The sequence below is a fragment of the Microbacterium sp. NPDC076911 genome, assembly GCF_040687125.1.
Lineage (GTDB): Bacteria > Actinomycetota > Actinomycetes > Actinomycetales > Microbacteriaceae > Microbacterium.
This window is the reverse complement of sequence record NZ_JBFBMP010000001.1, coordinates 286601-400090: the sequence shown is the minus strand read 5'-3', so window position 1 is coordinate 400090 and position 113490 is coordinate 286601. Positions and strand designations below refer to the sequence as shown.

Below are 113490 nucleotides of genomic sequence, written 5' to 3'. Positions count from 1 at the left end.
TCTTGTCGTGCCCATCGCTCCCAATGCGGTCGGTAGAGCTCGCCATCTCGCGCGAGAGCTCGCGCCCGACGTGATGGCAACGGCGACTCGATCCAGACGCGAATGTCCCCGAGCGAAGCCGATTTCTCAGTGAGCAATCCGCAACCCTCGACAATGAGCGGAAGAGACGGATCTACCGCGTGCGCTTCCGCGGGCTCCGACCGCTCCCAGTCCCAGCGTTGCCAGACGCCGATCAGCCCACGAGCATGCGGACGAAGAACTTCCTCGGTCGCTGTCGCCACCCCGTCAGCAAGTCCATCCCATCCTGGATAGATGGAATCAAGCGCGACAAGTTGCACGCGTCCCACTCGAGGCCACTGTGCAACGAGTGCTTCTGCGAGAGTGGATTTACCGGCACCGCTACGTCCATCGATCAACACCGCAGGGTTGCTCGCGTCGACCGCAACGACAGCGTCGAGGATCTGCTCAGCGGCCCGCTGAATGGAACGTGCTAGTGCGTCGGGTCTACTTCTTGAGGATTCGGATGACACGGGTGAGCGAGTGACCTGCAACAAGAATGAGAGGAATCGCGATTACAGCGATCATCACCAGGTTGGGCTCGAAACGCAGATCGTCTCCGCGCCGAATGTATGCACCGATAGGGACGGCGTAGCCACCGCCACCGCCACCGCCGTTGCCCGACGAGTCCTCTCCCCCACCGAACCCAGTCCAGGTGAGGGCGACCGGGATCATACGCACACCGGCGACGTCCTGCTGCTCGCCATAGATGCTGCTCACGCCGAAGGTTGCGGACTGCTTGCCGAGTTCAAGTGCGATGTTGGGCATGAGGCTACGCTACCCTCACGCGGGCCAACTGCCCAGCCAAAATCGGCTATTTTGCCTTCGGCAATTGCGGATGCGACGGCAGCGTGCCGCCGCCACGCGCTTCACCGAGCAAGGTTGCGCGCGTGATGGCACCTCGACCGAAGCGTGCACTTGCCGTATCGACGGCGCCCTCTACCCGTCGCCACTCCTCATCGTCATCCCAGAGCGCCAATGGTGAAGCACCCGCGGACTGGAGTCGCTCCGCTCTCACCCCCAGCAAGCGCACCGGCAGCGGACGCGAAATGCTCGCGAAAAGTTCGTGGGCGGCGTCACCAATCCTCTGCCCCACTGCGGAGGGCTCGGCCAGAGAGCGGGAGCGCGACACCGTGGTGAAGTCTGCGAAGCGCACTTTGATAGCGACTGTCGTCGCTTCCCATCCGGACTCTCGTAGGCGCGCACCTACACGGTCTGCCAGTCGGCGCAACTCCGTGCGCAAGACCACGGGATCAGCGATGTCATCGTGAAACGTCTCTTCGTGCCCGATGCTCTTCTCAACGCGAGTGGTGTCGACAGTGCGAGGGTCAATCCCGCGAGCCAAGTGCCAGAGGCGCTCCGCCATGGCACGCCCGAGCGTGCGCTCCAACACGCTCGTTGGCGTGTCGAGAATGTCTCGCACCGTGTGGATGCCACGCCCTGCGAGGGATTCGGCAGCCTTCGGACCAACTCCCCACAGCGAGCGGACCGAACGAGCCTGCAAGAACGCCGCGGTGTCTGTTTCGGCGATGATGAGCAATCCATCGGGCTTGCTTAGCGTCGAGGCCATCTTGGCGACATGTTTTGTCGCGGCCACACCGATGCTGCACACCAGTCCCGTCTCGGCACGAACTCGTCTTCTCAACTCGATCGCAATCTCGCCGGGGCTCCCCCACAGCCGTCTCGCCCCTCGAACATCGAGAAACGCCTCGTCGATCGACAGAGGTTCAACCAGCGGCGTGACGTCACGAAAGATCGCCATCACGTGAGACGACAGCGCCCGGTATCGGTCGAAGTGCGGGGCGACGACGATCGCGCTCGGACACAGCCGCAGTGCTTCACTAACCGGCATTGCTGCCCGCACCCCATACTTTCGCGCCTCATAGGAAGCGCTGGAGACCACGGATCGCCCTTCGGGCGCGCCGATGATGATCGGTTTGCCTATGAGAGATGGGTCATCTAACTGCTCGACTGAGGCGTAGAAGGCGTCCATGTCGACGTGCAGGATGCCCGTTCCGGCGTCGTTTGCTCCGCTGGGCGACACAACACGACCCGAGCCATCACCACGTCCCATGCTCGCTATTCTCTCGTGAGGCGTCGACATTCATGTCGACGCGTCACGCAAAAGCTGACTACTGAGCGGAGCGCTCGATGATGAGCTCACGCACGCGAGCAGCATCCGCCTGGCCTTTCATCGCCTTCATCACCGCGCCGATGATCGCACCCGCTGCTTGAACCTTGCCGTCACGAATCTTCGCCAGAACATCAGGCTGTGCAGCAAGAGCCTCATCGATGGCCGCTAACAACGCAGTGTCGTCTGAGACGACAGCCAATCCGCGGGCGTCGACGACCTCCTGCGGAGTGCCTTCACCTGCGACAACACCCTCGAGCACCTGGCGCGCCAATTTGTCGGTAAGCGTGCCTGCATCCACGAGCGACTGCAGTGCCGCGACATCGGCGGGGGTTGCCAACTCAGACGCTTCCCGACCGGCAGCGTTGGCGAGACGAGTAAGCTCACCCGTCCACCACTTTCGCGCTGTCGCTGGGGTCGCGCCGGCTGCCACTGTCTCGGCAATCTCGGCGAGCAAACCACCGTTGGCCACGTCTTGGAACTCGAGATCGGTGAAGCCCCACTCTGTCTTGAGCCTGCGTCGGCGCGCGGCCGGCGGTTCAGGAAGCGCGCCTCGCAGTTCGTCGATCAACTCGAGTGAGGGTGCGACAGGTAGCAGATCCGGCTCGGGGAAATAGCGGTAGTCATCAGCATCAGATTTCGGACGACCTGGCGACGTAGCGCCGGTGTCTTCGTGCCAGTGTCGTGTTTCTTGTGTAATCGTGCCGCCATCCGCGAGGATCGCTGCCTGACGCTGAATCTCATAGCGCACGGCACGTTCCACAGAACGCATTGAGTTGACATTCTTCGTCTCGGTGCGAGTTCCGAGCTTCTCCTGCCCGCGCGGACGGATCGACACATTGGCGTCGCATCGCAAGTTGCCGCGTTCGAGTCGCGCTTCCGAGATACCCAGTGACAGCACGATGTCCCGGATCGTCGCGACGTACGCCTTAGCGATCTCGGGTGCTCGGTGCTCTGCGCCGAAGATGGGCTTGGTGACGATTTCGACCAACGGAACGCCGGCACGGTTGTAGTCCACGAGAGAGTACTCGGCCCCCTGGATGCGTCCGGTCGCACCACCCATGTGGGTGAGCTTTCCGGCATCTTCTTCCATGTGGGCGCGCTCAATCGGCACGGTCACTACGGTCCCGTCAGCAAGCTCAACATCTACTGAGCCCTCGAAAGCGATCGGCTCATCGTATTGCGAGATCTGATAGTTCTTGCCCAGATCAGGATAGAAATAGTTCTTGCGAGCAAAACGACTCGAGGGAGCGATCGAACATCCAAGGGCGAGGCCCAAGCTGATCGAGTACTTGACTGCCTCGGCATTAACCGTCGGCATCGAGCCGGGCAACCCCATATCCACGGGGGCGACCAGAGTGTTGGGCGCCGCGTCGTGATTGTCGGAATGAGCCGGGTTCGCAGCGCCAGAGAACATTTTGGTCTTGGTATTGAGCTCGACGTGCACTTCGAAACCGAGCACCGGTTCGTACAGCTCCAGGGCTTTGTCGAAGTCCATCAATTTGGCTTTAGCCATCAGAGCACGCCTCCTTCGCGCGCGAGCAGCTCGGGCGCGCGGTCAAGCAGAGGCCCTCCCCACGAATCAACAAGTGTCGCCTCCAGCGCGGCACCGACACTGTACAGACGCGCATCTTGACGAGCGGGAGCGAGGAACTGGATGCCCACTGGCAAGCCATCTTCCTCCGCGAGCCCCGACGGGATCGAGATTCCTGGAACACCCGCGAGGTTGGCGGGGATCGTCGTCAAGTCATTCAGGTACATCTGAAGGGGATCATCGATCTTCTCCCCGATTCGGAACGCGGTCGTCGGCGCCGAGGGCGTCGCGATGACGTCGACCGACGCGAACGCCGCGTCGAAGTCCTGCTGAATGAGCGTGCGGACCTTCTGCGCCGACCCATAGTAGGCGTCGTAGTATCCAGCGGAGAGCGCGTACGTTCCCAGAATGATGCGCCTCTTGACCTCCGGGCCGAACCCCGCGTCTCGAGTCGCGGCCATGACGTCTTCGACCGTTCCGCCAGGAACGTTCACGCGCATGCCGAAGCGCACAGAATCAAACTTTGCGAGATTGCTTGATGCCTCGGCGGGGAGGATCAGATAGTAGGCGGCGACCGCGTACTCGAAGTGCGGGGCACTGATCTCGACGATCTCGGCTCCCTGCGCTTCCATCGTTGCCAGCGCGGCGCTGAAGGATGCCGAGACGCCCGTCTGAAAACCGGAGTCGGCGAATTCCTTGATGACTCCGACCTTGAGACCCTTGAGAACATCGCCTCGCGCGCCTTCGCGGGCAGCGTCGGCGAAGGAGGGCCACTCCTGCGAAATGGACGTGGCATCGTGTGGATCAAATCCTCCGATGATGTCGTGGAGGAGCCCCGCATCGAGGACGCTGCGCGTCACAGGCCCGACCTGGTCAAGGCTTGACGCGAGCGCAATAGCCCCGTAGCGACTCACCCCGCCATAGGTCGGTTTGATACCCACTGTTCCCGTGACGTGCGCTGGCTGGCGAATCGAGCCCCCCGTGTCGGATCCGAGTGCCAACGGCGCCTCAAATGCGGCGACCGCAGCGGCCGAGCCACCGCCGGAACCTCCTGGGATTCGATCGAGATCCCAGGGGTTTCGGGTCGGCCCGTAGGCCGAGAACTCCGTTGACGAGCCCATCGCGAACTCGTCCATGTTTGTCTTGCCAAGCAAAACCAGACCTGCTGCGCGCGAGCGCGCCACGACCGTGGCGTCGTAGGGCGACATGTAGCCCTCGAGGATCTTCGATCCGCTGGTGGAGGGCATATCTGTCGTGACGAGCACATCTTTCACAGCCAACGGCACACCGGCAAGCGGGCCGAGCGTCTCACCCGACGCACGACGTCGGTCGATGTCGGCGGCAATATCGAGGGCATGGTCGCTGACGTGCAAGAACGCGTGCACGTCAGTGTCGACGGCCGCGATGCGATCAAGATGCGCCTGCGTGGCTTCGACGCTCGATACCTCTCGCGAAGAGAGTTTTTCGGCCAGCGCCGCAGCGCTGATCCTGGTCAAATCTGTCACGGGGTTCCTCACTGCTCTTCGCCGAGGATGGCAGTCACTCGGAATCGACCGTCGGCCGCGTCCGGAGCGTTCTGCAGCACCTGGGCGGGGGTGAGCAAGTCGCCCACCTCGTCGGCGCGAAACACATTCTGCATCGGGATCGGGTGACTCGTCGCCTGAATGTCGGGCGTAGCTACCTCCGACACCTTCGCGATGTTGTCAACGATCGCGTCGAGCTGACCCGTGAGTTGCTCAACTTCTTCGTCGTTCAATTGGATACGGGCGAGCACACCGAGGTGCCGCACAAGTTCTGGGGTGATTTCAGACACCCGTCAAGTGTAGGCGTTCACGCTCCCCCTCTCCCGAGGTGACCGGCTACGACAAGTAGGCTGGTCGTTGTGACAACGACGTATGACCCGCCCAGACCATGGATCGCAAGCTACGCGGACGGTGTACCTGAAGATCTGACCCCGGCTACCGGTTCTCTGGTGGATATCGTGAACGCGTCGGCGCGCGACTATCCAGAAGCGCCCGCATTGCAGTTCTTCGGGCGGGAAACGACATACGCCGTTTTACATGATCAGATCGAGCGGGCTGCCGAAGGCTTGCGTGCGCGGGGAGTGAGCGCGGGAGACCCCGTCGCACTGGTCCTGCCCAATTGCCCGCAGCACATTGTTGCGTTCTACGCAATTCTTCGCGTGGGTGGCGTGGTGATCGAGCACAACCCGCTGTACACGCCACGTGAGATGCGCAAGCAGTTCGAAGACCATGGCGCCAAACACGCCATTGTGTGGACCAAGGGCGTGAAGATTATTCAGGAGTTTCCCGAAGATCTCGCCGTGGCGAACATTATCTCCGTTGACGTCACACATGCCATGCCGCTCGGAATGCGGCTTGCACTCACTCTCCCCATTCCTAAGATCCGCGAGTCCCGCGAAGCGCTGACGGAGCGTGTGAGCAACACGACCTCGTGGGCGAGCATCGTCGGCTCAGAGCCTCTCTCTCGCTCACACCCCATGCCTGAGACAGATGATCTCGCTCTCATCCAATACACAAGTGGCACGACTGGCACCCCCAAAGGCGCCGCGCTGACGCATCGAAACCTGCTCTCGAATGCTGCCCAGGCTCAAGCCTGGGTGCCGTCGATCACGCGTGGTGATGGATGCGTCGTGTACGCCGTGCTGCCGATGTTCCACGCCTACGGGTTGACGTTGTGTCTGACGTTCGCCATGTCTATGGGCGCCCGGCTGGTGCTCTTTCCGAGGTTTGACCCCGACATGGTGCTTGCTGTGCACAAGAAGCATCCCGCGACCTTCTTGCCCCTCGTGCCTCCTATCGCAGATCGGCTTTTCAAAGCGGCACAGGAACAGGGAGTCTCTCTCGCGGGTACAGAGGTCGCGATCTCTGGCGCAATGGCCCTCCCCCACGAATTGGTTGTGCCCTTCGAAGAAGCATCAGGCGGATTCCTCGTCGAGGGCTATGGGCTCAGCGAATGCTCGCCCGTGCTCATGGCAAACCCGGTTGCTGCCAACCGGGTGCCTGGAACTGTCGGGCTGCCGCTGCCCGGCACTGAGTGCCGAGTAGTCGACCCCGACGATCCGACCACCGTCGTGGGCGCGGGCGAACGGGGCGAGCTGGTCGTGCGCGGCCCGCAGGTGTTCAGCGGGTACTACGGCAAGCCTGAGGAGACTGAAAAGGTGTTCGCCGATGGTTGGTTCCGCACCGGCGACATCGTTCAAATCGATGACGACGGATTCGTGCGCATTGTCGACCGCATCAAAGAGTTGATCATCACCGGCGGATTCAACGTCGCCCCCACCGAGGTAGAGATCGCGTTGCGCCAGCACCCTCAGGTAGAGGACGCGGCCGTCGTAGGGCTGCCGAGCAGCCACTCTGGCGAGGAAGTCGCTGCTGCGATTGTTGTTGCTCCGGGAACGGAGATCGATGTGAGTGCGGTGCGTGAGTTCGTGCGCAACATTCTCACGCCCTACAAGGTTCCACGGCAGGTGTTCGTGGTGGACGAGCTGCCAAAGTCACTCATCGGTAAGGTGTTGCGGCGCCAGGTACGCGAAGAGCTGCTTCAACGCCTAGCGACGGACTGATCACCCCGCGTCAAGCCCCGCGGGTCCTTGAGTGACCAGAGTGTGAAACTGCTCCGCGTCTAGGATCCGTAACCCGAGCGCTTCCGCTTTGGCCAGTTTGGATCCTGCGCCTGGTCCCGCTGCCACAAAGTCTGTCTTCTTGGACACGCTCGACGCTGCCTTTCCGCCAGCCTGGACAATCGCCTCCTGTGCTCCGTCACGGGTGTATCCCTCAAGGGAGCCGGTCGCGACGACTGTCATGCCCTCAAGTACACCCCCGCGCTGAGCGGCCGCTCCAGGACCCGGATGCCCAGGAGTTGCCAGCTGTGCCCCTGCTCGTGACCACCGCTCGACGATCTCACGGTGCCAATCGACCTCGAACCAATCCAACACGGAGTCCGCAATGATCGCTCCTACCCCTTCAACCGCAGCGAGTTCTTCACGAGATGCCGCACGGATGCCGTCAATCGAGCCGAACCACCCGGCAAGCGCACGCGCAGCGACCGGCCCGACGTGCCTAATGTTCAACGCGACGAGAAAGCGCCAAAGCTCTTTGGTCTTCGCCTTCTCGAGTTCCGACAGCAGCGTAAGCGCCTGAGCCGAGGGATGTAAGACCACGTGATCCTTTCGAATGCCTGCGGCTCTCCGCTCAGCCGGGGTGGCGTTCTCCCAGCCCGGTGGATACGTACGTTCCGAGCGCTGAAAGGGTGCACGCCGCACGCGCTCGCCCGTGGTTTCATCTACACGTGGCTCGCCAGTCTCGGCATCACGCACCACCACTTCAATGGGAACGAGCTGGTCGAGTGTGAGATCAAACAATCCGGCTTCGGTCTCTAGCGGAGGCGACGATGGCACCGAGGGCTGAGTGAGCGCCGCCGCCGTTACCTCTCCGAGTGCCTCGATGTCCAATGCACCCCGTGATCCCACATGCTCGACTCGACCACGCACTTGTGCGGGGCACGCGCGAGTATTGGGACACCGCAGGTCGACGTCGCCTTCTTTAGACGGAGCAAGTTCCGCGCCGCACTCGGGACAGTGTGTCGGCATGACAAACACTCGCTCGGTGCCGTCACGGAGTTCAACCACCGGGCCCAGAACCTCGGGGATCACGTCTCCCGCTTTGCGCAAGACGACGGTGTCGCCGATCAGAACGCCCTTGACCTTCACCACATCTTGGTTGTGCAGTGTCGCTTGGCGTACCACGCTTCCGGCCACGCGGGCCGGCGCCATTACAGCAAACGGCGTTGCGCGCCCCGTGCGCCCGACAGATACGACGATGTCGAGAAGCTTGGTGTTCACCTGCTCTGGCGGGTACTTATAGGCAATTGCCCAACGCGGCGCCCGACTGGTGGCTCCGAGCTCGTCATGCAGCGCCAACTCGTCGACCTTGACCACGACCCCGTCAATTTCGTGCTCGACATCGTGGCGGTGAACCCCGTAGTGCTCGACAAAATCCAGAACGCCGTCGATACCATCAGAAGTCTGGAAGTAGGGGCTAGCGGGGAGGCCCCATTCGCTCAGTAGCGCATACATCTCGCTCTGAGATTCGACCGGGGGTTCGGGCCACGCTCCGATGCCGTGCACGAATAGCCGCAATGACTTCACGCGCGCTACCCCCGCTTCATGCTCAAGGCCGGTCTTCTTATCGAGCTGTTGGCGCAGTCCACCACTGGCCGCATTGCGGGGGTTTGCGAACGCAGGAAACCGGCGCTCCGCGCTAAGACGAGCTTTGTCTTCATCGAATGCTCGACTGCGCCTGCGCCCACGGCTCTCTTCGAGAGCGCGGTCTCGCATGTCTGCCTGTAGCGCATTGAGACGTTCGAACTCCGCGACCGGAATGAACACCTCGCCCCTGACCTCAACAAGATCGGGATGGCCATTGCCATCGAGCTGCTGTGGAATGCCTTCAACGCGCACAGCGTTGGCGGTGACGTCTTCACCCACCCGCCCGTCGCCCCGAGTCGCAGCGGAGGTCAATATCCCGTTCTCGTAGCGCAGGCTGATAGCCAAGCCGTCGATCTTCAGCTCAGTCAGCCAACGCACCGCCCTGCCCGAAGCTGACTGGGTCTTCACACACCATTCCCGCAGTTCATCGGCGGAGAACACATTGTCGAGACTGAGCATCCGTTCGGCGTGCTCGACCGGATCAAACAGGGTACTTGTGGCGGCGCCCACACTCCGTGTCGGGGAGTCCTGACCCTGCAATTCGGGATAGAGCTGCTCAAGCGATTGCAGGCGCGCCATCCACGCGTCATACGTCGCGTCGTCCACAATCTCAGCGTCAGCACCGTAATACGCATCGCGCGCACCAATCACGAGATCGGTGAGCCTACGAGACTCGTCACGGGCGTCGCCAAGGTTCAGCGCCTTGAGGTCGCTGTCGTCCTGCATTTCACGTGCCACCCAGCCAGTCTAGAGACGGCCACCGACATCACGTCGCTGCTGGCACCGCCGACACGGTGTGCGCAATCGTGAACTGTCCCACCACGCGCGTCCCGTCGTAAATCACCGCAGTTTGACCGGGTGCGACACCCTCAAAAGGCTTTTCGGGAAACACCGTGATGACGCCATTGTCGACGTGCGCTCGAGCCGGCACTGGATCAGCGTGAGCTCTGATCTGCACATCGCAGTCGAAAGCAGCCTCGCTCGGTGCACGGCCCGCCCAGGAGTGTCGATCTCCGGAAATCTCACCGATAGCCAGTGCTTCCTTCGGACCAACCACAACCGTGTTCGAGACCGGCCTCACTTCAAGCACGAAACGGGGCTTGCCGTCAGCGGCGGGAGTTCCCAGCGAAAGACCACGGCGCTGCCCCACCGTGAATGAGTGGGCGCCTTCGTGGCTGCCGACTACGGAACCGGAGCGGTCGACGATCTCGCCGGTGGCGGTACCTACCTTTTCTGCAAGCCACCCTCGCGTGTCGCCGTCTGGAATGAAGCAGATGTCGTGGCTATCTGGCTTCTGCGCAACGGTGAGACCTCGCTCGGCAGCCTCGGCGCGAACGATCGCTTTCGAAGGCGTCGAGCCCAGCGGAAAGTACGTGTGAGCGAGCTGGTCTGCGTTCAGAACGCCGAGCACATAGGACTGGTCTTTCGCAGCGTCTGACGCTCGGTGAAGCTCTAGCCCTTCAGCACCATCGACGAGAGTCGCGTAGTGCCCAGTGCAGACCGCGTCAAAACCCAGCTCGATGGCGCGCTCCAGCAAGGCCGCGAACTTGATCTTCTCGTTGCAGCGCATGCAGGGGTTAGGCGTTCGTCCAGCGCGATACTCACTGATGAAATCATCGATGACATCGTCGCGAAAGCGCTCCGAAAAGTCCCAGACGTAGAAGGGAATTCCTAGCAGATCGCTGGCGCGGCGCGCATCCATTGCATCTTCGATCGTGCAACAGCCTCGGCTTCCCGTGCGCAACGTTCCGCCAGCGCGTGACAACGCCAAATGCACGCCAACGACGTCGTGGCCAGCATCCACCGCGCGGGCCGCAGCTACTGCCGAATCAACTCCACCACTCATCGCCGCCAAAACACGCATTGGTCCAGTCTACGATTGGCTGCCTGTGCGTGGGCCGGATGCTGCGCGAGCACGCTCGACAGCTGCCGGCAAAACGCGCAGCAGCGTGTCGATGTCATCCTGAGTCGAGGTGCGTCCGAGCGTAAACCGAAGCACCTGACGCGCCTGCACCGCATCGCGTCCAAGGGCAAGCACCACGTGCGATGGCTCCGGCACGCCCGCCTGGCACGCCGAGCCCGTCGACACCGAGACCCTTGCCTGGTCGAGCAGGAAGAGCAAGGTTTCGCCGAACGCCCCGGGAAACAGGATGTGGGCGTTCCCCGGCAGGCGGCGCACCGGGTCACCAAGCAGTGTCGCCTCAGCAACAGACCCCAACACGCCCCGAATCAATTCGTCACGAAGAGCTTGCAGGCGCACCGCTTCGACCGCCCGCTCAGACACGGCAAGTTCGGCTGCGACAGCGAACGCCACGGCGCTCGCGACATCTTGGGTGCCCGCACGTAACCCCCGTTGCTGACCGCCGCCATGCAACAACGGCGACACCTCGGCTTTTCGCGAAACGACGAGCGCACCGATTCCCGTAGGACCTCCCACCTTGTGTGCTGACACGCTCATTGCGACGAGCCCGCTACGTCCCTCAGCCTCGCCGCGCCACTGCCGAAACGAAACGGGCAGGTGGCCGAACGCGGCAATCGCATCGAGATGAAGCGGCACACCGGCAGTAGATGCTGCCTCGCTCAGCGCCGACGCGTCATTCACGGTGCCCACTTCGTTGTTCGCTGCAAGGGCGGTCGCAAAAGCTGCTCCGGGCAGGGCCGCGGCAATGGCCTCCGGCGCTACGCGCCCGAGAGCGTCGAGCGGCACTTCGCGCACCTGCGCGCCTTCATGCGTTCGGAGCCAGTGCGCGGCGTCCACGGTGGAGTGATGCTCCCCATCGGGCATCACAAACGCATCCGCGGCAACGTCACGCGTCCACCACAGTCCCTTCACCGCGAGATTGACCGACTCTGTGCCCCCCGAGGTAAAGACGACCTCGATCGGCTCGCAGTCGAGCACGACTGCCAAGCGCTCGCGTGCCTCTTCGAGCACGCGACGTGCGTCTTGTCCACTGGCATGAATCGACGAGGCGTTTCCGACGATCGTGCTCGCTTCAAGCCACGCGTCGCGTGCTTCGGGGCGCAACGGCGACGTCGCAGCGTGGTCAAAATAGTGCGACACGCGTGATTCTCCGTCCTGTCGTAACGCGCTTGACTCAAGGCGTTACTACTGTAGAGCGCATGCCCCGCCCGAAGGCCATGTCGTCGTCCGATCCTCAGGACACACCAGATAGCCCACTCTCAGCACCCGTACCCGAAGCCCCTGTGCCCGCAGGTCTGCTCGACAGCAACCTCGACAACCTCGGTGTCACATACGGCGACGATGGCGGCACTATCCGCGTGTGGTCGGCCAATGCACAAGACATTGAGCTGGTCCTCTTCGACGATACCGACCTTGATTGGATCACCGACACAGTCACCCTGTCGCCCGTCGGCGGTGGAGTCTGGCAGGGAACCACGCACTCACTCCGCCCCGGGGCAAAGTACGCGCTCCGCGCCGACGGGCCCCACTCCGCTGGCAACACGTTCAATGACAGCTTTCTGCTCATCGACCCATACGCGCGTGGGCTGGCGCCCAGCGGTCACGGCGAATGGCGCTCTGTTGCTGTCGACGGCGGGTTCGACTGGGGTGGGGTGCAAAAGCCTGCGATCCCGATGGACCGCACGGTGCTGTACGAAGGCCATATCAAAGGGATGACGAAGCGTCACCCCGATGTGCCCGCAGCCTTGCATGGCACATACGCGGGCCTGGCGCACCCCGCAATGATCGAACATTTCCTCAGCCTCGGCGTCACTAGCATTGAGCTGCTGCCCGTACACGCGTTTGTTACGGAGCCACGCCTGCTGCAACATGGGCTCTCCAACTATTGGGGATACAACACCCTGAATTTCTTCACGCCTCACGACCTGTATGCGACGGTGGAGTCGCGCCAGAACGGGCCCGACGCAGTGCTTCGGGAGTTCAAGGGCATGGTGAAGCTTCTTCACGAGGCCGGACTGGAAGTCATTCTCGATGTGGTCTACAACCACACCTCGGAAGAAGGCCTCGGCGGCCCCCGCACCAGCCTGCGCGGTCTCGACAACCGCTCGTACTATCGTCAGCAAGAAGACGGGGCGTATATCGATGTGACGGGTTGTGGCAACTCGGTGAACACATCCACCGACGCAGCCGCACGATTGATCCTAGATTCGCTGCGGTATTGGGCCAACGAGGTTCAGATCGACGGGTTCCGATTCGATCTTGCCGCCACGCTCGCCCGCGACGGCGCCCACACCTTCACTCCCGACCATCCGCTGTTGCGCACGATCATGGACGATCCGCAACTTGCCGGAGTCAAGAAGATCTCTGAGCCGTGGGACGTGGGAATGGGCGGCTGGCAGACCGGAAACTTCGGCGACGGCTGGAGCGAATGGAACGACCGCTACCGCGATCGAGTGCGAAACTTCTGGCTCAGCGACGTGGACTATGCCCGCCGCGCATCGACGTCACCGGTAGGCATTGGCGGACTCGCCACGCGCCTTGCCGGCTCTTCCAACACTTTCAGCGCCGATCGCGGTCCTATTGCCAGCATTAACTTCATCACCGCTCACGACGGGTTCACGCTGCGTGATCTCGTGTCCTACGACGTCAAGCACAACCTGGGCAACGGCGAACAGAATCGCGATGGTGCCGACACCAATCGCTCCTTCAACCACGGAGCGGAAGGGCCAACGGCCGATGAACGCGTTCTCGCCACGCGGCGAAAAGCCATGAGAAATCTGCTCGGCACACTCATGCTCTCTGCCGGTGTTCCGATGCTCACCGCAGGCGACGAGTTCGGACGCACGCAACGCGGCAACAACAACGCGTACTGCCACGACTCCGCATTGACATGGCTTGCCTGGGATCATGCGCCGTGGCAGAAGGAATTGTTTGCGCACGTCCAGACCCTCATCCGCTTGCGCAACGAAAACCCCGCCATTCGTCCGACCCGCTTCGCGCGGCTCGATGAGTTCACTCCCTCAGCATCCGTAATGGAGTGGTACGACGAGCACGGAGAGACCATGTCGGCTGAGCGTTGGACGTCGCCCGCACACCGCACGTTGCAATATGTCGCAGCATCCACTCCGGAGCATGAAGACTTCAACCGCGTGCTGCTGATGATCCACGGCAGCGAGACGCCGATCGATGTCACGCTGCCCGAGATCGAAGGCGTCACGCGGTACGTGTCGTTGTGGTCGAGTGCTGACGAACTTCCCGACGAAGACCACCCTGTTTTCGCACCGAACGACATCGTGCCTTTGACAGGAACATCGATGCGCTTCTTCCGCGCCGAATGAGATTTGTCGCCATACACACCCCGATTCACCGCGCGGCAGAATTGATAGCGCGGTAAGTTCAAGACGTGGCCAGCAACAAGCCTTCAGCGTCCCCCCGTCAATGGCGGAGCAACTCGCATGTTCCTCTGCGCCCGGTCGTACCGTGGCAGCAGAGCACAGACACGCGCGCGAGTCGCATTCCCCTCGCGAAACCCACGCCCACCGTGCCTTGGGGCGACTACATCCCAAGCGCCTTCGTCGGCGAGGTCGTTCCCTTTCGTGTGACCGCGTTTCGGGAAGGGCACGACATCATCGGCGTGCAGCTGCGCGTGACGTCGCCCGGCGGCGACGACTCATTGCATCGATTGCGTCCGCTCGACAACGGCTTCGATGAGTGGCAGACAGAGGTCGCTCCGCTGGAAATGGGTGTGTGGCGGTATCGATTCGAATCGTTCACTGATGACTTTGCCACTTGGAAACATGCCGCTGAGCTGAAAATCTCTGCGGGCGTCGACGTCGCCCTGATGCGCACGATAGGTGCAGGGCTGTGCGAGCATGCCGCACATGAGAAGGGTCGACCTGCCGCAGAACGGCGTGTTCTTACCAACGCGGTCAGCGTCTTACGCGCGTCTGAGACGAGCGATGAGCAGGTTCTAGCGGTCGTGAGGGACGACGATTTGGCTGCCGCGTTCCACGCACGTCCGCTGATGTCGCTCGTAACCGTCGGGGAAACGTTTGAACTCTTGGTCGAAAGGACGCTGGCAGGTGCGGGCGCCTGGTACGAGTTCTTCCCGCGCTCTGAGGGCGCGCGGCGCATGAGAGATGGCTCCATCAAGAGCGGCACATTCCGTAGCGCAATGAAACGTCTGCCGGCAGTTGCTGCGATGGGATTCGATGTGCTGTATCTGCCGCCCATTCATCCCATCGGCACGATCAACCGCAAGGGTCGCAACAACACGCTGAATCCCGGTCCGACCGATCCCGGCTCTCCATGGGCTATTGGTTCAGCCGATGGAGGTCACGACACCGTTCATCCCGACCTCGGAACGCTGGCCGATTTCCGAGCGTTCGTACGTGCAGCTCGAAAAGAAGGAATCGAAGTTGCCTTGGATCTCGCGCTTCAGGCAGCGCCCGATCACCCGTGGGTAGCGGAACACCCCGAGTGGTTCACGACGTTGCCTGATGGAACGATCGCATTTGCCGAGAACCCACCGAAAAAGTACCAAGACATCTACCCGATCAACTTCGACAACGACCCGGAAGGCATCCGCGTCGAAGTACTGCGCATTGTGCGGCACTGGATCGCTCAGGGCGTCTCCATCTTTCGTGTCGACAACCCCCACACCAAGCCCCTGCAGTTCTGGGAGTGGCTGATCAAGACGGTGAACGCCGAGCATCCAGAGGTAATCTTTCTCGCCGAAGCCTTCACACGGCCAGCCATCATGCAGTCTCTCGCGGCAGCTGGTTTCCAGCAGAGCTACACCTACTTCACGTGGCGCAACACCAAAGCACAGCTCGAAGAGTTTCTCGGGAGTTTCACTCGAGAAACGGCAGACTTCTTGCGGCCGAACCTCTTCGTAAACACGCCGGATATTCTCACGGAGTACCTGCAGTTCGGCGGCCGTCCTGCGTATCGCATTCGCGCAGCCATTGCCGCCACGGCGGGCCCGACCTACGGCGTGTACGCGGGGTATGAGCTGTATGAGAGCGTTGCTCGTCCGGGGTCAGAAGAGAACATCGACAACGAGAAGTACGAGTACAAAACTCGTGACTGGGCAGGGGCCGAAGAACGCGGTGACTCACTGGCACCCTTCTTGCGTCAGCTCAATGAGATTCGGCACGCGCATCCTGCCCTCGGCCAGTTGCGAAACGTAACGGTGCATTGGAGCGACGACGACGCGATCCTCGTCTACGTCAAGCATCTCGACGCCCCATTCTCACCGACCGGTGAGAGTGACACGCTGATCGTCGTGGTCAACACCGATCCGCATTCTGTGCGCGAGACGATGGTGCACCTCGACACTCAGGTGTGGGGTGTGACTCCCGGCGACCCGTACCAAGTGCACGATTTGATCACGGATGCTGAGTGGACCTGGTCAGACCACAATTTCGTTCGGCTCGATGCGTTCCATGAGCCGGTTCACATCCTTCACGTCAGGGGTCTCGCATGATGCCATCACCGCAACTCCTCGACACGGTCGCCACGGGTTCACACCATGAGCCCCACGCTGTGCTCGGGGTTCACGAGGGCGTAACCGATACTGGCGAACAAGAGTGGATCGTGCGCGTTCGCCGTCCGCGCGCGAAGAGCGTGACTGCCGTATTCCGTGACGGAAGCCGCGCTCCGCTAGAACACGTACGTGCGGGCATCTGGGAGGGCACCCACAGTGGCGAACCTGGGGCGTACACCGTTGTGGCCACCTACGACGATGGTTCCACTCACACGGCTGAAGACCCCTACCGCTTCTCCCCCACGATCGGCGAGCTCGACCTGCATCTGATCGCCGAAGGTCGGCACGAAGAACTGTGGGATGCGCTCGGCGCACACGTGCGAGTGGTCGACGAGACGCCCGGCGTCTCTTTCACCGTGTGGGCACCCAACGCGCGCGCGGTGCGTGTGGTCGGCGATTTCAACGGCTGGGACGGCCAAGGCCACGCGATGCGCTCTATGGGTGGCAGTGGCATCTGGGAGCTGTTCGTCCCCGACCTCGGCAGCGGTGCCAGCTATAAGTTCGAGATCTTGACCAAGTCGAGCCACTGGATCATGAAGGCTGACCCGATGGCACGGTTCGCGGAAACGCCTCCCGGCACTGCCTCGGTCGTTGAACAGTCCTCGTACGAATGGGGCGATGCTGCCTGGCTGAAGGCACGTGCAAAGACGACACCTACGACGTCGCCGATGTCAGTGTATGAGATCCATTTCGGCTCCTGGCGTCAAGGGCTGTCGTACCGCGATGCAGCAGATCAGCTCATCGACTACGTAGCTGCCCAAGGGTTCACCCACGTCGAGTTCATGCCGCTCGCCGAGCACCCCTTCGGCGGCTCTTGGGGCTACCAGGTCTCGGGCTACTACGCCGCCACCAGCCGATACGGAAGCACCGACGATCTTCGCTACTTGATCGACCGACTGCACCAGGCAAACATCGGCGTGATCATGGACTGGGTTCCCGGACACTTCCCCAAAGACTCGTTCGCGCTGGGCAAGTTCGATGGTGAAGCGCTCTACGAGCACCCAGACCCCCGCCGCGGCGAGCACCGCGACTGGGGTACGTATATTTTCGATTACGGACGAAACGAAGTACGCAACTTCTTGGTTGCAAACGCATTGTTCTGGTTTGAAGAGTTCCATATCGACGGGCTGCGCGTCGACGCCGTAGCTTCAATGCTCTACTTGGACTACTCGCGCGAAGCGGGTGAATGGGAGCCCAACATTCACGGCGGTCGCGAGAATCTCGAGGCGATTCGATTCTTGCAGGAACTCAATGCGACGGCATACAAGCGTTACCCCGGCATCTCGATGATCGCTGAAGAGTCCACAAGCTTTCCCGGCGTCACCGCACCCACCGATCACGCAGGCCTCGGGTTCGGTTTCAAGTGGAACATGGGGTGGATGAACGATTCGCTTGAGTACATGAAGCGCGATCCGATGTACCGCGCTCACCACGAGGGCGAGCTGTCCTTCTCGTTTGTATACGCGTTCAGCGAGAACTATCTGTTGCCAATCAGTCACGACGAGGTAGTGCACGGCAAAGGCAGCCTTATCGGGCGGATGCCGGGGGATCACTGGCAGCAGTTGGCGAACGTTCGTGCCTATCTGGCGTACATGTGGGGTCACCCGGGCAAGCAGTTGCTCTTCATGGGGCAGGAGTTCGGTCAGATCGCAGAGTGGTCTGAAGGTCGCTCGCTCGATTGGTGGATGCTGGATCAGCCCCCTCACGCCCAGCTGAATAGTTTCGTCGCCACGCTCAATCGTGTCTACCGCGAGCACGCCCCGCTGTGGGCCAGAGATAGCGATTCATCAGCATTCACTCGGTTGGGCGCACCGCACTGGAACCCCAGTGTTTCAGCGTTCGCGCGACGCGACTGGCACGGCAACACGATCGTGGTCGTGTGCAATTTCGCGGGCACACCCCAGAACGACTTCACTTTGGCAATGCCCGAAACTGGCGTCTGGGATGAGATTCTCAACTCGGATGCTGCCCCGTACGGCGGGTCTGGAGTCGGCAATCTCGGGGTGGTCAGTACCGATGCCGAGGGCACAGCTCGCTTTACCTTGCCACCGTTGGGAGTGCTGTGGCTGCGCCACAGCACTGAGAAGCACATCCCCTCACCGACGCGCGGCTAGCCCGTCAAACGCCCGCAGCGGCGGTTAGAACAGCAGTGAGGCGAGTTTGCCGCGCGCGCGAAGCACGCGCGGATCGTCGTCGCCAATCACGCCGAACAGCTCGAGCAGACGTTCACGCACCGACGCACGTTCGTCATTCGGAAGCTGCGCAAAGATCTCTAGCAAGCGACCGAAGGAATCCTCGACGTGACCGCCGGCCAGATCAAGGTCGGCTACAGCGAACTGAGCAGTGGGATCTAGCGGGTTAGCCGCGGCAATAGCACGCGCTTCTTGAAGATCAAGCCCCTGCACCCGATTGAGCAGGCTCACCTGAGCCAGACCCGCGCGAGCATCAGCATCGCGAGGATTCTCTGCGAGTGCTTTTGTGTAAGCCGCGATCGCGCGTGGGTAATCGCCGGCTTCGATAGCATCGTATGCCTCGGCGTGAAGCGGCGGCAACGGCGCTGCGGGCGGTTCTTCTGCGGCGGCGTCCGCCGAGTCAGCCGCGCTGACAGGGACACTCCCCGTCACACCGTGCTGCTGAGCAAGCTGCAACAGCTGCGCGAATACCTCTCGGAGCTGCGGCTCGGGGACTGCAGCATTGAACAGCGGGACTGGCTGCCCGGCAACCAAGCCGACCACCATGGGGATCGACTGCGCGCGAAATGCTTGAGCCAGCTGTGGGTTAGCGTCGACGTCCACCTGCGCGAGCACCAGTTTGCCGCCGAGCTCGTTGACAACCTTCTCGAGCATCGGACTCAGCTGTTTGCAGGGCTCGGACCATTCCGCCCACAAGTCAATGACGACTGGGACGGTGCGTGAAAGCTCTACGACCTCTTGGAAGCCGTCATCGGTCGCGGTGAAAACCAGCGACGGTGATGCAGCGCTACCTCCCGCCCCCGTTGCGTCCGCACCGGCGGACGGTGTCGCGGGTCGATTGCGCAGACTGGAAAGGTCGACGGCGCCACGAAGATTAGCGCCGGTCATGGGATTCGTCAATTGATCACCTTTGCACCGAGAATGTCTGATCCGTATCCGAGCAAGCGAATCTTCTCTGTCGATCCCTGTCCCGGAACGTAGAAGAATACCTGATCCGAGTAGTCGGTAGAAAAGCCCGTTGCCGACTGATCTTCGCCCGTGAGTTCTTCGACCATCGGATTTCCAGAGAGCTTGATGAACGCGTCTTCATTCGTCGGTTTCACCGAATCGTGTTCGGTGATGGTCACCGCCACAATGGCCCCGCTTTCAAGCGTCGCGAGAGCGATCGGCTCGTCAGTGCCCGCTGTCGTGCTGAAGGTGAGCTCACCTGTCGTGGCCCCAGTCTCGTTAAACGCTGCCAGACGCTCCTCACGGTCCGTGGCGATACTCACCCGGAGTGCGTCGGTCTCAGCGTCGAACAGGTCGTAGTACTCGCTCTCTTCGGCGTTGTTGATGACATCGGAGTATGCCGTCGCGAGATCTTCAGGCGCGATTACCAAGAAAGGCGAGTCGGGTTGCACCTGCGCTGCACCGATGTAGGCGGGGGCGAGATCGGGCATCAGAGTGGATGCTTCCAGTCGCGCGACATGGGAGATTTTGTACTCAGCCCACGGGTCAGCCTGGCTCATGACGACGATCGTCGCCAGCTTGCTGGCTTCGTCGTCGACAACGGCCATCACAGATCGAGGCCAGCCATCGTATGCCTGCGGAAGCAGGATCTCGAGGGGCTGATCGAGAATGGGGTCTGGCGTGGCGGTGTCCTCCAGCGCGTCTCGCAACACATAGTTCGTCTCGCGTACTGCAAGCGCGGGCCCAGAGAGTCGCGTCGCTGCGAGATCAGCATCCATCGATTCATCCGCTTCAGCAACCGTGGTGGAGATCTCTGCGAGGATTCGTTCCGCCTGGGCACTGGTCACCGCAGGCGGCTTCTGACCTTCGGGTGCCACAACAGTCGCGGTGGGTGTCGGTGTGCTCTCGGCGCTCAGTTGCGGCCAAGCATCAGCGGCGCAACCCGAGAACAGCAGTGCGGCGACGGCCACGCCGGGAACGACGGCAAATGCGCGACGCGATCCCGAGATCGAGCGGCGTGTGGGGGTGGAAGTGATCACTCCCTTCTCCTCTCCTTCGATACTGCCGACATCGATGGGCTCGGTGACGGGGATGGGCAGTCCCTTCCGCCGGGGACCGCGGGAGCGGCGCACATGGTTGATCCCAAGAATGTAGAGAAACACACCCACGGTCATGAGAATCGCGCCCATAGCGATCAGCGGGCCGGCCAATGGTGTGCCGTTGCCGATCGGCCACGAGACTGAAACTGCGGTCGGAGCCGGCAGCGTTCCGTCGGCGGCGACAAGCACGCTCATCTCTTCAGGCAGCTGCAACGAGGCGATCAGCAGGTCACTCTGTTGGAACTCGTCCAACCAGAGGTCAGATCCCGCGGGGCTTCTGCCGGCGACGACAATGCCCTCAGCGGACTCTTGTTCGGTGGTGTCGGGCGCAACCGCAGCTTCGGTGGCTTCCGGGGTCGCGGGTGCCTCCGTGCCTGTGGTGGACGCTTGCTCATCCTCGGTAGCGGGAGGTGCTGGTTCGACAAGCGCAACATCGATCTCACCGGCGGCGTCCAGCGTCACGGAGTTGTAGGTGGTGTCGGCGAGCCAGGCTTGCATGTCAGCGGTGCGACCGTAGGCGGCAAAGATCTCGCCTTCCGCGTTGGCACGCAGAGTCTGCGAGCCGGGAAGAGCGTTGAAGACGGCACCGTCAATCAGGACAAACGGAGCGTCTTCAGCGACACTGATCTCAGCCGTCTCGATCGTCGGCCCTTGGAACACCGTTCGCTGGGCGATACCCGCAACAATCAGCACGGTAGCCAGCACGAACGCCGCCACTGCCCAAACGAATCGCACGAAGAACACCTTTCCGGGGTAGTTGCGGAAGGCAACACACCTCCGACTCGACATTTCAGACTAGCGAACTACACCTGAGAGGCGACCCGGAGGTGTCATACACAAGCCTGAGCGTGTGCAGTGCGTATCCTGACCAAGAAGAAGAATTGCAGACATCGAAAGGAGTCCGGTGAAGCTACACAATCCGTTCCGGACCGCGTTCGTCGCCACCATGGGCGTTGGCCTCGGACTCCTACTGATCGGCAGCGTACAGACGCTGTCTACGATCCTGCTGTATGTCGGCACTGCGCTGTTCCTGTCCCTCGGGCTTGATCCCATCGTCGGCTGGCTAGAGCGGAGAAAGCTGCCGCGTTGGGCAGCAGTGCTCATCACGATTCTCGCCGTGCTGGCAGCCTTCGCGGGCATCATTTTGATGATTGTGCCTGTGATCGTCGGTCAAATCAGCCAACTCGTTACCCAGATTCAACGGCTGGTCGAAAACGGCACGTGGGACCCGATCCCGCAGCTCAAGGACTGGTTGCACACCACCTTCCCCACGCTTCTTGTTGACGATGTCTTCGAATATCTCGAGGAGTGGCTTGCTGAACTCGATCTGGGCGAAATCGGCGGTTCGATCGGTGGCGGCCTCCTCGCCGTCGGCGCAGCCGTGATCGCAGGGCTCGGCGGCGCGTTTATCGTTCTGATCCTCACGATCTATTTCACGGCGTCTACGCCTCATCTCAAGAGCGCGGTGTACCAGACCGTGCCAGCCTCGAAGCGTCCGCGTTTCATCGATCTCAGCGAACAGATCACGGCATCCGTAGGCTTCTACGTCATCGGTCAGCTGTCTCTAGGCGTGATCAACGGCGTTCTCAGCGTGATTTTCCTGAACATCATTGGCGCACCATTTCCTGCAGTGCTCGCGGTCATCGCGTTCTTCTTCTCGCTGATTCCGCTCGTCGGCACACTCACCGGCTCGACGATCATCGTGCTGACGTGCCTGATCCCGGGCCTGGGAGACCCTACGGTCGCGCTCATCGCGGCCATCTACTATCTGATCTACATGCAGATCGAGGCGTACGTGATCGCGCCTAGGATCATGGGGCGGGCAGTGTCGGTACCGGGCGCAGTAGTTGTCATTGCGGCGCTCGCTGGTGGCTCATTGCTCGGGTTACTCGGCGCACTGGTCGCGATTCCCGTTGCGGCAAGCGTCTTGATCATCTATCGCCAGGTCCTGATTCCCCGCCAGAACGAACGCTAGCCAGCTGTTCGTTTGTGCCCCGACTATTCGCTGTCGGGCCACTCAGTCGCTAGCGGCAATGCGTCAGGATTGACCGCGCCGACAATTTCTGTCAACACACGTCGCGTTTGCGTTTCGCCGACCCACAGGTGCTTTCCGCCCTCCACGGGAATGAGCGTTGCCTCGGGAACGGACGAGAAGCGCTGTACGGCCTCGGCAGGTCGCAGATAGTCGTCGAATTCGGGGACAAGCACGACCAGTGTTCGCGGGTCACCCTTCCACGCCGAAACGTCTTCGGCCGTCGCGCGATGCAACGGGGGCGACAGCAGAATCGCACCGCGCACCTCGTGATCACGTCCGTATTTCAGAGCGATCTCGGTACCGAAGGACCAGCCAACAAGCCAGGGATTGGGTAGGCCGCGTTCTCGCACGAAGTCCATTGCAGCTGCGAGGTCAAAGGCTTCGGCGCGCCCACCGTCGAACGTCCCCTCACTCGTGCCGCGCGGTGATGTGGTGCCGCGGGTATTGAAACGCAATACTGCTAGATCGGCGAGAGTGGGCAATCGAGCAGCGGCTTTGCGCAGAATATGTGAGTCCATGAAACCGCCCGCGGTCGGCAAAGGATGAAGCGTTACCAGCGTGGCTACGGGCGCTCGGTCGGCAGGCACAGCCAGCTCACCGACAAGCGTGAACCCGTCTAGCGTTTCGAATTCGATGTTCTTTCGCACGGCGGGCAGGGCGAACGGCCCACGGATTTCCATCAGTTGATCCTCCAACAAGCTGAGTGCCAGTGTCTGCGCGCATCGAGATCGGCTTTGTCGCCCAACACGCCATCGGCGCGCCAGGCGACAATGTGAGCCTCCGCAACTTGAATGCCCCGACCGCAACCTGGGCAGGCGTAAATCTTCTGTGCTTTCTGTGCCGACACGGGCTGCACGATCCACTCGCTTCCGCGCTTGGTCTCGGTGCGCTTCCATCCCGACAGCATTCTCTGAAATGAGTCGTCGCCCCCTGGATCCGGTCGGCGTCGGTTTGATCTCGGCATTGGATCAGTACCGTTCCGTGAACGCCGGTGTGCGCGGCACGGTAGTCGGGCTACGAAGGAAGATGAGCGGATGTTGCAACGTCACAGTGACGCAATTCTACTGACCCGATCCGCAGGGAGTGTCAACGCGGCAGGGGTCACTCGACCGCGAGCATCACTTCGACAACGGCATCAAGCACGGCGTCTACCTGTACCTCGCGATAGCCACCGCGCTGCATGCGAAAAGCTACGCCGCGCACCTGCTCAACTGTTACCGACTCGCCCGTCTGCAAATACGTCGAGAGCTTGTCGGCCACAAGATCCACTTCTTCGACGCGATAGCCATATCTCAGCGCGCTCACACGCGCAAAGCGAGAACGGCGGGGGCGCGAGAGACGGTCCAGCACTACCTGCGCGGTTTCTCGTGTTTGTCCAACCCACTCGGAAACTCCACCGCGGGCGACCGCTGCTTCGCGTTCACGCGCTGCGAAAGCATCTTCGATTCGACCTAGCGCCGCATCTACTGCAGCGATCGAATAGCCACGTCTGACGAGCGGAAAGGCCGCTTGTCTGATGTCGGAGGCACCCACAGGCTCCTCCCCCTCTTCGAATGCAACTCTCGCACGAGAAATGAACGCGTCGACTTCCGCCGGGGAGTACCCCTTGGTGCGCCCTCGGGTGATAGGAAAAGCAGACTCCTTGGTCTCTACAGCGGTCACAGCACCGCCAAAGGATAGAAGAGGTAGTAGAGCCCCAGGGCTGCTGCAGTCGAAGGAAGAACCGAATCGAGCCGGTCAAGGATTCCGCCGTGCCCTGGCAGCCAGGAGCTCATGTCCTTGATCCCCAGATCGCGCTTGATCATTGACTCCCCGAGATCGCCGAACGTGGCCGTGGCGAGTATCACCAAGCCAAAGATGAACCCGAACCACCATGGCAGACCGAGCATGAAGATCGAGATCAGCATCGCGATGCCCACGGCTGCAATCACCGCCCCAGTGAAGCCTTCCCAGGTTTTCTTGGGGCTGATCAGCGGCGCCATCGGGTGTTTTCCGAAAGTAAGACCAGCCGCATATGCGCCCGTGTCAGCCGCAACCACGACGCATACGAAGCCGAGAACCCACCACTCGCCGTGTTCTTGACGAACCAACACCACACAAATGCTTGCGAGAAAAGGCGCGTATAGCTGAACGAAGCCAGACACCAACGCGTCGGATAGCACGTCAGAGTAGTCGCGCCCGTCTCTTGCCATCATCTGGGCAACGAGTCGCCAGACAATGACCGTTGCAACCGCGATGAAGACTGCGATCCAGAGCATCCAGGAGTCGAAAAAATAGCCCGTCAAGATCAGCACGCTGCCCGCAACGAGCTGGGGCGCAACGTCAACGCGGTGACCGGAACCGTTCATGGCTCGCGACAGCTCGATGGTGCCGAGGATGCTCGCCGCGAGAGCAAAGATGACAAACAAGCTCTTGAAGAACAGGAGAGATCCGAGTAGCACCCCGCCAATTGCGAGAGCAATGACAATGGCGAGAATCAGATTGCGACCAGTGCGCGCCTTGATGCGCTCGTTCGCGACTTCGAACTCAGCGCGAGCGTGAGCAACTTGGCTCTCGATCTCGCTACGCGCCGCACGGATCTGCGAGTGCAAGTGCGCTGACGAATCAGCTGCTGCGCCGTCGACAGGCGCAGTCACACTCCCCGTGTCTGTTCGCTGATTAGCGGCCTCACCAGAGGTGCGCTCAGATTCCTGTTCCATCTGCTCGTTCTCAGACTTCGAGAAGCTCAGCCTCTTTGCGCTTGAGTGACTCGTCGATGGCGTCTACGTGTGCACGCGTGAGCGCATCAAGCTCTTTTTCGGCACGTACCAACTCGTCCTCGCCGACGTCGCTCTTGAGCGCGTCCAAGTCGTCCTTCGACTTGCGACGGATACCGCGAACGTGCACCTTCGCGTCCTCGGCTTTACCGCGCACAAGCTTCACGTACTCTTTGCGCCGCTCTTCCGTGAGTTCCGGCATCGAGATACGAACAATGTTGCCATCGTTCGTGGGGTTCGCGCCGAGGTTGGGAACGTCACGAATAGCTTGCTCGATCGCTTTGAGCGCTGACTTGTCGTAGGGCGTCACGATGATCGTGCGTGCTTCTGGGCTGTTCAACGATGCCAATTGAGCCAGGGGCGTGGGGCTGCCGTAGTAGTCGACCATCACCTTCTGAAACAGTTGAGGATTCGCACGTCCGGTGCGCACCGTGGCGAAGTCCTCCTTTGCCGACTCAACGGCGCGGTCCATGCGCGTTCCCGCATCGGTCAAGACGTCCGCAATCACTGTGTCTCCTTCACTGGGTGGGGCAGGATAAGTCTACTGGGGCCGTCGGCTCTACGCCGTGACCCTGGTGCCGATCGGCTCGCCCAGTAGAGCGCGAGTGACGTTTCCCGTCGGCTCCATACCGAAGACGCGCATGTTCATCTTGTTGTCCATACAGAGGCTGAACGCCGTCGAGTCCACCACTTTAAGGCCACGCTGGAGCGCGTCGAGGTATGTGATCTGATCGATCTTCGTGGCGGTGGCATCCACTTTGGGGTCGGCGGTGTACACCCCATCAACACCGTTCTTGGCCACCAGCACCTCTACGGCGTCAATCTCAAGCGCGCGCTGCGCTGCAACCGTGTCAGTTGAGAAGTAGGGAAGCCCAGCGCCGGCACCGAAGATGACCACACGACCCTTTTCGAGGTGCCGCTCCGCCCGGCGCGGAATGTACGGCTCCGCGACCTGGGTCATCTCAATCGCCGACTGAACACGAGTCGCTGCACCGGCTTGCTCGAGAAAGTCTTGAAGCGCAAGGGCGTTCATTACCGTTCCCAGCATGCCCATGTAGTCGGCTCGTCCGCGATCCATCCCACGCTGGCTCAGCTCTGCGCCTCGGAAGAAGTTTCCGCCGCCCACGACGATGGCGATCTCAACACGATCGACCGCCTCGGCAATTTCGCGGGCGATCTGGCCGACGACGTCGGGATTGACACCCAACTGGCCTCCACCAAACGCTTCTCCAGAGAGCTTCAAAAGGACGCGTCGGCGTCCGCTCACTTCATTGATCACGGGGATCCTCTCGTTGACGACAACCTACCGAAGGGCATGAGAAAAGGCCCGCATCATGTGGTGATGCGGGCCTTTTCACGATGTTACGCGCCGACCTTGAAGCGGGCAAAGCCCGTAAGGGTAAGGCCAGCATCCTGTGCCACCTTTGCGACGGACTGCTTATTGTCCTTCGCATAGTCCTGGTCCAGGAGTGAAACCTGCTTGAAGAACGCGTTCACGCGCCCCTCAACGATCTTGGGGAGCGCCGCTTCCGGCTTTCCTTCGTTGCGCGAGATCTCAGTGACAATCTCACGCTCCTTGTCGACGTCAGCGGCTGGCACCTCATCGCGTGAAAGGTACGACGGGTTCGCAAACGAGATGTGCTGAGCGATGCTACGAGCGGTCTCAGTGTCGGTTCCCGTGTAAGCGAGAACTACGCCTACCTGCGGAGGAAGATCCTTATTGGTGCGGTGGAGGTACACCTCGAAGTTGTCACCGACGAGCGTGCGTACGCGACGCAGTTCGACCTTTTCGCCAATGATCGCGGCTTCATCGTCGATCAGCTGAGCGACGGTCTGCGAACCAGCTGAGGCGGCCAAAGCTGCTTCCAATGAATCGGAAGCGGCGGCCGCGGCTGCGTCTGCAACTTTGTCGGCCAGCGAGATGAAGCGGTCATTCTTGGCAACAAAGTCGGTCTCGCATGCGAGCTCGATCAGCGTAACTTTGCCCTCCAACTCGCGAGCTGCAATCAAGCCCTCGCTGGTGGAACGGTCTGCACGCTTCGCGTTGCCCTTTGCGCCCTTGAGGCGCAGGATCTCTACTGCCTTCTCGACATCGCCGTCGGCCTCTTCGAGGGCCTTCTTCGTGTCGACCATTCCCGTGCCGAGCTGCTCGCGCAGCGACTTGATGTCGGCGATCGTGAAGTTTGCCATGGGTAGTGGCTCCTTGGTTGTCGTGAGTGTGTGGATGCCTCGGCGAAGACAGCCATCCGGTTGCCTCCGCCGAGGTGGAATCTAAATGAGGCGCCGAATTACTCGGCAGCTACCTCTTCACCCTTGGCCTCTTCAGCAGCCTCGGGAGCGGCTTCAGCAGCCTCGGGAGCGGCTTCAGCAGCCTCGGCCGGGGCGTCAGCGTCCTTAGCGGCCTCGGCCGGGGTCTCGGCAGTCTCTGCAGCAGCGGCGCCTTCTTCAGCGGGCTGTTCGAGAAGCGCGCGCTCCCAGTCGGCGAGCGGCTCAGCGTCAGCAGCTTCTTCGCTTGGCTGGTGGCGCTGGATGAGGCCCTCAGCGGCAGCGTCAGCGATGATGCGCGTCAGCAGGCTAACTGAACGAATAGCGTCGTCGTTGCCCGGGATCGGGAACTGGAACTCGTCAGGGTCTGCGTTGGTGTCGAGAATTCCGATAACCGGGATGCCAAGCTTTGCTGCCTCGCTGATCGCAAGGTGCTCGCGCTTTGCGTCGATGACCCAGATCGCCGAGGGCGTCTTCGACATGTTGCGAATTCCGCCGAGCGACTTGTGAAGCTTGTCAAGCTCACGCTTCTTCAGCAAGAGCTCCTTCTTCGTGAAGCCACTTGCAGCGGGGTTCTCGTAATCGAGCTCTTCGAGTTCCTTCATGCGAGCGAGACGCTTGGAAACTGTCTGGAAGTTGGTGAGCAGACCGCCGAGCCAGCGCTGGTTCACGTAGGGCTGGCCAACACGAGTGGCCTGTTCAGCGAGGACTTCCTGCGCCTGCTTCTTGGTTCCCACGAAGAGCACAGTGCCACCGTGCGCGACGGTCTCCTTGACGAACTCGTAAGCCTTGTCGATGTAGGAAAGCGACTGCTGCAGGTCGATGATGTGAATGCCCGAGCGCTCGGTGAGAATGAAGCGCTTTACTTTCGGGTTCCACCGGCGGGTCTGGTGTCCAAAGTGAACGCCGCTGTCGAGCAGCTGGCGAATGGTTACGACGGCCATGGCCGTCCTCCTGTTCTGGCGCACTGAGGCGCCTCTTGCGGTTGTGTGTTTCACCGATGGTGACCGGTGAGCCTAGTGCCCGGCACACACCCGCTCACGGAGATTCCGTGAGACCGTTGGGAGTAGTTGCCACGCGGCTCCCTCGCAGAGGGGCCGTTGCGCTGTGGGCACGCGTAGTCACCCTGACAAGCAGGGTGCTCGTTCAGTGTACCAGCACCGCCTCCTCCCCCGCACAGCGCGTCGCTTGCAGTGGATAGAGATTCCCGTTGTCTCGGATCGAGCTTCCTAACGGGGCGAATGATGTTGCTGTGAGCACCGGTAGAGACCGCCTCGTCGCTCGAGGATCCCGAATGTCGCGTCGACGCGCAAGGTGTGCGCTCGGCCTCATCGCCGGGGTCCTGGTGACACCGCTCTGGGCGGTGCCAGCAGCTGCCGGGTCGCCGACTCCGACAGGTTCACTGGCTGAACAGCGCGCACCCTCGACTGTTTCTGAGACACCTCCAGCTGTGAGGTGGAGTTGGCCGTTGACTAGTTTTCAGCTCACGCGAGCGTTCGTCGCGCCCTCACACGAGTATGCTCCCGGCCACCGCGGGGTTGATCTGCGACCGCGGGCAGGCAACGCTGTGTTTGCACCAGCGGATGGACGGGTGGCCTTCGTCGGACATGTGGTCGATCGGGCGATCATCACCATCGACCATGGCGGTGGTCTTGTCACAACGCTTGAACCGGTGACGTCCGACCTGAGCAAAGGTGCCACGGTCACTCGTCAACAACTGGTCGGTGAGGTCGCGGTCGGCGGGCACACCGATGACGGAGATCTCCACGTCGGTCTGCGGCTACACGGGAACTACATCAATCCAGCGCTCCTGGTTGGCGAAGTGCCACGCGCAGTATTGCTCCCCTGTTGTTCGGCTAGCAACGAGTAGTCGCACTAGTCGCGCCGTATCTCGTTGCGCGAGCCGCTGTCGCTGACATCTCCGATCTCGCGCCCGTGGACCTTGTTGTCGTCGCCATTGATGGCCACCGACCCAAGAACTCCGTCAATATCGGCCTCATTGCGTGAACCCGCGATATCCAGGCTGCCTATACTCGTGGCGTCCACGCGGTTAGATTGGCCGCTTTTCGAGGCCGAGCTGATGTCTCCAGCGTCAATGTCAATCCGATCGCCGCGCATGACAATTGATCCGACTTCGGCTTCTTCGAGTGCAACCTCAAGGTCGTTGCCTTCGATCGTGACCTGAGGACAAACTCCATGCAACGCGTACCCCGCGGCGCTGTTGGCGACCGTTACTGCCGAGCCAGCACAATCCACACGCTCGCTCACCGCCCCATCATCGGCGTCCTCGTCCGTGGCGTCCTCGTCCACGTCGTCAGTTTCACCACGGCCGATGTCTGACTCCTGCTCGACGGTGTCACTACTGCGTGACACGTCGGACGGCTGCGTCGATGGTGCGCACGCGGCGAGACCAGTGAGGCCGATAGTGAGAGCGATGGGTACCAGCAGTGAACGTAGCTTCGGCATGCGCACGACGCTAACGCACGCTTCGGCCGTTATGCGCGGGGGTGTGCGAGGCGATAGCTTTCTGCTAAACGCTCACTGGAGACATGAGTGTAGATCTGTGTCGTGCCTAGACTTGCGTGCCCGAGAATTTCTTGCACGGTCCGCAGGTCCGCTCCCCCGTCCAACAGATGAGTTGCCGCCGAATGGCGCAGCGAATGCGGACCGGCCGCCCCGCCCACGTGGTTGGCAAGTGCGCGCGACACCACGTCGTACACAGCCCTCGTTCCCAGGCGCGCTCCGCGCGCTCCTAAGAACAGAGCATCGTGTGCAGGAGATCCCGCATCTCGTGCACAAAGTATTGGCCGGCCGCGCACAAGGTAGCTGTCCAGCGCGCGCGCGGCGGCGCCGCCGTATGGCACGACCCGCTCCTTGGAGCCCTTACCGATGGCTTTCGCCGTGCGTTGCGCCTGATCAATGTCATTCAGGTCAAGACTGCAGACCTCGGAAACGCGCAAAGCTGCACCGTAGAGCATCTCGATCAGCGCATGGTCCCGCAACGCAATCGCATCTCCCGACGATGCAGAAATCTGCATAGCACTGAGCAACGTCGCCAGAGCATCTCCAGTGGCGATGCGCGGCAGTGAGCGACCGCGCTTGGGCGCTACTATCCTCAGGGCCGGGTCTCTCTCTAGTAGTCCTTGTTCAACAGCCCAAGCGAAGAAACTTCGTGCTGCTGCCGTGCGGCGCGCGATCGTTGATTTTGCATCGCCTCGTTTCGTCGCGATCCACAGCCACTCGCGAAGGGTTTCGAGTTCGATCTCGTGCAGCGAGCACTCACCGCTCGAGCGGGAGAGGTCCGACAGATCCGAACGGTACGCTCGCGCGGTCGCAGGCGAGAGCCGTCGCACCTTGAGCAGATGCTCCACGAAGGCATCCGCCGCGTCGTTGAACTCCATCCCTCAAGCATGCCCCTTTGTCGGGGCGCCTAGCCTCTTGCCTCACCGTGTCCTTCATCTCCCGTTGTGGCGTCGCCACCCGTGTGCCGATCGTTCGGCCTTCGCTTCGAGCGTGAGCATCCCGAGCGCCGCTTCGACTTCTTCGGGCAGCATGCCAGCGCGTCGAGCTACATCGACAGTTTCTCGCCACACTCGCGCACTGAGCGCGTCGAGAACTCTCGTGGTGTCATCGGTTCCCTCGAGGTCAAGCATCGCGGTTGCATCATCAGAGGCGCTCATGCCAAGGAGTTCGCGAACATCGGAGGCGCTTGTCACGCACTGCGCACCGAACTCTCGAAACAAGCGGTGACATCCGGCCGACGCTGCCGAGGTGATCGGGCCGGGAACCGCGCCGAGCGGCCGACTCAGTTGCGCCGCGTGGCCAGCCGTGTTCAACGAACCGCTGCGCCACCCTGCTTCGACCACAACGGTGGCCGAAGTCAGCGCGGCAATCAGACGATTGCGTTGCAGAAAGCGCCACTTCGTCGGCGCGGACCCTGGAGGTGTCTCGCTCGCCACCACGCCGGTTTGGGCGATACGTTCCAAGAGTTGCGTGTGTCCTGCCGGGTAAGACCGATCAACCCCACCTGCCATCAGCGCGATTGTCGTTCCCCCAGCAATCAGCGCTGCGCGGTGGGCGGCGCCATCAATCCCATATGCGGCGCCAGAGACCACAGCTACATTTGACGCGGCAAGCTCTGAAGCAAGCTCCACGGCAACATGTTCGCCATAGGCTGTCGCAGCCCGCGCACCGACGATCGCTACTTGCGGGAGCGAAGAACGCAGCAACAAGGGCTCGCCGCGCACCCAGAGGCAAATCGGGCTGTGCACGCCAAGGTCACCCAACATAGGCGGCCATCGGTTATCGCCAGGGACGACGAGCGCGATTCCTCTACGTCGTGCCAGCGAGACAGTGTCGTTTACGACCTGCCGCGACAGCCGTGGTAGCCATCGTCGCAAGGCATCGCTGTGCGCCTTTTTGTCCAACAACGATGCAAGCGCGTCATAACCGCCGCGTGCGTCGGCAACGAGCCGCTCCAGCCCGTCTGCCGCCCCATAAACTTCGACGACCAGGCCTGCAATCCCGTCGCCGGGTTCCGTGAGATGACTCCACACAATCCGCGCCGCGTTTTCACGCACCGAGTAGTCATCGTCGAGCTCAGTCCCCAGACCCTCGACACTCTCGCGTGCGAGGCCGATGTCGAAGCAGAAGTCAGTCATAGAGCCATCCCCTTCTTCAAGAACAAAGCGCGGCCGATGTGGTCGAGCCCTAGCTCCGCTTTTCCATCGAGATCCGCAAGCGTCCAGGCCAAGCGCAGCACTCGGTCAAATCCGCGGAGTGTTATCGCGCCTTTGCGCAAAGCGACGTCCAATGGACGTCTTACTGTTGGCGATGGCGAGCGAGGACCGTCCCGAAGCCAGCTACCGGGGATGTCGGCGTTGAGTCGCCACGGCGTATCGCCCAGCCGTTGCGTCGCCCGTGCCCGGGCGTCCGCGACATGGAGCCGCGCCTCTGAGGTCGACACTGCGACGACTTCAGATCGTCTCTGCGCGACCGACACGCGCGCTAGTGTCAGCTCGATATCGATGCGGTCAAGGAGCGGCCCCGACAGCCGACCTAGATAGCGACGGATCGCGGCCGGCGGACATGTGCAGTTGCCGCCGCGGATGCCATAGTCGCCACACGGGCATGGGTTTGTTGCCAATACAAGCTGAAACTTCGCGGGAAACTCTGCACTCGAGCCCGCCCGGTTGATTGTGATTGTTCCCGATTCCAACGGCTGTCGCAACGCGTCGAGTGCGGCTGCTTGGAACTCGCCCGCTTCGTCGAGAAAGAGAATGCCTTCCGTTGCGCGAGCGATGGCGCCCGGGCGAACGCTCCTCGAACCGCCACCCACCAGCGCGGCAACACTCGCACTGTGGTGCGGGGATTCAAAGGGCGCGTTCCTGTCGAGCGCGACAATCCTCGTGCCGGAGAGGCTGCGAATCGAAGCGACCGCCAGCGCCGCTCGGTCCCCAAGCGGTGGGAGAATTCCCGGAAGGCGACGAGCAAGCATTGTCTTGCCCGCTCCGGGTGGGCCACACATCAGCAGGTGATGACCCCCGGCAGCTGCTGCAATGAGGGCATTGACCGCATCGCGCTGGCCAACGACGTCGGTTAGGTCGGGAGTCGCCTCGGTCGCACCGGCACCGTCAGACGCGGCGGGAAGCGTAATCGGGTCTTCGTCAGGCACGCACACATCGGCACCGTGCCACGAGGCAACCTGCGCCAAGTTGACGGCGCCTAAGACTTCAACGCCCTCGACGAGTTGCGCTTCCTGAGTGTTTGCAAACGGCACAACGATGCGCTTGTGTCCGGCGCGCGCTGCCGCGAGTACTGCAGGAAGAATCCCCGGAACTGGACGTAGCCTGCCGTCCAAACCGAGTTCGCCCAAGTGCACTGTCGACGCGACAGAGTCAGTGCTCATCGCGATCTCAGTCGCCACAGCAACCATCGCAATGGCCACGTCGAAGCCCGAACCATGTTTCGGCAGACTGGCAGGCGACAGATTGATCGTCAGTCGACGACGCGGCAACGCGAGATCGCTGTTGGCGCACGCATTGTGAACTCGCTGTACGGCCTCACCAAGCGCCTTATCTGGCAAACCAATGATCTTGAAGTCCGGGGTCTGGTTGGAGAGGTCAGCCTCAATCTCAACCATCTCGCCTTCTGCCCCGACGAGAGCGACAGAGAGTGTTCGCGCAACCTTCATGCGACGTCGACGTCTTCAAGGTGTTCGAGCAGGGCAGTCTCAGGATCGGCCCCTGTGACACCGATTGCGTCAATGCGCATCTGTCTTCCTTGAGCCTGGCGGCGGTGTTGGGCAACCCACGCGTTGCCTAGACGCCACAGTCGAGCACGTTTCGCCGCATCAATCGCCTCGAAAGGGTGTCCAAACCGCTCGCTGCGACGAGTTTTCACTTCGACGATGACCAGTTCATTCGCGCGCCCGACCACGAGATCAATCTCGCCTGCCGTACACCGCCAATTGCGCTCGAGCACGGCGTAGCCGAGGCTCTGAAGGTAGCGGGCCGCGCGATCCTCGCCCGCCCGCCCGAAAAGATCCTTTTCTGCCATAGGCAGATCATGGACTCGTCTGATGGGGAGGCAGCGACGAACGCCTGCCGCGGTGCAAACGCGGCCTCACCCAAAGACTGGGGAGGAGTGCCTGACCTCAGTTGTCGAGCGAAAGCTCCTCAGGAAGCTGGAAGTCACGCCGCGTGAGCTCTTCGACATTGACATCTTTGAACGTCAGCACCCGCACCGCTTTCACAAAGCGATCGGCACGGTAGATATCCCAAACCCATACATCTGACATCGAGATCTCAAAGTAGAAGTCGTGCTCAGTATCCTGGCGTACGACATTGACCTCGTTCGCAAGATAGAACCGTCGTTCAGTCTCGATCACATACGCGAACTGCCCGACCACATCTCGGTACTCACGGTAGAGCGCGAGCTCGAGCTCACGGTCGTAGTCTTCGAATACCTCATCGTCCATGGTGTTTCTATCCTATGACTCTCTTAGAACAACGTTGGCGCATCAGCGATTGACCACGACACACGATGGTGCCGGCTGAGTCCGTGTTCACGAATTGCCGCGCGGTGCGCAAGGCTCGCGTAACCCTTGTTACGAGACCACACGTAGGCGGGCTTCTCGTTGTGCAGCTCAACCATGAGGGCATCACGCTGAACTTTGGCGAGAACGGATGCTGCTGCGGCCGATGCGCAGTCGCGATCCGCTTTGACAACGGGTTGCACGTGCAGACCGGCGCCGCCAGCTGCTGTGATGTAGTCGTAGTTGCCGTCAAGCAAGATAACCGCGTCTTCGGGCACACCGCCGTCGATGCGCAGATCATCGATCGCCCGCAACGCGGCGAGGCCCAAAGCGCGCATAATACCCACCTGGTCAATGTCAGCCGCGCTCGCCCAGCCGACCGCGCTCGCAGCAACCCATGCCTCGGCCCGAGCAGCAACCTCCGGGCGACGCGCTTCGGGAACCAGCTTCGAATCCCTGAGACCTTTCGGGATGCGTTTGCGAGATCGAGGAGCGTCGAGCACGACCGCTCCGACGGCGACGGGTCCGGCCAGCGCGCCCCGGCCTACTTCATCACAAGCGATGACAACAGAATGATCCTTGAGCAGTCGGCGTTCTAAAGTGAGTTGAGGTTCGATCACCGTCACGGAGCAGGCTCTCCCGCGTCGGTGGCCACGAGGCTTTCCGGATCGCTGACGCCAGCGAACTGTTCATGGTGAAAGTTGAGCAGACCGAATCGATCGAACGGCCACGTAATCAAGAATGCACGTCCCACAACATTCTCGACGGGTACAAAACCATTGCCGGGCTGATCGGTGTTATACCTCGAGTCTTTTGAGCGATACCGGTTGTCGCCGAGCACCCACAGGCTGTCGTCGGGGACGATCACATCAAACTCATCGCCCGACGCCGCGGCATCCGCCGTTGGCGTCTTGATGTAGGCAGACTCATCAATTGCCGTGCCGTTCACGGTGATCTGGCCGACACTGTTGCAGCAGACTACGTGGTCTCCGGGAAGCCCGATCAAACGCTTCACCAGATGGTCGTCACTGTCTGGAGAAGACAACCCGACGAGCGATAGCAACCAATCGACACCTTCGATAACGGGTGGTCGAGGAGCTTCCGTGACGACGGGCAACCAGCCACCGGGGTCTTCAAAGACCACGATGTCGCCCCTCGAATATCCCGTAAACCGTGGTGTGATCTCGTCCACCAAAATGCGATCGTCAATCTGCAGTGTGTTCTCCATCGAGCCCGAGGGAATATAGAAAGAGCGCACTACGAACGTCTTGACCAAGAACGAGACCAGAACAGCGATGAGTACGATGACGACCACGTCACGAGCAAAAGTGAGCCAACCCCGGCGTCGTCGTCGGGACGAGGTGGCGGCCCGCGAAGATTCAGCCACCGGAGTCGGCGAGGTCTTCTCGGTGGTCATCGCAGTTCCTTCGCCCCGCTCCGTCCATCGGAGCATCTGTCAAGGTTGCCACACTCCGTTGCGCTTGCAGGCATATATGCCACAAACAGAAAATACCCCGCACCAAAGGCGCGGGGTATTTATCCGAAAGCGAATCAGCGAGCGATGCGCTTCTCTTTGATCTTTGCCTTCTTACCGCGCAGATCGCGCAGGTAGTACAGCTTCGCGCGGCGCACATCGCCGAAGGTCACGACTTCAATGTGGTCGATGACGGGGCTGTGCACCGGGAAAGTACGCTCGACGCCAACCTGGAAGCTGATCTTACGAACGGTGAAGGTTTCGCGAACGCCGTCGCCCGAACGTCCGATAACAACGCCCTGGAAAACCTGGATACGTGAACGGTTGCCTTCGGTGATGTTTACGTGAACCTTGACGGTGTCACCGGCGTTAAAGGAGGGGATGTCGGAACGCAGTGACGCTGCGTCGACCGAATCGAGGATCTGCATGATCGTATCTCTCTGTAGCCGCCACAGGTCGACTACGGGAAGGAATGGAAAGGAGTGCGGTGCCCGAAGCCGCCGGTAAAACCAGGCGGCTAGTTCCCCTGAGGCAGAAGCTGGTCAAGGCACGAAGAACTATTCTGCCATGGATGCGGTTGCGGGCAAAACTAACGTGACGCGGGTGGGTTCTCGTTTATGACGAACACTGCTTCGTCGCTGGGCGCAGACTCGCTGTTCGGCTGAGTGGCGGGCCGCAGGTAGGCGACGCCTTCCTCTGTACGCAAGACCATCCGTGCCGGCTGAGCCTCGCGCCACAGCTGCCATAGCTCAAGCCAGAAGAGTCCCACGGCGACGAATACCGTGAGCACGAAAACCGGAGCCCACCAGGCCTGAGCATAGAATCCGAGAGAAATTGTGAGGAGGTGCCAGATCGAGAATCCGAGCACATCCCACCACGACACCGCGCGTTGTGCCCTCACTGTGCCACGAGCGCGGACCAGAAGTGTAAGCAGAAGTTGCCCGAGGAAAACTGATGGCACAGCAATCAGGAGGACCCAAAGAAAGGCCCAACCCCCCGCGTTGAATACGCCCCAGCCGACGAAAAGCCAAAGCGGCAACAGAAAGGCAGCGGGGATCAACCAGCTATAGAACGCCCTGCGCAACCACATAGGTTGATATTACGCCTGCCGGGCGTTCAGTCGCTATGCGCTGGCGCACTGCGGGGCATCCTCCCAGCCACCGCACCGAGCGTCCGCCACAATGGGAGGGACGAGAGGAGACGCAATGATCGAATTGCGCACACCCACCGAGATTGAAGCGATGCGGCCAGCAGGCAGGTTTGTCGCTGAGACGCTCGCAACGCTGAGCGAAGAAGTCACGGTGGGAATGAACCTCCTCGCCATCGATCGACGCGCGCACGAAATGATCCGCAAAGCGGGCGCTGAATCTTGCTACATCGACTATCACCCGTCTTTCGGTGCAAGCCCGTTTGGCAAGGTGATCTGCACATCAATCAACGACGCGGTCTTGCATGGACTCCCTTTCGATTACGCGCTGCGCGACGGTGACCTGGTGACCTTGGACTTCGCGGTTTCGGTCAACGGTTGGGTAGCGGACTCCGCGCTCTCGTTCGTCGTGGGAACCCCAAAAGATGAAGACCTCGCACTGATCGATACGACTGAACGTGCGCTCGATGCCGCAATCGCTGCTGCCACGGTCGGCAACCGCATCGGCGACATCTCCGCGGCGGTGGCCGAAATCGCTCACGCCGACGGCTACTCGATCAACACCGACTTTGGTGGCCACGGCGTGGGCCGCGTCATGCACGGCGACCCTCACGTACCCAACGATGGCCGCGCTGGTCGTGGATTTCCGTTGCGCAACGGCCTCGTTTTGGCGCTTGAGCCGTGGTTCCTCCGCACGACAGACAAACTGATCACCGACCCAGATGGCTGGACGCTGCGAAGTGCCGATGGTAGCCGTGGCGCACACTCTGAGCACACCATTGCCATCACCGACGATGGTCCGATCATCCTGACAGATCGCTCTGGCCTGGGCACGAACTGAACCACGCTCGTCCGAGAAGCTACTTCTCGAGCAGATCCGGACGGTTCTGGACGGTGCGTTGCACGCTCTGATCGTGGCGCCAGGCTGCGATTGCTCCGTGATTGCCGCTCAGCAACACAGCAGGAACCTCTAATTCGCGCCACACCGCGGGCTTGGTATAGCTCGGGTGCTCCAGCAACCCGTCGGCCTCGTGGGATTCCTCGACGAGAGACATCGGATTTCCCACTACGCCTGGAATGAGGCGCGAGACTGCTTCGATCATGGCCATCGCAGCCACCTCGCCGCCGTTGAGAACGTAGTCCCCCAAGCTCACCAGACGTACGCGCCCACGCGCAGCAAAATGGTCGACAACGCGCTGATCGATACCCTCGTAGCGACCGCACGCAAACACAAGGTGCTCTTCTTGTGCCAGTTCACGAGCGAGGGGCTGAGAAAAGCGTTCACCGGCAGGTGAGGGCACGAGCAGGATGGCATCGGGTGAGAGCAGCGCATCTAGGGCATAGCCCCATGGCTCAGGCTTCATCACCATTCCAGCGCCGCCACCGTAGGGCGTGTCGTCGACGGTGTGATGACGATCCTGAGTCCACTCGCGAAGATCGTGAACGTTCAGATCGAGGATGCCCCGATCGCGGGCTTTCCCGATGAGCGAGACATTCAAGACGTCGAAGAACGCCGGGAATATCGTGACGATATCAACGCGCATGACTTCACGCCTCAGCTGAGGTCGGCTGGCGTCTCGGGTTCGTCGGATCCCGAGTCGTCGCCATCGACCAAGTCTTCGAGCAAACCGGCTGGCGGGGTCAAGATCACCCGTCCCCGTGACACATCTACCTCGGGAACAATCGCCTTGACGAACGGCACAAGAACCTCGTCATCGCTAGTCGTGCGAATCACAAGCAGATCCTGTGCGGGAAAGTGTTCCACGCGAATGACTCGGCCGACGATCTGGCCGTCGCGAACGGCGTCAAGTCCGACTAGCTGGTGATCAAACCACGCGTCTTCCTCGATCGGCGCGACCGTTGGGTCTTGATCGATCCACAAGATGGCCCGAATTAGCTCTTCGGCAGCGTCACGATCCTCCACACCTTCGAAGAAGGCGACGGCGTGAGAGTTCATCCAACGAAACTCTCGCACCGTGAGGGGCTTGCCATGCCACGGCGAAGATTCAGGAACCTGCAGTGTAAAGACGGCGCCGGGGACGAAGCGTCCCTCAGGGTCATCCGTGTACAGCTCGAGTTTGATAGCCCCTTTGAGCCCATGCGCCTTCACGAGGCGTCCAACACGTAGCTGGGTCTTTCCCCCACCGGACTCGCTAGGTGGGTCGCCTGCCACTTCAGTCATCGGCAACATCAACGCGGACACGTTGTCCGTCTGCGAGTGCGCCAACAAGGGTGCGCAGGGCTTTGGCCGTGCGGCCGCCGCGCCCGATCACGCGACCCCGGTCATCGGGGTGAACGTGTACCTCGAGCACGTCGCCTCGCGGCGAGGTGCTCGAGTCGATACGGACATCGTTCGGGTGATCAACGATCCCCTTAACGATGTGCTCGAGCGCGGCAGCCAGCAACGGAGTACTACTCTGCGTCGGCTGCGTCAGCGGCGGGAGCCTCGGCTTCGGCTTCGGCCGGAGCCTCAACCTTCTTCTCAGCCTTCGGCTTGATGACTGACTTCTTCGAAGCGTCGATGCTGAACTCAGGCTTGGGCTCGCGTGTCTTAACAGTCGACACGGCGTCCTTGTCGCCCTTGAACTTGCCCCAGTCGCCGGTCAGCTTGAGCAGTGCAGCGACCTGCTCCGTCGGCTGTGCGCCAACGTTGAGCCAGTACTGCGCACGCTCGGAATCAACCTCGATGAACGAGGGCTCCTCGGTGGGGTGGTACTTGCCGATCTCTTCGATAACACGGCCATCGCGCTTGGTGCGCGAGTCGGCAACGACGATGCGGTAATACGGCGCGCGGATTTTACCCAAGCGCTTGAGACGGATCTTGACAGCCACGATTCTCCTGAATGTGTCTAAAAGTGGACGAACTGATCGCCTGGAGCGTGGGGTGCACACCCGGCGGAAGCTCTGAGGAGGATCTCCCCTGCTGGATAGAGGGTCGAGCAGGTGATCCGACCCTCTATTCTGCCAGATAACGAGGCGAGTCGCGAACCGACCGACGACACCCCGTTTCCTGACCAGCGGATGCCATCCGCTAGCGTTGAATCAGCAACACGATCATGCAACCTGTCTTACCCGTCGGGATACTCAGCATTCGAAAGGCGCCCATGTCCAAATGGCTGTATCTCGTTGCAGCGATAGTGCTTGAAGTATCAGCAACGCTTTCACTGCATCTCATGACAGAACATGCCGCTTGGCTGATTGTCGTCGTGATCGGCTACGCCGGTGCATTCATCAGCTTGGCGATGTTGCTGCGCACTGGCGCGCCGATCGGGTTGACTTACGGAGTCTGGGCAGCGAGCGGTGTCGCCCTCACCGCAGTGCTCGCCGCCGTGCTCTTCGGAGATCCACTCACGTGGATGATGTCGCTCGGAATTGTGGTCGTTATCGGTGGGGTTCTTCTTGTCGAGCTCGGCGCCACCGCCCGAAAGCCAATGGAAACGAGTGAATCGCAATGATCTGGCTGTTTCTCGCCGGCGCGATCATCTTCGAGGTTGCTGGAACGATGGCGTTGCGTGCGTCTGAGGGCCTACGCAAGCGCGTGTGGATTGCACCGATTCTCGTGTCCTACCTCCTCGCTTTTACGTTGCTCTTCCAATGCCTCAACGCGGGCATGCCGGTCGGCGTTGCATACGGAATCTGGTCCGCGTGCGGGGTCGCCCTCACGGCTGTACTGGCTCATTGGCTCTTCAAAGAACCATTCACCTGGATCATGGGGTTGGGCATCATCGCAATCGTCGGCGGTGTGCTGCTGATCGAACTCGGATCGCCGTAGATACATTTCTTCATTGCCGTGCAAGGATGTCGCCATGACGGTGCCATTCGCGACATCAGAGCGTGCTTCAGTGGGGCTCGAGTGGGAAGTGATGCTCGCCGACGGTGCGTCTGGACACCTCGTCCCACGGGCGCCAGAAGTCCTTGAATCGCTCGAAGAGGCGAGCGCGCTCGAGCGCTACACAGTAACCGGGGAGCTTCTCACCAACACGATCGAGGTCACCAGCGGTATCGGCGACACGGTCGCGGCCGCAGTTGACGACATTGCAGACTCGATCGCATTGGTACGCACTTTCACCGACACCCGCGGCATCGAGCTTCTGTGCGCAGGCAGTCATCCATTCGCCCAATGGTATGACCAGGAAGTGAGCGATAAGAGTCGCTACCGCTCACTGATCGATAGGACCCAGTGGTGGGGACGAAACATGATGATCTGGGGCATCCACGTCCACGTCGGAGTGGAAGACGTGAACAAGGTATTCCCCATCATCCGGGCATTGTCGGCTTACCTCCCCCACTTCCAAGCGCTCTCGGCCTCAAGCCCCTTTTGGGCGGGTGATCGTACGGGATACGCCTCCAATCGCTCGCTCGTGTTCCAGCAACTGCCCACTGCGGGCTTGCCATGGCCCCTCGAAGACTGGTCGCAGTTTGAGCACTACCTCGATGACATGGTGAGAACCGGTGTGATGGAGGACTCGACCGAAGTTCGATGGGACATTCGCCCCGCTCCGCGTTGGGGCACAATCGAAGTTCGCGCGTGCGACGGAATGTCGACCCTGCCCGAGCTGGCCGCCGTCGCAGCGCTCGTGCAAGTTCTCGTCGAGCACTTTTCACGCGAGCTTGATGAAGGTCGCACCCTGTCGTATTTGCAACCGTGGTTCGTGCGAGAGAACAAGTGGCGCGCGGCACGATATGGGCTAGACGCGCGGGTGATCATCGACGAAGACGGCGCACAAATGCCCGTAAGAGAGCACTTGGTGCAGATTCTGGATCAGATGGGTGATATCGCGACCGACCTGAGGTGTGCCAGAGAACTTCGAGGCATTGAGTCCGTCCTGACCAACGGTGCAAGCTACGAGCGTCAGCTGCGCGTTGCGGATGAGGCAGGCGGAGATCTGCGCCAAGTCGTACAGCATCTCATTCGCGAGTTCCGCGCTGGTCCGACCTTGCGCGACCACCTCGCCTCCACCTAAGTGGAGTTTCGCGCGACCGAACTCATGAACAAGCGTCAGCCCTTTCCGAGCATCTTTTGCAGTTCTGCGAGGTCAGCTTCGCTGGGCGCCGCAGACTTGCCCCCTAGGCCGAAACCCGTGCCTGCGGGAGTTGTAGACGCGCTCGCGGCTATCCCTGCGTTCTCTGCGGCACGCTTCGCTGGATTCCCAGAGCGCGAGCCCTTCGCCTTCTGTTGCTTGCCTCGCTTGGCAGAAGCGCCCGGGCGTGAGCCAGGGACGGGACCCATACCCGGAATATTAGGCATGCCCCCCTTGGCAACGGTTTTCATCATCTTCGCTGCCTGGTCAAAACGTTGCACAAGCTGATTCACATCAGTGACTGTCATGCCTGAACCGCGCGCGATGCGAAGGCGGCGTGATCCGTTGAGCACCTTGGGGTTTCGTCGTTCACCAACAGTCATCGAACGGATGATCGCCTCGGTGCGATCGATCTCGCGTTCGTCAAAGTTGTCGAGCTGATCTTTCATGCCTCCCATACCCGGGAGCATCCCGAGCATCTTTTTCATCGAGCCCATCTTCTTCATCTGTTGCATCTGCTCGAGGAAGTCTTCGAGAGTGAACGTCTCGCTGGCGAGCTTCTCGGCGACTTTCATCGCCTCGGCCTCATCAAACGTCTGCTGCGCTTGCTCAATCAGCGTGAGAATGTCACCAAGATCGAGGATTCGCGACGCCATGCGGTCGGGGTGGAACGCTTCGACGTCGTCGAGCCCTTCACCGTTCGAGGCAAAGATGATCGGGCGCCCGGTGACAGATGCGACCGAAAGCGCAGCGCCACCGCGGGCATCACCATCGAGCTTTGACAGCACGACACCTGTGAAGTCAACGCCATCCTGGAAAGCTTTTGCGGTGCTGACGGCATCTTGACCGATCATCGCATCAATGACGAACAGGACTTCGTCAGGGTTCGTCGCCTTGCGGATGTCGGCGGCTTGCTTCATGAGTTCAGCATCGACACCCAGCCGTCCGGCCGTGTCAATGATCACCGTGTCGTACTGCTTCTGACGGGCGTACTCGACGCCCTCCTTTGATACGCGCACGGGGTCGCCAACCCCGTTGCCGGGCTGCGGGGCAAAGATCGCCGCCCCCGCGCGTTCCGCAACGACTTGAAGTTGGTTGACCGCGTTGGGGCGCTGAAGGTCAGCTGCTACCAACAACGGCGTGTGGCCGTCCTTTTCAAGCATGCGCGCAAGCTTGCCCGCGAAAGTCGTCTTTCCCGAGCCCTGCAAGCCCGCAAGCATGATCACGGTCGGTGGTGTTTTGGCGAACTCGAGGCGGCGTTGTTGGCCACCAAGGATCGCAACAAGCTCTTCATTCACGATCTGCACGACCTGCTGTGCCGGGTTCAGAGCCTTGCTGACTTCGTCACCAAGGGCGCGTTCTCGAACTTTAGATGTGAACTCCTTGACAACCACCAAGGCGACGTCGGCATCGAGCAAGGCACGTCGAATCTCACGTACGGTTCCGTCGACATCTGCGGGCGAGAGCTTGCCCTTCGTCCGCAGATTACGGAAAGTCTCGGTAAGACGGTCAGAAAGCGTGCCGAAAGTTGCCATGATTCGCCAATTCTACGCGAGCATGCGGGCTACCTTCGCTCATGCCCTCCATCGAGCGATATTGACGACGCCGTATCAGCGGCAAGCGTCATGAAGACCGTGAGATCGCCTCGGCCGGCACCGTCACGTGCCCACGCATCGATGGCTGCCAGAACGGCGCCGCCCCACGCAGCGCCCGCAATATTGGCTGTGAGCCGGTCGGCGCCCCCAGCAATGAAGCGGTCCGACACCGCACGTGCAATGCGCGCACTGCGCAACGCGGATTCGCGCGCTAGTTCGTCCGTGAGTTCCATTGCTGCCGAGTTCAGAATCGCCAGAGCAAGGCTGTCGGGAACGAAATCTGCGCCAAGCGTGCCAACTGCGCATCGCACCTGGCGTGCAGCATCCATTTCGGACTGATCCTTGAGCGAGGTTTCCAACACGAGCAGCGCTTCGTCAAACCCGGCCCACAAGATGTCTGACTTCGATGAGAAATAGTTGAAGAAACTTGATCTGCTGACGCCCGCACGCGACGCAACGGCACCAATGGAGGTCGCTTCGAAACCTCGTTCCAAGAACAGCTCGCAGGCAGCTTCTGCGAGAATCTCGCGTGACGACGCCTTCGGCCTGCCGACGCGTGCAGAATAGCTTGTCATTTGAGTCACGCTAGTGGGGCTACTCCGCGCTTGTCACAGAAAGCACTTCACCCTCAGACCCCAGGTTCACAAGCAGCACGTCATCGGTGGCATCGGGGTCAAGCGCGTACTCAAGCACCGCGAATGGGTCTGAGCCACCGTGCTCGTCGGCAAGAATCGTCAGGCTCATCAGTTGCAAAGAACGGATGACGTCGATGTGGGTGTCCCCCGAGATGTCGACCAGAAGTTCTTCAAGCTCGTCCCCCATTGCGTCCTGTTGCTGAAGGATGTACTCGGTGACCTCGCTGGTGCGATCGCTGAGTTCGTTGACCATCGCATTGCGCGCGCTGCGGTCGATGTCTTCGATCCCCGAGATCAAGCCCGCCGCAACATCAAGCGCCGCTCCTGACACATCATCTTGGTCGGGAGCTGTCAGATCGACCGTTACTGACTGGTCGCCTATCTCGACGTTCTCGGACCAGAAGATGGAGCCATCAGGACCGGATTCAAGAAGCCCAAAGTAGTCGTGCTCGATTGCCATAGGTCAATAGAACCAGCCTCTGCCGCGTCGCGGTAGTCCGCTCAGGGCGCGCCGCGCTTCCGTTTACAAGACTGTGACTCAGTCGACCAATGAGGAGACGAATACGTGAGGTGTGAAGCCGGTGAGATCGTTGATGCCCTCGCCCTGGCCGAGAAGCTTGACCGGAATGCCGGTGCGCTCTTGGACGGCAAGAACGAAGCCACCCTTGGCGGATCCGTCCAGCTTGGTGATAGCTAGGCCGGTGACACCGGCGTGCTCGAGAAAGGCCTCGGCTTGCATGACGCCGTTTTGTCCGGTCGTGGCATCCAACACCAACAGCACTTCGCTGATTGGCGCTTGCTTCTCGATCACACGACGAATCTTGGTGAGCTCATCCATGAGGCCGCCCTTGTTGTGCAAACGACCCGCGGTGTCGACGAGAACAATCTCAGTCGAGGTCTGTTTGGCGTAGTCGATCGTCTGAAATGCAACAGAAGCAGGATCCTGGCCCTCCTGTTGCGGCCGAACGATAGCCGCTCCCCCACGCTCGGCCCACGTAGCAAGCTGGTCAACGGCAGCCGCACGAAAAGTGTCGGCCGCGCCGACCACCACCGAACGTCCGTAGCGCTGCAAGAACTTGGCAAACTTGCCAATCGTGGTGGTCTTGCCTACGCCATTCACCCCGACTACCAGCACTACTGCGGGTCGTTCCGTGAGCTTCAGAGTCGAGTCGAACTTGGCAAAGTGTTCTTCGAGGGTTTCCTTCAGCATCCGCTGCAAATCTCGCGGATCAGTCGTGCGGAATCTTTCCACCTTCTCGCGAAGCTCGTCGATCACACGTTCCGAGATATCAGGACCGAAATCAGCAGTGATTAGTGCTGTCTCGAGATCTTCCCAGGTCGTTTCATCGATTGTGGGTTTGACGAACATGCCGCGCAATGCACGGCCAAGCGACCAAGAACTCTCTGCCATATCTCCAGCCTACGGGGCCTCAGTCGTGTGCCTAAGAGGCAGCACGGTCAACGATGCGCTGACCGACGACTGCAGACACCCCGTCTTGTCGCATTGAGACACCGTACAGGGCGTCGGCAATCTCCATCGTGCGCTTCTGGTGAGTGATGACGATGAGCTGACTTGACTCGCGCAACTGCTCAAAGACACCAAGCAGCCGGCCGAGGTTCGCATCGTCTAGTGCTGCCTCGACCTCGTCGAGAATATAGAACGGGCTCGGACGTGCCTTGAAGATCGCAGTGAGCAATGCGACCGCTGCGAGTGATCGCTCGCCGCCCGAAAGCAGCGATAGTCGCTCGATCTTCTTTCCCACTGGTCGCACCGACACCTCGATGCCAGTGGTGAGGGGCTCGTCGGGCTTGGTAAGCGAGATGCTGCCAGACCCTCCCGGAAAGAGAATCGGGAACACCTCGCCGAATGCGACCTTGGTGTCTTCGAATGCTGCCAGAAAGATAACCTGCATACGTTCGTCGAGTTCGTCGATGATTGTGACAAGGTCTCTTCGCGTTTGGTTCAGATCCGCGAGTTGCTCTGTCATGAACTTGTGACGTTGCTCGAGAGCAGAGAATTCTTCCAGTGCAAGCGGATTCACTCGACCCAAACGGCTCAGCTTTCGTTCAGCCTCTTGCAATCGCTTGCGTTGCTGAGCGCGGTCGTAGGCGACGGGCGCGGCATCGATGGGCTGCACGTCGCTCTCACTGGCGCCCTGCTGTGTTGCGCTGTCGCTCGTGAGTACTCTGTCCGCGGGGATCAACTCCTCAGGCCCGTATTCCGAGATCAGAATGTTCTCTTCGAGGCCAAGCTCGGAGCTAACCCGCTCAAGAAGTCCTGTGACGTGCAGCTTTTTCTCGTGAATCTGCAGTTCGAGCCCATGCACGCTTTCAGTAAGCGATGCGAGCCGCTCTCTGAGGCTGGACTCTTGACGACGAAGCTCTGCGAGTTCATCGGTCACCGCTGTGCGCGCCGACTCAGCGGCGACCAGTTCGAGTCGCGCTTGCGCAACGGAACGGTCGACAGAATCGAGCACGGCGGGCAATGCCGCTGCCACACTCGCCGCCACCTCGCGCTGACCGCGGCGAATAACGGCGCGTCGCGCAGCCTCCGCGGCTGCCTCACGCTCACGTTCCCGCTGGCGCACCATCCCTGCCACGCGGGCCTCTTCGGCCCGGATCCGCTCGCGTAGCGTCTCCACGTCTAGGCGCGCGCGCATCTCGTCATCACGGGCTTGTTCTAACGCCGCGAGCATCGGCTCCCGCGCTGACGCGTCGAGTATCGGCCGCGGTGCCTCGAGCGCAGTGTTCAACTGCGATTGAGTTGAATGAGCCGCCGACTCTGCCTCTTCTACCGCGTTTGCCGCCTGCGCTACCCCTGACGCCAGGCGTTCGCACTCGGCCACCGCCGCTTCGTAGCGAATCGTCGCGCGATTGAGCTGCTCGGTGTGTGCCGCGAGGGCTGCATCGTGCGAGCGAAGAGTCGCGAGGGCATTCTTGGTCGCCTGACGTGCGTTCTCCTGCGATTGCGACGCTGCGTGCAGGTCTTCACGCAGGCTATCTGCGATCGCGGTGACTTCGTCTCGGCGCTGCGCAGCAGCATCCCGTTCCGCGGCGAGCTCAAGTCGGGAGCGTGATGCCCCAGCACCCGCTCGCAACGAGTTCGCCGTGTATACCTCGCCGGCGCGAGTGACGATGGTCAGTGCCGCCTCATCATCAGCCATCGCTGCCGCGGCGCGTGCGCTATCGAGATCATCGGCTACCACGACTCGCGCCAGCAAGCCCATAACTCCCGGCGGCGCCGTGACGACGTCAACGGCCGCGACCGTTGCGGCCAACGCCGGCACGCCGCCGAATCGAGAACTGGAATCGGCGATGACCATATCGACGACGCCGACGTCGGTGCCGCTCACCCCGCTGGCGACGGTAAACGCCGTGTCGTGATCGTCGACGAGCAGGCCTTCAGCAAAGGAGCCCAGTATTGCGGCGATCGCCGCTTCGTAGCCCGAGCGTATCTGAACAGCGTCACCGACGAGTCCGCGAACCCCCGGAGTACCAGAGGCAATCAGACTGGACGCCGCGTTCTTCACTTCGAGTGCCCGACCTAAGGCAGTTGTCTGTGCCGTCAGCGACTCGCGCTCGCGTTCGGACTTATGCAACTCTTCGCGCAACGCGGCCACTCGTGCTTCTGCATCGGTGGCCTCGTGCTGCGCCCGCTCGTACGCCTCGGCGTGCTCGGCAGCCGAGCCTTCTGGCGCAGAACTTGGGTCGATGCTCTCTAAGTCACGTTCCGCTTCAGCGCGTCTGAGCAGCGCGGCGTCAAGTGCGCGTTGCTGTCGTTCGACTGCGGTCTGTACCGCCGACAATGCAGAAGCCGCGGCATCGGCGCCACCGCGCAACGCGGTCAGCTTCATGTCATGGGCCGATACCATCGAACTCTGCTCAGCGATATCGACGTCAAGAGCATCAAGTTCAGCGCGGGCACGCATAACCTGGCGTGAGGCTTCGGCCGCGGCATCCTGGGCCCCGCCCAATCCACTCGCTACCTCATCGATCTCTAAGCGGGCATCATCGATCATCGCCTGCGACACAGTAGTCAGCTCGTGACGATCGTCGTCTTCGGCCTCGCCCAGCAAAGAAAGGCGTTGGCCAGCTAGCGAATAGAGCCCTCGAAGCCGCTCCTGTACGCGTTCCAGCGCGAAAGTCACGCTTCGCGCGTTGTCGACCGCCTCGGAGCGCTGATCAGATTCGAGCTGCTCAATCCGACTTCTCGTGTTTTCGAGACGATCTTGCAGCACGATGCGCTCCGCATGACGCTCGTGTTCGCTCGCGGCATGACGCGCAAGCTCTGCGCGCAGGCCGACCAGATCATCCGCAAAGAGACGTGCTTTCGCATCGCGCACGACAGCGGCGATGGTCGCCGCCTCCCGGGCGATTTCAGCTTGCCGACCGAGCGGTTTCAGCTGCCGGCGCAACTCGCCAGCGAGGTCGCTCAGCCTGGTGAGATTCGCCTCCATGGCGTCAAGCTTGCGCAATGTCTTCTCTTTGCGGCGGCGGTGCTTCAAGATTCCCGCTGCTTCTTCTATGAAGCCGCGTCTGTCCTCCGGCGTCGCCTGCAACACACTATCGAGACGGCCCTGCCCCACGATCACGTGCATCTCGCGGCCGAGGCCCGAGTCGCTCAACAGCTCCTGCACATCGAGCAGTCGACACGTTTCGCCATTGATGGCGTACTCACTAGAACCGTTGCGAAAGAGTGTGCGCTTGATCGACACTTCGGAGTACTCGATTGGCAACGCACCATCACTGTTGTCAATCGTGAGCTGGACCTCTGCACGGCCCAATGGTCCTCGGGTCGAGGTGCCAGCAAAGATGACGTCTTCCATCTTGCCGCCGCGCAAAGTCTTCGCACCTTGCTCACCCATCACCCAGGCGAGCGCATCGACGACATTCGACTTTCCCGAACCGTTGGGGCCGACGATGCAGGTGACGCCGGGTTCCAACGCAAACGTTGTCGGTTGTGCAAACGACTTGAACCCTTTGAGCGTCAAGCTCTTTAGGTGCATATCGGGGTGCCCTCTCCTGACCATCGAACACCGCTACGGTACCGGACTCCGTCACCGAAGCGCGGGAGGCAGGCTGTGCCTTCTCATTCACCCATCGTTCTTGCATGCTCAGCGCGGCTCGCTCCCTCTGAAAGAGGGTGGATTGGACGGCACGTCGCACCGCTGCCGACTGCGACGAGCGAGGTAACACCGAGCTGCCAAAGGATCCGCCAAATGCGCACAAATCCTTGACCTGCGCAGGGCAAACGCGCTAGTGTCCACACCGCGTAAGAAGTTGAGCGAAAGGAGGTTCCCGATGCAGAGAAACAGCATTCCCGTCCGCAACGCATTGCCGGTCACGTCGTGCGCTCATACAGCAGGAACCGGCTCCTTCCCACGCGCGCAAAACGGACGTACGCACACCTCCAGCTGATCGGGCACAAGAGAACTCTGCCCTGCGAGAGGCATCGTCTGTCTCTTGTGCCCGATGGCTATCTCGTCGCCGCAGATGCGCGAAGCCATCGTGAACAAACCTCCCCTCATTCACACCGCCCATCGCATCGTTGCTGACGGGCAAAGATACATAAAGGACCAACCATGCACAGCGCCGACAGCGGAATGATCGTCACCGCGATCCCAGGAGTCAGTTTCCGTCCGCTACACATCCCTCTTGCTCTCGACAGACACGACGCCAGCGACTTTGTCGCGATGGTTCACGCGAGGAATGCCATCTACCTCGAGATCTCAGGGCACAACGATGAAGCGGTCACCCCCGACGAATTGCTCCCGCATTACCAACCGAACTCATACGAGCGCAGAGTGGCCTGGGTCATCGTCGTCGACGACGAGATCGTGGGGCGCGTGGGCCTCGACCTACCGCTCGAAAAGGGATCAGTTGTTGCGTTCTGGCTCATTGAGATTCTGCGCGCGCATTGGGGTCGCGGTATCGGTTCGGCCGCACACCGTCTCGTGGAGCAATTCGCCCGTAGCCACGAACGAACAACACTGCAGTCCTGGGCCACTCACCCGCATTGCGATGGGCCAGTACTTGAGCCCCGCACGGGATTCGGCACAATCCCCGACGACCATGTTGCACGCTTCTATGCGCGACACGGCTACGCTCTCGAGCAAGTAGAGCGCAATAGCGCATTCGACATGACCGCGCCGTTCGATCAGGTGGAACGGCTCCTCAAACAGTCACGGGCGGCTTCAACCGACTACCGAGTGTTGCAGTGGGACGTTCCCACGCCTGCCGACTACGTCGATGGCTACGCCTGGATGAAGTCACGCATGTCGACGGATACCCCGGCGGGAGCACTCGACTTCGACGAAGAGCGTTGGGATGCCGAGCGAATCGCGCAACACGACGCTCGCTACACAGCAGCGGGGTGCACGCTTCAGGTCACGGCGGCACAGCACATTCGCACGGGCGAACTTTGCGCTTTCAACGAACTGATGATTCCAAAGGATCAGACACTGGCCAGTCATCAAGAAGACACGCTCGTTCTAAAGGAGCATCGTGGTCGCAAACTCGGAACCCTGGTGAAGTGTGCGGGGTTGATTGCATGGCGGGAGCGAATGCCCCACTCTGCTCGCGTGCTCACCTACAACGCCGAAGAGAATCGTCCGATGCTCGACATCAACGAAGCGATCGGATTCAAGGCGATTGCGTATGTGGGCGCCTGGAAGAAGGGTCTTGTTGGCATTTCGGACAGTAGTGACTCGAACGGTTCGTGAATGAGACTCTGACGATGGGTGTACTGCAACGGCCGCAAGGCTCTCCTGTGCGCCCATACACGTTGAGTGAGTGTGCAAAGTAGCCGGCTTGACCGTTCACATTGACGTACTGGGCATCGAAGCTCGTGCCCCCTTCAGCCAGTGCTTTCTCAAGCACCGCTCTGACCTCCACGAGCAACATGCTCACGGCGCGCTCCGAAAGCGTCGCTGCGGGTTGTTCGGGATGAATCGCGGCAGCCCACAGCGATTCATCGGCATAGATGTTTCCGATACCGCTCACCACGCTCTGATCGAGTAGCACACGTTTGATCGCAGACCGTTTGCGCGAAAGCGAGTCGCGAAAGTGCAACTCGGAGAACGCCGGATCGAGCGGATCGCGTGCAATGTGCAGAACTTGTCGAGGAATGGATGCTGCGGACCAGCCGTATCCTCCAGCAGCCGAGTCAGGCGTGGGTACGAGAGCGTCCACCGCCAAAGAGCCGAAGGTGCGTTGATCACAGAAGATCATGGCAAGCTCACCATGCTCAGGATGCTCAAGATCAAGACGAACTCGTTCGTGCCGTTCCCGTGAACTCCCCGACGCACGAAGCAGTATCTGACCGCTCATCCCCAGGTGCCCGATGATCGCTTCTTCGGGCATGTGTGGCACCGTTTCGAGCGGAAACCACAAGAACTTGCCACGCCGCACGGCAGCCGAAACCCTGCGCTGGGTGATTGCGCGTTCGAAATCGCTGCCGCTGCCCGCGTGGCGGGTCAGTGCCCGCTCATCAAGCACGTTTACACCCGAGATCGTCGCGCCTGAGATCGCCGGGGCGAGACCGGCGCGAACCACTTCGACCTCGGGTAACTCAGGCACGCGCGCTGAGCTCGTGCCATGCACTTAGCGCGGCAGCCATTTCTGCCTGTTTCTTGCTCGAACCTGCACCTTGAGCTGTGACATCGCCGACTTCGACCGTCGCTGTGAAGCGGCGGTCATGGTCGGGGCCCTGAGCGGTCACTACATACACCGGGGCGCCGGAAGCAGTGCGGGCCGCAAGCTCCTGCAAGCTCGTCTTCGGATCCATCGCAGCGCCATAACGCGCCGGGTCAGCCAGCAGGGGCTCCACCATACGAAGCACAAGAGCAGTCGCCTCGTCGGCGCCCGCCGACAAGTAGGCCGCGCCGAAGATCGCCTCGGTGGTGTCGGCCAGAATCGAGTCCTTGTCGCGACCGCCGGTCTGATCTTCACCGCGTCCGAGCCTCAGGTACGCCCCGAGTCCGAAACCCCGAGCGATCTCCGCCAGCGCAATCGTCGACACAACGCTCGCTCGTCTTTTCGCGAGCTCGCCTTCATCGAGATCAGGGTGCGCCGTGTACAGGCGCACCGTCACTGCTTGTCCAAGCACAGAGTCGCCGAGAAACTCCAGCCGTTCATTGTGAGGGCATTGACCATTCTCATAGGCCCAGGAACGATGGGTCAGCGACAGCAGCAGAAGCTCGGGGTCGATAACGACCCCGAGCTTCTGGGTGAGTTCTGCGAGCGAAGAACGCTCGACCGTGACGTCAGTCACGTCTGTACGCCGAGGGGCGATCAGACGTCAGCGACCTTGCGGCCCTTGTACTCGAGGAACAATTCCGTTCCCTGCGAGTCTGTGACGACCTTGGCCTGGTGCGGACGGCCGTAGACAACCTGTCCGTTTTCAACGGTCTTGGTCAGCGTGATGGGCGCCGCCTTCCACTGTGCGCGACGCGAACGAGTGTTGGAGCGGGAGACCTTCCGCTTCGGGGGGTTACCTGCCATGGCTAGCTCTCTTCTGTGTGATCAACGCCAGAGCGCGATGCTTTGTCGTCGTGGTCTTTGGAGTAGTCCTGGAGCGCGGCCCAACGAGGATCGAGGGGCTCACGCTGCTCTGTTTCGGTGCTAACGGTCAATCGCTCGCCCGTATTCGGATCAAGTCCGGGGCAATCCGGCTGACACACCGGTTGAAACGGAAGCGACAGGACCATCGCATCCCTGACTAAGATTTCAAGATCCACGTGGTCGTCTTGAACCTCAAAGTCAGTTGTTTCATGTCCAGGGTACGCGAAAAGCTCTTGAAACTCGACTTCAACATGCTCTGCGATGTCTGTGAGACAGCGACCACACTCTCCGACCGACTGTGCGTCAGCAGTTCCGGTCACGAGAATCCCCTCGTGGACAGACTCTAGACGGCCGTCGACGCGGATGATTTCTCCCGCAGGAAAGGAGACAAGCCCCTCACCCCACTGTGCCTCTGCGGGAACCTCCAGGGTGAAGACCCGCATCTCGCCGGGTTGATTGGTGATGTCGCGAACAGATAGCGCAAACGGGCCGGGGCGATGTCTTCTCACGATCACCAATCGTAGTGGTGCGCGACGAGTAGAGACTGTGAACGCTCAGATGTTGCGGGCGCCGGTGTCCAGAAACGTTGCTACCGCGGGCGGCACGAAAGGAGAGACATCGCCGCCGAGCGATGCAACCTGCCTGACGAGCGAACTCGAGACCATCGCATGTGCAGGGTCAGGAAGCAGAAACACTGTCTCGATATGCGCGAGATGCCTGTTGACGATCGCCATCGGTGTTTCATAGGCAACATCTACCTGTGAACGGATGCCCTTCACCAGTACGCTTGCCCCGACGTCTGTCGCGTAGTCGACGAGCAGTCCCATGCTCCACGAGGCGACGACTACCTTCGACTCAACGTCACTCTCTGCGATCGATTGCTCGAGCAAAGACAGTCGCTGAGCAATCGGCAGCATGGCTTCCTTGCCGGGGTTATGAACGACCAGCACGTGCAGTTCGTCATACAGCGAGGCTGCGCGACGAATCACATCGAGGTGTCCGAGCGTAGGCGGATCGAAGGATCCGGGGACGACGGCAATCCGGCTGCTCATGCAGCCCAGCCTAGGTCAGTTCTTCGCGAGGGCTGCACGTTCTTCTGTGCTCACTCGGCGTTCAATTGCCTCAGCCAAGCCTGGATGCCGCAACAACGCGGGATCTTCAAGCAGCAGCTGTTCAGCCTGAACGCGTGCTTGCGCAATGAGATCAGCATCTTTAGCAACGCGCAGCAGTCGCAACGACGAGCGCACCCCCGACTGCGTGCCTCCCAGCACATCGCCCTCCCCGCGCAGGTCGAGGTCCACTTCAGCGAGCAGGAAACCATCGAGCGTCTCCGCGACAGCCTCGACCCGCTCTCGCGCAAGCGAGCCTCGTGGGGACTCAGTGACAAGCAGGCAGAGACCCGGCACGCCGCCTCGCCCAACACGACCACGCAACTGATGCAGTTGTGACACACCGAATCTGTCAGCTTCGAGAATCACCATGGTGGAGGCATTTGCGACATCGACACCGACTTCTACCACCGTGGTTGCGACGACCACATCGATATCTCCGCGCGCGAAGGCCTGCATCACCGCGTCCTTCTCGTCGCTCGGCATCTTTCCATGCAGAATCTGCACGCGAATGTTGGCAAACGCCGGGTGCCGCGAAAGCAGCTCCCCCACCTGCACGACGCCCCAGCGCGTGCGAGGCGTTTCGCTGACCTCGTCAACCAGCCCTTGGGAGGCATCCTCATCGTCTGTGCGCGAGAGTGCCTCAGCATCGATCGCCGCGCAAACGACGAACGCCTGATGTCCCTTGCCGACTTCTTCGGCAATGCGGTCCCACACCCGCGCAAACCAGGCCGGCTTCTCACCGATCGGCGCGACGTAGGTATCGATGCCCGCACGCCCCGGTGGCATGGTGCGGATCGTCGAGACGTCAAGATCTCCGAACACTGTCATCGCCACGGTGCGGGGAATGGGTGTCGCGGTCAGCACAAGCGCATGTGGCGCTGTGCCCTTGGCGCGCAAGGCCTCGCGTTGGTCAACCCCGAAACGGTGCTGTTCGTCAACGACAACGAGCCCGAGATCGGCGAAGGTCGTAGATGCACTCAGCAGCGCGTGTGTGCCCACCACAATGCGCGCCTGACCGGAAGCAGCACGGAGCGCAGCCTTTCGCCGCTCGGCCGCGGGCATCTGTCCAGTCAACATCGTCGGCATGAGCTCCGGTGCCAAACGAGTTCCGAGCATTCGTGCAATCGATCGCAAGTGCTGTGCGGCGAGTACCTCGGTGGGCGCGATCAACGCGGATTGACCGCCGCTTTCAGCGACCTGGAGCATCGCGCGCAGCGCAACCAAGGTCTTGCCTGAACCGACCTCCCCTTGCACGAGCCGGTTCATCGGCCACGCCGCTTGAAGATCGTCAGAGATGGAGTCTCCCACCGTAATCTGATCAGGTGTGCGTTCGAACGGAAGCGTCGCGTCGAAACCCTCAAGCAGGGCACCGGGCACCCGACTCGTCGCCGACATGGACCGAACGAACGCACGTTGTTGAAGCAGCGCCGTCTGCAATACAAAGGCCTCGTGCATGCGCAGGGTCTCGAGCGCTGGCGGGATCTGCTCTTCAAAGTCTGGACGATGAATGCGCTCGATCGCGGTCCGCGCGTCGAGGTAGCCACCTCTTGCGCGCACGTGCTCAGGCAACGGGTCAGCAATGTTGTCGAGCCCATCAAGCACAAGTGCGACGATCTTGGTGATCTGCCATGAAGCCAGCGTGCTCGTCGCCGGATAGATGGGGATCGGCAGATGTGCGTTGGCTTCGGCTGTCATGCGCGCGGTCTCTTCGTCGTCGAAGAGCTCGTAGTCAGGGTGCGCGAGTTGCTTCGTCCCTCTGTACTCGCCCACCTTGCCAGCGAAGATTCCGCGGCGGCCCGGAATCAGACTGCTCTTACGCCAGCTCTGGTTGAAGAAAGTCAGAGACAGGTTTCCCTGCCCATCACTAATCACGACCTCGAGAATCGCGCCTTTGCGGTTCTGCATGCGTCGTTCACTCACCGTGCGCACCTCAGCAACGATGGTTACTGGCTCGCCGATCGGCAACATCGCAATATCGGTCAACTCTCCGCGCTTCGCGTAGCGCCGCGGGTAGTGCGCGAGCAGGTCTCCGACGGTGCGCATTCCGAACGCCCGCTCAAGCGCCTTCGCTGTCTTGCCCCCGACCGCACCGTCAAGACGCGAAGTAAGGCTGAAAGACGACATGCTACGAGTCTATGAGCGAGCACCGACTGTCCACACACAGCCTGACGGCGTACGGTGGTCTGCGTGTTCCGATCCTTCATCGCCCGCGCTTACTGGGCTTGTAGCCGCTGGACGCTGTCCACGAGCCCTGCCCCGACGCAACCCTCGATTCTGATCGGTGCACCGCACACATCGAACTGGGACTTTGTGCTGATGCTTGCCATCAGCTGGCGCCTGAGAATTCGCACCCACTGGTTCGGCAAAGAAAGCCTCTTCCGCGGATGGCGCGGCCCGATCATGAGAGCGCTCGGGGGCATTCCAGTAGACCGAAGCAACCCGCAGGGTCTGGTCGCCGAGATCGTCGCGCGGCGACGGGCGGGTGAAGTGTTCAGCCTGGTCGTTACCCCCGAGGGAACCCGCGGCGCGGGAGAGTACTGGAAATCTGGTTTCTATCGAATCGCGCGCGAAGCCGATATGCCCGTCGTACTGGGATACGTCGATCGCACCACAATGACGAGCGGACTTGGAGATACCCTGCATCTCACAGGCGATGTCGTTGCCGATATGACCCGGGTGCGCGAGTTCTATGCGGACAAAGCCGGCTTGCGCCCTCAGTTTCGCACCGAGCCTCGCCTTCGCGAAGAGGACATCGCCGCGCCGACCGCCGGATAGATTAACCGGGTGACGCGAATTATCGCTGGCCGCGCTGGCTCTTTGACCCTCGACGTTCCTGATGCGGGCACTCGCCCCACGAGCGACCGCGTACGTGAGTCGCTATTCGGTTCGCTTGAATCGTCTGATCTGCTGCGCGCAGCAACAGTGCTCGATCTGTATGCAGGATCGGGTGCGCTCGCGCTTGAAGCCCTGAGTCGGGGCGCGCGGTCTGCGGTGCTGGTGGAGAAAGCACCGAAGGCTGCAGCGGTCGCGCAACGAAATTCCGAGCGTGTACTCAAGTCCCTCGGTCAGCAGTCCACCGTCATCGTTCACCGGCAATCTGCCGACTTCTATCTGCGCGGTGTTCCCGGGCCCTTCAGCCTCGTGTTCGTTGATCCACCGTACGATCTTCCAGACGACGAGCTTTCAGCGACGCTCGAACTTCTCGTGCCCACGCTGGCGGGTGACGCCTGCGTCATCGTCGAGCGAGCATCGCGCAGCCCCCAGCCGAGGTGGCCGTCCGGGCTCACCGCGACGCGCGACAAGCGCTACGGTGACACGACCATGTGGTGGGCAACGACGACCTGATCAGCCTCGTGTCGCGTCCCAGTCACCGTAAGGATCCCAGCCGCCGCGGCCGGTGAAAGCTCGCCCGTCCACCATTACAGGCGCAGAACCACGGGCCTCGATCACCCCGATGGCATGGAATCCTTCAGGCAGCACGCTTCCGTGCGCAAAGGTTGCCAGCAGTGCATGGTCTTCGCCGCCGGTCAGCGCGTTTGGTGCGTCGACACCGAGCGCACTGGTTTGGATCGAAACGGACACCCCGGATGCATCCGCAATCCTGGAGGCATCCAGCACCAATCCATCGGAGACGTCCATCATTGCGGTGGCACGGGCGGCGGCAGCGACCCGACCCAACCTCACCGGCGGCTCAGGCCTCAGCTGCGCGCTCATATCCGCAGCCTCCGTTTCGGAAAGCGAAGCGAAGTCAATCGCACAGGGAAAGCCCTCTGCATCCCGAAATCGATCGAACAACAGCGCCAAGCCGCGACCTGCTGCCCCTAGGGTGCCAGCGATGGCAACGACATCGCCCACGCCTGCGCCAGAACGCAACACCGGCGACTGCCCGTCTAGGGTGCCAAGAGCAGTCACAGCGACGGTCAAGGTGTCTGAGACAGTCAGATCTCCGCCTTCAACCGCACACCCGGGCGCCAAGCTCTCGCACGCCGCGCGCAAACCGGCCGCAAACTGCTCGACGAATGACATGGCAGTCTGCTCAGGCATGGCCAAAGCCACGAGCAGCGCGGTCGGTGTGGCTCCCATGGCGGCGATATCAGAGAGGTTGACGGCCGCGGACTTCCAGCCAAGATCGAAACCGCTCGACCACGCCAACCGAAAGTCAGGTCCGTGCACGAGCGTGTCAGTGGTAGCGACCACTCGTCCGTCTGGCATGGCCAGAACTGCCGCGTCATCCCCCGGTCCGACGATCGCCTGCGAAGGCGACAGCGTCGCGAGAATACGAGAGAGGATTTGCCCCTCGCTCATCTCGCCCACTGTAGGGTCACCCGCACTCACCTCTCAACGGTAGCCTGGAGTGGTGTCTGGAGCTCGCCGATTGTCCGCTATTGCCGTATTGGGTATAGCGGCAGCGCTCGCCACCGGATGCACAACCACCGTGCCGATGCAGGCCGCCGCGGATTCGAATGATCCCGCATGCGCCGAAGTGATGGTGCGCCTGCCGGATTCCGTCGACGGCGAATCGCGCCGTTGGACCGACGCCCAGGCCACCGCTGCGTGGGGCGAGCCGAGCAGCGTGCTGATGACATGCGGCGTGACTCCGCCGGGGCCTTCGACCCTCCCCTGCCAGACAGTTGATGGCGTTGACTGGATCATCGATGAATCCGAAGCACCGCGCTACCGCGTGACCACTTTCGGCCGGACTCCAGCAGTGGAGGTCTACCTAGACAACGAAGTCGTCTCCAGCGCAACCGTGCTCGAGCGACTCTCAGGTGCAGTCGCACAAATACCGAGCGAAGGCACCGGCTGTCTCGACCGCGCTGACGCAGGTAGCTGAGCGAGCAACTACGGGCGCGCCAGGGCTGTGTCGATCAGCTCCGAGATCAACTCACCGTATGACAGGCCCGAGGCAATCCAGCACTTGGGGAACATCGAAATCGGCGTGAATCCGGGCATCGTGTTGAGCTCATTCACATACAAGCCATCAGCCGCCAGGAAGAAGTCGACCCGGGCGAGTCCTCGTCCATCCACCGCTTCAAATGCCTTGATCCCGAGTTGCTGAAGCGAGGCGATCTCGTCGTCGGTCAGATCAGCGGGGCACACCACCTGCGCGCCGTCGCCGCCGAGGTATTTTCCCTCGAAGTCGTAGAACTCTCGCGTCGTGAGCACGATCTCGCCTGGTAGCGACGCCTTCGGGGATGCCCCGGCACGACCTTCGAGGATGGCGACCTCGATCTCACGGCCGACGATCGCCGACTCGATGAGTACCTTTTCGTCTTCGGCAAAGGCCTTTGAAAGCGCCCCCGCGAGCTCAGATGGGTCATGCACCTTAGATACTCCGACGCTTGACCCCGCGCGCGCTGGCTTCACAAACGTCGGCTCACCCAGCCGTGCCGCTTCAGCACGAACCTGTTCGGGGTCTCGCTCCCACTGCTTCTTGGTGATCGTGACCCATGGCGAAACAGGAACGCCCTCTGCTTCGAGCACGATCTTCATGAAGTGCTTATCCATGCACAGCGCAGAATCGAGCACACCGCCGCCCGCGTAGGGGATCGAGAGCGTGTCGAGGAAACCCTGAACCGTGCCGTCTTCGCCGTGGAGGCCGTGCAGTATCGGCAACACAACATCGACAGTTCCGATTTCCTGCAGTTCCCCGTTCGAGAGGCGCACGCGCAGCGTTCGATCAGAGCCGCCCTCGGGCCAGACCACGCGCGTGCCGTTGTCTACGACTTCCGGCAGACGGTCTGCATCTAACGCAAACTTTTCGGGGTCATCGTCTTCGAGAACAAAGATTCCCTCACGAGTGATGCCAATGGGAATCACACGGAATCGATCGCGATCAATCGCTCGAAGCACTCCGCTCGCTGTTGCGGAACTGATCGAATGCTCGCTGGAGCGACCTCCAAAGAGCACCGCCACCGCCGGCCTGTCCATTCTGAGTCCTCTCGCCCGCGGGGGTGTCATCGTCAGTTGTAAGGTGAGGCGCGATATCGCGCGGGTTCATTGTTCCGTCAAGCACCATCTTGACCTGCTCGACGATCGGCATCTGCACGCCAACCTCACGGGCAAGTTGAAGAACCGGCGCAACAGACGCAAGCCCCTCCGCCGTCTGGTTCATCTGCTTGACGACGTCTTGAAAGCTGTAGCCCTGCCCAAGCAAGCGCCCTGCGGTGTTGTTGCGGCTCAGCGGCGACTGACAGGTTGCGATCAGGTCGCCAAGACCGGCCAGACCCTGAAGAGTCTCTTGCTCTGCGCCCTGAGCAACCGCGAAATCTGTCATCTCGACAAGACCGCGCGTGATGATCGATGCCTTCGTGTTCTCGCCGTAGCCGACACCATCCACGATGCCGATGGCGACAGCGATGAGATTCTTCAGCACGCCACCAAACTCGGTACCGATAACGTCAGTGTTCACGAAGGTGCGGAAGTACTTGTTGCGCGCGCGTCGCGCGACGGCTTCGGCCGTCTCTTGACTGACCGATGAGATCACCGCTGCAGTCGGCTGTTCGCGTGCGATCTCAAGCGCCAGGTTGGGCCCAGACGCCACCGCAATCCGTGCGGCATCACAATGCAGCTCTTGCTCGATAACTTGGCTCATGCGCAGACCAGAACGGCGCTCGACGCCCTTCATCAGCGAGATGATCGGCACGTCGCTAAGAGATAGCAGGGGCCTGACTGCTTTCAAATTCTCCCGCAGCGCTTGGCTAGGAATAGACAGATACACCTGTTCGGCACCATCGAGGGCTTCGGAGAGGTGATGTGTCGCGGACATCTCTCGGGGCAGGTTGATGCCCGGAAGATATTGGCTATTGCGCTTCGCCTCTTGAATTTCATTCGCAAGTTCGGGGCGACGCGACCACATCACAACGTTAGCCCCGCCGTCGGCAAGGATCTTTCCGAATGTGGTGCCCCAGCTACCAGCACCAATCACCGCGATGCGGGGCCGGGCAACTTCAGATCTACGATTCAAGGCGGCCCGTTTCTTGCTGACCGTGGGCGGTAGGGTTCCATCGCTCTGCTGGCGCCGGCTCGCCGCGAAGCCCGGCGAGCAGTTGCGCTACGTCGGACATGATTGCATCTGTCGCGGCATTGAGCTTCGCCGGAGTGACTACACCCTCGCGATACTCGCGCAGATCGACGGGGTCACCGATGACGACTCGAATTCGTCGACGCAATGGCCACAGCCGCAGCTTGCCATAACGCGGCAAAATCTGCTGCGCGCCCCACTGCGCCATGGGAATGACCGGAATATCTCCGTCGAGCGCCAGTCGTGCTGCGCCAGTTTTGCCCCGCATGGGCCACAGATCAGGGTCTCGAGTGAGCGTGCCTTCGGGATACACCACAACGCCGCGACCATGCTGAACCAGCATCTCCGTCGCATCCAAAGTGTTGCGAGCTGACGACGATGACGAGTTGCGCGCTACCGGCACCATACCCGTCACGCTCAGCGCCCAGCCCAACACCGGAACTCGAAACAGACTCTCTTTGGCGAGGAACCTGGGCTCACGACCGAGACGCCATACCGCAACAGCCACTGCAAGCGGATCGATCTCGGAGTAGTGGTTGGGCGCGAGCACGTAGGCCCCCGTGCGTGGCATCTTGTGGCCGTCAATCACCTCGATCTTCATCACCACCCCAGCAAGAGGCACGACGACGGCGGCGAGTGGCCAGAAGATGCTGAAGCGGAACTTCTCGCCGCGAGCGCGCCTAGGCGTTTTCGAGACCATGGTCGCCTCAGCCGATGACGTCGAAATCGGCGCCAAGCGTTTCAAGCTTGGTCAGAAACTTCTCGTAACCACGCCGGATGATGCCGACGTTGCGAACGACCGACTCGCCCTCGGCAGCCAGAGCCGCGATCACATAGCTGTAGCCGCCACGAAGATCAGGTACCTCGACATCGGCCGCGTGCAACGGCGTCGGCCCGTTGATAACCGCGGCTTGTTCGAGTGCGCGCCGCGGGACGCGACGATCGGCACTCGCAATGCCCTGCGGATGGACAACGATGTCGGCGCCCATCTGGACCAGTGCTTGGGTGAAGCCGAGCCGGTTTTCGTACACCGTCTCATGGACGACAGAAGTGCCATGAGCCTGGGTCAGAGCGACGATCAGCGGCTGTTGCCAATCGGTCATGAACCCAGGGTGCACATCAGTTTCGACGACGACGGGCTTGATGTCACCGTCGCGGCAGAACCGAATGCCGTCTTCGTGAATGTCGAACCAGCCGCCAGCTTTGCGAAAGACGTTCAGGAAGGTGAGCATTTCTTGTTGCTTTGCACCGCCGACGAAAATGTCTCCATCTGTGGCGAGAGCGGCACACGCCCAGGATGCTGCTTCATTCCTGTCGAAAATGCACCGGTGATCGTAGCCACGAAGAGATTCGACGCCCTCGATGAGGATGACGCGATTGGGCTCGTACGAAATTATTGCGCCCATCTTCTGCAACAAAGCGATCAGATCCATGATCTCTGGCTCGATGGCCGCATTGCGCAACTCTGTGATGCCTTTTGCGCGAACGGCGGTGAGCAACACCTGCTCTGTTGCGCCGACGCTCGGGTAGGGAAGCTCGATGGACGCGCCGGTAAGCCCATTGGGCGCTGTGATGCGGATTCCCTCGTAGGTTTTGTCTACCACAGCGCCAAATGCGCGCAGCGCATCCATGTGGAAGTTGATCGGTCGGTCGCCGATTCGGCAGCCGCCCAGGTCAGGGATGAGCGCTTCGCCGAGCAGATGAAGCAAGGGTCCGCAGAAGAGAATAGGAATCCGCGAGGCACCCGCGTGCGCATCGATTGCTTCGAAGTGCGCAGAAACCGCGCCAGACGTGTCGAAGTGAAGGGTTCCTTCGTCGTTGTCGTCGTCGTTGACTGTCACTCCGTGGACCTCGAGAAGAGACCGTACAACTTGAACGTCACTGATGTCGGGAACGTCGCGCAACGTGCTGGGCGTCTCACCCAAGAGCGCAGCGACCATCGCCTTGGTCGCAAGATTCTTGGCACCCTTGACCTCAACACGGCCAGTCAGCGGTCGGCCGCCACGAATCGCGAGGACTTCGCCGGAGGCTTCTTTCTTGTCTCCTGCGGGGGTTTCTCCCGTAACGCTAAGAAGCGACTTCATCCGGTGGACCTCACTTGTGTGTCTAGAGGGGTGGCTAGTGATCGATCGCTCTGGTTGAACGAAAGACCACAGGGTTAGCGAACGGGAAGTGTCCGCGGCCGCCACGCCTCGCGGCGCGCCTCAAACTGCGTGATCTTTTCTTGATTGCGCAGTGTGAGCCCGATGTCATCGAGCCCCTCAAGGAGCCGCCACCTAGTGTAATCATCGATCTCGAAAGACACGTGAAGATCGCCGATCGAGGCCGTACGCGCTTCAAGATCGACGGTCATGCTGACCCCCGGGTTTGCATCGATCGCTGCCCAGATGGCCTCGACCTCAGCCTCAGTGATGACGCCGGTAACGAGTCCCTGTTTTCCCGAGTTCCCACGAAAAATGTCGGCGAACTTGGGACTCAGAATGACCTTGAAGCCAAAATCGCGCAGCGCCCAAACCGCGTGTTCGCGACTAGAGCCCGTTCCGAAGTCTTGCCCAGCCACAAGGATGCTGGCGCCCTTGAACACCTCTTGGTTCAGGACGAAATCAGGGTCTTGCCGCCAGTTCGCGAATAGCGCGTCTTCGAATCCGGTTTTTGTGACCCGTTTGAGGTACACCGCCGGAATGATCTGATCGGTGTCGACGGCCGAGCGTCGCAACGGAGCTGCAATGCCGGTGTGGGTAACGAACTTCTCCATCTCAAGCCTCCACTCGTGTGGGCAGATCACTCGGACTCGACAGCGTGCCGCGCACCGCAGTCGCTGCCGCGACCAGCGGTGATACCAGATGTGTGCGCCCACCCTTGCCCTGACGGCCTTCAAAATTTCGATTGCTCGTAGATGCGCATCTCTCACCCGGTGCCAGCTGGTCGGGGTTCATGCCCAGACACATCGAGCATCCTGCAAAGCGCCACTCCGCGCCGAACGCAATGATGATCTTGTCCAGGCCCTCAGCTTCAGCCTCGAGCCGCACTCGTGCAGAGCCGGGGACGACCATTACTCGAACGCCCTCGGCTTTCGAGCGGCCCTCAATGACAGAGGCGAAGGCGCGAAGATCCTCGATGCGGCTGTTGGTACATGACCCCATGAAGACCGCGTCTACGGGAACTTCCTTCAGCGGTGTGCCCGCCTCAAGCGCCATGTACTCGAGCGCTCGCTCGGCCGCCGCGCGCTCGTTGGGATCAGCAATCTCACTCGGAGTAGGCACGACGTCGCTGAGCGAAACGCCCTGACCGGGATTGGTGCCCCAAGTGACGAATGGCTCAAGTTCGGCTGCGTCGAAGAACACTTCAGCGTCATACACGGCGCCTTCGTCGCTGGGAAGGGTGCGCCAGTAAGAAACCGCATCGTCCCAGTCCTGGCCGACGGGCGCGTGCGGGCGACCCTTGACGTACTCGAAGGTGGTGTCGTCGGGAGCGACCATGCCCGCACGTGCGCCAGCCTCGATCGACATGTTGCACATGGTCATGCGCCCCTCCATCGAGAGCGAGCGAATGGCACTGCCACGAAACTCAAGCACATAGCCTTGACCGCCGTTCGCACCCAACCGTGCGATGATCGCGAGCACTACGTCTTTGGCCGTAACACCCGGCTTCAGCTCGCCCTCGACAGTGATCGCCATGGTCTTGAACGGCTTGAGCGGCAGCGTCTGGGTAGCGAGAACATGCTCGACCTCGCTCGTGCCGATACCGAACGCCATCGCGCCGAACGCGCCGTGAGTCGAGGTGTGCGAGTCGCCGCACACGACAGTCACTCCCGGCATCGTGAGGCCGAGTTGCGGGCCGACCACGTGTACGATCCCCTGCTCTTTGTCGCCCAGCGAGTGAAGGCGAACGCCGAACTCTTCCGCGTTGTTTCGCAGCGTATGGATCTGCGTTCGGCTGGTGAGATCAGCGATCGGCTTATCGATGTTCAGAGTCGGAGTGTTGTGGTCTTCAGTCGCGATCGTGAGATCGAGACGGCGCACGGGTCGGCCTTCCGCGCGCAACCCGTCGAACGCCTGCGGACTGGTGACTTCGTGCACCAGATGCAGGTCAATGTAGATGAGATCAGGCTGCCCGTTCTCGCCCTTCACGACCAGATGGTCGTCCCACACCTTCTCGGCGAGGGTACGGGGGCGATCTACCACGGCAGACGCATCAGAAATTGTCATTGCTCTATCTCCTCGGAAAGCGAATCAAGCCCGCGACGACACTCCGCGACGAGAGAGGCCTGGACTAGGACTCGTCGCGGCCGCTAAGGAGAAGTCGAGCGATCCGCACCCAGACAGGCTACCACCGCTCACACACCGTCAATCGTAGGCGGGGTTCCCTTCTCTTCCGCAACTGTACTGGCGGCATCTTCCGGGCTTGCTGCCTTGCTGTCGCGCGAAGCGGCGATCAGGCTGGCGATAGTTGCGACTCCCATTGCGAACACAATCACAGCGAGAGAAAGCCATGTCGAGATTTCGGGAGCCCACGCGATCGGCCGTCCGCCATTTATGAACGGAAGTTCGTTGACGTGCATCGCGTGCAACACCAACTTGACACCGATAAACGCCAAGATGAATGCGATTCCGTAATGGAGGTAGCGCAGCCGATCGAGCAAGTCGCCGAGCAAGAAGTACAGCTGACGCAAACCCATGAGGGCGAAGAGGTTGGCGGTGAATACGATGAACGCGCTCTGAGTGATGCCGAAGATCGCGGGAATCGAATCGATGGCGAACAGCAAGTCAGTCACGCCGATCGCCACGAAGACGATGATCATCGGCGTCCACATCTTCTTGCCATTCACCACGGTGCGCAGCTTTGCCCCGTCGTAGTGATCGCTGATGTCGATCGTGCGTCGAAGCGTGCGAACAATGAAGCTCTCACGTTGCACGTCGTCATCGTGGTCTCCGCCAGGAAATGCTTGACGATACGCGGTCCAGACAAGGAACGCGCCGAAGATGTAGAACACCCAACTGAACTCCTCGATGATCGCTGCACCAGCGAGGATGAACAGCCCGCGAAGTACGAGAGCGATGATGATTCCCACCATCAGCACTTCCTGCTGATACCGCCGCGGGACGGCGAACTGCGTCATGATCAGCACGAAGACGAAGAGATTGTCGATCGACAGGCTGTACTCAGTCAGCCAGCCGGCAACGAACTGTCCCGCGAACTCAGCACCAGCAACGATCCACATCAACCCCGCAAAAATGAGCGCGAGCACGATGTAGAAGACCACCCAGAGCGTCGATTCCTTCGTCGAAGGAATGTGAGGACGCTTGAGAATGAGCAGCAAATCGGCGATCAAGATCAGCGTGAGCACGATCAACGAGCCAACTTCAAACCAAAGCGGGAGTTGCAGGTCCATACCGGGCCTTTCAAAAATGGGAGCGGGGGCGACAAAACGTCGAAAGTCTCTCCCCCGCACGGTTTTCGTGCGGCACGCGCCCGGGGAGCAAGAGCTCCCGTGATGACGAACGCGCGATATCGGGATACTCCCTCTCGCTCGAACAGAATACAGGTCACCGCGAAGAGTTCTGACGCTTTGAGACGTTCCCCTGCTCCGCGACACTGAGAGGGTAAGAGACAAACAGGTTGCCGCAGTGCAACGCGCGGTAGACGATGGGATCACATGACCGACCGGGTGGCGACAGAAGATGCGACGCTCGTGGCACAGGCCGCGGGTGGGAGCGATCTTGCGTTTCGCGCGCTATATCGCGCCTACGTGCGGCCCGTCTACTGGCTCGCATACCGCCTACTCGGCGACGTGGCCGATGCTGAAGATGTCACCCAGGAGACATTTTTGGTTGCGTGGCGCAAGCTGCCCGGCCTCGAGCTTGCAGGTGATTCGCTGCTGCCCTGGCTCGTGACAATCTGTCGATTCCAAGCTGCGAATCGGATGCGGCGTCAGCAACGCGATCGCCGGCACACCGCAGCCATGATCGATGAGAACCTTCCCGCTACGGTCAACGTCGAGCAGCAGGTTGTCGACTCCGACTTCGCCTCACGAATCATGCGCGAAGTTGCCAGCCTCACGCAGCTCGACCAAGACATCTTTCGACTCTGCGCAACCGAGGGCTATTCGTACCACGCGGCCGCCACAGAGCTCGGGGTCACGCACGGTATCGTGCGCAACCGTCTCTCCCGCCTCCGCACGCGATTGCGGACCTCGATCGAGGAGACATCATGACTGACAAGAAACATCGCGATACGGCGTTTGATGCGAACACCGACAACCTGCCGGAACTTGGCGACGAACGTATTGATGCCATGGAGAGAGAAGTGTTCTCAAGAATCTCGCAAGACCGCGTCGCTCAGCGCTCCCGAAGGGGCAAGTGGTGGATCGGTGGGGCAGCCGCCGCTGCGGTCGTCGTGGTGGCTGCCGTCATCGCCCCGAGCCTCGCGTCAGTCGTAGGCGACTCGTCGTACGTCAACGACGGCTCCGCAATCGTGCTTGAAGGCCCCGGCCTCGAGTCGGGGACAGACAGCGCCGATATCGCCGCAGACGGAGCAGATGCGTTCACCAGCGAGATGAGCGATGAAACGCTCGCCTTCGAGCACGACACAACCGGTGCGTCAGCTCAACGCGACATCATGACATTCGCGTCCGCGACAGTCGTGGTCGACGACGTACCTTCCAGCGTCAGCGCTATCGCAGACGCAGTGAACGTGCGGAACGGATATGTCGAGTCGATGAGCATCGGTCGTTCGGGCGATGCGTACTCGGTTGACGAAAACGGCAGTGCTTACGAGACCATGCCTTACCCCTATGCACCAGACGGTGCATGGATCACCGTGCGCGTGCCAGCCGATGAACTCGACGATCTCATCGGCGAGCTGTCCGAGCTTGGCGATGTAACCAGCTCATCGATCAGTCGCCAGGATGTGACCGATCAAACGATCGACCTTCGCGCACGCATAGATTCAGCCCAGGCGTCGGTGGATCGGCTCACTGAATTGATGTCAAACACGACGAACATCGCCGATCTCATCGCGGCCGAGAGCGCCTTATCTGAACGCCAAACGATGGTTGAGTCCTACCAGCAACAGCTGGAGTCAGTGGAAGGACAGGTTGCGATGTCAACGCTCACCGTCACGCTCCACTCGGAGTCGCAACCCGTCGAAGCAGACCCCGCTGGCTTCACCGATGGAGTGGCCGCCGGATGGAATGGGCTCATCGCTACGCTCAACGGCATCATGATCGCACTCGGCTTTCTGCTCCCTTGGCTACTGGTTCTTGCGGCCACCGGGCTGATTGTCTGGGCAATAGTCAGCATGGCGCGCTCCGCTCGTAAAAGGTCCAAACCGACGAGCGAGTAGCTTCCTCGGGCTCGGGTGGAATCAGTTCGCTGTCTAACGAAGCGCAGCAGCATCCCACCATTCGAGAACCCTCATGGCGTAGAAGGTGAGCCACTTGGAGGGCTCGCCTTCAGGAACGTCCATCTCGAACCAAACACGACCCTTCTGGGTGCGCTCCTGCAACCACGCCCCGCTGGGCAATCGCCTACCGCGAATGAGCTCAATCGCTTCCCCCATGCGTGGATCAGGCGCCATGGCATCAAACAATGCCGCTTTGCGAAAGTAGTCAGCCGCGTTCAACACGCTATAGAACCACAGGAACGGGTGAACGAAACGGGTGGCCCAGGGCCCAACCTGCTCACCCGTAGACAGGCGTTTGAAGAGGGATCGTTCAAGAAGATATTCCTCGCCACCGCGACGGGCAGATCGGGTTGCCTCTGTGCCGCCCGTCACGATGTCGTAAGCGAGCAGACCACGCAACGAACTGATGGTCGAGTGAAAGGAAGATCGCGTCGAGCCGTCGATCCATGCGCAGTTCCAGCCGCCGTCGGAGAGGCGATGCTCAACCAACCAATCGACCATTCCACCGATCTCTGCACCCAGCCAGACGCCGTTTTCTACGGTGAAAGCGTTGATGCAACAGTCAACTTCGCCGGCCCAATAGGGCAACTGTTCGTATTCCCATCGGCTGTTGACCGCGAGCTTTTCTGCGGTGCCAGCGAGCGCCGCTGGGTCCAAGCCCCACTCCCTCAGAAAGTTGAGCGACCAGGTCGTGGCGGTCCAAGGCTGACCTTCTTCGGCTTCAGCGGATGCTTCGTCAAAATCGGCAGGGAAATACGCGCCGCCCGCCCACTGGCCGTCCTCATCTTGATGAGAGAGCATGGCCGCGCCAAATCCCTCGGTCGCGACTCGGTCTCGAGTCGCACGCCATACGTCTGATGACGTTCGCACAAGATCTCGCTGAACTTGCCATTTGAGCGCCGGGTCAGAGTCCAGCAGCCATTCGAGAGTTTGCGTCTCGGTCATACCCGGCAGGCTACTCCCGCCCTCGGACGCCGACCAGATGCCGGCGGTAGTTGCCGACTTCCGCTATGAGGTGGCTTCAGCTCTTTTGGGCAAGACCCACCCAGCTCGTGGAAAGTGGCAGGTGTATCCGTTGGGATACCTAAGCAAGTAGTCCTGATGCTCGGGCTCTGCTTGCCAGAACCTGCCTTCCGGTTCGAGAGTCGTCACCGCCTTTGACGGCCACAGTCCCGAAGCATCAACATCGGCGATGGTTTCGCGCGCAATGCGTTCTTGTTCTGACGACAGCGGAAAGATGGCCGAACGATAGCTCGAACCGATGTCGTTTCCCTGCCGGTTGAGCGTAGTTGGATCGTGGATCTGAAAGAAGAACGCCAGCACATCGCGGTAGCTCGTCTTTGTGGGATCGAACACGATCTCTACGGCTTCAGCATGTCCCGGGTGGTTGCGGTATGTGGCGTGATCATTGGCGCCGCCTGTGTAGCCGACCCGCGTTTGCATGATGCCAGGCTGCCGACGAATCAGATCTTCCATTCCCCAGAAACAGCCGCCTGCAAGCACAGCAGTTTCAGTACCGGGTGTGCGTGTGATGGTGCCGTCGTCGGTCATGAGTCACTCCTGAGTGATCGTGGTGTTCGCAAACAATCGTATGTTCTGCGCGTACAAGACAAGAGAACGGATGCTATTGGCCTGGTGTTCCCGATGTAGTCGCGTTGCTGAGCAAACTCACAGCCGGCAGATCCGGTTCAGCCCAGCAACGACCCAAGAGCCCGCTAGGAGCCAGCCACGCCAGCGCATCGTGGTCGGTGCTCGCCACCGGAATAGCGTCGGTCAAGACGGCACGCAAACATGTGAGCCGGATCGTGCGGTCTGACACCACGGTGTCGTCGGTCGTGAGATGACCCGAGATCGTGATGCTGACCCCCAGTTCCTCGCGAATCTCTCGGGTCAGAGCCTGAGCAGGTGTCTCGTCTTCCTCGATCTTGCCGCCAGGGAACTCCCACTTTCCGGCGGCAGATCGTCCGTCGGCGCGACGGCAGACGAGCAGCATGCCCTCATGCTCAATCACGGCCGCGACTACCTCGAGAACGGGCAATGAGTCAGTCACGCGATCAGCTACGCCAGGCTTCAGCCTGACAGCCCCACTAGTTCGGCGCTACGCTCCCACAGCTGACGTGCGAGCTTTTCATCGCGACTCAGACGGTGGGAAGCCACTGGTCGATCGCGCTCGTAGTACTCCCCCGACGTCCAATCCACTCCCGCGGTGCCTTCGGCAAGAAATGTGAGACGCGACCCGCCGCCTTCGGTGGTTGTCATTAAGCGGCGCGCGAGCGGATTGGTATACAGGAACCCGAAGAAACCACCGGACGACGACGCGAAGCTGGTGGCTACGACGCCGGGATGAAACGCCGCCGTTGACAAGCCGCGTTCGGCGGTTCGACGATCAAGTTCGCGAGTGAAGAGAATATTGGCAAGCTTTGCGTTGCCATACGCAACTTGACCGGAGTACTTGCGCTCCGCCTGCAGATCGTCGATATCGAACTTCGAAAAACGCTTGGCGGCGACGCTAGAAGTTTGAATCACACTGGCGTTGCTCGCGACCAACTTGTCGAGCAGGAGGTTGGTAAGCAGGAATCCTGCGAGATGGTTGACCTGAAAAGTCTGCTCGAACCCGTCTGCGGTGAGCTCGCGGTCGCCGAAGATCCCACCGGCATTGTTCGCCAGCACATCGATGTGCGAATAGCTAGCCGCCAAGTCTGCAGCGAGTTCGCGCACCTGCTGAAGCTTTGCATAGTCGGCGATATGAAACGGCGCGTCGATTTCGTGCGCAATCGCTTCCGTTTTACTGCGGGAGCGTCCGACAAGCACCACTCGGTTGCCACTCGCAGAGAGCTGACGAGCCGCCGCCGCCCCAACGCCATCACTCGCGCCGGTGATGACGATCGTCTTGCTTTCGCCACTCACGCGTTCACCGCTGACGCTAGTTGCGAGAGTTGCTCGCCTACGAGGCGTTGTGTCGTCCACTCGCTCATCGGTGTGGCGCCAATCGATTGATAAAAAGCGACTGCTGGCTCGTTCCAATCGAGCACGGTCCATTCCAGTCTCGGATAGCCACGCTCTTTGCACACTCCAGCGAGCGACGCGATGAGTGACTTGCCATACCCGCGCCCTCGTTGATTCTCGTCAACATAGAGGTCTTCGAGCCAGATTCCGTGCTTGCCTGTCCAGGTTGAGTAAGTGAGGAACCAGAGCGCGATTCCGACGACAACCCCTTCTCGCTCGATCACGTGAGCAAAGGCTTTCGGGGCGGCACCGAACAAAGTCGCGGTGAGGGCGCTGGCCGTGTTCTCGACCGCGTCAGGCTCACGTTCGTACACTGCGAGAGCCGCAATGCACGCCAGAATCCCAGCTTCATCACCCGCGCGCGCTTCGCGTAAGACCGCACCGTCAGTCAAAGTTGTAGAAATCACATCACCGAGGCTATCCGTCAATTCGAGTGGCCAGGCCCGAAGTCAGCTCTCGATCACGCCCACCGGATGTGTTCGGTCAACGCGCGCCGAACCTCGTCAGCATGCTCAAGGTGAGGACTGTGACCACAGTTCTCAAGCGCCAGCTCGGTCGTTAGACCACCATTCTCGGAATAGACCGCAAGCACATTCCGAGTCTGACGCTTCATCTGTTGTGGCGGGGCGATATCGTCACCTGGCCAGCCCGGAATGATGCCGGCCGCACCCAACTGGTTGAGATCGAAGAACGATCCGTCGGCCACGATCGCGTCGTTCTCACCGTGAATCCAAAGCACGGGAGGCTTCGACGCGAGATCAACGATCCCCGAGGTGTTGAACACAGTTGGCGCCATCGTATTGAGCACGCCCCTTGCGCCTGGTGCAAAGCCCGGCCAGTTCTCTGAGACCGTGGAATCACCCGGATAGTTATCTTCACCGGTCACGGTGGTCAGCATTGACTCCACCCACAGCTCTTCGTGCTCAGACTCAAACCCGGCCGCCACGTAGCTCGATCGATAGACGGCCAGCGGCGAGGTAGGCGCCGCCTCGGTGCGATCACCCGCTGCGAGCCGTTCCACGAAGTCTGGATTGGCACCTCCGCCGCCTGTGCCTGCGCCGTCGGCGACTAGAAGCGAGCCGTCAAGCGCAGTGCCACCGAAACCAAAAGGCGAGACCGGTGCAATAAGTGTGACGCTCGCGACAAGGTCTGGGCGGTCAAGCATGAGTTGGGTGACAACGCCGCCTCCCATGCTCCAGCCGACGAGGTGCGCCGACGGAATGCCGAGCGCAGCCAGCACTGCAATCACGTCGTCAGAGAAGTCGCGCACTCCCCTAGACGCATCTACGGGGAGAGTTTCGCTCTCTCCAAAACCCCGAAGGTCGACAGCGAGCGCGCGCAGATCGGCGGGCAGTGAGAGCATCAACGGCTGCCAAAACAACGACGATGACACGTTGCCGTGTACGAACACCACAGTGCGCTGTGGATCTTTACTCGTTGCTGGCCGTTCGAGCACATTCGCCGTGATTCTCGGAGTGGTCACGCGCGCCGCTTGGATTCCGGGCAGAAGGGTCTGGGTCATCTGTTGCTGCCGTTCTGTTGGTAGACATGACTACGGTGTCGGGTGTCGTTGTGTCCCCACTCAGTCCTTGAGACAGGTACCGCACCAGTCTACTGCGTGTGCAACGAAAAACGCCCAGCCAAAATGGCCGGGCGTTCTTCAATATTGGTGACCCCAGCGGGATTCGAACCCGCGTTACCGCCGTGAGAGGGCGGCGTACTAGGCCGCTATACGATGGGGCCGTACTTTACCGTGTCGCCTTTTCGGCAACCGTTCGATTATGCCATGTCTTTGGCGCGCCCTCCAAATCGAACTAGGCCTCGTTTCGTCACTTGCTCAACGAGCCTCCGAAGAGTTGACTCTCAGCATGCGAGTGACCAAGCACGAACACGCCACCCTGACTCTCGAGGCCGGTGGAAAGACGCTTGTTGTCGACCCCGGCAGTTTCACGTCTCCCCTCCTTGACCTCGATCACGTCATTGGAATCGTCATCACCCATGAGCATCCGGATCATTGGACACCCGAGCATCTGTCTCGAATCCTCACCGCATTCCCCCATATTCCAATCTTCGGTCCCGAAGGGGTCACACGAGCAGCCAGTGACTTCTCAATCACCACCGTGCACCCGGGCGATGTCATCGAAGTCGGTCCGTTCTCCCTCGAGTTCTTCGGTGGCAGGCACGCCGTCATCCATGAGTCGATACCGGTCATCGATAACGTCGGCGTGCTGGTGAACGATGAGTTCTACTACCCGGGTGATTCGTACGCCGTCCCCGTCGACAAGAAGGTGCAGTTGCTCGCGGCACCAGTCGGTGCTCCTTGGCTGAAGATCGGCGAAGCGATGGATTTCGTTCTTGCCGTTGCGCCGCGCCGCGCCTTTGCCACACACGATTGGACGCTCTCCGTCATCGGCAAGCAAATGGGAAGTGCGCGCTTGAAGTGGGCGACGGAACAGTCGGGCGGAGAGTTCGTATCACTCCAGCCGCTCGATAGCGCGGAGGTTTGAGCACGGCAAAGGTCTGACGAAAGCAGACGCCCACTCGCGCCCTCGCGCAGGCTCTTGCAAGGCTCCATATCGAAGCACCCCGAGATGCCCCTCGAAACCCATTCCGTGGTCTGCCTACGAGGATCTCGGCGTGGAGACGCTTTCGGAGTTGCTCGACGAAGGCCAAGGCAGCAAAATGCCGTCGCGCTAGCGAATGCAACGGGACGGCATTTTGCTTCCTGCTACTGCGCGTCGAGATCCGTCTCGAGAAGCGCCACGAGCTCGTCGAGCGCCTGCTCAGCGCCATCGCCCTCAGCTTTGAGGGTCACAACCGTGCCTTGCGACGCCCCGAGACCCATCAGCGAAAGAATGCTGCCCGCATTGAGATCGGCGCCGCCGTCTACCGCGATGGTCACCGGGACTCCGCTTTCTTTGACGGCATTGACGAAGAGCTTCGCAGGGCGCGCGTGAAGACCGGATGAACTCGCGATTGTTGCCTGACGTTCGGCCATGTGACTCTCCTAGTTCTGTAAACCTGCTCGAGACCTCCGCGGTCGACTCACCTCTGCAGTGAGCAACGAGCAACCAAGTTACGACGCTACCCGGCGCGAGAGCCATGAGGAAGCACGACTGGCTCGAAATTCAAGAACCACCGCCCGACTAGCCGTCGTCTTCGTCTGCCGATGCCTCAGCCGGATGCACCCACACTGACACCACGTCGCCGTCGGCGATCATTCGCAGCGCGGTGCCGTCAGGAAGTGAAGGATCGGGACTGGCAATGTCGCGCCCGATCAACACATCGAGACTCGGATCCAGTCCCCCGGGCGAGCACCACATCGCACGAACGCTGGTGTCAGCGACGAGCATGATGCACGGGTCACCGCCCAATGCTTCGGCTGTCCACACGCTCAAGTCACCGATCGGTTCGTAGCCCTGTATCGAGGCCGGCTCCACACCCCAGTCCGCGACTTGCACAGATATTGCCTGAGGCATGCGGTCATCCGTTTTTTGCATGATGAGATCCGCGCGCGGTGCGACCAGCGCAACCGCACTCGCTCCGATGCTGGCCCCGATCACGGCAGAAACTACCGCGACCACTGTAATGCGAAATCGCATGCGCCCGCGCTTCGTCGCCGAGTCTCGCGCCACAGCCGACGTCAGCGCGAGCTCGTTTTCCTCATCAGGGCGAGGCGCGCTCTTCGTTTCATGCAACTCGGCCTCGGGTGCGGAGACTGCGCGTGGAAACTCAGTGTCGGCGTCATCGGGAGATTCACGCTCCGCGACGGCCGGAACAGGCGGCGTCGCTCTCTGCGCTAAACCCTCCAACTCGAATAGTCGATTCCGGGAAGCGATGTCGGCGCTGATATCGGCGTCGGGCCCGTAAGCGCGTCGCCGAAGCTCTTCGAGCTCGCTCGCTTCGCCACGCGACAACGGGGAACTACTCATGAAGCCATTATGAGCACAGCTTTCGAGCCGAAAGGCGACTCGCTCCCAAAAACCAAAAACCCCCGACTAGCGGGGGTTTTATTGTGGCTGGGGTACCTGGACTCGAACCAAGAACAACGGTACCAGAAACCGCCGTGTTGCCAATTACACCATACCCCAAGGCTCTAACGCAGAGGTCTTGCCGAAGATCGAGTCTAGACGATTGTCGCTCTCCGAACAAACTGAGCCCGTTTGATCAAGACCGGTGGGCGACCAGCGCACCGAGCCGACGCAGCGTTTCTGCCTTGCCCAGCAACTCCATCGACTCGAACAACGGCGGCGAGATGCGGCGCCCACTCAACGCAACGCGCAGCGGCCCGAAGGCAATCCTCGGTTTCAGTTCCAACCCTTCGATGAGAGCGGCTGACAGGGCAGCGTGAACCGCGGCAGTCGTGAACTCGGCTTCTGGCACTAGCTCAAGCGCGCCCACCGAGGCAACGAGCACCTCCCCCGCATTGGCTGGCAACGTCGCCAGCGCATCATCCGCATAGCTGATGTCGGTTGTGAACAAAAAGGCGAGCAGCGCGGGAGCTTCGCCCAGCAGCTGCATCCGCTCCTGAACGAGCGGCGCAGCCGCCTCAAGCATCTCTTGCTGATCAGCAGTCATCGGCTCTTCGACTACTCCAGCAGCGACGAGATACGGCACCAACCGCGAAGCAAAGTCCGCGGGCTGAAGCATCCGAATGTGATCCCCGTTGATTGACTCGGCTTTCTTCTGATCGAATCGTGCCGGATTCGGATTGACATCAACGATGTCGAACGACTCCACTAGCTCTTCGAGCGAGAAGACGTCACGGTCAGGCCCGATCGACCAGCCCAGCAACGACAGGTAGTTCAACAGACCCTCATGAATGAACCCCTTCTCGCGTTGCAAGAAGAGATCGGCCTTCGGGTCACGCTTTGACAGCTTCTTGTTTCCGACCTCACCCAACACGAGGGGCATATGCGCGAAGCGCGGAATGAAGGTGGTCACTCCCGCGTCGACGAGTGCACGGTACAAGGCAAGCTGTCGAGCGGTAGATGGCATCAAATCTTCGCCGCGAATCACATGAGTGATTCCCATGAGCGCATCGTCAACCGGGTTCACGAAGGGATAGAGCGGCACTCCACCTGCTCGCACCAATACAAAATCAGGAAACGAGCCGGCAGGGAAAGTTACTTCGCCGCGGATCAGATCGTCGTAAGTGAGGTCTTCGTCGGGCACCTTGAGCCGCCACGCGGGTTCGCGCCCCTCAGCCCGGAACGCAGCCTTCTGCTCGTCGGTGAGGGTGCGGTCAAAGTTGTCATATCCGAGCTGTTTTGCGCGACCAGCAGCCTCATTGCGCGCATCGATCTCGGCAGCTGTCGAGTAGCTTTCGTACACGGCGCCAGCGGCGACGAGCTTCTCAAGAACATCACGGTAAAGATGATGCCGCTGAGACTGACGGTAGGGCTCGTGAGGGCCCCCCACTTCGACGCCTTCGTCCCAGTCGATTTTCAACCAGCGCAACGCCTCAAGCAACTGGTGGTAGCTCTCTTCGCTGTCGCGAGCTGAATCGGTGTCTTCAATCCGAAAGACAAGCTTTCCGCCGTTGTGCCGGGCGAACGCCCAGTTGAAAAGCACCGTACGGATCAGACCGACGTGTGGCAAACCCGTCGGTGACGGGCAGAAGCGCACACGAATGTCGGCTCCGCTGGCGGTTGTCGTTCGGGTATCAGGTGTAGAAGACATCACCATCTACTCTAGTTGCCCTCGCTGTCGCCCCTCTGGCCTTCAACGAGGCGCGCGATGGCTTCCAGTGCCACACGCACGGCCGGAACGCGATCGGCACCACGCGCTGTCACCACATGAATGGTGCGTGACTCTGCGGCTGGCAGCGGTCGAGTCACCACACCAGGCAGGAGCGGAAACGATGCCACGGCCATGCGGGGCAGCGTGGCAACCCCAATCCCCTGTGCCACGAGCCCTTCGACCGCCACAGAGTTGTCAGTCTCAAAAGCAATGTCGGGATCGAAGCCAGCCCGCGCGCACAACTCCAGAAGGTGGCCGCGACAGCGGGGACAACCGGCGATCCAACGTTCTTCTGAGAGCGATGCCAGGTCGACACGTGCATGACGCGCCGCAGGGTGCCCCTGCGGAAACACTGCCAGCAGGTCGTCCGACCCAATCGTGCGCACAGAGAGACCCCGCGCGCTTGAGCCGTGTGGATCATCGCGATCGCCCGGGTAGCTGAACGTCAACGCGATGTCAGCACGATCGTCGCGCACAGCTTCGACAGCCTCGGGCGGCTCGGCTTCAATGTAGGTAACGCTGACTCCCTCGTGCGAAGCCTCGAGCTCGGCGAGGAGTCGTGGCACGATCGTCGGCGATGCCGATGGGAAGCCCACGAGTCTCACTCGACCGGAGCGCAACCCCCTAAGTTCTGCGATTTCTCCTGCCGCCGCATCCAGTGCCGTGGTGACGGTAGGTGCATGGCGGGCCAGAATACGACCCGCTTCGGTGAGGCGCACAGTGCGCCCCACACGCTCGACGATCGGCACTTCAAGGCGGCGCTCCAGTCGCTTGAGCTGCTGGCTGATTGCGGGCTGGCTGTATCCGAGTGCGATGGCCGCCCCCGTAATGGAGCCTTCATCCGCAATTGCTTTGATCACGCGCAGCGCCTGAGCATCGAAGTCCGGATCGTCGATGTTGACCATATGCACACGATAGGCCCGGTTTCGCGCTGATCGTTACATAACACGGGCTTATTGTTTTCATGCAACACCTCCCGTAGACATATGGTGTGGTTCGCGCGCATGGTTAAAACATGAATTCCTCGACTGTGCACACCACATCCGCCCAGAGCGTCGACATGCTTTCGGTTGCGGACGCGCGTCGTGAGTTCACCGGAGGCCGGGGCTATCTTGCTGCCTGCACGTCTGGCCTCCCGTCGCGCGGCACCAGGGCGGCTGTCATCGCTGACTTGAACGCGACCTCCAGTGGTCACATTGACCTCGGTGGCTATTGCGCGACCGTCGAGAACTCGCGGGCGCTATTCGGCAGTCTGGTCGGCGTCGACGCGACTCGTGTCGCGATAGGCTCGCAGGTTTCTGTCACCACGGCGTTGCTGGCAGCGTCACTGCCGGCAGGCGCCGAGGTACTCGTCGCGGAAGGCGATTTCTCTTCCATCGTGTTGCCGTTCGTGCACTCCCCCAACGGCCTGATCGTTCGCGCAGCCCCCCTGGCGTCTCTGGCCGACGCGATCACCGACAACACTGCGCTCGTCGTGTTCTCGGTCGTGCAGTCGGCGACGGGAGAAGTGGCCGATGTGAACGCGATCACCACCGCCGCACGCGCGTGCAACGCGCGTACTTTCTGTGACGCAACACAAGCGGTCGGATGGTTGAAAGTCGACGCCAAGCAATTCGATGCCGTGGTGTGCCATGCCTACAAATGGCTGTGCTCACCGCGCGGAGTTTCGTTCCTCACTGTGTCGCCGAAACTGGCTGCCGAGATGCCCGCGCTCTTTGCGGGCTGGTACGCGGGCGGCGATCCATGGTCAACGTGCTACGGCGGCGATGGTGATCTCGCGGTCGATGCTAGCCGGTTCGATGTGTCGCCCGCTTGGCAGGCATTCGTCGGCGCAGAACCTGCTCTCCAGCTCTTCGCCTCGATCGACCCCGTCGAGCTCCACGACTACACCACCACTCTCGCCGCGGCTTTTCGTTCACGCCTGGATCTTTCTGCGCCCGAGCGCGCGAGCGCCATCGTCACGTGGAGCGATCCGAACGGCCAGGCTCTGAGCCAGCTCAATGCCGCGGGGATCACAGCATCAGGCCGTGCCGGCCGCGCTCGCCTGGCGTTTCACGTGTTCAACGATATGACTGACGTGGAAAACGCCGCGACTGCACTCGGTCGCTGACGGGCCATGACCTTTGGGTATCTGCGACCAGTTCAGGGGTTGGTTTCAGCTGCTAGCGCCGTCGCTAGTTGATACCCCTCGGCAGTCTCAATCAGCAGGTCGAGTTCGTCGACGGACGGCCAACTGCCCAGTTCCTGAAGGCCGTGGTCAGCATCCATCCATGACTCAAGTTCCTCGTCCGTCCAGTCGCGCGCTTCGCTGATGGCCAAGGTTGCAAGGCGTCCTTCTTGCACAACCAGGTAGACGTCAAATGTGCGGTCTCCAAGCGCGCGGTAGCGGCCGATGACAGGGAATGTCGCATCGCCAGGCACAGCCAGAGGCAGATCTGCAGGAACCCGGAATCCGACCCCGGGCCAGAAGGCACCGAGCTGCGAACCTTGATAGACCGATGCGCGAGCAGAGGCAAGCTGCGCGCGCAGCTCAGGCGCGCCAAACTCATTGCTCACCATGAGTAGCTGCGAAACGATTGCACGAACCTCGTCTGACACGTCTACCTGCTGTTCGGCAGCTCCTTCGTCGAAGCACTCCTGCTGCGTTGTTTCTGGGCGTGTGCGGGCCACCCACCACGAAGCGAGCGAGACCGCTGCGGCGCCGACAGCGAGGATGGCGCGCGGCCGTGTGGCGCCTGCGCGAACGAGGCTGTCGCTCAGGCGAGCATCCAGCGCTTCCCCGGCTTCGGCGATCCCGAGCGTCGCCCCTGCCGCGCCCACGGTGACGCCAGCGCGCGCGGCGGCCGGCAAGGTGCCGTCGTCGTCACTTCTCAACACCACCCACACGCCCCATGCGGTGAGTACGGCCATCGACAAGCGATAGAAGAGTCTGCCCACGGTGGTGAGCCGGCGTGGCTCGATCAACGTCATCACGGCCATGAGCGACGCTGACACCACGCCATTGGTGACGCTGCGTGAATTGTTGAGCTGCGCGAGTGCAACGCGAGATGAAATGGGCATGCACACGAGGCTAGCTTTGCGACCACCTATCGCTGTGGACGTACCACCACGATCGAAAGCACTATCGTCGCGACGACCGCAACGCTCACGACCAGCGACAAGCCGCCGTATCCGATCCACGCCAAGACAACGCCCGCAAGAATTGCACCGATGGCTGCCACCAGGCTCATTGTGAGATCGCTCAAGCCTTGCCGACGCGTGCGCTGTTGTTCGGACGACGCCTCGGTCAGCAGAGCAGACCCAGCAACAGTGGCTGCGCTCCACCCGAGCCCGAGCAGTACGAGCGCGACAGTCACCGCCAGCGTGGAGGCCTCGCCGAACGAAGCAGTAATCAAAGCTGCCGCCAGCAAGCCCTGCCCGAGAAGAATTGTCGGAATGCGCCCCATGCGGTCGGCAAGAATGCCGAACACTGGCGAGAGTGCGTACATCCCCGCGATGTGGAGACTGATGGTGAATCCGATGACGCTGAGAGACGCCCCATGGTGCAAAAGGTGAACCGGTGTCATTGCCATCACCGACACCATCACACCGTGCGCCGCCGCAATCGCGAAGATCGAGTACCTGGCAAGAGCAGGCGCGTCGGGCTTGGCAATGCGAGCGTCTGAAGCGCTCGCTGCATGTGCCGTCACTCGAACAGCCAACAGCAACGGGTCTGGACGCAGCAGTGTCAGGTAGAGCGCGATCGCCAATATCTGTGCCACAACAGTGAACAGGTACGGTCCGGTCAGGGGTGGCATTCCTGCGGCATTGCCGAGCATCTCGCCTGGTCCGGTGAGGTTCGGTCCGAGCACCGCGCCAATCGTCGTAGCCCACACAACCAGCGAGAGATCACGGCCGCGAGACCTATCGGTGGCCAGGTCGGCGGCAGCAAACCGAGACTGCAGATTCGCCGCTTGTCCCGCCCCGACGAGCGCGAACGCGACGAGCAAAAGCGGGAAGGATCGCAACGACGCCGCGGCGATCACCATAACCACTCCGGCGAGAGCGATCAGCATTCCCGTCGCCAAAGCTGGTCGACGCCCACCACGTCTCGCCAATGCCGCGAGCGGCACCGCGATCGCGGCGGTGCCGAAGGTCACTGCCGCCGTAGCGAGCCCTGAGAACGCGTCGTCACCCGAGATATCAGCAGCCAGCACCGCGCCGAGCGAGATCGTCGCGCCGAAGGCAACACCGCCAAGCACCTGACCGAGTGAAAGCACAGCGACCATGCGTCGCTGAACGCGGGCAATGTCATTGGGGATGAGCGAGATACCGCCCGTAGCGGACGTCACGGGCGCGCGCGCTACGCGTCTCGTGCGATATTGCGCAGTCGACCCAGTCCGGTGATCTCGACGTCGATGATGTCACCGGCCACGAACGAACCGACACCGGCAGGCGTGCCAGTGAGAACGACGTCTCCGGGCAGCAAAGTGAAAGCGGCCGAGGCGTACTCGATGATCTCAGCAACCGAGAAGATCATGTCGCTGATCGGTCCGTCTTGCTTGACCTCTCCGTTTACGGTCGTGGTGATGCGAGCGTCGTCAAATGAGAATTCTGTCTCGATTGCGGGACCCAGCGGGCAGAAAGTGTCAAAGCCCTTCGCACGCGCCCACTGGCCATCGGTCTTCTGCAGATCACGAGCCGTGATGTCGTTAGCGATTGTGTAGCCGAACACGTAATCCATCGCAGAGTCCGCAGGAACGTTCTTCGCAATGCGGCCAATCACGACAGCAAGTTCGCCCTCGAAGCTCGTCAACGTGGTCTGCTTCGGCCTCACAATCGCATCGCCCGGGCCAATCACCGCCGTATTCGGCTTGAAGAAGAGCATCGGCTCGGCCGGAAGCTCGTTGCCGAGTTCTGCCGCGTGATCCGCATAGTTTCGGCCCACACAAACAACCTTTGAACGCGGAATCACCGGCGCCAGCAGGGCTGCGTCTGCGAGCGGGACACGTTCACCCGTCGGTTCGAATCCTGCGAACATAGGATCGCCAGACAGCACGACCAGATCGGTCTCGTCGACAATTCCGTACTTGATGCCCTCTTGGTGGCTAAAGCGCGCGATTCTCACCTGACCAGCTTAGAGCCGACGGCAACGCCGCCGGCTCCACGCCGCAGGATTAGGACAGATCACACATCGAGACGCACGAGCCAGCCGTGCTTATCTTCGCGGCGACCGTGCTGAATGTCGGTCAACTCTTCGCGCAGCGACAGTGCAAGCTCGCCAATCGGCTGCTCATCGATGAATTCGGCGCTCTTGAGCGCGCCGATCGGGGTGACCACAGCGGCGGTGCCGCACGCGAAGACCTCTACGATGTCTCCGGATGCCACCCCGTCGCGCCACTCCTGCAGCGAAACCTCTCGAGCTTCCACCTTGTGACCACGGTCCTTGGCCAGCTGCAAGATCGAATCGCGGGTGATGCCCTCGAGAATCGACGGCGATTGCGGCGTCACGATCGTTCCATCTTTGTATACGAAAACGACATTCATGCCGCCAAGCTCTTCGACGTTGCGGTCTGCGTCGAGGAATACCACCTGGTCGCAGCCGTTCTCATAGGCCTCTGACTGAGGCAGCAAGCTCGCCGCGTAGTTGCCGCCCGTCTTTGCCGCGCCAGTACCGCCCTTACCTGCTCGGGCGTAGTCCTCGCTGAGCCAAATGGTGACCGGCTTCACGCCGCCGCTGAAATACGCGCCTGCCGGGCTGGCGATCAAATAGTAGCCAACCTTCTGTGCAGGTCTCACTCCTAGGAACGCTTCTTTGGCAAACATGAACGGCCGCAAATACAGGCTCTGGTCATCACCAGAAGGAACCCAGGACTCATCAACTGCAATCAGTTCGCGCAACGACTGGACGAAGTACTGCACTGGCAGTTCCGGCAGCGCAAGTCGGCGCGCTGAGCGCTGCAGGCGTCTGCCGTTCTGATCGGGACGGAAAGTATGCACCGAGCCGTCTGCATGACGATAGGCCTTGATACCTTCGAAGATCTCTTGGCCGTAGTGCAACACCGCAGCGGCCGGATCGAGTGCGATCGGTCCGTAGGGCTGCACACGGGGGCGGTGCCAGCCGCCGCGGATCGACCAGCAGATATCCACCATATGGTCGGTGAACTTCTGGCCGAATCCCGGGTTCGCGAGTATCTCTTCGCGTTCGGCGGCGGTCTTGGCGGCAAGGTTGCGGGTGACGGCGAACTCGAGAGGGGCGAGATCAGTGTCGGGGTCGAGGAGAGTCATGTCTTCACATCCTGGCTGGTAGTTGGGGCGTCGCTGCCGTGTCTCAGATTACGCCTGCAGGCGAGCAGAGATAGCGTCGCCAATCTGCGCAGTCGCGCGAGGGCTGCCGTCTCTCGCCGCGATGTCTTCTTCCACTGCGCGGGTGACGCGCTGTGCTTCGGCTGCCAGCCCGAGGTGATCGAGCAGTAGAGCGGTGGACAAGATCGCGGCCGTAGGGTCGGCCTTCTGCTGTCCTGCGATGTCGGGCGCTGATCCGTGAACCGGCTCAAACATCGAGGGGAAAGCGCCGTCGGGGTTGATGTTTCCCGAAGCGGCGAGGCCGATGCCACCGGTGACGGCGCCAGCCAGGTCAGTGAGAATGTCACCGAAAAGGTTGTCAGTGACGATCACATCGAAGCGGCCCGGGTTTGTGACCAGGAAAATCGTTGCCGCGTCGACGTGAAGGTAGTCTACGGCCACATCAGGGTGCTCGCCCGCCACCGTGTTCACGATGCGTTGCCACATACCTCCGGCATGCACGAGCACGTTGGTCTTATGCACGAGCGTGAGCTTCTTGTTGCGACGCTCAGCCAATTCGAAGGCGTAGCGCACGACTCGCTCGATGCCGTATGCCGTGTTCACGCTCGTCTCGTTTGCGACCTCGTGGGCGGTTCCGGTGCGAATCGATCCCCCGTTGCCGACGTAGGGGCCCTCGGTGCCTTCACGCACTACGACGAAGTCAACGGCGCCTGGCTGCGCGAGAGGTCCAGGAACTCCCGGGTAGAGCTTCGAAGGTCGCAGGTTCACGTAGTGATCAAGGGCAAACCGCAGTCGCAGCAATAGTCCACGTTCGATGTTCGCGTTTTTCAGCCGTTCGTCACCCGGCACGCCCCCGACCGCGCCGAGCAGAATCGCATCGTGAGCACCGATCGCCTCGAGATCATCATCGGTAAGAGTGTCGCCCGTTTCGAGAAAACGCGCGGCGCCCAGCGAGAACCGCGACTTTTCGAACCGGATGCTGCTGCCCGCGGTTGCAACTTCGAGCACCTTTTCGGCTTCCGCGATCACTTCAGGGCCAATGCCGTCACCGGGGATAACGGCGAGTTTGATGACACTGGGTTCAGGGACGCGCGACATCGCTCTCCTTGTAGTTCTGGGATGTGCCCCGCCGAAGGATCAATGCTCCACAGCTGTTGCCGAGCGGGTCCCTCCCAGGGTAGTCGCCCCGATGACCGCCGCGAGAACAACCAGGCCGGCCCCGATCAACGCTGTCACACTTACTCCCGCGTCGAATGCCTGCGTCGAAGCCACTCGTAGCGCATCGCCAACCGGTCCACCGAGCTCGCTCGCCGCGTGAGTAGCACCAGCCAGTGTCTCGCGTGCGTCATACGCAAACTCACTGGGTACACCAGCGGGTACCAGGAAGCTGGTGCGGTAGATAGCGGTCAGAATGCCACCGAGCATTGCGGTGCCAAGTACCGCACCCAGCTCGTACGCCGTTTCTGATGCTGCGCTGGCAGCACCCGCCTTCTGCGGCGGCGCGCTCGCGAGCACGAGTTCGTTCGACACCGTCTCGGCCGCGCCGATGCCAATGCCGAGAGACACGAACGAAGCCACAAGCATCCATAGGTTGTCGGTTGACATAGCGACGCCGAGATATCCGATTAACGAGAACGTCAGAGCAACCGGCACGACGATGCGGGGTGCGTGGTGCTTGGCAATGGGCACCACCGTGAGGCCAGAGAGAATCATGGCCAGCAGCCCCGGAACGAGAGCGAGGCCCGCGGCGATTGGACTGAGCCCGACCACCAGTTGCAAGTGCTGGGTAACGAAGAACAAGAAGCCCACGAGCGAAATTACGCTCAACAGGTTGACCAGCAGCGCGCCACTGAACGCACTGTTTTTGAACAGCGCCATATCGAGCATCGGCGTTGACGCCCGAATCTGCCGGCGCACGAAGATGACCGCGAAGATCGCGCCGGTCACGATGAGCGGAATTCCCCAGCTCTCTAGGCCATGTACGGCGAGCTCTTTAATGCCCCAGACAAACGGCACCATGGCAGCCATCGACAAGCCGATACTGACCGGGTCGAGGGGGCCGGGCTGAGGGTCACGACTGTCGGGAACTAACAACGGGGCGAGTATCAGCAACGGAATGAGCACGGGCACCGACATGAGAAACACCGATCCCCAGGCGAAGTGCTCAAGCAACACTCCCCCGATGATTGGTCCTAGCGCCGCGCCGGCGCTGAACGCAGCGGCCCATACGGCAATCGCAAAGCGCCGCTGATCACGGTTCGTGAAAATGCTTCGCAGCAGCGAAAGCGTGGAGGGCATCAGCATTGCCCCGAACACTCCCATCAGTGCACGAGCAGCGATGAGGAGCCCAGCAGTGGGTGCAAACGCGGCAAGCACAGAGACCGCGGCAAATCCCGAGGCGCCGATGAGCAGCATGCGCCTGCGACCGAAGCGATCGCCGAGCGAGCCCATTGTGACTAGCAATCCCGCCAGCACGAGGGGGTAGGCATCAATGATCCACAACTGCTGAGCGCTGCTGGGCTCTAGGTCGAGCGCGATGGCAGGCAAGGCGAAACTGAGCACAGTGTTATCGACCGAGACAAGCAGCACAGGCAGCATCAGCACAACAAGGGCTACCCACCCCCGCCAGCCCACTCGCTCGCCGTCAACGACGCCGGGCTGCCTTAGTGTGGCCGTGATCATTTGGTCCTCAGTTTCTTTACCGTCCAGCCGGTATAGTATCAGAGCATGGAACACGCTGTCGATACGATCAAGTCATGAGTCGCCCTCCCCTCGCTCGCGAGAAAGTGCTCGACGCGTTCGAGCAGATCATGATCGCTGATGGTGAGCGCGCGGCCACGTTGGAGGCCACCGCCCGTGCCGCCGGAGTGTCTAAGGGCGGCCTGCTCTATCATTTCGGCACGAAGGAAGCCCTCGAGCTTGCCCTGGTCGCACGATTGAGCGTGCTCGTTGACGATGACATTGCCGAAATCACGACAGCCAACGAAGGACCGGTGGCGTACTTCATGCGCTCATCAGCGATGGAGAGCAGCGCCCTTGACCGCGTGTTTATCGCGGTGTCACGCCTCGCGCAGGGAGGAAACGCGCACGCTGTCACAGCGCTGCACGATGTGCGAGAGAGGTGGAGCAACGCGATTCGCCCGCACGTGGCAGACGAAACCGCGCACGACCTAGTGATGCTCGTCAGTGATGGCCTCTATTACAACAACGCACTCGCAAGCTCTGCTGTCGCTGGCCCTGTGCCTACCGGGCCAGCGATGGACGCTCTGATCAAACTCGTCGAACGGGCCACTCGCCCCTAGCGCCTAAGCCTCGGTGAGCTCAATCTGCTGAAAGAGATCCGCCTCAACCGCCGCACGCATCTCGTCGAGCAGTGCATCAGGAACCGGTGAATCGACTGTCAGCACCGAAAGCGCACGCCCGGTCGAATCGGGAGCGGCAACCTGCAGGCCCGCGATGTTGATTCCCGCACCGCCGAGCTTCTGACCGTAGATCGCTACGATTCCCGGGCGATCCGCATAGCGCATCACGACGTGGTGGCGCTCAATCGGCACCTCGATTTCATAGCCGTTGATGCCCACGACCTTGGGAATCATTCGCGTTCCCGCAAGGGTTCCCGCGACGCTCAACACGGTGCCATCGGCGAGCGTGCCGTGCAAAATCGTGATGTTGCGGTACTGCGGGCTTTCTTCTTCAACGATGAGTCTCGTCTCGATACCGCGCTGCTCTGCGAACAGCGGGGCGTTGACGTACGAGACGTTCTCGCTCACGACATTGGCGAGGATGCCTTTGAGTGCTGCGAGGCGATAGACGCTGACGTCGTACTTGGCGAGTTCACCGCGCACCTCGATGTCGAGACTCGTGAGAGCGCTCTGCGCGAGTCCGGTGAAGAACTGCCCCAGCTGCTCGACGAGCGCGATTCCGGGGCGCACAAATGGGTCGATCACGCCGCCCGCGACGTTCACGGCGTCTGGCACCAGGTCACCCTCGAGCGCGAGCCTTACCGACTTGGCCACCGAGACGCCAGCCTTCTCTTGCGCTTCATCGGTGGAGGCTCCCAGGTGCGGGGTGACGACAACGTTTGGCAGACTCAGCAGCGGAAAGGCCGTGCCGTCAGGCTTCGGAGGTTCGCTTGTGAAGACATCGAGACCTGCGCCGGCGATTTCATTCGTGGTGAGCGCCGTGTAAAGCGCCTCCTCGTCGATGAGACCCCCGCGCGCAACATTCACGACGTAGGCGGTCGGCTTCATGATGCGGAACTGCTCTGCACCGATCATGCCTGTCGTCTCGGGAGTCTTCGGCATGTGAATCGTGACGAAGTCGCTCTGTGCGAGCAGCTCGTCGAGGCTCACGAGCGTCACACCGAGCTGCTGTGCGCGCGCTGGCGTGACGTATGGGTCATACGCGACAACGCTGACTCCGAACGCCTGCAGGCGCGCAGTGATGAGCGCACCGATGCGTCCGAGACCAATGATGCCGACCGTCTTCTCAAAAAGCTCAACGCCGGTGTAAGAACTACGCTTCCACAACCCCTCTGCGAGGGAAGCGTGCGCGGCAGGAATGCGGCGCGCTAGCGACAGAATGTGTCCGACAGTGAGCTCGGCCGCCGAGATGATGTTCGAGGTCGGCGCATTCACAACCATGACGCCCGCGGTCGTAGCCGACTTGATGTCGACGTTGTCGAGGCCGACGCCTGCACGAGCGATCACCTTTAGCACGGGTGCGGCTGCAATCGCCTCAGCATCCATCTTGGTTGCAGATCGAATCAGAACCGCATGCGCGTCTGCCAAAGCTGGCAACAGCACGGCACGGTCAGCGCCATCGATTTGGCGAACGTCAAAATCGGGGCCGAGGGCCTCGATCGTCGCAGGAGAAAGTTCTTCGGCAATGAGCACGACAGGCTTCGTCACGAGGTGATTCCTTTGGGGCAGTGCGCGACGGCAGAGCGAAACGACTGGGTTACACGCCACACGGCACCGGGGCGATATCGACTCCAGCCTATCGCGCCCGCATACCCACAGCGCACCGTATGACGCTGCAGGTCACCCCACCAGCACAGAAGTGTTGAGGGTTGAATAGGCGATCACGTTCAGCCAGAACACCGCGACCAGCGCGAGGCCCGTCAGCATGATGAGAAAGAGCTCGTGCGCTCTACGCCGAGAAGCCAACGCGAATGCCGCACCCCAGATAAGCAACGGAAACAGTGTTGCGAAGATCCATAGGAACCAGCCAAGCGCATTCAGGCTCAGTCCAAGATCACTCGCGACCTGAACCGTTTGGACGAGATTGCCGATCGCATTCCACATGGCATAGACGTAAAAGAGTCCGAAGAAACCGGAAATCGTCGCTACAAGCCAGGTAGGAGACTTGCGTGCCGCCGCGGGCGCAGCATCCATCGCTTCAGTACTCACTGACCCACCGTCCCTGTCATCACGAACGGCCACGGCACGAGAAGAATCACACCGGCGAAGAGCCAGGCGATACGCACCCAGGTCTTTGAATGCCGGGTGAGCAGCAGCGTCGTCCCGAACCAAATGACCGGCGCGAGCGCCGCCAACGAGAAGCTGGCAAGAAACATGAAGTCTGTGACAAGGTACTGCGCGAGACCTTGAAGCCGCAGTCCCCCGATAACCCAGCCAATTACGTACAGTGCGTACGCGCCACCGAGAACTCCGGTGGTCACCAGCGCGGCGTTGCCCATCGGCTTCGCCGCACCAGAAGACTCAGGTTCGCTTTCGACCGTCGCATCGGGAGCGTCAGCGACGGGCGAAGCCTGCGAGGCATCACGGACACTTTCGCTCCCCTTGCCCACCGCGTGGTAGCCCTTGGGAAGCGACGAAGCCGTCGCTGGCGCTGCGGCCGGAGCAGCATCGAGCGTGGGGTCGTCATCGCCGTCCCAGCTGAGGGCGTCGTCTCGGTCTGAACTCACATCTCCAGCGTAGCCCCGCTCACGTCTCTCACACCGACCGAACATGAACCGTGGCGCTGTGATAAGACCGGCCGCCACACCCCGGGTTAGGAGTCTGGCGGCCGGTCAAGAGCCGTGCCGGATGGGACGGCGGTCTAGAAGGAAGTCAGCGCGCGGCGCTGCCTTCGGTGTAGTCCTCGTCGGTCTGCTTCCACGCGAAGAGTCCGCGAAGCTCCTTGCCTGTCGCCTCAATGGGGTGGTCTGCACCCTTGGCGCGCAACTCGAGAAACTCGGGAGCGCCAGCATCCTGATCGTCGATGAAGCGCTTAGCGAAAGCACCCGACTGGATGTCTGCGAGCACCGCCTTCATGTTCTCCTTGACGCTCGGGTCGATAACGCGGGGACCCGATACGTAGTCGCCGTACTCGGCGGTGTCAGAGATCGACCAGCGCTGCTTGGCGATGCCGCCTTCCCACATGAGGTCAACGATGAGCTTGAGCTCGTGAAGTACCTCGAAGTAGGCGATCTCGGGCTGGTAGCCCGCCTCGGTCAGCGTCTCAAACCCGTACTGAACGAGCTGCGAGGTGCCACCGCACAGAACAGACTGCTCACCGAACAGGTCGGTTTCGGTCTCTTCGGTGAACGTGGTCTTGATAACGCCAGCACGCGTGCCACCAATGGCCTTCGCGTACGACAGCGCAGTCGCCCATGCGGTGCCCGAAGCATCACGTTCCACGGCGATGATGTCGGGGATACCGCGACCGGCAACGAATTCGCGACGCACGGTGTGCCCCGGAGCCTTCGGCGCGACCAAGATGACGTCAACACCCTCGGGCGCGTCAATGTAGCCGAAACGGATGTTGAAACCGTGTGCGAAAGCAAGCGTCTTGCCGTCGGTGAGGTTGTCTTTGATGCTGTCGGTGAAGATTGAGCGCTGGTACTGGTCGGGAGCCAGGATCATGATGATGTCAGCCCACTTGGTCGCATCAGCAACGCTCTTGACTTCAAAGCCCTCGTCGGCGGCCTTGGCAGCCGACTTCGAGCCATCCTTGAGCGCGATCGCGACCTCAACACCGGAGTCGCGAAGGTTGAGCGCGTGGGCGTGACCCTGCGAGCCGTAACCGACAATCGCGACCTTCTTGTTCTGAACGATGCTCAGGTCAGCGTCGGCGTCGTAGAAAATCTCAGCCATGGGGGTATTTCTCCTTGTTTGTGGTCTTTGAATTGATGTCAGCCGCGCAAAACGCGCTCTGTGATGCTCTTGCCACCGCGTCCGATGGCGAGCAAGCCGCTCTGTGCGAGCTCTTTGATGCCGAACGGCTCGAGCGCGCGAAGGAAAGCGTCGATCTTGCCCTTGTCGCCGGTCACCTCGGCCACGATCGCATCTGGTGCGTAATCGACAACCGATGCACGAAACAGGCTCACCACTTCGAGCACGTTCGAACGGTTGGTGTTGTCTGCCCGCACTTTGACGAGTATGTGCTCGCGCTGCACAGAGGTTGAGTAGTCCAACTCCACGATCTTGAGCACGTTGACGAGCTTGTTGAGTTGTTTGGTTACCTGCTCTAGCGGCAGCTGGTCAACATCGACAACGACCGTGATGCGAGAGAGACCTGGCACCTCGGTGACGCCCACGGCGAGAGACTCGATGTTGAATCCGCGACGGGCGAAAAGACCGGCAACGCGGGTGAGCAGGCCAGGCTTGTCTTCTACCAGAAGACTCAGCACGTGTGTAGTCATGACTCAGTCCTCCTGATCGAATGACGGTGCGTGATCACGCGCGTATTGGACGTAGCTGTTGCTGACTCCCTGCGGCACCATCGGCCACACCATTGAGTCGGCGCTCACCACGAAATCGATCACCACCGGTCGATCGTTGGTGTCGAGCGCGAGTTGAATCGCAGCATCCACGTCTTCTTCCTTCTCGACGCGGATCGCGAGACACCCGTACGCCTCTGAGAGTTTCACGAAATCGGGAATGCGCGCCGTACCGTGCCCGGTGTTCAAGTTGGTGTGCGAATAACGGCCGTCGTAAAACAACGTCTGCCATTGGCGGACCATCCCCAACGAAGAGTTGTTGATGATAGCGACCTTGATCGGGATGTTGTTAATCGCGCACGTCGCGAGTTCCTGATTGGTCATCTGGAAACAGCCGTCGCCATCGATCGCCCACACGTGACGGTCGGGCTCAGCCACCTTGGCGCCCATTGCCGCGGGCACTGAATAGCCCATCGTGCCCGCACCACCGGAGTTCAGCCAGGCGTTTGGTCGTTCGTATTTGATGAACTGGGCCGCCCACATCTGGTGCTGACCCACACCAGAGGCAAAGACGCCTTCAGGCCCGGTCAGCTCGCCGATGCGCGAAATCACATACTGCGGCGACATGAGTCCGTCAGTCGGCTGAGCGTAGCCGAGAGGGAACTCATCGCGGAGGCCATCGAGGAACGACCACCACTCGGTCATATCGGCTTTACCCTCGGCCGAAGCCGCACGGTAGGCGCCTTCGAGGTCGACGAGCACCTCTTTGAGGTCTCCTACGATCGGCACCTCGGCTGCTCGGATCTTGCCGATCTCTGCCGGGTCGATGTCGACGTGGATCACCTTGGCGTTTGGCGCGAAGAGCGCAGCCTTGCCCGTGACACGGTCATCGAAGCGTGCTCCCAGCGAAACCAACACATCGGCTTCTTGCAGTGCCAACACCGCCGGGACTGTGCCGTGCATGCCGGGCATGCCGAGGTGCTGCTGGTGCGAATCCGGAAAGGCACCGCGCGCCATGAGGGTAGTCACCACGGGTGCACCGGTGATCTCCGCCAGTGCGCGCAGCTCTTCAGACGCGCGGGCACGAATCACGCCACCACCGACGTAGAGCACAGGCTTGCTCGCCTCAGCAATGAGCTGTGCGGCGGCCTGAATCTGCTTGCCATGCGCCTTGGTCACCGGACGGTATCCCGGCAGGTCGATCTTCGGCGGCCAGATGAATGGCGCTTCGGCCTGCTGGGCGTCTTTGGTGATGTCAACGAGCACAGGACCCGGTCGACCGGTGCCCGCGACCTCGAATGCCGCCGCGATCGCGCCGGGAATCTCCGACGCGTCTTTCACGAGGAACGAGTGCTTCGTGATCGGCATGGTGATGCCCACGATGTCTGCCTCTTGGAAGGCATCGGTTCCCATCAGGTTCGAAAAGACCTGACCGGTGATGCACACGATCGGCACCGAGTCCATGTAGGCGTCGGCGATCGCCGTTACCAAGTTGGTGGCGCCAGGCCCTGAGGTCGCGATCGCGACACCAACCTTGTTGGATGCTGAGGCGTACCCTTCAGCAGCGTGGCCGGCACCCTGTTCGTGGCGAACCAGAATATGTCGCAGCTCGGTGGAGTCCATGAGCGGGTCGTACACGGGCAGGATGGCGCCGCCCGGCAGGCCGAACACGTCGGTAACACCGAGCAGTTCCAGCGAGCGGACGACCGCCTGCGCTCCCGTGAGCACAGGCGCGGACGCGGTGCGTGCGGGCGGCCGCGGAACGGCCGTTGCAGATTCGGCGGGCATGATGATGATCCTTGATCAGTCGAGTGAGATGTCTGCGGCGAAGCTCAACCGGTCGTTGCGCCCTGCGCAGCAGAACGAACGAGTCGGGAGTACTTGGCCAGGACGCCACGGGTATAGCGCGGGGGAAGTGGCTCCCAGCCTTCGCGGCGGGAGCTGAGCTCTGCGTCATCGACGAGTAGGTCGAGAGTGCGAGCCGCGATATCGACCCGTATCAGATCACCATCGCGCACGAAGGCAATTGGACCTGCGTCCACTGCTTCGGGTGCTATGTGGCCGATACACAGTCCGGTTGTGCCGCCTGAGAATCTGCCGTCTGTCAAGAGTAGTACATCTTTTCCGAGTCCCGCGCCTTTGATGGCCGCGGTGATCGCGAGCATCTCGCGCATTCCCGGTCCACCCTTGGGTCCCTCGTACCGAATGACGACGACGTCACCTGCGGCTATCTCACCGGCTTCGAGCGCGTCCATTGCGCCGCGTTCGCGCTCGAACACGCGAGCGGGGCCTTCGAATACGTCAGCGTCGAACCCTGCCGACTTCACGACGGCACCCTCGGGAGCCATCGAACCGTGCAAAATCGTAATGCCGCCGCTGGCGTGAATCACATTGTCGAAAGTGTGGATGACGTCCCCATCGACGGGGTCAGGGTTCAGATCAGCCAAGTTCTCAGCGAGCGTCTTGCCCGTGACGGTCAGAGCGTCGCCGTGGAGCAGCCCCTCGTCGAGCATCGCCTTCATGATCACCGGGATTCCACCCTGCCGGTCTACATCGTTCATGACGTACTGCCCGAACGGCTTCATATCGGCGATGTGCGGAGTCTTGTCGCCGATGCGGTTGAAATCGTGCAGGTCAAGATCAACCTGAGCTTCGCGCGCGATGGCAAGGAGGTGCAGAACCACATTCGTGGAGCCGCCGAGTGCCATCGCGAGCGCGATCGCGTTCTCGAACGCTTCCTTGGTGAGGATGTCGCCCGTGGTGATACCGAGACGAAGCAAGTTCACGACGGCCTCACCGGAGCGGTGGGCATAGAAGTCACGGCGACGGTCAGCTGCGGCCGGCGCAGCAGACCCTGGCAGGCTGAGTCCGAGGGCTTCGCCGACGGATGCCATCGTGTTCGCGGTGTACATGCCACCGCATGCGCCCTCACCCGGCGCGAACGCACACTCAATGCGTTTCAGGTCGGCTTCAGTCATGCGACCGGCCATGCACGCACCAACGCCCTCGAACGAATCGATGATCGTGATGTCTTTCTCGGTGCCATCGCTGAGCTTCACCCAGCCCGGCGCAATAGATCCGGCATACAGGAAGACACTCGAGAGGTTCAGCCGGGCCGCTGACATCAGCATGCCGGGGATTGACTTGTCGCAACCAGCAAGAAGCACCGAACCGTCGAGACGCTCCGCCATCATCACGGTCTCGACAGAGTCAGCGATGACCTCTCGAGATACGAGCGAGAAGTGCATGCCTTCGTGGCCCATCGAGATGCCATCCGACACCGAAATCGTGCCGAACTGCAACGGATAGCCGCCGCCGGAGTGCACCCCTTCTTTAGCCCCCTGCGCGAGTCGATCCAGACTCAGGTTGCAAGGGGTGATCTCATTCCAGCTCGAAGCAATGCCGATCTGGGGCTTATCCCAGTCGTCATCACCCATCCCTACCGCGCGGAGCATTCCGCGGGAAGTCGTGGCTTCGATGCCGTCGGTGACCACGCGGCTGCGCGGCTTGATGTCGATGTCGTTCTGCTGCTCGGGCATTATCGAAGTCTATTCCCGTGCGGCGCTGCGTTCGGTATTCAACACCGTCAACAGTGTGGACAACTCGGCAATGTCGGCGACACAGACGGTGGCGGCCGTAGGGGGCGCGCCAACCCGGATTCCCAGATCCCCCTCCCCCATGGTCTTGAGGGCATCTTCGTCGGTCACATCATCACCAGCAAACAGCACTGCAGTGGCCCCCACGTGCTCGCGCAGTTCGGCGATGGCGGTGTCTTTGCCTTCGTGCCTGAACGCATACTCGGTGATGTTGTGCCCCGTGCGTCGGCGCCAGTGCGGGGCCTCCGCAGCGACGAGTTCATCGACTCTCCGCTGCACATCGGGAGCAACGGCTGGGTCTACCAGGCGAGTGTGCAAACCGAATCCGAAGGTCTTGGGCTCAACCCAGACTCCGTCGATATCGGAGGTCGCCGCTTCGGCGTGTGCGCGCAGTTCGTCGCGCAGCCTGGCGTCGTCAGCGTGGTCGCCATGAGAAACCAACCCCGTTCCCGGGTACCAGAATTCGGCGCCATGCGAACCAGCCAACAAGATCTGCGACGCATCATCGTGCTCAGCGATCACGCGAAGATCTACCAAGCTTCGGCCAGAAACCAGCGCAACAATCGTCTCCGGCGCATCGATCAACGCATTCACAGCTGCGCGGGCGGCAGGAAACATGCGTGCCTGCATCGGCTCGTCAACGAGGGGAGAAAGGGTGCCATCGAAGTCGAGGGCGACTAGCAGCCGATCCGTCGTGGCGAGCTTGCGCACTGGGGCGAGATAGTTGCTCATCGGCGTGCCACCCGCGCAGCCTTCACAGTGCGGGCGTCAGCGAGCGCGGTGAGGAACGACTCGGACCACTTGGCGACATCGCTGTCAAGAACCTTTTTCCGAAGAGCACGCATCCGCTTGCCCTGTTCTGCTGGTGGCATCTGGATTGCCCTCATAATTGCGTCCTTCATACCGTCGATGTCGTGCGGGTTGATACGCACCGCGCTTGCCAGTTCATCGGCCGCGCCTGCGAACTCGCTCAACACGAGTGTGCCCCGGTTATCAATGCGGGCCGCGACGTATTCTTTCGCCACCAGGTTCATGCCGTCACGCAACGCCGTGACGAGCATGACGTCGGCAGCAAGGAAGAGCGCGACCATCTCTTCGCGGGGGTAGGAATTGTGCAGATAGCGAATCGCCGTGTGGCCGGTCGTATCGAAGTCACCGTTTACGCGACCCACCGCGAGCTCGATTTCGTCGCGCAGCTGCATGTACGCCTCGACGCGCTCGCGACTGGGGCTTGCCACTTGCACAAGCGTCACATCTTCAACGCCCACGTGGCCGTCTTCGAGTAGTTCGCCAAAGGCCTTGAGTCGGTGGCGGATGCCCTTGGTGTAGTCGAGGCGGTCCACGCCAAGCAAAATCTTGCGGGGGTTGCCGAGCTCTTGACGGATCTCAGCTGCCCTTGCCTGCACCTTCGGGTCTTTTGCGAGCTCAACGTACGAAGATGCATCAATCGAGATTGGAAACGCTTTTGCGAGTGCGTTGCGAGTGGTGCCGTTTTCAAGCGGAACCGTGATGCCTGTTGCTTTGGTCGTGTAGTGGAACAGCCGCCGCACGGCGCGAGCGAAGTTTCCGGCGTCTGCGACGCGCTGAAAGCCAATGACATCGGCACCAAGCAATCCCTCAAGCACCTGTTTGCGCCAGGGCAGCTGCGAGTAGAGACCGTATGCGGGAAACGGAATGTGGTGAAAGTAGCCGATGGTCAGATCTGGGCGAGCTTCGCGAAGCATCTTGGGGACCAGCTGCAACTGATAGTCCTGCACCCACACCGTGCCGCCAGGGGCGGCAGCTTCAGCAGCCGCTGCAGCAAAACGCTTGTTAACGCGCACGTAGGAGTCCCACCAGATGCGGCGGTACCTCGGCGCCGCGATGACATCGTGGTACAGCGGCCAGAACGTGTCGTTCGACATGCCTTCGTAGTAAAGCTCGATCTCTTCCGCGCTGAGCTTGACCGGAACAAGAAGAGTTCCATCAAACTCGAACGGCTCCACCTCGAGGTCAGCGCCCCCGGCCCAGCCCACCCATGCGCCGTCTTCCTTCTTCATGACAGGCTCGAGCGCGGTGACGAGACCGCCCGGTGAACGACGCCACGACAATTCGCCATCAGCATCCACCACGCGATCTACGGGCAGTCGGTTTGCAACAACAACAAATTCGGCTTGTGACACAGGCCCTCCCGGGTCGGCAGTATGCAGTCAGGCTAACAGTCGCAGGTGCCGCATTGCCTACGAGACGGGTAGCGTGTAGGCATGCGCTCGTATGTCTTCGGAACTGGTCTCCTTTCCGCTCTCACCGGCGGGCTCACGCTCCTGCGTAGCCTTCGCGATGGTGACCCGTTTACCTGGCGCCAGGCACTCGCCTGGGCAAGTTGGGCCATTACGGTGGCTCTCGTCGTCGGCGCCATCGTTGATACCCGTCGCGCCGAGAAGGGCAAGATCGCGCCGGTCGATTCCCCGGTGCACGGCAAAGAATCCAAGCTCGCCTACCAGAATCTGAACCGCTGACTTCTCAGACGAGCATCTCGTAGTGCACGAAGCCCGTGTGCTCGGCAACTTTGTCGTATAGGTGCCGCGCGCTCCCGTTGTCATGCGCAGTGAGCCAATAGACCTTCTCAGAGCCTGCGGCCGCCGCCCACGCACAAACGTGCTCGATCAACTGGCGGCCCGTTCCCCCGCCACGTGAGTGAGGACTAACGAACAGGTCTTCGAGATAGCAGTACGTCGCCGTCGTCCACGTTCCCGCGTGCGTCAGCCAATGCACGAATCCAATGGCCAGACCCTGATCGTCACGCGCGATCGCTCCGTGCAGTTCTTGATCCGCAACCATGCGCACGAAAGTCGCTTCGGTAACGTCACGAGCTATCTCAGACTTGTAGAACGTCAAATAGCCCTGCCACAGCGGATTCCACTCGTCGAAGTCAGCGGAGGTCAGCGCGGCGATCGTGGTCATAGTGCTGACGCTAGCGCGTGTAGAGCTACCGCGTAAGTGTCCGCCCTAGCGAGTGAGAATCAGCGCATCGCCCTGGCCGCCGCCGCCGCACAGCGCGACCGCCGCCGTACCGCCGCCGCGGCGCACCAATTCGTGCACGGCGTGCACGACGAGTCGGTTGCCCGACGCGCCGATCGGATGGCCCAGGGCAATGCCTCCGCCGTCGGGGTTGACAACCTCGTCGCTCAGCGAAAGTTCCCGTTGCGATTGCGCGACCACGGCGCCGAAGGCCTCGTTGATCTCGACAATGTCAAGGTGGCGCGGCGCAATCCCCTGTTTCTCGCACGCCTTCTCGATGGCGCGGGCAGGCTGGGACTGGAGCGAGTTGTCTGGTCCGGCGACTTGGCCTGATTCACCGACGACAGCCAGCACCGTCCAACCATTCTCTGCGGCATGGGCACGCGTCGTCAGCACCACCGCCGACGCGCCGTCCGAGATTGGCGAGGAGTTGCCAGCAGTGATCGATCCCCCCTCGGCGAATGCCGCTCGCAAGCCCGCGAGCGTCTCGACGGTCGTTCCGGGCCGGATGCCTTCGTCAGTGACAACGGAAATGGGATCGCCCTTGCGCTGCGGCACTTCTACCGGAACGATCTCCGCCTCGAATCGGCCCTCTGCCTGCGCCGCGGCCGCTCGTTGGTGCGATCGGGCCGCCACCGCATCCTGGGCCTCACGGGTCATCTCCAGTCGCACGTTGTGGCGCTCGGTGGAGGCGCCCATGCTCTCGTTGTCGTAGGCGTCGGTGAGTCCGTCGAAGGCCATGTGATCGAGGGCTTCAATGGAACCGTATGCCCAGCCATCGCGAGAGCCCATGAGCAGATGAGGTGCCCTGGTCATCGATTCCATCCCGGCTGCGACGACGACGGTGGCATCGCCCGTCGCAATCATTCGTGCACCATCGATAATCGCCGTCAGGCCCGACAGACACACCTTGTTCACCGAGGAGGCGTGAACGTTCCACGGGATGCCCGCACCGACCGCAGCCTGCCGAGCCGGATTCTGGCCCGCGCCAGCCGCGAGCACCTGACCGACCAGCACAGCGTCGACGGCATCAGTCGGAACAGACGCCTGGGCCAGCGCACCTCGAATGGCGGTGCTGCCCAGTTGCACCGCGGTGAGCGAACCGAACTGACCTTTGAGGCGACCTTGCGGCGTGCGCGCCGCTGCGATAATCACGATGTCGTTGTTAGTCATTGTTCACACTTTCAATTCATCGGCGATGGTGAGATGAGGCTCGGTGGCCGCGAGCACGTCAGCGACGCTGACGCCCGGCGCGACCTCGACGAGCACAAGCCCATTGTCTGTCACATCGATCACTGCGAGGTCGGTAATTATGCGGTCGACCACCGCACGACCGGTCAGGGGCAGCGAGCAATGATCGACAATCTTGGCTGATCCGTCGCGCGCAACATGTTCCATCAGCACGATCACACGGGCCGCGCCGTGAACAAGGTCCATCGCTCCCCCAGGGCCCTTAACCATCTTTCCCGGAATCATCCAGTTGGCGAGATCGCCCGATGCTGACACCTGCATGGCGCCGAGGATTGCCGCATCGATCTTGCCGCCGCGGATCATGCCGAAACTTGTCGCCGAATCGAAGAATGACGACCCCGGTTGCACGGTGACAGTCTCTTTGCCGGCATTGATGAGGTCTGGATCGACGTGAGCCTCTGCGGGATAGGCGCCAACGCCCAATATGCCGTTCTCCGACTGCAACACCACGGAGACACCCTCAGGAAGATTGCTGGGCACGAGCGTAGGAATTCCGATGCCGAGATTCACGTACGATCCATCGGCAAGTTCCGCCGCTGCACGCGCGGCCATTTCGTGTCGAGTGAGTGCCATGTCAGTTGTCTCCCGTCGACGCAGCCACAGTGCGGCGCTCGATTCGCTTCTCGATATCAGTGCCGACCTCGACGATGCGGTGCACGTAGATGCCCGGCAGATGAATCGAGTCGGGGTCCAATTCCCCCGGCTCTACGAGCTCCTCTACCTGCGCGATACACACGCGCCCAGCCATCGCGGCAAGCGGGTTGAAGTTTCTTGCGGCTTTGTTGAATACCAGGTTGCCGTGGCGGTCGCCTTTCAGCGCATGAACCAGGGCAAAGTCCGTGACGATCGCTTCCTCCAGCACGTACTCGCCGTTCACGCCGCCCATCTCGAACGTGCGCACATCCTTTGCCGGCGACGCTTCTGCGATGCCGCCGGCACCGTCATAACGGCGGGGCAGCCCTCCTTCAGCGACCTGGGTGCCCACGCCCGTCTGGGTGAAGAAAGCGGCGATCCCCGAGCCCCCAGCGCGAAGCTTCTCCGCCAGGGTGCCTTGCGGCGTGAGTTCAAGCTCAAGCTCCCCCGAGAGAAACTGCCGCTCGAACTCCTTGTTTTCGCCAACGTAAGACGAAGTCATCTTGCTGATGCGTCCAGCGTTCAACAACACACCTAGCCCCCAATCATCGACGCCGCAGTTATTGCTGACGACGCTGAGGCCACCCGTGCCTTGGACGAGCAATGCGGTGATGAGCGCGATCGGGTTGCCCGAAAGCCCAAACCCGCCCACGGCTAGCGATGCTCCGTGCGATATGTCGGCGACGGCCAGCTCGGCAGACGCCCATGTCTTGTCGATCACGCGATGACTCCTTTGTGTCGTGCTAATCCGATCTTCGCGCGCACATTGACGATCGCTCGCACAATGTGTTGCCATGTGGAGTATTCAACGAATAGTGTCCATATTATGGACTCAAAGTCATTTGGAACGACACCCGTACCCGGCGCACAGTCCGTGGCTCGCGCAGCTCAGCTGCTTCGAATCGTCACTTCCGCAGGCACCGAAGGGCTGAGCTTGGTGGACATCTCGCATCGTTCAGCGCTGACTCGCCCGACCACCCATCGTCTCCTTGCCGCGTTGCGCCAGGAAGGCCTCGTTGATCAAGATGAACAGTCGGGCCGGTGGATACCAGGTCCAGAACTGTATTTGATGGGCACCGTCGCCGCGGCGCGGTATGACATCACCGCCAGTGCGCGCGACATTGTGCGTTCGCTCGCTGTTCGCACCGAAGAGAGCGCGTTCTTATCTGTGCGGCGTGGCGACGAAACCGTCTGTCTACTACGCGAAGAAGGGAGCTTTCCCATCCGCTCCTTCGTCCTGTCTGAGGGCGTACGGTTTCCTCTCGGGGTGGCTTCGGCGGGTCTGGCCATATTGTCGTTCTTGCCTAGCCACGATGTGGACGCATACCTTGAGCGTCACCCAGAATTACCCGCTCAATGGGGAGCTTCGCACAGTGAGAAGCGACTGCTCGCGCGCGTCAGAGAGACGAAGGCGCGCGGTTACGCGGTGAACCCAGGGCTGATCGTCGAGGGCAGTTGGGGTATGGGGGCGGCAGTGTTCACCGCTGCCGGGCATCCGCAATGGGCCCTCAGCCTGACCGGCGTCGAGTTCCGCTTCGGTCCTGAGCGAATCGCCGAACTTGGGCGCACTCTGCTCGCGCACGCCCACCAACTATCGACCCGAATAGCCGCCGCGCCACGCTGACCCCACCGCCCCGCTGGGCTGGCTAATGCGCGGTATCCACCTGCATTGAAAGTTCCTGCTGCACGACCGCAGCGACGCGGGCGGCGCCACTCGGAGACATCACAATCGTGTAATGGTTGAACTCGGTCAGCCGCTCATGATCTACCGCTGGCAGCTCCTGCAACACACGCGCGAGATGCTCTGGCGCATAGAGACCGGGGGGCTCGTTCTGCAGTCCCAACGGCACGGTGAGCAGACGGGTTGGATGGGCCAGTTGCACGATCGCCTCTGACAGTGCCTTGCCGGTGTTCATGTCGACGGTGTCATCTGCCGTCGTCTCATAGCTTGTGGCCGGACGCAGACTGCCGTCACCAGCCGCGACAAGGTCGTATGCAAGGTACGCCTCAAGTTCAGGGGTCCAAGAATCAGCAAAGGCGGGGTGTTGGCGCCAGAAGTCGAGGTATTCGCCCGTACTCGCGAACCGCATTGACAACCGTGCTGCTGTCGGCCCGAGAATCGCCGCAACCATTTCGTCTGCGTCCATCCCAGCAGGAACGTCGAGGGGCAAACCGCCGTCGACGAGAACAAGCCGAGAGACGCGCTCGGGATGCAGATGAGCAAACGTCACAGCGACGAAACCACCCATCGAGTGCCCGACGACGAGAGCCTGCTCGACGTGCAGAGCATCGAGCGTCGCCTTCAGATCATTCGCGTGTGCTTTCATCCCGGCATCACCGATCAGAGAGTTGCTCGCTCCCCTACCGCGGAGGTCGGGAGCGATAACACGCACTCCAGGCAACAGATCCACCACGAATGGCCACGCAAGGTGTGACGCTGTCACCCCATGGATAAGGACGACATCGCTCACCCGCGAATCGCCGCCGAGTGGTGCTCTGGCGAGTTCTTCGCTGTCGAGCGGTTCCCACACTGCGACGCGGAGTTTGCCGCCTTCGACATCGACATCGACCGTGCGGTAATTGTGACTGCTCATCGTGCCGTCCACCCACCGTCCATGGCGTAGGAAGAGCCAGTAACCATACCGGCCTGGTCCGATGCCAACCAGCCCACCAGCGAAGCGACTTCCTCTACTTCGACGAGCCGCTTCACGGCCATCTCGGTCAGCATGATCTTCTCAACGACCTCGCTCTCGTCGATGCCATGAACCATGGCCTGGTCAGCGATCTGCTTTTCGACCAGCGGTGTACGCACGTAGGCGGGATTCACGCAGTTGCTCGTCACTCCGTGAGAGGCGCCTTCCAACGCGGTCACTTTCGAGAGTCCTTCGAGCGCATGTTTGGCCACCACGTATGCCGACTTGAACGCGCTCGCGCGCAAGCCGTGCACACTTGAGATATTGACTACGCGTCCCCAACCGCGCTCATACATTCTCGGCAGTGCTGCGCGGATCAGCAGGAACGGTGACTCCACCATGAGCCGCTGCATGAGGCGAAACGCGTCAGGATCAAAATCGACAAGGGGGCTCACGCGCTGAATACCAGCGTTGTTGACGAGGATGTCCACGTCGACGGAGGCATCCTGCACCTGCGCCGTGTCTGAAAGATCAATAACCCACGCTTCGCCGTTGACTGCCCGCGCCGCCACGGCCGCTGCATCGGCGTCGCGATCCGCAATGATCACATGCGCGCCACGCGCGGCGAACCCGTGTGCACACGCAAGCCCGATCCCACTCGCTCCCCCGGTCACAAGGGCGCGGCGGCCGCGCAGGTCTTGGTCGGTCATGAATGACTTCCTTCGTTCTCGTGTCGAGGTGCCAGAGCATTGTCGATGAATCGGGCCATACCATCGAAGACTCTCGGGGCAAGAGTCGCTGGCGGTCGGCCCTGCTCGTCTGTCTCCCACAGCAAGAAGCGCATGCCGATCAGTTCGCCCATGCCCATCAGTGCCCAGGCTGTTGTCTCCGGATCGAGCTGACGATCAACATCGCCGGTGAGTTGGGCAGCGCGCAGACCTTCTTCATAGCCTTCAACGATGCGGGTGTAGTGAAGACGGAGCACCGCAGGTGAAACGAACTCCGCTTCGCGAACGACCCGGTAAAGCGCCGGGTGCTCTGCCGTGAAACGAAAGAAGCCAGCGAAACCCGCCCGCTCAGCCTCAAGCCGGCTGTGGGCGTCGACCATCGCGTCAGACATGGCCTTGCGCACGCGTCTGTTGAGGTCGATGACAAGGGCCTCGAAGATGGTCTGCTTGCTATCGAAATAGAGGTAGAAGGTACCAAGTCCAATTCCGGCACGGTCAGTGATCTTCACGATGGATGCCTCGTGATACCCCTGGTCAGCAAAGACTTCCTCAGCTGCTTCGAGGAGCTTTCTGCGGGTCGCTTCGCCCCGTTTGGTCAATGGTCGACCCGTGACTGACGAGACCAGCTCGCTCGTCTCGTCTGCTAGCTCACTGAACGTGGTCATGACTGTGCCTTCTCACTCAGTTCTTTTGCAGCATCGCGCAGACGAGAACGCGCAAGCTTCTCGATGGCCGTACGAGGAAGGTCACTCACTATGTCTACTCGGACGGGCACTTTGAATGAGGCGAGGTTGCTGCGTGCGTGAGCTAGCACCTCGTCGGCCGACAGCGTGGCACCCGCTGCGGGAACCACGAAAGCGACACCGCGCTCACCCCACACTTCATCGGCGACGCCAATCACCGCGGCTTCCTTGATCAGCGGATGCAGCGCGAGCGCATACTCGACCTCGCTTGGCGCGACGTTTTCCCCACCCGAAATGAAGATGTCTTTGAGACGGTCGACCACGCGATACACCCCCTCGCTGTCGCGCGCAACAAGGTCCCCCGTGCGCAACCACCCATCGGTCATCGCACGCTGTGTCGCATCCGGATCGCCAAGGTATCCCGCAAAGATGCTTGGCCCACGCACCCACAATTCGCCCACCGCCTCGCCGTCGAGCGTAAGACCGGACTCGACGTCGATCAGGCGCACCGTCACGTGCGGATAGGGCCGGCCCACCGCACCGCGATGCGCATTCGATTCCGCGGCGGGCAGGTGCAGAACATTCGGCGAGGCCTCGGTCAAGCCGTACCCCTGAGTGAGCGCAATGCCCCGATCATTCCACACCTGCTGCAGGGAGGCGGGCATCGTCGAGCCCCCGACCAACGCCAATCGAAGTGATGAAACATCCGCGTGTTCCCATTGGCTATCGGTGACCATCAGCGAGTAAAGCGTCGGTACCCCCATCATCGCCGTGACGCCCCGCTCCTCGATAAGGCTCAGCGCTCGCGATGGCTGAAACGATCTCTCGAGAACGACGGTCGCGCCGACCCACCAGGCCAACAACGGCTGGCAATTCCATGCAGCGATGTGAAACTGCGGCAGGACCGCCAGCACAACGTCGTCTTGTGTAAGCGGCAGCGCCTGCGCAAGCGCGAGGTTGTTCCAAAAGCAGTTCGCGTGAGTGAGAACGACGCCCTTCGGCGACGACTCCGTGCCTGACGTGAAGATGACGAGCAACGGATCATCATCGTGAACCGGCCGATGCTCGACAGGTTGCGACGCCACCGGCACCTCGCGCTCGATCCCAGTCGTACCCAGTTCTGCGGCGACAGGTTGTTCCCCTAGCGCTCGAAACGCTTCGCTCGCGAGCGCGGCGTGTTCGTCATCGATCAACACGAGCGCTGGCACCGAGCGACGCATCACGTCTGAGAGTTCCCTCGGTGTGAGGCGCCACGACAACGGCACCAGTGCGACGCCAGCAAGTGCGCACGCGAAGAAGACGACAACCTGATCAGTCGAGTTTCCCGATACGGTCGCAATTCTGTGGCCGGGTCCGTATCCACTTTCTCGAAGCTTGCTTGCGAGATCGCCTGCTCTTCGTGCGAGCGTCTGGTAGTCGGTGATCACTCCCCTGTCGTCGATCGCCGCATGCCTCGGTGACCTCCCGGCGCGATCGATCAGCCACCTCCCGATCGTGTGGGCACCGTCGTCGATCTCAGCTGTCCAGCTCATCAGCGCACCTGCACCGATGTCTCAAGTTCATCCGCGGCGTCGTCGAGCCGGTGCAGGGAGTCTCGCACCCGGTCACCCCTGCGACGTCGCACTGCTGCGTCAATGGTTCCCGCGATACCGCCTGGCAAGAACATCACCACCAAGATGAACAGCGCACCCAGAATGAACAGCGGCTCTGATAGCGGCACCCGAAGCACGTCTGGCAGAGAAGCGATAGCGTCCGAGCCAGCGAGCACAGTGAGACGCTGATCCAGCAAGGTGTAGAGCACGCCTCCAAGAATGGCACCCCAACGGAAGCCAACACCACCGAGTACGACCATCACGAGAACGGTGATCGTGAAGTCAGCCGAGACCGCCCGTGGCACCGTGCCTGACTGGAGCAGCATGTAGGCGACACCCGCGAGGCTTGCGAGCCCGGCCGCAATGATGAAGACGAGCAGTCTTACTCGGTAGGGGTTCAGTCCCAGCACACGAACGCGCTGCTCATTCTCTCGAGTGGCTCGGGCGAGGTGACCCAAACGCGACGTATCAACCCACAACGTGACGAGATACACCACGACGAGTACTGCGAGGGTGAACCAATAGAGGTTGCGCGTGTTGACGACACCAATGAGGAAGTCAGGCACCGATTCGGTGTTAAGGCTGAGTCCTTCTTCGCCGCCGGTGATCTGAGAGTTGCGACGCACGAGCACCGACCCCGCCTGCGCGAATGCAAGCGTGACCATTGCGAAGGGAATGCCCGAGACCCGCATCGAGACCGCACCGGTGACGAGAGCGATAACCATGCCGCCGATGAGCGCGATGAAGATGCCAGGCCACAGCGGCACGCCAAAGTGCTCAAGGGCGACGCCCAGGCCATACGCACCAGCGCCGAAGTAGAGCGCGTGGCCAAACGACAGCATCCCGCCGCTGCCAAGCAGCAGGTTGTATGACAGCGCGAGGGCTGCAAACACCATGCATAGTGAAAGCAACGCAAGCGTTCCCGGCAAGTAGGTCGCGGTCGGCAAGATTCCCGGAAGCGACAGGTTGAGCATCGGAAGCAATGCCATGAATCCGATCAGTCCGACTCCCACCGCAACGGGTGCGTAACGGCGAATGGATCGCGAAGGAGCGTTGTTCATCATCATGCCTTCTTTCCCAGCAGTCCGGCCGGTCGCAGTAGGAGCACAGCCGCCAGCAAGATAACGACGATGAAGTCGCCCGTTCCCCCGAGATAGAAGTTGGCGAACTGCTGCAACACGGCAACCAGCACAGACGCCACGGCAGCACCGGTGAGTGAGCCGAGCCCGCCAACGACGGTGACGATGAAGGCGAAGATGAGCAAGGTCGCTCCAAGATGCGCAGACACAAACGTCGAGTAATGCATCGCCAGCACTCCGCCGATGCCTGCCGCCGCACCTCCGATGGCGAACACGAGAGTGAATGACTTGCGCACGTCGATACCGAGTGCAGTCACCATGCTGCGATTCTCGACGCCGGCACGAATGATCATGCCGTAGCGCGTCTTCTTTAAGAAGATCACGAGGGCCAGCAGCACAAGAATTGCCGCGATCATGAGCACCCAGTAGGTGTTCGGAATGCGAGCCCCGAGTACGTCGGTGGTCTGCTTGAGCCACGGCGGCCCCGAGATGTGAATGGCATCCGTTCCCCAGATGCCCTCGAATAGCGCTACCGCGGCGAACGACAATCCGACCGTTACCAATACCTGTTCGATATGGCGCTCATAGAGCGGTCGAATGAGCACGAGTTCGGTCAGCGCCGCGAAGATAGCGCCCACGACCGCACCTACCGCTATTGAGACGAGAAATGACCACCATGATTCGGTGCCGAGCGCCTGCGCGACCATCCAGCCGACGAATGCGCTCAGTGTGAGGAACGCGCCATGTGCGAAGTTCAGCACGTGCATCAGCCCGTAGATAAGACTCAGTCCACTCGCGACGAGAAAGTACAGTGCGCCCAATCCAACGCCAGTAATGAGGGTGAGGATGAGGGTGCTCATGCGTGGGCCTCCGTGTGGACGCCCAGCAAGCGGCGGGTGAGCTCTTGGTCAGCAAGAATTTCACGAGCGTTGCCGGTGTGGACCACGCGACCGCCGCCGATCACAATGGCACCGTCCGCCAATTGCTTAACTACCTCGAGATTCTGTTCCACGAGTAGAATCGGAACCACTTTCGATGCCTCCAACAGCGCGTCGGCGACTTCGCCGACAATCATCGGCGCCAAACCCTTCGTTGGTTCATCAACGAGGAGCAGCTGGTTGTCGTTGAGGAGAGCGCGAGCGACCGACACCATCTGCTGCTGACCTCCAGAAAGCGTGCCAGCCAACTGATCACGCCGTTCGACAAGATCCGGAAAGAGCTCTGCCACGAACTCTCGTCGCGGTGCACGCTGGCGCTCCGCGAGAGCAAGGTTCTCAGCCACGGTGAGCTTCGAGAAAATCTCACGGTCTTCAGGCACATAGCCCACCCCGCGCTGCACAATGCGATGGGTGGCGAGTCCGCTGATCCGCTCGCCCGCAAGCAGCACCTCACCGCGGCGATGTATGAGCCCCAGGATGCCACGCAACGTGGATGTCTTACCTACGCCGTTGCGGCCCAACACCGCCGTGATGCCAGTTGCAGGAACGTCAAATGTGACATCTTCAACGACTTGCTGGCCCCCGATCGAGCATCGCAGCTGGCTCACTTGCAGGATGGGTGATGCGGCGCTCATGCGGCTGTCCCCAGATATGCCTTCTGCACGATGGGGTTGTCCATCACGTTCTGTGGGGTGTCGTAGGCGATGATGCTGCCGAAATACATGACCGCGACCTTGTCCACTAGGTCCATCAGCACGTCAATGTGGTGTTCCACCATCAGCACCGTGCAGCCTTTCTGGTGCTGCATCTCGCGAATGTTCTCTACCAAACCCTTCACATCTCCTGAGGCAACTCCGGCCATCGGCTCGTCCAGCAGCACCAGGTTGGCGTCAGTCGCGAGCAACACGGCTATTTCAAGCTTGCGTTTGTCACCATGCGAAATGTCCCCTGCGGCAGCGTTCTGCATGTGCGTAAGACCTACCGCCGCAAGCTTGTCGAGTGCGAGCTCGGTCGCAGCATCCGACCGCTTGGGAAAACGCAGCAGAGAAGTCGACCCGCCAAGAGAAACCTGGGCCGCAAGCCGCACGTTCTCGAGCACTGACAGTCGCGGGAAGTTGCTCGATGTTTGAAAAGTGCGCCCCAGTCCCGCCCGCGCTCGTGCTGGCACCGATGTCTTCGTGACGTCGTGGCCATCCACAAGAAGGCGTCCCGCCGTCGGCTTCATCAGTCCGGAAACCACGTTGAAAAATGTGGTTTTGCCGGCGCCGTTCGGACCAATCACACCGACGATCGATCCAGCTGACACATCGAGGTCGACATCTTTCAAGATCGTCGCACCGCCGATCTGCAATCCAAGTCTCTCGACAGTGAGGGCTGCCCCTCTGGGCGGGTTGTCCGAAGTTGGCTCGGACGGAACTGGGGTGCTCATCTTCTTAGGGCGCTTCCGATCACTGGGCTTCAGCAGGCGCAACAGCGTCTGCGGCGGCGGTGTCGACCAGCTCGGCGACGTATCCGTCACCATCAGCGACGAGCCGAACCTGATACATCTCCTGGATCAGGGCGTGGTCGCTTTCTCGCACCGTCATCGTGCCCTTGGGACCTTCAAACGAAAAGCCTTCGAGTGCTGCGATCATCGCGTCGACGTCGCCCTGGCCTTCTTCGATCGCTTGCACGACCATGATCGCTGCGTTGAATCCATCAGGACTGAACAGATCTGGAGTGCCACCATCTGCCTCGATCGCTTCGATCATTGCGGTGTTCACTTCATTGTCATTGGCGCCTGCGAAGTAGTGATTCAGAAAGCTGATCTGCTCGGAGGCTTCGCCATATGCACCGAAGGTGGCGAGATCGCCAAGACCGGTCACGACAGGCACCTCGTCGAGAACGCCCTGCTGGCTCATGGCCTGCCACATGGCGCCAGAGGTTGCACCCGCCCACGCGACGAAAACGAGATCGGGCGAGCTGGCGAGCACCTGCTGGGCGAACGGAGTGAACTCGGTGACGTCTTCTGCGACGAGCACTGACTCGACGCTCGCGCCTTGCGCACCGAGGATCTGCTCGACCGCGGCGAGGTTCCCCTGGCCGAAGGCGCTATCTTGCGCGAAGACGGTGACGGTTCTTCCGTCGATGTCGTCGAGGAATGTTCCTGCCGTCGCCACATCCTGCGCGCTCTGGCGGCCAGAGCGGAAGGTGTATTCGTTGATGCCGGTGATGGCATCGGCTGCCGCAGGGCCCGAAATGTACAACACCTCATTCTGCGAGGCTTGTTCTGCAACGGCCAGTGCGACACCACTCGACGCCGTGCCGGCGATGATGTTCACACCCTCACCAATGAGTTCCTTTACTGCGGTGACAGCTTTGTCTGGATCGCCAGCGTCGTCGCGATACTCGACGTTGATCGTCGTGTCACCGACCATTCCAGTGCCGTCGGTCGCATAGTCCAGACCGGCATTGAAACCGTCAAGGTACTGCGTGCCATAGGTGGCGAGTGCGCCGCTCTCGCTGGTAACGATGCCGACTGTGACTTCTGAGGCCTCCGCCGCATCGGTTGTGTCGCTACCGGTCGTCGCCTGTGGCGCGCAGGCCGCCAGAGCGATCGCGGCCGTGGCGACCACGGAGCCTAGGAGCAACTTTTTCGAAACGCTCATTTGCATGCCTTTCACCATTGAAGTGCGAATAACCTGAAACCTGATTCAGGTACTGGTAATACTAGGTTCGGCCAACGCTCGGGTCAAGGGTGCACAGTTCACGTTCGCTCACTGTTATGCAATCGCGACCTCCGCACTGCATTGCCCTGCGCGCCGACATCCAATCCGATTGACGGTTTGAACCGAACAATCCCTGAGGCTGGGAGACCCTGGCGATAGGAGGCCAGGAGATGGCGAAGACGACAACACGTGCCGTGTTCTGGCTCTGGAGTGCACTGGCGGGAGTCATCAGCGCTGCTGTTTTCCTCGCCGTCGCCGAGGCGCTTGCTCTCATCACCGACCGAAACGGGAGTCCGATACTCGCGGTGGGTGGCTTCGTGATCGACATCGTGCCGCAGCCGTTTAAAGAGTTCGCGATCACCACATTCGGGGAGTATGACAAGATCGCACTGCTCGTGGGCCTCGGTCTTGCCGTGCTCATCGCTTCGGCGATCGCTGGGATACTGCAATTTCTCAAGCCGCCGCTTGGCATCATCGCGCTTGTGATCGCTGGAATACTGTCTGTCGCCGCGATAGTGACGCGGGCTGGCGCGACTGCAATCTCGGCTATTCCTGCTATCGCTGGCACTGTTGCGAGCTGTTTCCTTCTCTGGTTTCTGATCATGCGCCTGCGACGGTGGGCTGCGGCCGACCTGAGCGCAACCAACTCCCCCGCTCAAGATGATTCGGGTAAGAGCGTAGATCGGCGAACGTTCTTCGCTGTGTCTGCGATCGCAGGAGCTTCAGCCGTACTGGTCGGTGTCGGCGCCCGCGTCGCGAACGTGGCTACCTCGTCGATTGACTCAGTCCGCAAAGCTCTGAAACTTCCCGCTCCGAAGAGCACCATCTCCATCCCCGCGGGCGCAGAACTCGACGTCGAAGGCGTTTCGTCGCTGATCACCTCGAATGAAGACTTCTACCGCGTCGACACCGCGCTCACGGTGCCATCGATCGACCCTTCGAGTTGGCGCCTCACTATCACAGGCATGGTCGACGAAGAGATTCAACTCAGTTTCGACGATCTGGTTGGCATGGGGCTCGATGAGTTCGCAATCACCCTCACCTGCGTGTCCAATGAGGTGGGCGGGGATCTTCTTGGCAACGCGATTTGGCTGGGAATCCCGGTGCGAGATGTGCTGAAAAAGGCCGGTGTGAAGTCCGGTGCAGATATGGTGCTCTCCAGAAGCGTCGATGGATTCACCGCTTCGACGCCCTTAGAATCGCTGACCGACGATGGTCTTGACGCGATCCTTGCCGTGGGTATGAACGGTGAACCCTTGCCCCTCGAACACGGTTTTCCGGTGCGCATGGTCGTACCCGGACTCTACGGCTACGTATCGGCCACGAAATGGCTGACTGAGCTAAAGGTGACGACTTTCGCAGACGATGAAGCGTACTGGACGCCGCGCGGCTACAGCGCGAAGGCCCCGATCAAGTTCTCATCGCGCATCGACACACCGCGCCCCGGCACTCCGATCACAGCCGGACGCACCGCAATCGCCGGCATGGCGTGGGCACAGACGGTTGGCATCGAGCGGGTCGAAGTGAAGATCGATGACGGCGATTGGCAGAGCGCGACCACATCCGAGCCGATCAATAGCGACACCTGGGTGCAGTGGTATTTGGATTGGGATGCTGAGCCCGGCACCCACTACATATCGGTTCGCGCCGTGAACAAGAATGGTGACCTGCAGATCGAGGAACGCGCCCCGATCGCGCCAGACGGTTCTGCGGGGTGGCAGCGCACACTAGTCACTGTGTCGTCGTAACGCGTCAGCTCGGCTACGAGATCTGCGCGGGCGCAAAAATAGCCCTGCGACCTGGCGAGAGGTCAAAGGGCTATTTTCGTGCACCCCCTCGGACTTGAACCGAGAACCCACTGATTAAGAGTCAGTTGCTCTGCCGATTGAGCTAGAGGTGCGTGATTCGAAATTTCCGAACCGAGGGTCAACATTAGCATCACGATAGGGCGGCACGGAAATCGAGCCCGCAAACGGCCAGTAATCTTGGAGGGTGACCTCCCCCGCCGCGCCTTCGCGCTTCGCAGAGCCGTTTGACGGCGATCTGACTGACGACCTCGAACTCGCCCAGCGCATTGCTGATGCGGCCGATTCAGCATCCATGAGCCGCTTCGATTCGCCGGATCTCGAGGTCAGCACGAAAGCCGATGCGACGCATGTCACGGAAGCTGATCTTGCCACCGAGCGAGTGATCCGCGATCTCATCGAGGCAGAGCGGCCCAACGATGGCATCTTCGGTGAAGAGTTCGGCGTTACCGGCGACTCCGCGCGCCAGTGGATCATCGATCCGATCGATGGCACCGCGAACTATCTCAAAGGCATCCCGATGTGGTCAACGTTGATCGCCCTCGCCATAGATGGGATCCCTCGCGTGGGCGTAGTCAGTCAACCGGGCATCGGCCGCCGTTGGTGGGGCGCAACTGGCTTGGGCTCTTGGACCAACACAACCGCCGGCGGCACCCGGCGCTTAGCAGTTTCGCCTATCAACTCACTCGCAGAGTCGAGTGTTAGCTTTCAGAGCATCGAGCAGTGGCGGGATGCTAATGAGTTGCCGGCCCTCGAACGTCTCACCTCCGCGGTGTGGCGTGATCGTGGGTATGGCGACGCGTGGCCCTATATGTTGCTCGCTGAAGGCCGGTTGGAGTTTGTTGCGGAATTCGGAGTGAAGGAGTACGACATCGCGTCGCATGTTCCGATCATTCTCGAAGCAGGTGGACGCTTTACATCGTTCGCGGGCAACGACTCACTTAGTGAACGTTCCTCACTTGCCACCAACGGGATTCTGCACGACGACTACCTGACGTTGCTCCACCGTTCTTGACCACGATCCCCTCCCCCGGAGACCGCCCCATGCTCACGTTCCGTACCCGCTTCGGCGCGATCGTCGCCCTTTCTCTCACGACCGCCATATTCGCCACAGGTTGCGCTTCAGCCGACGACGTTGCCGAGAGTACCCCGAGCGCTGAAGCCAGTTCCGGAGCAACTCCCACCGCTGGCGTGGTTGACACGGACAGCACCGCGGAACCCGAGGAACCCGTGGTTCTTGTCACTCCCACCTGTGAAGAGATGATCGGCGAGAACGTCGTTGACGACTTCATGAGCATCGGATGGACGGCGAAAGCGGAAACCTTCTATCTCGGCAACATTGAAGTAGCTGACGGCGTGCAGTGCATTTGGGCTGACTATTCCGGCACACAGAGCGACCAACTGCAGAAGTTCGGCTG

General features: G+C 61.2%; 114 protein-coding genes and 3 tRNA genes (2 of these 117 only partly in view). 24 read left to right on the top strand and 93 right to left on the bottom strand.

The window, feature by feature from the left end; genetic code table 11:
* The 6 genes in view from AB0O81_RS01935 to gatC are tightly spaced (at most 58 nt apart) and all read right to left on the bottom strand, a layout consistent with a single transcriptional unit that may run on beyond the window.
* Nucleotides 1–530: the 5' portion of a hypothetical protein gene (locus AB0O81_RS01935; protein WP_363580660.1), read on the bottom strand. 64 nt of this gene lie to the left of the window's left edge; only the first 530 of its 594 coding nucleotides appear in the window; its start codon is at nucleotides 528–530; the stop codon falls past the left edge of the window.
* The gene (locus AB0O81_RS01930; protein WP_363580658.1) at nucleotides 505–825 is read right to left on the bottom strand and encodes a hypothetical protein; all 321 of its coding nucleotides are present in this window, start codon (nucleotides 823–825) and stop codon (nucleotides 505–507) included. Before AB0O81_RS01930 ends, AB0O81_RS01935 begins: the two co-directional genes overlap by 26 nt.
* 46 nt (nucleotides 826–871) lie before the next feature.
* On the bottom strand, nucleotides 872–2131 hold the full coding sequence (dinB, locus tag AB0O81_RS01925; RefSeq protein ID WP_363580656.1) for a DNA polymerase IV: 1260 nt from the start codon (nucleotides 2129–2131) through the stop codon (nucleotides 872–874).
* A 58-nt stretch (nucleotides 2132–2189) separates the two neighbouring features.
* Entirely contained in the window at nucleotides 2190–3704 is a 1515-nt protein-coding gene (gene gatB / locus AB0O81_RS01920; protein WP_363580654.1) for an Asp-tRNA(Asn)/Glu-tRNA(Gln) amidotransferase subunit GatB, read from the bottom strand.
* Nucleotides 3704–5227, bottom strand: coding sequence for an Asp-tRNA(Asn)/Glu-tRNA(Gln) amidotransferase subunit GatA (gatA, locus tag AB0O81_RS01915; protein ID WP_363580652.1), 1524 nt, complete (start codon nucleotides 5225–5227; stop codon nucleotides 3704–3706). Before gatA ends, gatB begins: the two co-directional genes overlap by 1 nt.
* Before the next feature lie 8 nt (nucleotides 5228–5235).
* Nucleotides 5236–5535, bottom strand: a complete 300-nt coding sequence (gene gatC, locus AB0O81_RS01910; RefSeq protein ID WP_363580650.1) for an Asp-tRNA(Asn)/Glu-tRNA(Gln) amidotransferase subunit GatC — start codon at nucleotides 5533–5535, stop codon at nucleotides 5236–5238.
* Nucleotides 5536–5604: 69 nt separating this feature from the next.
* Between gatC and AB0O81_RS01905 the strand changes: the two genes are divergently transcribed.
* On the top strand, nucleotides 5605–7308 hold the full coding sequence (locus AB0O81_RS01905; protein WP_363580648.1) for a long-chain-fatty-acid--CoA ligase: 1704 nt from the start codon (nucleotides 5605–5607) through the stop codon (nucleotides 7306–7308).
* Here AB0O81_RS01905 and ligA read toward each other — a convergent pair whose 3' ends face one another.
* Genes ligA through AB0O81_RS01890 form a run of 3 tightly spaced genes read right to left on the bottom strand, consistent with a single transcriptional unit; the run spans nucleotide 7309 to nucleotide 12013 of the window.
* Entirely contained in the window at nucleotides 7309–9678 is a 2370-nt protein-coding gene (gene ligA / locus AB0O81_RS01900; RefSeq protein ID WP_363580887.1) for an NAD-dependent DNA ligase LigA, read from the bottom strand. It lies immediately after the preceding gene.
* A gap of 40 nt (nucleotides 9679–9718) precedes the next feature.
* Nucleotides 9719–10816 (bottom strand): tRNA 2-thiouridine(34) synthase MnmA, encoded by a 1098-nt coding sequence (gene mnmA, locus AB0O81_RS01895; RefSeq protein ID WP_363580646.1) that lies wholly within the window; start codon nucleotides 10814–10816, stop codon nucleotides 9719–9721.
* A 9-nt stretch (nucleotides 10817–10825) separates the two neighbouring features.
* Nucleotides 10826–12013 (bottom strand): cysteine desulfurase family protein, encoded by a 1188-nt coding sequence (locus AB0O81_RS01890; protein ID WP_363580644.1) that lies wholly within the window; start codon nucleotides 12011–12013, stop codon nucleotides 10826–10828.
* A 59-nt stretch (nucleotides 12014–12072) separates the two neighbouring features.
* Between AB0O81_RS01890 and glgX the strand changes: the two genes are divergently transcribed.
* The 3 genes from glgX (at nucleotide 12073) to glgB (ending at nucleotide 18535) form a co-directional block, all read left to right on the top strand.
* Complete coding sequence (glgX, locus tag AB0O81_RS01885) at nucleotides 12073–14211, top strand: glycogen debranching protein GlgX (protein ID WP_363580642.1); 2139 nt, start codon at nucleotides 12073–12075, stop codon at nucleotides 14209–14211.
* A 65-nt stretch (nucleotides 14212–14276) separates the two neighbouring features.
* The gene (locus tag AB0O81_RS01880; protein ID WP_363580640.1) at nucleotides 14277–16361 is read left to right on the top strand and encodes a maltotransferase domain-containing protein; all 2085 of its coding nucleotides are present in this window, start codon (nucleotides 14277–14279) and stop codon (nucleotides 16359–16361) included.
* Nucleotides 16358–18535, top strand: coding sequence for a 1,4-alpha-glucan branching protein GlgB (gene glgB / locus AB0O81_RS01875; protein WP_363580638.1), 2178 nt, complete (start codon nucleotides 16358–16360; stop codon nucleotides 18533–18535). The genes AB0O81_RS01880 and glgB overlap by 4 nt, the downstream gene beginning before the upstream one ends.
* A 24-nt stretch (nucleotides 18536–18559) precedes the next feature.
* On the opposite strand, the gene AB0O81_RS01870 is transcribed toward glgB, so the two are convergent.
* Nucleotides 18560–19513, bottom strand: a complete 954-nt coding sequence (locus AB0O81_RS01870; protein WP_363580636.1) for a tetratricopeptide repeat protein — start codon at nucleotides 19511–19513, stop codon at nucleotides 18560–18562.
* The gene (locus tag AB0O81_RS01865; protein WP_363580634.1) at nucleotides 19510–21396 is read right to left on the bottom strand and encodes a glycosyl transferase; all 1887 of its coding nucleotides are present in this window, start codon (nucleotides 21394–21396) and stop codon (nucleotides 19510–19512) included. The genes AB0O81_RS01870 and AB0O81_RS01865 overlap by 4 nt, the downstream gene beginning before the upstream one ends.
* Nucleotides 21397–21565: 169 nt before the next feature.
* On the opposite strand from AB0O81_RS01865, the gene AB0O81_RS01860 reads away from it, so the two are divergent.
* Nucleotides 21566–22636 carry an AI-2E family transporter gene (locus AB0O81_RS01860; protein WP_363580632.1) on the top strand — a complete coding sequence of 357 codons (1071 nt, stop codon included), beginning with the start codon at nucleotides 21566–21568 and terminating at the stop codon, nucleotides 22634–22636.
* A gap of 23 nt (nucleotides 22637–22659) precedes the next feature.
* On the opposite strand, the gene AB0O81_RS01855 is transcribed toward AB0O81_RS01860, so the two are convergent.
* From AB0O81_RS01855 to rpsB, 8 genes are all read right to left on the bottom strand, one after another.
* A complete protein-coding gene (locus AB0O81_RS01855; RefSeq protein ID WP_363580630.1) occupies nucleotides 22660–23376 on the bottom strand; it encodes an alpha/beta fold hydrolase in 717 nt (238 codons plus the stop codon).
* Entirely contained in the window at nucleotides 23376–23660 is a 285-nt protein-coding gene (locus AB0O81_RS01850) for a hypothetical protein (RefSeq protein WP_363580628.1), read from the bottom strand. Before AB0O81_RS01850 ends, AB0O81_RS01855 begins: the two co-directional genes overlap by 1 nt.
* 137 nt (nucleotides 23661–23797) lie before the next feature.
* Nucleotides 23798–24358, bottom strand: a complete 561-nt coding sequence (locus AB0O81_RS01845) for a DivIVA domain-containing protein (RefSeq protein WP_363580626.1) — start codon at nucleotides 24356–24358, stop codon at nucleotides 23798–23800.
* The gene (locus tag AB0O81_RS01840; RefSeq protein ID WP_363580624.1) at nucleotides 24355–25395 is read right to left on the bottom strand and encodes a phosphatidate cytidylyltransferase; all 1041 of its coding nucleotides are present in this window, start codon (nucleotides 25393–25395) and stop codon (nucleotides 24355–24357) included. Before AB0O81_RS01840 ends, AB0O81_RS01845 begins: the two co-directional genes overlap by 4 nt.
* 10 nt (nucleotides 25396–25405) lie before the next feature.
* Complete coding sequence (gene frr, locus AB0O81_RS01835; protein ID WP_363580622.1) at nucleotides 25406–25960, bottom strand: ribosome recycling factor; 555 nt, start codon at nucleotides 25958–25960, stop codon at nucleotides 25406–25408.
* A gap of 51 nt (nucleotides 25961–26011) precedes the next feature.
* Entirely contained in the window at nucleotides 26012–26731 is a 720-nt protein-coding gene (gene pyrH / locus AB0O81_RS01830; RefSeq protein ID WP_363580620.1) for a UMP kinase, read from the bottom strand.
* An 83-nt stretch (nucleotides 26732–26814) separates the two neighbouring features.
* Nucleotides 26815–27642: a translation elongation factor Ts gene (gene tsf / locus AB0O81_RS01825; protein ID WP_363580618.1), complete on the bottom strand. Its 828-nt coding sequence runs from the start codon at nucleotides 27640–27642 to the stop codon at nucleotides 26815–26817.
* Nucleotides 27643–27740: 98 nt separating this feature from the next.
* A complete protein-coding gene (gene rpsB / locus AB0O81_RS01820) occupies nucleotides 27741–28661 on the bottom strand; it encodes a 30S ribosomal protein S2 (RefSeq protein WP_363580616.1) in 921 nt (306 codons plus the stop codon).
* A 350-nt stretch (nucleotides 28662–29011) separates the two neighbouring features.
* Here rpsB and AB0O81_RS01815 point away from each other — a divergent pair, with 350 nt between their 5' ends.
* Nucleotides 29012–29587 carry a peptidoglycan DD-metalloendopeptidase family protein gene (locus AB0O81_RS01815; protein ID WP_363580614.1) on the top strand — a complete coding sequence of 192 codons (576 nt, stop codon included), beginning with the start codon at nucleotides 29012–29014 and terminating at the stop codon, nucleotides 29585–29587.
* Between the two features lie 5 nt (nucleotides 29588–29592).
* On the opposite strand, the gene AB0O81_RS01810 is transcribed toward AB0O81_RS01815, so the two are convergent.
* The 10 genes from AB0O81_RS01810 to AB0O81_RS01765 form a co-directional block, all read right to left on the bottom strand.
* On the bottom strand, nucleotides 29593–30183 hold the full coding sequence (locus AB0O81_RS01810) for a hypothetical protein (RefSeq protein WP_363580612.1): 591 nt from the start codon (nucleotides 30181–30183) through the stop codon (nucleotides 29593–29595).
* Nucleotides 30184–30212: 29 nt separating this feature from the next.
* Nucleotides 30213–31118 (bottom strand): tyrosine recombinase XerC, encoded by a 906-nt coding sequence (locus AB0O81_RS01805; protein ID WP_363580610.1) that lies wholly within the window; start codon nucleotides 31116–31118, stop codon nucleotides 30213–30215.
* A gap of 54 nt (nucleotides 31119–31172) precedes the next feature.
* Complete coding sequence (dprA, locus tag AB0O81_RS01800) at nucleotides 31173–32378, bottom strand: DNA-processing protein DprA (RefSeq protein WP_363580608.1); 1206 nt, start codon at nucleotides 32376–32378, stop codon at nucleotides 31173–31175.
* Complete coding sequence (locus AB0O81_RS01795; RefSeq protein ID WP_363580606.1) at nucleotides 32375–33910, bottom strand: YifB family Mg chelatase-like AAA ATPase; 1536 nt, start codon at nucleotides 33908–33910, stop codon at nucleotides 32375–32377. The genes dprA and AB0O81_RS01795 overlap by 4 nt, the downstream gene beginning before the upstream one ends.
* Complete coding sequence (locus AB0O81_RS01790; protein WP_363580604.1) at nucleotides 33907–34275, bottom strand: YraN family protein; 369 nt, start codon at nucleotides 34273–34275, stop codon at nucleotides 33907–33909. The genes AB0O81_RS01795 and AB0O81_RS01790 overlap by 4 nt, the downstream gene beginning before the upstream one ends.
* A 97-nt stretch (nucleotides 34276–34372) precedes the next feature.
* On the bottom strand, nucleotides 34373–34696 hold the full coding sequence (locus AB0O81_RS01785; protein WP_363580602.1) for a DUF2469 family protein: 324 nt from the start codon (nucleotides 34694–34696) through the stop codon (nucleotides 34373–34375).
* A 23-nt stretch (nucleotides 34697–34719) separates the two neighbouring features.
* Complete coding sequence (locus AB0O81_RS01780; protein WP_363580600.1) at nucleotides 34720–35379, bottom strand: ribonuclease HII; 660 nt, start codon at nucleotides 35377–35379, stop codon at nucleotides 34720–34722.
* On the bottom strand, nucleotides 35376–36170 hold the full coding sequence (lepB, locus tag AB0O81_RS01775; RefSeq protein WP_363580598.1) for a signal peptidase I: 795 nt from the start codon (nucleotides 36168–36170) through the stop codon (nucleotides 35376–35378). Before lepB ends, AB0O81_RS01780 begins: the two co-directional genes overlap by 4 nt.
* A gap of 134 nt (nucleotides 36171–36304) precedes the next feature.
* Nucleotides 36305–36655, bottom strand: a complete 351-nt coding sequence (gene rplS, locus AB0O81_RS01770; protein ID WP_363580596.1) for a 50S ribosomal protein L19 — start codon at nucleotides 36653–36655, stop codon at nucleotides 36305–36307.
* 161 nt (nucleotides 36656–36816) lie between these two features.
* Nucleotides 36817–37317 carry an MFS transporter permease gene (locus AB0O81_RS01765; protein ID WP_363580594.1) on the bottom strand — a complete coding sequence of 167 codons (501 nt, stop codon included), beginning with the start codon at nucleotides 37315–37317 and terminating at the stop codon, nucleotides 36817–36819.
* A 115-nt stretch (nucleotides 37318–37432) separates the two neighbouring features.
* Here AB0O81_RS01765 and map point away from each other — a divergent pair, with 115 nt between their 5' ends.
* Complete coding sequence (gene map, locus AB0O81_RS01760) at nucleotides 37433–38215, top strand: type I methionyl aminopeptidase (protein ID WP_363580592.1); 783 nt, start codon at nucleotides 37433–37435, stop codon at nucleotides 38213–38215.
* Between the two features lie 19 nt (nucleotides 38216–38234).
* On the opposite strand, the gene trmD is transcribed toward map, so the two are convergent.
* From trmD to rpsP, 4 genes are read right to left on the bottom strand one after another with little or no spacing between them, the layout of a single operon-like run.
* The gene (gene trmD / locus AB0O81_RS01755) at nucleotides 38235–38918 is read right to left on the bottom strand and encodes a tRNA (guanosine(37)-N1)-methyltransferase TrmD (RefSeq protein ID WP_363580590.1); all 684 of its coding nucleotides are present in this window, start codon (nucleotides 38916–38918) and stop codon (nucleotides 38235–38237) included.
* A gap of 11 nt (nucleotides 38919–38929) precedes the next feature.
* Complete coding sequence (gene rimM, locus AB0O81_RS01750) at nucleotides 38930–39556, bottom strand: ribosome maturation factor RimM (protein ID WP_363580588.1); 627 nt, start codon at nucleotides 39554–39556, stop codon at nucleotides 38930–38932.
* On the bottom strand, nucleotides 39549–39779 hold the full coding sequence (locus tag AB0O81_RS01745; protein ID WP_363580586.1) for an RNA-binding protein: 231 nt from the start codon (nucleotides 39777–39779) through the stop codon (nucleotides 39549–39551). The genes rimM and AB0O81_RS01745 overlap by 8 nt, the downstream gene beginning before the upstream one ends.
* A 7-nt stretch (nucleotides 39780–39786) precedes the next feature.
* Nucleotides 39787–40206 carry a 30S ribosomal protein S16 gene (gene rpsP / locus AB0O81_RS01740; protein WP_363580584.1) on the bottom strand — a complete coding sequence of 140 codons (420 nt, stop codon included), beginning with the start codon at nucleotides 40204–40206 and terminating at the stop codon, nucleotides 39787–39789.
* Between the two features lie 272 nt (nucleotides 40207–40478).
* On the opposite strand from rpsP, the gene AB0O81_RS01735 reads away from it, so the two are divergent.
* Genes AB0O81_RS01735 through AB0O81_RS01725 form a run of 3 tightly spaced genes read left to right on the top strand, consistent with a single transcriptional unit; the run spans nucleotide 40479 to nucleotide 42338 of the window.
* Nucleotides 40479–40829 (top strand): SMR family transporter, encoded by a 351-nt coding sequence (locus tag AB0O81_RS01735; protein ID WP_363580582.1) that lies wholly within the window; start codon nucleotides 40479–40481, stop codon nucleotides 40827–40829.
* Nucleotides 40826–41146: a multidrug efflux SMR transporter gene (locus AB0O81_RS01730; RefSeq protein ID WP_363580580.1), complete on the top strand. Its 321-nt coding sequence runs from the start codon at nucleotides 40826–40828 to the stop codon at nucleotides 41144–41146. The genes AB0O81_RS01735 and AB0O81_RS01730 overlap by 4 nt, the downstream gene beginning before the upstream one ends.
* 34 nt (nucleotides 41147–41180) lie before the next feature.
* Complete coding sequence (locus AB0O81_RS01725; RefSeq protein ID WP_363580578.1) at nucleotides 41181–42338, top strand: glutamate--cysteine ligase; 1158 nt, start codon at nucleotides 41181–41183, stop codon at nucleotides 42336–42338.
* Nucleotides 42339–42373: 35 nt separating this feature from the next.
* Here the strand turns inward: AB0O81_RS01725 and ffh are convergent, their stop codons facing one another.
* From ffh to smc, 5 genes are all read right to left on the bottom strand, one after another.
* Nucleotides 42374–43930: a signal recognition particle protein gene (gene ffh / locus AB0O81_RS01720; protein WP_363580576.1), complete on the bottom strand. Its 1557-nt coding sequence runs from the start codon at nucleotides 43928–43930 to the stop codon at nucleotides 42374–42376.
* A gap of 29 nt (nucleotides 43931–43959) precedes the next feature.
* Complete coding sequence (locus AB0O81_RS01715) at nucleotides 43960–44565, bottom strand: TetR/AcrR family transcriptional regulator (RefSeq protein WP_363580574.1); 606 nt, start codon at nucleotides 44563–44565, stop codon at nucleotides 43960–43962.
* A gap of 19 nt (nucleotides 44566–44584) precedes the next feature.
* Nucleotides 44585–45085, bottom strand: coding sequence for a DUF2004 domain-containing protein (locus AB0O81_RS01710; protein ID WP_363580572.1), 501 nt, complete (start codon nucleotides 45083–45085; stop codon nucleotides 44585–44587).
* 78 nt (nucleotides 45086–45163) lie between these two features.
* Nucleotides 45164–46036, bottom strand: coding sequence for a signal recognition particle-docking protein FtsY (gene ftsY / locus AB0O81_RS01705; RefSeq protein ID WP_363580570.1), 873 nt, complete (start codon nucleotides 46034–46036; stop codon nucleotides 45164–45166).
* Between the two features lie 31 nt (nucleotides 46037–46067).
* A complete protein-coding gene (gene smc / locus AB0O81_RS01700; RefSeq protein ID WP_363580568.1) occupies nucleotides 46068–49631 on the bottom strand; it encodes a chromosome segregation protein SMC in 3564 nt (1187 codons plus the stop codon).
* Nucleotides 49632–50207: 576 nt separating this feature from the next.
* On the opposite strand from smc, the gene AB0O81_RS01695 reads away from it, so the two are divergent.
* A complete protein-coding gene (locus AB0O81_RS01695) occupies nucleotides 50208–51347 on the top strand; it encodes a GNAT family N-acetyltransferase (protein WP_363580566.1) in 1140 nt (379 codons plus the stop codon).
* Here the strand turns inward: AB0O81_RS01695 and mutM are convergent.
* The 6 genes from mutM to AB0O81_RS01665 form a co-directional block, all read right to left on the bottom strand.
* Nucleotides 51268–52203, bottom strand: coding sequence for a bifunctional DNA-formamidopyrimidine glycosylase/DNA-(apurinic or apyrimidinic site) lyase (gene mutM / locus AB0O81_RS01690; protein WP_363580564.1), 936 nt, complete (start codon nucleotides 52201–52203; stop codon nucleotides 51268–51270). The two genes, AB0O81_RS01695 and mutM, sit on opposite strands and share 80 nt — an antisense overlap.
* Nucleotides 52196–52897, bottom strand: coding sequence for a ribonuclease III (rnc, locus tag AB0O81_RS01685; protein ID WP_363580562.1), 702 nt, complete (start codon nucleotides 52895–52897; stop codon nucleotides 52196–52198). Before rnc ends, mutM begins: the two co-directional genes overlap by 8 nt.
* A 20-nt stretch (nucleotides 52898–52917) precedes the next feature.
* On the bottom strand, nucleotides 52918–53127 hold the full coding sequence (rpmF, locus tag AB0O81_RS01680) for a 50S ribosomal protein L32 (protein WP_337338118.1): 210 nt from the start codon (nucleotides 53125–53127) through the stop codon (nucleotides 52918–52920).
* A 2-nt stretch (nucleotides 53128–53129) separates the two neighbouring features.
* A complete protein-coding gene (locus AB0O81_RS01675; protein ID WP_363580885.1) occupies nucleotides 53130–53630 on the bottom strand; it encodes a YceD family protein in 501 nt (166 codons plus the stop codon).
* A 111-nt stretch (nucleotides 53631–53741) separates the two neighbouring features.
* Nucleotides 53742–54239 carry a pantetheine-phosphate adenylyltransferase gene (coaD, locus tag AB0O81_RS01670; protein WP_363580560.1) on the bottom strand — a complete coding sequence of 166 codons (498 nt, stop codon included), beginning with the start codon at nucleotides 54237–54239 and terminating at the stop codon, nucleotides 53742–53744.
* 15 nt (nucleotides 54240–54254) lie between these two features.
* Nucleotides 54255–56423 carry an ATP-dependent DNA helicase RecG gene (locus tag AB0O81_RS01665; protein WP_363580558.1) on the bottom strand — a complete coding sequence of 723 codons (2169 nt, stop codon included), beginning with the start codon at nucleotides 56421–56423 and terminating at the stop codon, nucleotides 54255–54257.
* Between the two features lie 63 nt (nucleotides 56424–56486).
* On the opposite strand from AB0O81_RS01665, the gene AB0O81_RS01660 reads away from it, so the two are divergent.
* Nucleotides 56487–57074 (top strand): 1-acyl-sn-glycerol-3-phosphate acyltransferase, encoded by a 588-nt coding sequence (locus tag AB0O81_RS01660; RefSeq protein WP_363580556.1) that lies wholly within the window; start codon nucleotides 56487–56489, stop codon nucleotides 57072–57074.
* Between the two features lie 9 nt (nucleotides 57075–57083).
* The gene (gene rsmD / locus AB0O81_RS01655; RefSeq protein WP_363580554.1) at nucleotides 57084–57644 is read left to right on the top strand and encodes a 16S rRNA (guanine(966)-N(2))-methyltransferase RsmD; all 561 of its coding nucleotides are present in this window, start codon (nucleotides 57084–57086) and stop codon (nucleotides 57642–57644) included.
* Here rsmD and thiL read toward each other — a convergent pair whose 3' ends face one another.
* Nucleotides 57645–58604, bottom strand: coding sequence for a thiamine-phosphate kinase (gene thiL / locus AB0O81_RS01650; RefSeq protein WP_363580552.1), 960 nt, complete (start codon nucleotides 58602–58604; stop codon nucleotides 57645–57647).
* Nucleotides 58605–58656: 52 nt separating this feature from the next.
* Between thiL and AB0O81_RS01645 the strand changes: the two genes are divergently transcribed.
* Nucleotides 58657–59133, top strand: a complete 477-nt coding sequence (locus AB0O81_RS01645; RefSeq protein WP_363580550.1) for a DUF3515 family protein — start codon at nucleotides 58657–58659, stop codon at nucleotides 59131–59133.
* Nucleotides 59134–59141: 8 nt separating this feature from the next.
* Here AB0O81_RS01645 and AB0O81_RS01640 read toward each other — a convergent pair whose 3' ends face one another.
* From AB0O81_RS01640 to AB0O81_RS01610, 7 genes are all read right to left on the bottom strand, one after another.
* Nucleotides 59142–60230, bottom strand: a complete 1089-nt coding sequence (locus tag AB0O81_RS01640) for a D-alanine--D-alanine ligase family protein (protein ID WP_363580548.1) — start codon at nucleotides 60228–60230, stop codon at nucleotides 59142–59144.
* Entirely contained in the window at nucleotides 60136–61266 is a 1131-nt protein-coding gene (locus AB0O81_RS01635) for an NAD(P)H-dependent glycerol-3-phosphate dehydrogenase (RefSeq protein ID WP_363580546.1), read from the bottom strand. The genes AB0O81_RS01640 and AB0O81_RS01635 overlap by 95 nt, the downstream gene beginning before the upstream one ends.
* Complete coding sequence (locus AB0O81_RS01630; RefSeq protein ID WP_363580544.1) at nucleotides 61256–62023, bottom strand: lysophospholipid acyltransferase family protein; 768 nt, start codon at nucleotides 62021–62023, stop codon at nucleotides 61256–61258. The genes AB0O81_RS01635 and AB0O81_RS01630 overlap by 11 nt, the downstream gene beginning before the upstream one ends.
* 7 nt (nucleotides 62024–62030) lie before the next feature.
* Entirely contained in the window at nucleotides 62031–63407 is a 1377-nt protein-coding gene (murA, locus tag AB0O81_RS01625) for a UDP-N-acetylglucosamine 1-carboxyvinyltransferase (protein ID WP_363580542.1), read from the bottom strand.
* Nucleotides 63408–63481: 74 nt separating this feature from the next.
* Complete coding sequence (gene leuD, locus AB0O81_RS01620) at nucleotides 63482–64078, bottom strand: 3-isopropylmalate dehydratase small subunit (protein ID WP_363580540.1); 597 nt, start codon at nucleotides 64076–64078, stop codon at nucleotides 63482–63484.
* A 1-nt stretch (nucleotide 64079) separates the two neighbouring features.
* Nucleotides 64080–65531 (bottom strand): 3-isopropylmalate dehydratase large subunit, encoded by a 1452-nt coding sequence (gene leuC / locus AB0O81_RS01615; protein ID WP_363580538.1) that lies wholly within the window; start codon nucleotides 65529–65531, stop codon nucleotides 64080–64082.
* Between the two features lie 128 nt (nucleotides 65532–65659).
* The gene (locus tag AB0O81_RS01610) at nucleotides 65660–66715 is read right to left on the bottom strand and encodes a TerC family protein (protein ID WP_363580536.1); all 1056 of its coding nucleotides are present in this window, start codon (nucleotides 66713–66715) and stop codon (nucleotides 65660–65662) included.
* Nucleotides 66716–66979: 264 nt separating this feature from the next.
* Here AB0O81_RS01610 and AB0O81_RS01605 point away from each other — a divergent pair, with 264 nt between their 5' ends.
* Entirely contained in the window at nucleotides 66980–67537 is a 558-nt protein-coding gene (locus AB0O81_RS01605; protein WP_363580534.1) for an RNA polymerase sigma factor, read from the top strand.
* Complete coding sequence (locus AB0O81_RS01600) at nucleotides 67534–68667, top strand: DUF4349 domain-containing protein (protein ID WP_363580532.1); 1134 nt, start codon at nucleotides 67534–67536, stop codon at nucleotides 68665–68667. Before AB0O81_RS01605 ends, AB0O81_RS01600 begins: the two co-directional genes overlap by 4 nt.
* Nucleotides 68668–68700: 33 nt before the next feature.
* On the opposite strand, the gene AB0O81_RS01595 is transcribed toward AB0O81_RS01600, so the two are convergent.
* From AB0O81_RS01595 to AB0O81_RS01565, 7 genes are all read right to left on the bottom strand, one after another.
* The gene (locus tag AB0O81_RS01595) at nucleotides 68701–69672 is read right to left on the bottom strand and encodes a squalene cyclase (RefSeq protein WP_363580530.1); all 972 of its coding nucleotides are present in this window, start codon (nucleotides 69670–69672) and stop codon (nucleotides 68701–68703) included.
* Between the two features lie 63 nt (nucleotides 69673–69735).
* Nucleotides 69736–70278: a peptide-methionine (S)-S-oxide reductase MsrA gene (gene msrA / locus AB0O81_RS01590; RefSeq protein WP_363580528.1), complete on the bottom strand. Its 543-nt coding sequence runs from the start codon at nucleotides 70276–70278 to the stop codon at nucleotides 69736–69738.
* Between the two features lie 73 nt (nucleotides 70279–70351).
* Complete coding sequence (locus tag AB0O81_RS01585; RefSeq protein WP_363580526.1) at nucleotides 70352–70777, bottom strand: (deoxy)nucleoside triphosphate pyrophosphohydrolase; 426 nt, start codon at nucleotides 70775–70777, stop codon at nucleotides 70352–70354.
* Between the two features lie 20 nt (nucleotides 70778–70797).
* Nucleotides 70798–71634 carry an SDR family NAD(P)-dependent oxidoreductase gene (locus AB0O81_RS01580; RefSeq protein WP_363580524.1) on the bottom strand — a complete coding sequence of 279 codons (837 nt, stop codon included), beginning with the start codon at nucleotides 71632–71634 and terminating at the stop codon, nucleotides 70798–70800.
* Nucleotides 71631–72140, bottom strand: a complete 510-nt coding sequence (locus AB0O81_RS01575; protein ID WP_363580522.1) for a GNAT family N-acetyltransferase — start codon at nucleotides 72138–72140, stop codon at nucleotides 71631–71633. The genes AB0O81_RS01580 and AB0O81_RS01575 overlap by 4 nt, the downstream gene beginning before the upstream one ends.
* Nucleotides 72141–72193: 53 nt before the next feature.
* Nucleotides 72194–73255: an alpha/beta hydrolase gene (locus tag AB0O81_RS01570; RefSeq protein ID WP_363580520.1), complete on the bottom strand. Its 1062-nt coding sequence runs from the start codon at nucleotides 73253–73255 to the stop codon at nucleotides 72194–72196.
* 145 nt (nucleotides 73256–73400) lie between these two features.
* Nucleotides 73401–73476, bottom strand: a tRNA-Glu gene (locus AB0O81_RS01565).
* A 125-nt stretch (nucleotides 73477–73601) separates the two neighbouring features.
* On the opposite strand from AB0O81_RS01565, the gene AB0O81_RS01560 reads away from it, so the two are divergent.
* A complete protein-coding gene (locus AB0O81_RS01560) occupies nucleotides 73602–74240 on the top strand; it encodes an MBL fold metallo-hydrolase (protein ID WP_363580518.1) in 639 nt (212 codons plus the stop codon).
* Nucleotides 74241–74461: 221 nt separating this feature from the next.
* Here AB0O81_RS01560 and AB0O81_RS01555 read toward each other — a convergent pair whose 3' ends face one another.
* The 5 genes from AB0O81_RS01555 to AB0O81_RS01535 form a co-directional block, all read right to left on the bottom strand.
* The gene (locus AB0O81_RS01555) at nucleotides 74462–74731 is read right to left on the bottom strand and encodes an HPr family phosphocarrier protein (RefSeq protein ID WP_363580516.1); all 270 of its coding nucleotides are present in this window, start codon (nucleotides 74729–74731) and stop codon (nucleotides 74462–74464) included.
* 148 nt (nucleotides 74732–74879) lie between these two features.
* Nucleotides 74880–75665, bottom strand: a complete 786-nt coding sequence (locus tag AB0O81_RS01550) for a hypothetical protein (protein WP_363580514.1) — start codon at nucleotides 75663–75665, stop codon at nucleotides 74880–74882.
* A gap of 84 nt (nucleotides 75666–75749) precedes the next feature.
* Nucleotides 75750–75824: transfer RNA gene (locus tag AB0O81_RS01545), tRNA-Gln, on the bottom strand.
* 76 nt (nucleotides 75825–75900) lie between these two features.
* Nucleotides 75901–77415 carry a glutamate--tRNA ligase gene (gene gltX, locus AB0O81_RS01540; protein WP_363580512.1) on the bottom strand — a complete coding sequence of 505 codons (1515 nt, stop codon included), beginning with the start codon at nucleotides 77413–77415 and terminating at the stop codon, nucleotides 75901–75903.
* A gap of 11 nt (nucleotides 77416–77426) precedes the next feature.
* On the bottom strand, nucleotides 77427–78380 hold the full coding sequence (locus tag AB0O81_RS01535; protein ID WP_363580510.1) for a LysR substrate-binding domain-containing protein: 954 nt from the start codon (nucleotides 78378–78380) through the stop codon (nucleotides 77427–77429).
* 155 nt (nucleotides 78381–78535) lie between these two features.
* On the opposite strand from AB0O81_RS01535, the gene AB0O81_RS01530 reads away from it, so the two are divergent.
* Complete coding sequence (locus tag AB0O81_RS01530; protein WP_363580883.1) at nucleotides 78536–79585, top strand: aminotransferase class V-fold PLP-dependent enzyme; 1050 nt, start codon at nucleotides 78536–78538, stop codon at nucleotides 79583–79585.
* A gap of 32 nt (nucleotides 79586–79617) precedes the next feature.
* Here AB0O81_RS01530 and AB0O81_RS01525 read toward each other — a convergent pair whose 3' ends face one another.
* The 6 genes from AB0O81_RS01525 to AB0O81_RS01500 all read right to left on the bottom strand — a co-directional run bounded on the left by AB0O81_RS01525 (nucleotide 79618) and on the right by AB0O81_RS01500 (nucleotide 86442).
* A complete protein-coding gene (locus AB0O81_RS01525; protein WP_363580508.1) occupies nucleotides 79618–80535 on the bottom strand; it encodes a hypothetical protein in 918 nt (305 codons plus the stop codon).
* A 26-nt stretch (nucleotides 80536–80561) separates the two neighbouring features.
* Nucleotides 80562–81743: an MFS transporter gene (locus tag AB0O81_RS01520; RefSeq protein ID WP_363580881.1), complete on the bottom strand. Its 1182-nt coding sequence runs from the start codon at nucleotides 81741–81743 to the stop codon at nucleotides 80562–80564.
* A gap of 74 nt (nucleotides 81744–81817) precedes the next feature.
* A complete protein-coding gene (locus tag AB0O81_RS01515; RefSeq protein WP_363580506.1) occupies nucleotides 81818–82582 on the bottom strand; it encodes a fumarylacetoacetate hydrolase family protein in 765 nt (254 codons plus the stop codon).
* A 59-nt stretch (nucleotides 82583–82641) separates the two neighbouring features.
* The gene (locus AB0O81_RS01510) at nucleotides 82642–83742 is read right to left on the bottom strand and encodes a branched-chain amino acid aminotransferase (protein WP_363580504.1); all 1101 of its coding nucleotides are present in this window, start codon (nucleotides 83740–83742) and stop codon (nucleotides 82642–82644) included.
* Between the two features lie 48 nt (nucleotides 83743–83790).
* Nucleotides 83791–84858, bottom strand: a complete 1068-nt coding sequence (locus AB0O81_RS01505) for a 3-isopropylmalate dehydrogenase (protein WP_363580502.1) — start codon at nucleotides 84856–84858, stop codon at nucleotides 83791–83793.
* Nucleotides 84859–84897: 39 nt separating this feature from the next.
* Entirely contained in the window at nucleotides 84898–86442 is a 1545-nt protein-coding gene (locus AB0O81_RS01500; protein WP_363580500.1) for an MFS transporter, read from the bottom strand.
* Between the two features lie 74 nt (nucleotides 86443–86516).
* Between AB0O81_RS01500 and AB0O81_RS01495 the strand changes: the two genes are divergently transcribed.
* Nucleotides 86517–87062, top strand: coding sequence for a TetR/AcrR family transcriptional regulator (locus tag AB0O81_RS01495; RefSeq protein WP_363580498.1), 546 nt, complete (start codon nucleotides 86517–86519; stop codon nucleotides 87060–87062).
* Between the two features lie 3 nt (nucleotides 87063–87065).
* Here AB0O81_RS01495 and serA read toward each other — a convergent pair whose 3' ends face one another.
* The 9 genes from serA to AB0O81_RS01450 all read right to left on the bottom strand — a co-directional run bounded on the left by serA (nucleotide 87066) and on the right by AB0O81_RS01450 (nucleotide 97184).
* The gene (gene serA / locus AB0O81_RS01490) at nucleotides 87066–88670 is read right to left on the bottom strand and encodes a phosphoglycerate dehydrogenase (protein WP_363580496.1); all 1605 of its coding nucleotides are present in this window, start codon (nucleotides 88668–88670) and stop codon (nucleotides 87066–87068) included.
* 132 nt (nucleotides 88671–88802) lie between these two features.
* Entirely contained in the window at nucleotides 88803–89171 is a 369-nt protein-coding gene (locus AB0O81_RS01485) for a bacitracin resistance protein (RefSeq protein ID WP_363580494.1), read from the bottom strand.
* Nucleotides 89168–89689 (bottom strand): DNA polymerase III subunit gamma/tau, encoded by a 522-nt coding sequence (locus AB0O81_RS01480; protein WP_363580492.1) that lies wholly within the window; start codon nucleotides 89687–89689, stop codon nucleotides 89168–89170. The genes AB0O81_RS01485 and AB0O81_RS01480 overlap by 4 nt, the downstream gene beginning before the upstream one ends.
* 145 nt (nucleotides 89690–89834) lie before the next feature.
* Nucleotides 89835–90860 (bottom strand): ketol-acid reductoisomerase, encoded by a 1026-nt coding sequence (ilvC, locus tag AB0O81_RS01475; protein WP_363580490.1) that lies wholly within the window; start codon nucleotides 90858–90860, stop codon nucleotides 89835–89837.
* A 38-nt stretch (nucleotides 90861–90898) separates the two neighbouring features.
* Entirely contained in the window at nucleotides 90899–91408 is a 510-nt protein-coding gene (gene ilvN, locus AB0O81_RS01470) for an acetolactate synthase small subunit (RefSeq protein WP_363580488.1), read from the bottom strand.
* Between the two features lie 3 nt (nucleotides 91409–91411).
* A complete protein-coding gene (locus tag AB0O81_RS01465; protein WP_363580486.1) occupies nucleotides 91412–93214 on the bottom strand; it encodes an acetolactate synthase large subunit in 1803 nt (600 codons plus the stop codon).
* 44 nt (nucleotides 93215–93258) lie between these two features.
* On the bottom strand, nucleotides 93259–94965 hold the full coding sequence (ilvD, locus tag AB0O81_RS01460) for a dihydroxy-acid dehydratase (RefSeq protein ID WP_363580484.1): 1707 nt from the start codon (nucleotides 94963–94965) through the stop codon (nucleotides 93259–93261).
* A gap of 9 nt (nucleotides 94966–94974) precedes the next feature.
* A complete protein-coding gene (gene otsB / locus AB0O81_RS01455; protein ID WP_363580482.1) occupies nucleotides 94975–95754 on the bottom strand; it encodes a trehalose-phosphatase in 780 nt (259 codons plus the stop codon).
* Complete coding sequence (locus tag AB0O81_RS01450) at nucleotides 95751–97184, bottom strand: trehalose-6-phosphate synthase (RefSeq protein WP_363580480.1); 1434 nt, start codon at nucleotides 97182–97184, stop codon at nucleotides 95751–95753. The genes otsB and AB0O81_RS01450 overlap by 4 nt, the downstream gene beginning before the upstream one ends.
* 81 nt (nucleotides 97185–97265) lie before the next feature.
* Between AB0O81_RS01450 and AB0O81_RS01445 the strand changes: the two genes are divergently transcribed.
* On the top strand, nucleotides 97266–97520 hold the full coding sequence (locus tag AB0O81_RS01445; RefSeq protein WP_363580478.1) for a hypothetical protein: 255 nt from the start codon (nucleotides 97266–97268) through the stop codon (nucleotides 97518–97520).
* Nucleotides 97521–97524: 4 nt separating this feature from the next.
* Here the strand turns inward: AB0O81_RS01445 and AB0O81_RS01440 are convergent, their stop codons facing one another.
* Genes AB0O81_RS01440 through AB0O81_RS01425 form a run of 4 tightly spaced genes read right to left on the bottom strand, consistent with a single transcriptional unit; the run spans nucleotide 97525 to nucleotide 100627 of the window.
* Entirely contained in the window at nucleotides 97525–97965 is a 441-nt protein-coding gene (locus AB0O81_RS01440; RefSeq protein ID WP_363580476.1) for a GNAT family N-acetyltransferase, read from the bottom strand.
* Between the two features lie 45 nt (nucleotides 97966–98010).
* Complete coding sequence (locus AB0O81_RS01435; RefSeq protein ID WP_363580474.1) at nucleotides 98011–99195, bottom strand: acetyl-CoA C-acetyltransferase; 1185 nt, start codon at nucleotides 99193–99195, stop codon at nucleotides 98011–98013.
* A gap of 3 nt (nucleotides 99196–99198) precedes the next feature.
* Nucleotides 99199–99846, bottom strand: a complete 648-nt coding sequence (locus AB0O81_RS01430; RefSeq protein WP_363580472.1) for a 3-oxoacid CoA-transferase subunit B — start codon at nucleotides 99844–99846, stop codon at nucleotides 99199–99201.
* Nucleotide 99847: 1 nt separating this feature from the next.
* On the bottom strand, nucleotides 99848–100627 hold the full coding sequence (locus AB0O81_RS01425) for a CoA transferase subunit A (RefSeq protein WP_363580470.1): 780 nt from the start codon (nucleotides 100625–100627) through the stop codon (nucleotides 99848–99850).
* A 105-nt stretch (nucleotides 100628–100732) separates the two neighbouring features.
* Between AB0O81_RS01425 and AB0O81_RS01420 the strand changes: the two genes are divergently transcribed.
* A complete protein-coding gene (locus AB0O81_RS01420) occupies nucleotides 100733–101530 on the top strand; it encodes an IclR family transcriptional regulator (protein ID WP_363580468.1) in 798 nt (265 codons plus the stop codon).
* A gap of 22 nt (nucleotides 101531–101552) precedes the next feature.
* On the opposite strand, the gene AB0O81_RS01415 is transcribed toward AB0O81_RS01420, so the two are convergent.
* Genes AB0O81_RS01415 through AB0O81_RS01375 form a run of 9 tightly spaced genes read right to left on the bottom strand, consistent with a single transcriptional unit; the run spans nucleotide 101553 to nucleotide 110207 of the window.
* Entirely contained in the window at nucleotides 101553–102500 is a 948-nt protein-coding gene (locus tag AB0O81_RS01415; protein WP_363580466.1) for an alpha/beta fold hydrolase, read from the bottom strand.
* Complete coding sequence (locus tag AB0O81_RS01410; protein WP_363580464.1) at nucleotides 102497–103249, bottom strand: 3-hydroxybutyrate dehydrogenase; 753 nt, start codon at nucleotides 103247–103249, stop codon at nucleotides 102497–102499. The genes AB0O81_RS01415 and AB0O81_RS01410 overlap by 4 nt, the downstream gene beginning before the upstream one ends.
* A complete protein-coding gene (locus AB0O81_RS01405; protein WP_363580462.1) occupies nucleotides 103246–103932 on the bottom strand; it encodes a TetR/AcrR family transcriptional regulator in 687 nt (228 codons plus the stop codon). Before AB0O81_RS01405 ends, AB0O81_RS01410 begins: the two co-directional genes overlap by 4 nt.
* Nucleotides 103929–105482 carry an AMP-binding protein gene (locus AB0O81_RS01400; protein ID WP_363580461.1) on the bottom strand — a complete coding sequence of 518 codons (1554 nt, stop codon included), beginning with the start codon at nucleotides 105480–105482 and terminating at the stop codon, nucleotides 103929–103931. The genes AB0O81_RS01405 and AB0O81_RS01400 overlap by 4 nt, the downstream gene beginning before the upstream one ends.
* Nucleotides 105482–106606 carry a branched-chain amino acid ABC transporter permease gene (locus AB0O81_RS01395; protein ID WP_363580879.1) on the bottom strand — a complete coding sequence of 375 codons (1125 nt, stop codon included), beginning with the start codon at nucleotides 106604–106606 and terminating at the stop codon, nucleotides 105482–105484. The genes AB0O81_RS01400 and AB0O81_RS01395 overlap by 1 nt, the downstream gene beginning before the upstream one ends.
* A complete protein-coding gene (locus AB0O81_RS01390; protein WP_363580459.1) occupies nucleotides 106606–107481 on the bottom strand; it encodes a branched-chain amino acid ABC transporter permease in 876 nt (291 codons plus the stop codon). The genes AB0O81_RS01395 and AB0O81_RS01390 overlap by 1 nt, the downstream gene beginning before the upstream one ends.
* Entirely contained in the window at nucleotides 107478–108194 is a 717-nt protein-coding gene (locus tag AB0O81_RS01385) for an ABC transporter ATP-binding protein (RefSeq protein ID WP_363580458.1), read from the bottom strand. Before AB0O81_RS01385 ends, AB0O81_RS01390 begins: the two co-directional genes overlap by 4 nt.
* Entirely contained in the window at nucleotides 108191–108988 is a 798-nt protein-coding gene (locus AB0O81_RS01380; protein ID WP_363580456.1) for an ABC transporter ATP-binding protein, read from the bottom strand. The genes AB0O81_RS01385 and AB0O81_RS01380 overlap by 4 nt, the downstream gene beginning before the upstream one ends.
* A gap of 19 nt (nucleotides 108989–109007) precedes the next feature.
* A complete protein-coding gene (locus AB0O81_RS01375) occupies nucleotides 109008–110207 on the bottom strand; it encodes a substrate-binding domain-containing protein (RefSeq protein WP_363580454.1) in 1200 nt (399 codons plus the stop codon).
* A gap of 230 nt (nucleotides 110208–110437) precedes the next feature.
* Between AB0O81_RS01375 and AB0O81_RS01370 the strand changes: the two genes are divergently transcribed.
* Entirely contained in the window at nucleotides 110438–112015 is a 1578-nt protein-coding gene (locus AB0O81_RS01370) for a molybdopterin-dependent oxidoreductase (RefSeq protein ID WP_363580452.1), read from the top strand.
* A 79-nt stretch (nucleotides 112016–112094) separates the two neighbouring features.
* On the opposite strand, the gene AB0O81_RS01365 is transcribed toward AB0O81_RS01370, so the two are convergent.
* Nucleotides 112095–112167: transfer RNA gene (locus AB0O81_RS01365), tRNA-Lys, on the bottom strand.
* Between the two features lie 92 nt (nucleotides 112168–112259).
* Here AB0O81_RS01365 and AB0O81_RS01360 point away from each other — a divergent pair.
* Together AB0O81_RS01360 and AB0O81_RS01355 are read left to right on the top strand one after the other, a co-directional pair.
* A complete protein-coding gene (locus tag AB0O81_RS01360; protein ID WP_363580450.1) occupies nucleotides 112260–113087 on the top strand; it encodes an inositol monophosphatase family protein in 828 nt (275 codons plus the stop codon).
* A 29-nt stretch (nucleotides 113088–113116) separates the two neighbouring features.
* Nucleotides 113117–113490 carry the 5' portion of a hypothetical protein gene (locus tag AB0O81_RS01355; protein ID WP_363580448.1) on the top strand. It continues 229 nt past the right edge of the window, so 374 of the gene's 603 nt are visible here — the first part of the coding sequence; it begins with the start codon at nucleotides 113117–113119; its stop codon lies off the right edge, out of view.

Bases quoted from the DNA above. Each gene is read 5' to 3' on its own strand.
- AB0O81_RS01930 (WP_363580658.1), bottom strand. From the start codon at position 825: ATGCCCAACATCGCACTTGAACTCGGCAAGCAGTCCGCAACCTTCGGC.
- dinB (WP_363580656.1), bottom strand. From the start codon at position 2,131: ATGGGACGTGGTGATGGCTCGGGTCGTGTTGTGTCGCCCAGCGGAGCA.
- gatB (WP_363580654.1), bottom strand. From the start codon at position 3,704: ATGGCTAAAGCCAAATTGATGGACTTCGACAAAGCCCTGGAGCTGTAC.
- ligA (WP_363580887.1), bottom strand. From the start codon at position 9,678: ATGCAGGACGACAGCGACCTCAAGGCGCTGAACCTTGGCGACGCCCGT.
- mnmA (WP_363580646.1), bottom strand. From the start codon at position 10,816: ATGCGTGTTTTGGCGGCGATGAGTGGTGGAGTTGATTCGGCAGTAGCT.
- glgX (WP_363580642.1), top strand. From the start codon at position 12,073: ATGCCCCGCCCGAAGGCCATGTCGTCGTCCGATCCTCAGGACACACCA.
- glgB (WP_363580638.1), top strand. From the start codon at position 16,358: ATGATGCCATCACCGCAACTCCTCGACACGGTCGCCACGGGTTCACAC.
- AB0O81_RS01855 (WP_363580630.1), bottom strand. From the start codon at position 23,376: ATGGAAATCCGTGGGCCGTTCGCCCTGCCCGCCGTGCGAAAGAACATC.
- AB0O81_RS01850 (WP_363580628.1), bottom strand. From the start codon at position 23,660: ATGCCGAGATCAAACCGACGCCGACCGGATCCAGGGGGCGACGACTCA.
- AB0O81_RS01840 (WP_363580624.1), bottom strand. From the start codon at position 25,395: ATGGAACAGGAATCTGAGCGCACCTCTGGTGAGGCCGCTAATCAGCGA.
- tsf (WP_363580618.1), bottom strand. From the start codon at position 27,642: ATGGCAAACTTCACGATCGCCGACATCAAGTCGCTGCGCGAGCAGCTC.
- rpsB (WP_363580616.1), bottom strand. From the start codon at position 28,661: ATGGCCGTCGTAACCATTCGCCAGCTGCTCGACAGCGGCGTTCACTTT.
- AB0O81_RS01815 (WP_363580614.1), top strand. From the start codon at position 29,012: ATGTCGCGTCGACGCGCAAGGTGTGCGCTCGGCCTCATCGCCGGGGTC.
- AB0O81_RS01810 (WP_363580612.1), bottom strand. From the start codon at position 30,183: ATGCCGAAGCTACGTTCACTGCTGGTACCCATCGCTCTCACTATCGGC.
- AB0O81_RS01805 (WP_363580610.1), bottom strand. From the start codon at position 31,118: ATGGAGTTCAACGACGCGGCGGATGCCTTCGTGGAGCATCTGCTCAAG.
- dprA (WP_363580608.1), bottom strand. From the start codon at position 32,378: ATGACTGACTTCTGCTTCGACATCGGCCTCGCACGCGAGAGTGTCGAG.
- AB0O81_RS01795 (WP_363580606.1), bottom strand. From the start codon at position 33,910: ATGAAGGTTGCGCGAACACTCTCTGTCGCTCTCGTCGGGGCAGAAGGC.
- AB0O81_RS01790 (WP_363580604.1), bottom strand. From the start codon at position 34,275: ATGGCAGAAAAGGATCTTTTCGGGCGGGCGGGCGAGGATCGCGCGGCC.
- AB0O81_RS01785 (WP_363580602.1), bottom strand. From the start codon at position 34,696: ATGGACGATGAGGTATTCGAAGACTACGACCGTGAGCTCGAGCTCGCG.
- lepB (WP_363580598.1), bottom strand. From the start codon at position 36,170: ATGACCACCGAGAAGACCTCGCCGACTCCGGTGGCTGAATCTTCGCGG.
- rplS (WP_363580596.1), bottom strand. From the start codon at position 36,655: ATGCAGATCCTCGATTCGGTCGACGCAGCGTCACTGCGTTCCGACATC.
- AB0O81_RS01765 (WP_363580594.1), bottom strand. From the start codon at position 37,317: ATGTGGTTGCGCAGGGCGTTCTATAGCTGGTTGATCCCCGCTGCCTTT.
- map (WP_363580592.1), top strand. From the start codon at position 37,433: ATGATCGAATTGCGCACACCCACCGAGATTGAAGCGATGCGGCCAGCA.
- trmD (WP_363580590.1), bottom strand. From the start codon at position 38,918: ATGCGCGTTGATATCGTCACGATATTCCCGGCGTTCTTCGACGTCTTG.
- rimM (WP_363580588.1), bottom strand. From the start codon at position 39,556: ATGACTGAAGTGGCAGGCGACCCACCTAGCGAGTCCGGTGGGGGAAAG.
- AB0O81_RS01735 (WP_363580582.1), top strand. From the start codon at position 40,479: ATGTCCAAATGGCTGTATCTCGTTGCAGCGATAGTGCTTGAAGTATCA.
- AB0O81_RS01730 (WP_363580580.1), top strand. From the start codon at position 40,826: ATGATCTGGCTGTTTCTCGCCGGCGCGATCATCTTCGAGGTTGCTGGA.
- AB0O81_RS01725 (WP_363580578.1), top strand. From the start codon at position 41,181: ATGACGGTGCCATTCGCGACATCAGAGCGTGCTTCAGTGGGGCTCGAG.
- ffh (WP_363580576.1), bottom strand. From the start codon at position 43,930: ATGGCAACTTTCGGCACGCTTTCTGACCGTCTTACCGAGACTTTCCGT.
- AB0O81_RS01715 (WP_363580574.1), bottom strand. From the start codon at position 44,565: ATGACAAGCTATTCTGCACGCGTCGGCAGGCCGAAGGCGTCGTCACGC.
- AB0O81_RS01710 (WP_363580572.1), bottom strand. From the start codon at position 45,085: ATGGCAATCGAGCACGACTACTTTGGGCTTCTTGAATCCGGTCCTGAT.
- ftsY (WP_363580570.1), bottom strand. From the start codon at position 46,036: ATGGCAGAGAGTTCTTGGTCGCTTGGCCGTGCATTGCGCGGCATGTTC.
- smc (WP_363580568.1), bottom strand. From the start codon at position 49,631: ATGCACCTAAAGAGCTTGACGCTCAAAGGGTTCAAGTCGTTTGCACAA.
- AB0O81_RS01695 (WP_363580566.1), top strand. From the start codon at position 50,208: ATGCACAGCGCCGACAGCGGAATGATCGTCACCGCGATCCCAGGAGTC.
- rpmF (WP_337338118.1), bottom strand. From the start codon at position 53,127: ATGGCAGGTAACCCCCCGAAGCGGAAGGTCTCCCGCTCCAACACTCGT.
- AB0O81_RS01675 (WP_363580885.1), bottom strand. From the start codon at position 53,630: ATGCGGGTCTTCACCCTGGAGGTTCCCGCAGAGGCACAGTGGGGTGAG.
- coaD (WP_363580560.1), bottom strand. From the start codon at position 54,239: ATGAGCAGCCGGATTGCCGTCGTCCCCGGATCCTTCGATCCGCCTACG.
- AB0O81_RS01665 (WP_363580558.1), bottom strand. From the start codon at position 56,423: ATGTCGTCTTTCAGCCTTACTTCGCGTCTTGACGGTGCGGTCGGGGGC.
- thiL (WP_363580552.1), bottom strand. From the start codon at position 58,604: ATGAGCGAGGGGCAAATCCTCTCTCGTATTCTCGCGACGCTGTCGCCT.
- AB0O81_RS01640 (WP_363580548.1), bottom strand. From the start codon at position 60,230: ATGGACAGGCCGGCGGTGGCGGTGCTCTTTGGAGGTCGCTCCAGCGAG.
- AB0O81_RS01630 (WP_363580544.1), bottom strand. From the start codon at position 62,023: ATGGTCTCGAAAACGCCTAGGCGCGCTCGCGGCGAGAAGTTCCGCTTC.
- murA (WP_363580542.1), bottom strand. From the start codon at position 63,407: ATGAAGTCGCTTCTTAGCGTTACGGGAGAAACCCCCGCAGGAGACAAG.
- leuD (WP_363580540.1), bottom strand. From the start codon at position 64,078: ATGGAGAAGTTCGTTACCCACACCGGCATTGCAGCTCCGTTGCGACGC.
- leuC (WP_363580538.1), bottom strand. From the start codon at position 65,531: ATGACAATTTCTGATGCGTCTGCCGTGGTAGATCGCCCCCGTACCCTC.
- AB0O81_RS01610 (WP_363580536.1), bottom strand. From the start codon at position 66,715: ATGGACCTGCAACTCCCGCTTTGGTTTGAAGTTGGCTCGTTGATCGTG.
- AB0O81_RS01605 (WP_363580534.1), top strand. From the start codon at position 66,980: ATGACCGACCGGGTGGCGACAGAAGATGCGACGCTCGTGGCACAGGCC.
- AB0O81_RS01600 (WP_363580532.1), top strand. From the start codon at position 67,534: ATGACTGACAAGAAACATCGCGATACGGCGTTTGATGCGAACACCGAC.
- AB0O81_RS01595 (WP_363580530.1), bottom strand. From the start codon at position 69,672: ATGACCGAGACGCAAACTCTCGAATGGCTGCTGGACTCTGACCCGGCG.
- msrA (WP_363580528.1), bottom strand. From the start codon at position 70,278: ATGACCGACGACGGCACCATCACACGCACACCCGGTACTGAAACTGCT.
- AB0O81_RS01570 (WP_363580520.1), bottom strand. From the start codon at position 73,255: ATGACCCAGACCCTTCTGCCCGGAATCCAAGCGGCGCGCGTGACCACT.
- AB0O81_RS01560 (WP_363580518.1), top strand. From the start codon at position 73,602: ATGCGAGTGACCAAGCACGAACACGCCACCCTGACTCTCGAGGCCGGT.
- AB0O81_RS01555 (WP_363580516.1), bottom strand. From the start codon at position 74,731: ATGGCCGAACGTCAGGCAACAATCGCGAGTTCATCCGGTCTTCACGCG.
- AB0O81_RS01550 (WP_363580514.1), bottom strand. From the start codon at position 75,665: ATGAGTAGTTCCCCGTTGTCGCGTGGCGAAGCGAGCGAGCTCGAAGAG.
- gltX (WP_363580512.1), bottom strand. From the start codon at position 77,415: ATGTCTTCTACACCTGATACCCGAACGACAACCGCCAGCGGAGCCGAC.
- AB0O81_RS01535 (WP_363580510.1), bottom strand. From the start codon at position 78,380: ATGGTCAACATCGACGATCCGGACTTCGATGCTCAGGCGCTGCGCGTG.
- AB0O81_RS01530 (WP_363580883.1), top strand. From the start codon at position 78,536: ATGCTTTCGGTTGCGGACGCGCGTCGTGAGTTCACCGGAGGCCGGGGC.
- AB0O81_RS01525 (WP_363580508.1), bottom strand. From the start codon at position 80,535: ATGCCCATTTCATCTCGCGTTGCACTCGCGCAGCTCAACAATTCACGC.
- AB0O81_RS01520 (WP_363580881.1), bottom strand. From the start codon at position 81,743: ATGGTCGCTGTGCTTTCACTCGGTCAGGTGCTTGGCGGTGTTGCCTTC.
- AB0O81_RS01510 (WP_363580504.1), bottom strand. From the start codon at position 83,742: ATGACTCTCCTCGACCCCGACACTGATCTCGCCCCTCTCGAGTTCGCC.
- AB0O81_RS01505 (WP_363580502.1), bottom strand. From the start codon at position 84,858: ATGTCGCGCGTCCCTGAACCCAGTGTCATCAAACTCGCCGTTATCCCC.
- AB0O81_RS01500 (WP_363580500.1), bottom strand. From the start codon at position 86,442: ATGATCACGGCCACACTAAGGCAGCCCGGCGTCGTTGACGGCGAGCGA.
- AB0O81_RS01495 (WP_363580498.1), top strand. From the start codon at position 86,517: ATGAGTCGCCCTCCCCTCGCTCGCGAGAAAGTGCTCGACGCGTTCGAG.
- ilvC (WP_363580490.1), bottom strand. From the start codon at position 90,860: ATGGCTGAGATTTTCTACGACGCCGACGCTGACCTGAGCATCGTTCAG.
- ilvN (WP_363580488.1), bottom strand. From the start codon at position 91,408: ATGACTACACACGTGCTGAGTCTTCTGGTAGAAGACAAGCCTGGCCTG.
- AB0O81_RS01465 (WP_363580486.1), bottom strand. From the start codon at position 93,214: ATGCCCGCCGAATCTGCAACGGCCGTTCCGCGGCCGCCCGCACGCACC.
- ilvD (WP_363580484.1), bottom strand. From the start codon at position 94,965: ATGCCCGAGCAGCAGAACGACATCGACATCAAGCCGCGCAGCCGCGTG.
- otsB (WP_363580482.1), bottom strand. From the start codon at position 95,754: ATGAGCAACTATCTCGCCCCAGTGCGCAAGCTCGCCACGACGGATCGG.
- AB0O81_RS01445 (WP_363580478.1), top strand. From the start codon at position 97,266: ATGCGCTCGTATGTCTTCGGAACTGGTCTCCTTTCCGCTCTCACCGGC.
- AB0O81_RS01440 (WP_363580476.1), bottom strand. From the start codon at position 97,965: ATGACCACGATCGCCGCGCTGACCTCCGCTGACTTCGACGAGTGGAAT.
- AB0O81_RS01435 (WP_363580474.1), bottom strand. From the start codon at position 99,195: ATGACTAACAACGACATCGTGATTATCGCAGCGGCGCGCACGCCGCAA.
- AB0O81_RS01430 (WP_363580472.1), bottom strand. From the start codon at position 99,846: ATGGCACTCACTCGACACGAAATGGCCGCGCGTGCAGCGGCGGAACTT.
- AB0O81_RS01420 (WP_363580468.1), top strand. From the start codon at position 100,733: ATGGACTCAAAGTCATTTGGAACGACACCCGTACCCGGCGCACAGTCC.
- AB0O81_RS01415 (WP_363580466.1), bottom strand. From the start codon at position 102,500: ATGAGCAGTCACAATTACCGCACGGTCGATGTCGATGTCGAAGGCGGC.
- AB0O81_RS01410 (WP_363580464.1), bottom strand. From the start codon at position 103,249: ATGACCGACCAAGACCTGCGCGGCCGCCGCGCCCTTGTGACCGGGGGA.
- AB0O81_RS01405 (WP_363580462.1), bottom strand. From the start codon at position 103,932: ATGACCACGTTCAGTGAGCTAGCAGACGAGACGAGCGAGCTGGTCTCG.
- AB0O81_RS01400 (WP_363580461.1), bottom strand. From the start codon at position 105,482: ATGAGCTGGACAGCTGAGATCGACGACGGTGCCCACACGATCGGGAGG.
- AB0O81_RS01395 (WP_363580879.1), bottom strand. From the start codon at position 106,606: ATGATGAACAACGCTCCTTCGCGATCCATTCGCCGTTACGCACCCGTT.
- AB0O81_RS01390 (WP_363580459.1), bottom strand. From the start codon at position 107,481: ATGAGCACCCTCATCCTCACCCTCATTACTGGCGTTGGATTGGGCGCA.
- AB0O81_RS01385 (WP_363580458.1), bottom strand. From the start codon at position 108,194: ATGAGCGCCGCATCACCCATCCTGCAAGTGAGCCAGCTGCGATGCTCG.
- AB0O81_RS01380 (WP_363580456.1), bottom strand. From the start codon at position 108,988: ATGAGCACCCCAGTTCCGTCCGAGCCAACTTCGGACAACCCGCCCAGA.
- AB0O81_RS01375 (WP_363580454.1), bottom strand. From the start codon at position 110,207: ATGAGCGTTTCGAAAAAGTTGCTCCTAGGCTCCGTGGTCGCCACGGCC.
- AB0O81_RS01370 (WP_363580452.1), top strand. From the start codon at position 110,438: ATGGCGAAGACGACAACACGTGCCGTGTTCTGGCTCTGGAGTGCACTG.